Raw genomic sequence first — 115,343 nt, forward strand, 5'->3', positions numbered from 1 at the left:
AATCAGCAACGTCCAGGCCTTGCCCTTCTCTTCGCTGCGCCAGTAAGGCGTGGTCATCGCCCAGACTTTGCGAAAAAACTGCCCGCGCACAGCATCGTTGACCGCGGAATATTCAGCGTTCTGATTCATGGATAAGGCTCGATAGTAAAAAGAACGGACACGCGCCGATCATAGATGATCGGCGCGTTTTATCGCGAGGGCTGGCGATAGTCGTTCAGCGCAGGTTCAGCGACGCACCGGGCGCTTCTGCAGTTTGCGCTGCAAGGTGCGGCGGTGCATGCCCAGCGCGCGGGCCGTGGCGGAAATATTGCCTTCGTGCTCGGTGAGCACGCGCTGGATGTGCTCCCATTGCAGACGATCGACCGACATCGGGTTTTCCGGCACCAGACTGTCGAGATCGGCGTGCTCAGACAGCAGCGCGGCCAGCACGTCGTCGGCATCGGCGGGTTTGCACAGGTAGTTGCAGGCGCCACGCTTGATCGCCTCGACTGCCGTGGCAATGCTCGAATAACCGGTGAGGATCACCACGCGCATTTCCGGATCGAGTTCCAGCAGCTTGGGCAGCAGGACCAGACCGGAGTCGCCGTCCATTTTCAGGTCCAGCGCGGCGTAATCAGGCAGATCGGCCTGGGCGATGGTCAGGCCTTCTTCAGCGGAACCGGCGGTGCTGACGCGAAAGCCGCGACGGGCCATGGCGCGGGCCATGACGCGGGTGAAGGTCGCGTCGTCGTCGACCAGCAGCAGATGCGGCAGTTCTTCGCCTTCGACTTGGATTTCGTCACTCATGTTGGTCTCCTCGGGCGCCGTGGGGCAGGCGCAGCTCGGTGAGCGTGCCGCCTTCCTCATGACTATAGAGTTTCACTGAGCCGCCGGCGCGTGTCACGCTGGCCTTGCTCAAAAACAGGCCCAGGCCGAAACCTTTGCCCTTGGTGGTAAAAAACGGCTTGCCGATCTGCTCGGCGATGGCCAGCGGCACACCGGCGCCGTGGTCGCGAATGCTGATGGTCAAAGTCTCTGCGTCCCAGTCGAGGGTCACCTGGAGATTTTCCGGGCAGGCGTCGGCTGCATTGTTGAGCAGATTCAGCAAGGCCTGGGTCAGATCCGGCGGCGGCGCCATGCGCGGCACCGCCCCCTGACCGAGACGCTGGAAGCGATAACTGGCTTCCGGGCGCATCAGGTGCCAGCGGTTCAGCGCTTCGTCGAGCCAGCCGGTAACGTCCTGCATCTCGACCGCCAGACGCCGATTGGCCTCGGCGGCGCGAACCAGTTGCTGCAAGGTTTCCTTGCACAGCTTGACCTGATCCTGCAGCACTTTCAGATCGTCCTGCAGCAACGCATCGGGGTGATCCTGCTGCATTTCCTTGAGCAACACGCTCATGGTCGCCAGCGGCGTACCCAACTCATGCGCGGCACCGGCGGCCTGGGTCGCAACGGCGAGCAGCTGCTGATCACGCAGCCCTTCCTCCCGACGAATCGCGCGCAGCTCTTCCTGCCGACGCAGTTCTTCAGCCATGCGCGCGGCGAAGAAGGTGATCACCGCAGCGGCCAGGGCAAAGCTCAGCCACATGCCGTAGATCTGCAGATTCTCACGGGCGACCGGCAAGGTTTCCAGCGGATAGAAACGCGTCAGCATCAGCGTGTACAGCGCCAGCGCGATGCCCGACAGAATCACCGAATAACGCCACGGCAAGGTCACCGCCGCGATGGTCAACGGCACCAGATAATAGGAAACAAAGGGGTTGGTCGAACCGCCGGAGAAATACAGCAGCGCACTGTGAATCACCAGATCGCAAGCCAGTTGCAGCGCGTATTCGAGCTCGGTCACCGGCCACGATGTGCGCAGGCGCACGGCAGTGAACACGCAGAGCAGAATCGAACAGCCCAGGGTCATCGCCAATTGCACCCACGGCAACGGCAGCAATTGCAGCCAGTAGGCCAGACCCACGGACCCGGCCTGCGCGGCGAGCACAAGTGTGCGGATGAAAGTCAGCCGCCAGAGGTTCTGGCGAGTGGCGGAAGTCAGTTGTACGGGGGCGAGCATGAGCTCTCCTGATGAGCGCTCCAGGCGGATCGCACGGAGTATAACCAAGGCGCGGGGTTCAGAGGCGAAAGTGCGGCAAACGACCACATGGCGACGATGGAGAATTCATCTGAGTTGAAGAAGATTCCGAGGGCTATTGGAGATCAATTGTGGCGAGGGGATTTATCCCCGCTGGGTGGCGGAGCCGCCCCCAAATCATGCGACCTCATTTAACCAGACATACCGCATCAGCCGGATTTGCGACTGCTGCGCAGCCGAACGGGGATAAATCCCCTCGCCACAGAAGCACTCCCCACTGCGCGCAGGCATCTGTATAGAAGTTGTAACTGGGCGAACCGGATCATAGAAGTTAGAGTCTGATGGTTCACGCAGGCCGCGACCCATCACCTGCGCCTCATTCAAGGAGCCTTCATGCACACATTTCGCCGCAGCGCCGCCCTCCTCGCCCTGACCGTCGGCAGCGTCGCCAGCCTCCCGGCGCTGGCCGCCGATGAGCTGCACTACAACCAGATTTCCTTGCGCGCCGAAGTCAGCCAGGAAGTGGCCCGCGACCAGATGATCGTGACGCTCTATACCGAAGAGCAGAACACCGACCCGGCCAAACTCGCCGCCGCCATCAGCACCACCATGAACAAGGCCACCGCCCAGGCCAAACAAGTCAAAGACATCACCCTGCGCACGGGCAGCCGCAACAGCTATCCGATCTACGACACCAAAGGCCAGAAGATCACCGGCTGGCGCGAACGCGCCGAACTGCGCCTGGAAAGCACCGACTTCGCCGCCCTGTCCAAACTCACCGGCGAGCTGCTGACCGACCTGAAAATGGGCGGCATGGACTTCGCCATCGCCGACCCGACCCGCAAGGCCAGCGAAGACCAGTTGCTCAAAGAAGCCGTCACCGCCTTCAAGACCCGCGCCCAACTGGCCACCGACGCCCTGGGCGGCAAAGGCTACAAAATCGTCAACCTGAACCTCAACAGCAACGGTTACCCACAACCGTACCTGCGCGCGCCGATGATGATGAAAGCCGCGGCCATGGATTCCGCCCCGGTGACCCCGGAAGTAGAAGCCGGCACCAGCCAGGTCAGCATGACCGCTGATGGCTCGATTGAAGTGTTGATGCAGTGATTTGAGCTTGGCTGAATGAAGGACCGGCAATCAGTCAATGGTTGCCGGTTTTTTTTGTGCCCGGGTTTTGTAGTGAATGATCCACCGCTATCGCTGGCAAGCCAGCTCCCACAGGTTGAACGCATTTCCATGTGGGAGCGAGCCTGCTCGCGAAGAACGATGACGCGATCTCAAGCGTGCGGATCAACCCGATCCAGCGCCCGATTCACCGCCAGCTCCGCCAGCATGATGATCTGCTGAATCGCCAGCGCCGTATTGCGCTGCGGCCTACCAAGCTGATCGGCAAAATCGCTGGCCAGCGTATTGGCTGAAGCAAGGGACTCACAGGCGTGAGCCAGCAGGCTTTCGGTGTCGATGTCGGGCCGGACCAGAAACATCGTGCTGGCCTGATGGGGTTTGCCGGGTGGCGGGCAGAGATAGAAATCGAGGGCACGCTTGATGGCTTCGCGGTTCTTCGCGAGATCGTCGGCACGCAGCGCGGCTTCAAGGGGGGTTGAGGTTTCTTCGGGTGGGTCGGGGACTGGTTTGCTCATGCGCTTCACCTATGAGGTTGAGCCATCTCGATGCCGTTTCTCACACGACGAAGAGGTGGCAGCTTTGTGCGGGGTGAGAAAACCGGTCATAGGCACCCGGCCGGACATAAGCCCGCCCGCACAGAGCCGCCATAACGCACTTGCAGGCAGCAAACTTGCTGGCGGCAATTATGCGGATCTGGGCACTGAATGACTATGAATGTCGGGTTCTCACACCCGATCGCTGAACAACCAGCGACGACCCAAGCCTAGAGAGCGCACGTCCGACGGACAACCTGAAAACCTTGTGGGAAGGTTCTGGCTGTTTCGCAGCGGATTTAAACAGCCAAAAAGCAAACCCTCACCCTAACCCTCTCCCAGAGGGAGAGGGGACTGACCGAGGTGTTTGGGGGAGATACGCCAACGTGAAACTCCGAGTTGAACTCAGGATTTGAAAAGCACACAAATCAGCCCCCTCTCCTCGGGGAGAGGGCTGGGGTGAGGGGCAAATCCACAACAAAAATAACGCCGAACACCCGCTTTTCACCACTCAATAGGCCGAGTGTCAGCTCGCCTGCTCTTGATCTTGATCCACCGGCGACGTCGGAAGGCTGAGTGGAGGGATTGATCCGGGTGTGGGAGCGCAGCGACCGTTCGACGAAGTCGAACACAGCGGAAGGAGGTGCAGCGAAGCAAACCGGAGCCGCTGCGCCCGGATCAGTCCCGGAGCGAAGGGACCCCGAGCCCCAGCGAGTGGGCCGAACGTAGGAGCTAGCGTTTTTTGCTTACTTTTTTAGGCGCTTGTAAAAAAGTAAGTCGCCGTAAGGGCGAAACCGCCAGCCGCCACACCGCAAAAAACGGATATTCACCCAAACCAACCAACACCCTGGTCGGCCCAAAGGCCGCCAAGGTGCCACCAATCGAAACACCCAGTTGCACCAAGTAAAACTCCCCAATCCCTGCCCCAATCCACCCCACCAAAGCCCACCGCGAAAACCCCTCAACCCCGCCCATCCCCAAGGGTATAAATAAGTAACACCAAGCCCCACCCAAGCGCACCCGACACCTCCAGCGCACCATTTCAGTGCCCCGAATGCACCGCAAAAACCACCCGCAAACGGTCAAATGCGTCAAAAGTTATACGGATGCGACATTAAGGTACGTTCGTGCCACCGTTTAACGCCGCCGACCGCTCTGGATCTTGCATTGGGTATGGGGCCTGCATAAGTATCCGCAGGCACGACTCACGAGGTCGTACCTCACAACTAAAAAATGACAACAAATCATGAGGCCAACATGCTTAAACACGCGGTCATTCCGTTTCTAGTCGGCGCAGGCTTGTTAGCCTCCGCACCTTTCGCCACCGCTGCGACTAACCTGGTGTTCTGCTCCGAAGGGAGCCCGGCCGGTTTTGATCCAGGCCAGTACACCACCGGAACCGACTTCGACGCCTCAGCCGAAACCATGTTCAACCGCCTGACCCAGTTCGAGCGCGGCGGCACCGCCGTGATTCCTGGCCTGGCGACCAAGTGGGACATTTCCGACGATGGCCTGACCTACACCTTCCACCTGCGTGAAGGCGTCAAGTTCCACACCACCCCGTATTTCAAGCCGACTCGTGAGTTCAACGCCGACGACGTGCTGTTCACCTTCAATCGCATGATTAACAAGGATGACCCGTTCCGTAAGGCGTACCCGACCGAATTCCCGTACTTCACCGACATGGGGATGGATACCAACATCACCAAGATCGATAAAGTCGACGACCACACCGTCAAGTTCACCCTGAAAGAAGTCGACGCCGCGTTCATCCAGAACATGGCCATGAGCTTCGCGTCCGTGCAGTCCGCCGAATACGCGGCCCAACTGCTCAAGGATGGCAAAGCCGCCGACATCAACCAGAAGCCGATCGGCACCGGCCCGTTCGTGTTCAAGAGCTACCAGAAAGACTCGAACATCCGTTACACCGGCAACAAGGATTACTGGAAACCTGAAGACGTGAAGATCGACAACCTGATCTTCGCCATCACCACCGACCCGTCGGTGCGTATCCAGAAGCTGAAAAAGAACGAGTGCCAGGTCACCCTGTTCCCGCGTCCGGCCGATCTGAAAGCGCTGAAAGAAGACAAGTCCCTGAAGATGCCGGATCAGGCTGGCTTCAACCTGGGCTACATCGCTTACAACGTGATGGACAAGGTCAAGGGCAGCAACGAGGCCAACCCACTGGCTGACCTGCGTGTGCGCCAGGCGCTGGACATGGCCGTGAACAAGCCGCAGATCATCGATTCGGTTTACCAGGGCGCCGGCCAACTGGCGGTCAACGCCATGCCACCGACCCAGTGGTCCTACGACACCACGATCAAGGATGCCAAGTACGACCCTGAGAAAGCCAAACAGCTGCTCAAGGAAGCCGGCGTCAAGGAAGGTACCGAGATCGTCCTGTGGGCGATGCCGGTGCAGCGTCCGTACAACCCGAACGCCAAACTGATGGCTGAAATGCTCCAGTCCGACTGGGCCAAGATCGGCTTGAAAGTGAAGATCACCAGCTACGAGTGGGGCGAGTACATCAAGCGTTCCAAAGGTGGCGAGAACCAGGCCATGATCATTGGCTGGAGCGGTGACAATGGTGATCCGGACAACTGGCTCAACGTTCTGTTCGGCTGCGACTCGCTGAGCGGCAACAACTTCTCCAAGTGGTGCGACAAGAAGTTCGACGGCCTGGTGAAAGAAGCCAAACGCACTACCGACCAGGGCAAGCGCACCGAGCTGTACAAACAGGCGCAACACGTCCTCAAAGATGCAGTTCCAATGACACCTATCGCTCACTCGACGGTGTATCAACCCATGCGCGCCAACGTGCAGGATTTCAAGATCAGCCCATTTGGCCTGAATTCCTTCTACGGCGTCAGCGTCAGCAAGTAAGACATTGCAACGGCGGCGTTTCTGACGTCGCCGTTGCTTTATCTACCGGGAAAAAAGGAAAAGGCCTACACCCAAATCCGCCGCAGATGATTGCTTCGGTATAGGCGCGTCGACTTTTCCTACGAGCATTAAGGCAATTACGTATTTACTGCCAGAGGCACGGTGCCTACCGTCGCGTACTGACCAGTGTCTGCGTGGGCCACCGGTTTTGCCGTACGTATTTGGATTGAGCTCAATGCGACCAGAAAGTCCCGGGATCGGGATCCAGGTGCATTGCATAACACTAAAAAAAGAGGGAGCGTCATGCGCCATACCTTGGTTTTTTCCGCACTGTTGGGCGCCGGCCTGTTGGCCGCCACGTCTGCAAGCTACGCCGCCAGCGACAGCCTGGTGTTCTGCTCGGAAGGCAGCCCGGCGGGTTTCGATACCGCGCAATACACGACGGCCACCGACAACGACGCCGCCGAGCCGCTGTACAACCGCCTGGTGGAGTTCGAAAAAGGCGCGACCAATGTCGTACCCGGTCTGGCAACCAAGTGGGACATTTCCGAAGATGGCCTGAAATACACCTTTCACCTGCGTGAAGGCGTGAAATTTCATACAACCCCTTACTTCAAGCCGAGCCGCGATTTCAACGCCGACGACGTGCTGTTCACGTTCAATCGCATGCTCGATGCGCAACAGCCGTTCCGCAAGGCCTATCCCACCGAGTTTCCGTACTTCAACGGGATGAGCCTGAACAAGAACATCGCCAAGGTCGAGAAGACCGGGCCGCTGACCGTGGAGTTCACGCTCAACAGTGTTGACGCCGCGTTCATCCAGAACATCGCCATGAGCTTCGCCGCCATTCTGTCTGCCGAATACGCCGACAAGCTGCTGGCCGACGGCAAGCCGAGCGACATCAACCAGAAGCCGATCGGCACCGGGCCGTTCGTATTCAAGAGCTACCAGAAAGACTCGAACATCCGCTACACCGGCAACCCGCAGTATTGGGATCCGAGCCGGGTCAAGCTGAAGAACCTGATTTTCGCGATCAACACCGACGCTTCGGTACGCGTGCAGAAGCTCAAGGCCAACGAGTGCCAGATCACCCTGCACCCGCGTCCTGCCGATGTTGAAGCGCTGAAGGCCGACCCGAAACTGCAACTGATTTCCAAGCCGGGCTTCAACCTCGGCTACATCGCCTACAACGTGCGCCACAAGCCGTTCGATCAACTGGAAGTGCGTCAGGCGCTGGACATGGCGGTGAATAAACAGGGAATTCTCAACGCTGTTTATCAAGGCGCCGGCCAACTGGCCGTCAACGCCATGCCACCGACCCAGTGGTCCTACGACGACACCATCAAGGACGCCGCCTACAACCCGGAAAAAGCCAAGGAACTGCTCAAGGCTGCCGGCGTGAAAGAAGGCACCGAGATCACCCTGTGGGCAATGCCGGTGCAGCGTCCGTACAACCCGAACGCCAAACTGATGGCCGAAATGCTCCAGTCCGACTGGGCCAAGATCGGTCTGAAAGTGAAGATCGTCAGCTACGAATGGGGCGAGTACATCAAGCGCACCAAGAACGGCGAGCACGACGTCAGCCTGATTGGCTGGACCGGTGACAACGGGGATCCGGACAACTGGCTGGGCACGCTGTACAGCTGTGACGCCATCGGCGGCAACAACTACTCCATGTGGTGCGATCCGGCTTACGACAAGCTGATCAAACAGGCCAAGGTCGTCACCGACCGCGACCAGCGCACCGTGCTTTATAAACAGGCCCAGCAATTGCTTAAACAGCAAGTGCCGATCACGCCTGTCGCCCACTCGACGGTCAACCAGCCGTTAAGCACCCGGGTTGAAGGATTCAAAGTCAGCCCGTTCGGCCGCAACGTGTTCTCGGGTGTCAGTATCGATTAAACCAACCGATTAGCCGCAATGCTGAGGGGAGCCGTCTACTCCCCTCACGCAAGCGCTTTGCCTAAATTCGCCAATCCGGCTTTTTGCAAACGTTTGCGATGTGTGAACGAGTTCTAAACCAATAACCGGCATACCAAAAAAAGCCGGGATAAAAAGAAAGTAAAGGAGCTTCACCCATGAAACTGAGCAGCACCGCGATACTGGCCCTGGCCATCAGCAGCATCACCGCCACGGCTTATGCGGAAACCCAGAGCCAGGCGTTCACTCCGGTGACCGTCAACACCAAGAGCGCCCAGGCTGAGGCCACTGGGTTCGTCGAAGGACAGTCGATCACCGGTACGACACGTAACTGGTACGCCAACGAGCAACTGAAGCGCGGCGGCAAATTCTCCTATAAAAAAAATGGTTCTCCGGCCGAAACTGACCGTCGGATCAACTGGGTGCAAGGGACCATCGTCAAGTACAACTCGGGTTTCACCGAGGGCACTGTAGGTATCAGCACCGAAGTTGCGGCATATAACGCAATTGCGCTTGAACGTGATCGTGAAAATCTGGCTTCCGGAAATGGCGGCGCCCCAAAGACGGGCGTGGGATCGGGTAACAACCGCACCCTGACGCACAAGAATAACGGTGAAGCCGTAGATCAGTGGAGCAAGGTAGGCCTTGCCAACATCAAGGCGCGCGTTTCCAACACCACTCTGACTGCCGGTCGTATGAGCTTCAGCAGCCCGCAGGTCGACGTGATCGGCAACCGTGCACTGCCTTCGAGCTTCGAGGGTGTCTCCCTGCACAGTGAAGAGTTGAACAATCTGTCCTTCGACTTGGCCACTTTTGATCGCGTCTCGCCACGATCGGAACAAAGCCTGCAGAAATTCCGCGCCGAGTATGCCAACGGCCGTGTCGAATCCGACAAGGTCAACACCGCCGGTATCAGCTATCAGCCGCTCGAAAGTCTGAAAACCAGTCTATGGGGCACGCAAGTTGAAGATCTGTGGAACCAGTACTACTTCGGCGCCACCCATGAACTGGGTGACAGCAGCGTCCTCGCCCTGACTACCGGTTTCAACTACTACAAAACCGTCGACGAAGGTAAGAAGCTGCTGGGCGACATCGACAACGACACCTACTCGCTGTCGTTCGGACTGACCCACCAAGCGCATAACCTGACCTTCTCCTACCAGCAAGTAAACGGTAACGAGTACTTCGATTACCTGCACGAGACTAACGGTATCTACCTAGCCAACTCCCTGCTGTCGGACTTCAACGGCCCGAACGAGAAATCCTTCCAGGTTTCATACGCCATCAATATGGCCGAGTACGGTGTGCCGGGCCTGAAATTCAACATCTATCAAGCTCGCGGCTGGGGAATCGATGGCACGCACTACAACGGCAACAAAGGCGTTGAAGGCAAAGGCTACGACGGCATCCAGGAACAGGATGGCGAGCACCACTATGAATACGGCATCGGTGCGACCTATGCGGTACAAAGCGGTCCTCTGAAAGCCACCACGATTCGCGGCACCTACACAGCCCACCGTGCGAGCGAGTTCCAATCGGACGGCAGCATCAACGAGTTCCGTCTCGTAACCACCATCCCGTTCAACATTCTGTAAAAACGCCAACCGACGGCTGACTCATGATGAGTCGGCCGTTCGGTTTTCTGTCTTCAACCGATTGCAGAGGGTTATCGATGAAAATGCTTCCCCTACGTGCGGCCATCGCGGCTGCGTTGCTGAGTGTCGCTGTCGGCGCCTCGGCCAAACCCTTGGTGGTCTGCACCGAAGCCAGCCCGGAAGGCTTCGATATGGTCCAGTACACAACTGCAGTCACGGCGGACGCTGTGGCCGAAACCATCTTCAATCGCCTGGCCGATTTCAAGCCCGGCACCACCGAAGTGATCCCGGCGCTCGCCGAGTCCTGGGACATCAGCGAAGATGGCCTGACCTACACCTTCCACCTGCGCAAAGGCGTCAAGTTTCACACCACCGAATATTTCAAGCCGACCCGCGACATGAATGCCGACGACGTGGTCTGGAGCTTCCAGCGTCAGCTGGACCCGAATCACCCGTGGCACAAACTGTCGAGCGTAGGCTTCCCGTACTTTGAAAGCATGGGCTTCAAGGAACTGCTCAAAAGCGTAGAAAAAGTCGACGACAACACGGTCAAGTTCACCCTGACCCGTCGCGAAGCGCCGTTCCTGGCCGACATCGCCATGGCCTTCTCGTCGATCTACCCGGCCGAGTACGCCGACCAGTTGCTCAAGGCCAACAAGACCGGCGATCTTAACAACAAGCCGATCGGCACCGGCCCGTTTATCTTCCAGCGCTACGCCAAGGATGCGCAGGTGCGCTTCAAGGCCAACCCGGATTATTTCCGTGGCAAGCCACCGGCCGACGCGTTGATCCTGGCGATCGCCACCGACAACAACGTGCGCCTGCAAAAGCTCAAGGCCAACGAGTGCCAGGTCGCGCTGTATCCGAAACCGGATGACATCCCGAGCATCAAGAAAGACAGCAAGCTGAAAGTCGACGAGCTGGACGCGATGACCGTTTCGTACATCGCCATGAACACCCAGCACAAGTACATGAGCGACGTACGCGTGCGCAAAGCCATCGACATCGCGTTCGACAAGGAAGCCTACGTCAACGCGCTGTTCGGCAAGGGCAACGCGTCGGTGGCGGTCAACCCGTACCCGCCGACCCTGCTCGGCTACAACCATGATCTGAAAAACCCGCCACGCGACCTCGACAAGGCGCGCGCGCTGCTCAAGGAAGCCGGGGTTCCGGAAGGCACTACCTTCACCCTGTTCACCCGTAACGGCGGCGGTCCGACCAACCCCAACCCGATGCTTGGCGCGCAAATGATGCAGGCTGACCTGGCGAAAGTCGGGATCAAGATCGACATCCGCGTGATGGAATGGGGCGAGATGCTCAAGCGCGCCAAGGCCGGCGAGCACGACATGGTCTCGGCCGGATGGGCGGGCGACAACGGCGACCCGGATAACTTCCTGACGCCTATGCTCAGTTGCGAGGCCGCCAAGAACGGCGAAAACTACGCACGCTGGTGCAACGAGAAATTCCAGGCACTGCTGGATGAAGCGCGGGCTAAAGTAGATCCGGCCGAACGCGCCGCGCTCTACGAACAGGCCCAAGTGCTGTTTAATCAGGACCAGCCATGGATCAGCATGGCCCATACTCGGATGTTCACTGCAATGCGCAACAATGTAGAGGGCTACCACATCAGCCCTCTCACCACTAATAACTTCGCCACCACCCAGGTGAAGTAGATAAGAAACGCCCGGTGCTCCTGACCTATGGAACACCGGGCACGCCTAACCGGCTGATGAGGTACCACACAAGATGTTTAGTTTTATTGCCCGCCGACTGGGGTTGTTGATCCCCACGTTTTTCGGCATCACCTTGCTGACTTTCGCGTTGATTCGCATGATTCCGGGCGACCCCGTGGAAGTGATGATGGGCGAACGTCGGGTCGACCCCGAAATGCACGCTCAGGCAATGGAACGCCTGGGGCTGAACAAGCCGCTGTATGCCCAGTATCTGGACTACATCGGCAAACTGGCCCAGGGCGATCTCGGTGAGTCGTTGCGTACCCGTGAAAGCGTGTGGACCGAGTTCACCTCTCTTTTCCCGGCGACCCTGGAACTGTCCATGGCCGCCCTGCTGTTCGCTGGCATCCTCGGGCTTCTGGCCGGGGTGATCGCGGCACTCAAACGAGGATCGCTGTTCGACCACGGGGTGATGGGCATCTCCCTCGCGGGCTATTCGATGCCGATCTTCTGGTGGGGCCTGATCCTGATCATGTTCTTCTCGGTGAGCCTGGGCTGGACCCCGGTGTCCGGGCGCATCGACCTGCTGTATGACATCGAGCCGAAAACCGGCTTCATGCTGATCGACACGCTGCTGGCCGATGACGTCGGCGCGTTCTTCGACGCCCTGCATCACCTGATCCTGCCGGCCATCGTGCTCGGCACCATTCCGCTGGCGGTAATCGCGCGGATGACCCGTTCGTCGATGCTCGAAGTGCTGCGCGAAGACTACATCCGCACCGCCAAGGCCAAAGGCCTGTCGCCGTCGCGCGTGGTGTTCGTGCACGGTCTGCGCAATGCGCTGATTCCGGTGCTGACCGTGGTCGGCCTGCAGGTCGGCACGCTGCTGGCCGGTGCGGTCCTGACCGAAACCATCTTCTCCTGGCCCGGCATCGGTAAATGGCTGATCGAAGCCATCGGCGCCCGGGACTATCCGGTGGTGCAAAACGGCATCCTGTTAATCGCCTGCCTGGTGATTCTGGTCAACTTCGTGGTGGACATCCTCTACGGCTTTGCCAACCCACGCATCCGTCATCAGCGCTGAGGTCAATACCCATGAGCACTCCAACATCCTCAGTAGCCAACGCCACGTCCGCCGTGGATCAAAGCCTGCTGTACCCGTCGCCGTACAAAGAATTCTGGCAAGCGTTCTCGAAGAACAAGGGCGCCGTTGCCGGCCTGCTGTTCATGCTGCTGATCATCTTCTGCGCGATTTTCGCGCCGTGGGTCGCGCCGCATAATCCGAGCGAGCAATACCGTGACTTCCTGCTGACGCCACCGGCGTGGCTCGAAGGCGGGCAGATGCAGTTCCTGCTCGGCACCGACGAACTCGGCCGTGACCTGCTGTCGCGTCTGATCCAGGGTTCGCGCCTGTCGCTGCTGATCGGCTTGTCGTCGGTGGTGATGTCGCTGATTCCGGGGATCCTGCTGGGTCTGTTTGCCGGTTTCTTCCCGAAAGTGGTCGGCCCGACCATCATGCGTCTGATGGACATCATGCTGGCCCTGCCGTCGCTGCTGCTGGCCGTGGCGATTGTCGCCATCCTCGGCCCTGGCCTGATCAACACCGTGATCGCGATTGCTGTGGTTTCCCTGCCGTCCTACGTGCGTCTGACCCGTGCTGCCGTGATGGGCGAACTGAACCGCGACTACGTCACCGCCGCGCGTCTGGCCGGTGCCGGTCTGCCACGCCTGATGTTCATCACCGTGCTGCCCAACTGCATGGCGCCGCTGATCGTGCAGGCAACCCTGAGCTTCTCTTCGGCGATTCTCGATGCCGCCGCACTGGGCTTCCTCGGCCTCGGCGTACAACCGCCAACCCCTGAGTGGGGCACCATGCTGGCCTCGGCCCGCGACTACATCGAACGCGCCTGGTGGGTGGTGAGCCTGCCTGGTCTGACCATTTTGCTCAGCGTGCTGGCAATCAACTTGATGGGCGACGGCCTGCGCGATGCGCTGGACCCGAAACTCAAGAACGCCGCCTGAGGAGATTCAAATGTCACTGTTAGAAATCAAGAATCTCAACGTCCGCTTCGGCGACAAGACCGCGACACCGGTGGTCGACGGCCTCGACCTGAAAGTCGACAAAGGCGAAGTGCTGGCCATCGTTGGCGAGTCGGGTTCGGGTAAATCCGTGACCATGATGGCGCTGATGGGCCTGATCGAGCACCCCGGCATCGTCACCGCTGACTCGCTCAGCTTCGACGGCAAGGACATGCTCAAACTGAGCAACCGTCAGCGTCGGCAGATCGTCGGCAAAGACCTGTCGATGGTCTTCCAGGATCCGATGACCGCGCTGAACCCGAGCTACACCGTCGGTTTCCAGATCGAGGAAGTGCTGCGCCTGCACCTGAAAATGTCCGGCAAGCAAGCGCGCAAGCGTGCCATCGAACTGCTGGAAAAGGTCGAGATCCCGGGCGCCGCCAGCCGTATGGACGCCTACCCGCATCAACTGTCTGGCGGTATGAGCCAGCGTGTTGCGATCGCCATGGCGATTGCCGGCGAGCCGAAACTGTTGATCGCCGACGAACCGACCACCGCGCTGGACGTGACGATTCAGGCGCAGATCATGGATCTGCTGCTGGCGTTGCAGAAAGAACAGAACATGGGCCTGGTGCTGATCACTCACGACCTCGCGGTCGTGGCGGAAACTGCCCAGCGCGTCTGCGTGATGTACGCCGGTCAAGCCGTGGAAGTCGGCCAGGTGCCGCAGCTGTTCGACATCCCGGCGCACCCGTACAGCGAAGCACTGCTCAAGGCGATTCCCGAGCACAGCCTCGGCGCCTCACGCCTGTCGACCTTGCCGGGCATCGTCCCGGGCCGTTATGACCGTCCGCAGGGGTGCCTGCTGTCGCCGCGCTGCCCGTACGTGCAGGACAACTGCCGCACCCAGCGTCCGGGCCTTGATCCGAAAGCCAACAGCCTCGCCCGCTGCTTCTACCCGCTGAATCAGGAGGTGGCGTAATGGCCGTCGTACTTACCGCCCGCGACCTGACCCGTCACTACGAAGTCTCCCGTGGCCTGTTCAAGGGCCACGCCACCGTGCGCGCGCTCAACGGCGTGTCGTTCGAACTGGAAGCCGGCAAGACCCTCGCCGTAGTGGGTGAGTCGGGCTGCGGCAAATCCACTCTCGCCCGCGCCCTGACGCTGATTGAGGAGCCGTCATCGGGTTCGCTGCAGATCGCCGGCCAGGAAGTCGCCGGCGCCGACAAGGCCGAGCGCAAGCAACTGCGCAAAGACGTGCAGATGGTGTTTCAGAGCCCGTATGCGTCGTTGAACCCACGGCAGAAAATCGGTGATCAATTGGCCGAGCCGTTGCTGATCAACACCAAGCTGTCGGCCAGCGAACGTCGCGAGAAAGTCCAGGCGATGATGAAGCAGGTCGGCTTGCGGCCCGAGCATTACCAGCGCTATCCGCACATGTTCTCCGGCGGTCAGCGCCAGCGTATCGCTCTGGCGCGGGCAATGATGCTGCAACCGAAAGTGCTGGTCGCGGACGAACCGACTTCGGCACTGGACGTATCGATTCAGGCCCAAGTGCTGAACCTGTTCATGGATTTGCAGCAGGAGTTCAACACCGCCTACGTGTTCATCTCGCACAACCTCGCGGTGGTGCAGCACGTGGCCGATGACGTGATGGTGATGTACCTCGGCCGCCCGGTGGAATTGGGTCCGAAGAACGACATCTACGAACGCCCGCTGCACCCGTACACCCAGGCGCTGTTGTCGGCGACCCCGACCATTCACCCGGACCCGAACAAGCCGAAAATCAAAATCGTCGGCGAACTGCCCAACCCGCTGAACCCGCCACCGGGCTGCGCTTTCCACAAGCGCTGCCCGTACGCGACCGAACGCTGCAGCACGGAAGAACCGCTGTTGCGTGAGCTGGATAATCGGCAGGTGGCCTGCCACTACGCCGAGCAGTTTCTCGACGGCGCGGCGTAGGCCCACGAAATATCTCATGTGGGAGCGAGCCTGCTCGCGAAGGCGTCATTTCGGTCAACATCATCGGTGACTGATTAACCGCTTTCGCGAGCAGGCTCGCTCCCACAGGGAATTCGTGTTGATTCAAGAGTTCACGCGATAACAAAACCCCTTCCACCTCCATTGCGCATCAGTCGAGGCAGAAGGGGTTTTTCTTTGGCCGGCGATCTATGTCTGGCTATCGCCTTCGTCACCCGGATCATCGGTGTCCGGCTCGTCGGTCGTCGAGTCATCATCTTCGGCGCTGCCACCCTGATTCATATCCCCCGGCTCCGACTCGGATTTGGCCAGCATCAGCCCGCTATGCCCGACCTGCCCATTGAACGCCTGAGATTCGTGATCCTCGCACTCGGCCCAGGCCGTTGCCGTGCCGAGGGACAGCATCACCATCACTTTCAACAACATCAAAACCCGTAGCAATCTGCTTTTCATGGCCGACTCCATCCTGTTGCGCTAAGACATGCTTGCCGGACTGGCTCCGTGTGAAATCTAGTCGCGATCCGACCGGCTCACCACTTAGGACGCGGCGGTGCGGGGAGAAATGCCCTCGATGCACAGATTGCTTTCGAATAACCCCGATAACCGATACTGCTAAGCGCCGCGTGTGGCCTGCCAGGTCAGTGGAATGGACATCAGCACCAGCAGCGCACTCATCAGCCAGACGCTGTGCCCGCCAAACTGGCCATACAGCTGACCGCTGAGCACCGGCGACAACAACGCGCTGGCACTCCAGCTCATGAAGAACAGCCCGAAGTACTGACCGCTCTTGCCGCTCTGCGCAAAGTGCATCGCCAGCACATTCAGTGGCGGCATGAACAGCGCCTCGCCCAGCGTCCAGATCAGCGTCGACAGACAGACAAAAGCCAAGCCGGAACCGAACGGCAACATGCCCAGCCCACAGGCCAACAGGACACTGCCAACGAGCATCTGCCAACGCGAGCCCCAACGCTCGACCGCGTGCGATAGCGGGATTTGTAAAGCGATCACCAACAGCGCATTGAGCCCGAACTGCCAGCCGATCGCCTCTGTGCTCAGGTGGTAGTAGTCACGCAGATAATTACCCAGCGTGCTGTAGACCGTGTCGAACGCGATGCCGAGCACGGCCGTCGCCGCCAGCAACCAGAGGAACGGCTTGTCGCGAAGCGGCACGCTCGAGCCATCGGCGGATTCGTCTCCAACCACCAGCACCGGCCGCCGCCACGTCGTGCGCGCGAACCACAGCAACGCCAGCATCGTCATCGCTGCACTGGCAAAAAACACCCAACGAAAATCCGCCTGCGCCAACACCCCACCCGCCACCCCGGCAGCGGCCATGCCCAGATTACGCGCGACCCGACTAAGGGCCTGCGCACGCGAGCGTTGCGCGACTTCGCAATACTCCATGATCAGCCGCTGATGCAACGTCCGAATCGCCCCATCGATGACACCGCTAAGCAATAGCAAACCGGCGAGCCAAGGCACCTGCGTCTCCAGCCCCAACAGCATCAACACCCACACCGAAACGAAAAACAGCGCCGCCGTCAGCCGCGCCGTGCGCACGTGATCACTGAGCCAGCCACCGAGCATCGAACCGACCAACAACCCCGCGCCATAGGCCGACAGCAACCAGCCGACGGTTTCAATCGCCAGCCCCAGTTCCTGACGCAAGTACAACGCCATGAAGAGTTTGACCATGGCGCTGAGGCGGTTGATGAACAATAGAGCCGCGAGGACCCAGGCCATGGGGGTGAAATAGCCGTTGGGGCGCAGGAGTTGGGTCAGTCCTTTGAGCATGTAACGTCCGATGGGCGCGAGGGTTTGATGAACAGTAGACGGCTTGGATTGGAATGTCGTGGGGGTGAGGTCAGCGGAAGTAAAAGCAGAGCATGGCTACGACGTAGAGGGAAAACGCCTTACGGAAAAATCGCCGCGCCCGGATTCAACTTGATTTTTCACGCGGCGTTAAAGATCAAAAGCCCCTCACCCTAACCCTCTCCCGGAGGGAGAGGGGACTGACCGGGTCGCTTGGGCAAGGTACGCCGACCTGAAATACCGAGCCGAACTCGGGATTTGGACAGATCATCAATCGGCCCCCTCTCCCTCGGGAGAGGGCTGGGCGGGCGGCGTTCCGATGAGGGGCGAATCCAACACAGATCCAAAGCAGACCACACGCTTCTCACCACTCAAAACAATGAGCGCAAGCTCGAGTGCCTTTGATCTTGCTTTTGATCCACGGGCGACGTCGGAAGGCTGAGTGGAGGGATTGATCCGGGCGTGGGAGCGCAGCGACCGTTCGACGAAGTCGAACACAGCGGAAGGAGGTGCAGCGAAGCAAACCGTAGCCGCTGCGCCCGGATCGATCCCGGAGCGAAGGAACCCGAGCCTGCGAGGGCCGAACGCAGGAGCAAGCGTTTTTTGCTTACTTTTTTAGGCGCTTGTAAAAAAGTAAGTCGCCGTAAGGGCGAAACCGCCAGCCGCAGCCCCCGCAGCAACGGATATTCACCCAAAACCCCAACAGCCTGGTCGGCCCAACGGCCGCCAAGACCAAAAGCGGCAGCCCATAAAAAAGCCCCCAAGGCCTACACCTCAGGGGCTTTCAGAAAAACACCTCAAACCTTAATGATGCTCCCGCGTCGCGCGGAATTTCACATCCGGCCAGCGCTCTTCCATCAACGCCAGATTCACCCGCGTCGGCGCCAGGTAAGTCAGGTGACCACCGCCATCGAGCGCGAGGTTCTCCACCGCCTTGTTGGAAAACTCCTCAAGCTTCTTCTTGTCGTCGCACTCGATCCAGCGCGCCGAATACACAGTGATCGGCTCATACGAGCACTCGACCTTGTATTCCTCTTTCAAACGGCTGGCGACCACATCGAACTGCAGCACACCGACGGCACCAAGAATGATGTCGTTGCTGCGCTCGGGGAAGAACACCTGCGTCGCGCCCTCTTCCGCCAACTGCTGCAGGCCCTGACGCAACTGCTTGGACTTCAGCGGATCACGCAGACGCACGCGACGGAACAGTTCCGGGGCGAAGTGCGGAATACCGGTGAAACCAAGGACTTCGCCTTCGCTGAAGGTGTCGCCGATCTGGATCGTACCGTGGTTGTGCAGACCGATGATGTCGCCAGCGTAGGCTTCTTCGAGCTGTTCACGCTCGGAGGAGAAGAACGTCAGGGCGTCGCCGATGCGCACGTCCTTGCCGGTGCGCACGTGGCGCATCTTCATGCCTTTCTCGTACTTGCCGGAGCAGATACGCATGAAGGCGATGCGGTCGCGGTGTTTCGGGTCCATGTTCGCCTGGATCTTGAAGATGAAGCCCGAGAACTTCTCTTCCACCGGCTCGACGGTACGCTCATTGGCCACACGGGCCAGCGGACGCGGCGCCCAATCGACGACAGCATCGAGCACGTGGTCGACACCGAAGTTGCCCAATGCGGTACCGAAGAACACCGGGGTCAGTTGGCCGTCGAGGAATTCCTGCTGGTTGAATTCGTGGCAGGCGCCCTGCACCAGTTCCAGCTGTTCGATGAAGCGCTCGTACTCATCGCCCAGGTGCGCGCGCGCCTCGTCCGAGTCGAGTTTCTCGATGATCTTGGTTTCGGTGCGCTCGTGACCATGACCGGCGGTGTAAACGATGATGTAGTCGTCGGCCAGGTGATACACGCCCTTGAAATCGCGGTAGCAACCGATCGGCCAGGTGATCGGCGCAGCCTTGATCTTCAGGACTGCTTCGATTTCGTCGAGCAGTTCGATCGGGTCGCGGATGTCACGGTCGAGTTTGTTGATGAAGCTGACGATCGGCGTGTCACGCAGACGGCAGACGTCCATCAGCGCAATGGTCCGTGGCTCTACGCCCTTACCGCCGTCGAGCACCATCAAGGCCGAGTCCACCGCTGTCAGGGTGCGGTAGGTGTCTTCGGAGAAGTCTTCGTGGCCCGGGGTGTCGAGCAGGTTGATCATGTGTTCGCGATAGGGGAACTGCATGACCGACGTGGTAATGGAAATACCCCGCTGCTTCTCCATCTCCATCCAGTCGGATGTCGCATGGCGATCGGATTTACGGGATTTCACCGTACCGGCCACTGCAATCGCCTTGCCCATCAACAGGAGCTTTTCGGTGATCGTGGTTTTACCGGCATCGGGGTGGGAAATAATGGCGAAAGTGCGGCGTTTCGCGACTTCGGCGGCCTGTTGGGTCATGGGAAATCGCCTGGCGGTGATTCAAAAAAGGGCGGCGAGTATAGCTTAAAAAGTGATCGCCGAACCACCGTCCCTCGGCCGCGCAAAACCCCGTAGGAGCTGCCGAAGGCTGCGATCTTTTGATCTTGTTTTCAGCAGCAAAGTCAAAAGATCGCAGCCTTCGGCAGCTCCAACAGGGTGGCCAAATAGTGTCTAACGTGGGAACCTTTTAAGGCACGGAGACGTCCATCCCCTGTTACGAACTTTCGTCAGGGGCTGAAAAATCAGCAAGTTAGCCTGACGAGGCTGCGCTCATGGCTCGCTTTCAGACCGCTTTGCCGGCTCTGAAAAACGGCTACTTTTCGCGAACGACGCTCCCGGCAGCCAAGGCTTGGCATGCCACACGGGACTGCGCTCGCCGACTACAAAAAAAGGAGTCCGCCTGTGGCTATCCGCTATGGCAAAGGGCTGATGGGAGGTGCGGTGGTGATCGCGCTCCTGGCCCTGCTGGTCCACTGGATCGGCATCAACACGATCGAACACTACCGCGACGATTTGTTGTTTTACCTGCAAGCTCATCTGATTCTCGTCCTCGCTTCCATGCTGGCCGCCCTTGTCGTGGGCATTCCCGCCGGTATCTTCCTCAGCCGCCCGAGCATGGTCGGCCGCGCCGAACGCTTCATGCAAATCTTCAATATCGGCAATACCGTGCCACCGCTTGCCGTGCTCGCGATTGCGCTGGGCATCCTCGGCATCGGCAGTGGCCCGGCGATCTTCGCGCTGTTCCTCGCCTCGCTGTTGCCGATCGTGCGCAACACCTATGAAGGCCTGAAAAATGTTCAGGGCTCGCTGAAAGAAGCCGCTGTCGGCATCGGCATGACGCCGCGCCAAGTGCTGTGGAAAGTCGAATTGCCCAACGCCGTGCCGATCATCGTCGGTGGCGTGCGTGTCGCACTGGCGATCAACGTCGGCACTGCGCCGCTGGCGTTCCTGATCGGCGCCAACAGCCTCGGCAGCCTGATCTTCCCTGGCATCGCCCTGAACAATCAGCCACAACTGCTGCTCGGCGCCGCGTGCACCGCGCTGTTGGCGCTGTTGCTCGATGGCGTGGTCACCCTCGCCAGCCGCCTATGGCTGGAACGCGGTCTGCGCCCGTCTTAAGGCTTTGCGAAGGAATATTTATGAAACGACTTAGCTTGATCTTAGGCTGCGTCCTGCTGTTCGCAGGAATCGCGCAAGCCGCTGAAAAACCGGTCATCCGCCTCGGCGCCCGGGTCTTCACCGAGCAGACCCTGCTCGCCGAAATCACCGCGCAATACCTGCGCAGCAAAGGCTACGACGCGCAAATCACCGGCGGTCTGGGCAGCAACCTCGCGCGCAGCGCCCACGAAAGTGGCCAATTGGACCTGCTCTGGGAATACACCGGCGTGTCGCTGGTGGCCTATAACCACGTCACTGAAAAACTCGACAGCGCGCAGTCCTACGCCCGGGTCAGAGAGCTCGACGCGAAGAAAGGCCTGATCTGGCTGACGCCGTCGAAATTCAGCAACACCTACGCCCTCGCTCTGCCGAAAAAAATCGCCGAGCAATATCCGCAGATCGGCAACATCAGCCAGCTCAACGAAGTGCTGCGCGCCGAGGCCAAGACCAACCACTTGGTGGCGCTGGACACCGAGTTCGCCAACCGCTCCGACGGTCTCGACGGCATGGTCAAGCTCTACGACATGAACCTGACCCGCAAGAACATCCGGCAGATGGACGCCGGCCTGGTCTACACCGCGCTGCGTAACGGTCAGGTGTTTGCCGGTCTGGTCTACACCACCGATGGCCGCCTCAACGCCTTCGGCCTGAAATTGCTGGAGGACGACAAGCATTACTTCCCCGACTACACCGCCGCTCCCGTGGTGCGTCAGGCCACGCTGGATGCCAACCCGAAACTGGCCGAACAACTCAAGCCGCTGGCCGAACTGTTCGACGACGAAACCATGCGCCAACTCAACGCGCGGGTCGACGTCGATCATGAAAGCCCTTCGTCCGTTGCCGCCGATTTCCTGCGCCAGCATCCACTGAATTAAGAGAGGAGAAGTCATGGAATTTCTGAACGCCTTTTCCCATCTCGACTGGCAGCAGGTAATGCACCTGACCTGGCAGCACATCACTCTGGTCGGCATCGCCGTGACCCTGGCGATCGTCATCGGCGTGCCGCTGGGCATCCTGATGACACGCTTTCCCACCCTCGCCGGCCCGCTGCAAGCCAGTGCCACGGTGCTGCTGACCGTGCCGTCGATCGCCCTGTTCGGTCTGCTGCTGCCGTTCTATTCCAAGTTCGGCCAGGGCCTGGGGCCGCTGCCGGCGATCACCGCCGTGTTCCTTTATTCGCTGCTGCCGATCATGCGCAACACCTACCTCGCCCTGACCGGCGTTGAACCGGGCATCCGCGAAGCCGCGCGCGGCATCGGCATGACCTTCGGCCAGCGCCTGCGCATGGTCGAACTGCCGATTGCGGTGCCAGTGATCCTCGCTGGCGTGCGCACCGCCGTGGTGATGAACATCGGCGTGATGACCATCGCCGCCACCATCGGCGCCGGCGGCCTCGGTGTGTTGATCCTCGCCTCCATCAGCCGCAGTGACATGTCGATGCTTATCGTCGGCGCGCTGCTGGTCAGTCTTCTGGCGATCTTCGCCGACCTGTTTCTCCAATGGCTGCAACGCTCGTTGACTCCAAAAGGACTCCTGAAATGATCGAACTTCAAAACCTCAGCAAAACTTTCCAAAGCAACGGCAAAGATGTCAAAGCCGTGGATTCGGTAAGCCTGACCGTCAATGAAGGCGAGATCTGCGTGTTCCTCGGGCCATCGGGTTGCGGCAAAAGCACCACGCTGAAAATGATCAACCGCCTGATCAAACCGACTTCGGGCAAGATCCTCATCAACGGTGAAGACACCACCGATCTCGACGAGGTGACCCTGCGCCGCAACATCGGCTACGTGATTCAGCAGATCGGCCTGTTCCCGAACATGACCATCGAAGAGAACATCGTCGTGGTGCCGAAACTGCTCGGCTGGGACAAACAGAAATGCCACGACCGCGCTCGCGAACTGATGAGCATGATCAAGCTCGAGCCCAAGCAGTATCTGCATCGCTACCCGCGTGAATTGTCCGGTGGTCAGCAACAGCGTATCGGTGTGATTCGTGCGCTTGCGGCTGACGCCCCGCTGCTGTTGATGGACGAACCGTTTGGCGCGGTCGACCCGATCAACCGCGAGATGATCCAGAACGAATTCTTCGAGATGCAGCGCGCGCTGAACAAGACCGTGATCATGGTCAGCCACGACATCGACGAAGCGATCAAGCTGGGCGACAAGATCGCCATTTTCCGCGCCGGCAAGCTGCTGCAGATCGACCATCCGGACACCCTGCTGGCGCATCCGGCGGATGATTTCGTCAGCAACTTCGTCGGCCAGGACAGCACGCTCAAACGCCTGCTGTTGGTGAAAGCCGAAGACGCGGCTGACAACGCGCCGTCGGTCAGCCCGGAAACACCAGTGGCCGATGCGCTGGAGTTGATGGACGAACATGACCGTCGCTACGTGGTGGTCACCTGCGCCGAGAACAAGGCACTGGGTTACGTGCGCCGTCGCGACCTGCACCGCCAGACCGGCACCTGCGCGCAATTCCTTCGTGAGTTCAACGCCACCGCAGCGTACGACGAGCACCTGCGCATCCTGCTGTCGCGCATGTACGAGTTCAACCGCGCCTGGCTGCCGGTGATGGATGCCGAACGGGTATTCCTCGGGGAAGTGACGCAGGAGTCGATTGCGGCATACCTCAGCTCGGGACGTTCGCGGGGGATGAAGACCAGTATCGTCTCGCCGGCTGAGACCGTGGTCGCGTAAACCATCTACGCGGTTGAAACCCGATCCCTGTGGGAGCGAGCCTGCTCGCGAAAGCGCAATATCAGTCGACGCTGATGGCGGCTGTGAAAATGCCTTCGCGAGCAGGCTCGCTCCCACAGGATCTACGTAATTTTGTTGATCTTCACTGGGTGACAAAGAATCTCAACAGCCTCTCCTGCAAGAGCGTCGTCAATTCAGCTTCTTCAAGGTTCAAATCCCCCTTCAAAAGACTCTCTCGCTGCCAACGTCGCCGATGTTGCCGCCATCACACTTACCAACGATCTAGCCGACAAAAGCCACGAACGTGCAGGTATTTTTAACACTCGAAAATTCGCCGGGAACATCTGCCCGTCATCTCGGTCGGGTAGAAGGAGTGATGAACGCGACGCACGTCAGAAGCGTGCAAAAACGCGACATTTTTAGTTGATCTCGCGCCCCTCACGCCCTAAAGTTCGCGCCGAACGTCCATGCTGGAAACGATCCATCCGGCTCAAGTACTGACGACGAGACAGCAAGGCCAAGGGATAGCTGCACATCTCTGGGCCTTTTTGCTTTCGGCGGCAATGCCTTGGGAAGTAGGCGAACCAAAGTGGGGATACGGAGGGCGTTCATGCACCCATTGTTTTTACGAGTTTGCCCATAGGAGCACCCAGCATGTCGATCCAGGTCGAAGACTATTTCGCGCGCGCTACATTCGACAAAATGAAGGCGTTCGCCGACAAACAGGAAACCCCGTTCGTGGTGATCGACACCGCGATGATCGCCCAGGCCTACGATGACCTGCGCGCCGGTTTCGAATTCGCCAAGGTCTACTACGCGGTCAAGGCCAACCCGGCCGTCGAGATCATCGACCTGCTCAAAGACAAGGGTTCGAGCTTCGATATCGCCTCGATCTACGAGCTGGACAAAGTCATGGATCGCGGCGTCAGCCCGGACCGTATCAGCTACGGCAACACCATCAAGAAATCCAAGGACATCCGCTACTTCTACGAGAAAGGCGTGCGTCTGTTCTCCACCGACTCGGAAGCCGACCTGCGCAACATCGCCAAGGCTGCACCGGGTTCGAAAGTCTATGTGCGCATCCTCACTGAAGGCTCGACCACTGCTGACTGGCCGCTGTCGCGCAAGTTCGGCTGCCAGACCGACATGGCCATGGACTTGCTGATCCTCGCTCGCGACCTCGGTCTGGTGCCGTACGGCATCTCGTTCCACGTCGGCTCGCAACAGCGCGACATCAGCGTCTGGGACGCGGCGATCGCCAAGGTCAAAGTAATTTTCGAGCGTCTGAAAGAAGAAGACGGCATTCACCTGAAGCTGATCAACATGGGCGGCGGCTTCCCGGCCAACTACATCACCCGCACCAACAGCCTGGAAACCTACGCCGAAGAGATTATTCGCTTCCTCAAGGAAGATTTCGGTGACGACCTGCCGGAAATCATCCTCGAGCCGGGCCGTTCGCTGATTGCCAACGCCGGTATTCTGGTCAGCGAAGTGGTGTTGGTTGCGCGCAAGTCGCGCACTGCTGTCGAGCGTTGGGTTTACACGGATGTGGGCAAGTTCTCCGGCCTGATCGAAACCATGGACGAAGCGATCAAGTTCCCGATCTGGACCGAGAAGAAAGGCGAGATGGAAGAAGTCGTCATCGCCGGCCCGACCTGCGACAGCGCCGACATCATGTACGAGAACTACAAGTATGGCCTGCCGCTGAACCTGGCGATTGGTGATCGTCTGTACTGGTTGTCGACCGGTGCGTATACCACCAGTTACAGCGCGGTCGAGTTCAATGGCTTCCCGCCGCTGAAGTCGTTTTACGTTTAAGAGGCAGCGGCAAGTTTCTAGCTGCTAGCTGCAAGTGAAAAGCCCATGACGTGTCATGGGCTTTTTTGTGTCTGTGCGTTCGACTTGAAGTTTTGCGGGGTACTTGAAACCGAGGCCCCTCACCCCAGCCCTCTCCCAAGGGAGAGGGAGCCGACCGAGGTGTAGCGCATCATGCACCGACCAGAAGGATCGAGTCGATTATGGATTCGGCAAAGCACTTTCAGGTCGGCGTACCTCTTAAACATCCCCCAATCAGTCCCCTCTCCCTCCGGGAGAGGGTGAGGGCTTGCGAATTCAGACGCGCTGCAATTCTGCATAGCGAAGCGAGAACCGAGCAGCCATCCCCTGGATTTTTGGATCTGTAGCACTTAACAGCGTTTCACTCGCCACCCGCAGGAAATTCAGATTGCCGCCGGCCAAGGCTTTCTCAAGCCAAACAACCGCTTCATCAACCCGCCCCTCAGCCGCCAACACCGCCGCATAACTGAACTGCCCACGAAAATCCCCTCCCTCAGCCGAACGCCGATACCAGTCACGCGCCGCCAGCGGATCCGCCTGACACACCTGCCCTTCCTCCAGATAGCGCCCCAGCAGATTCATCGATTTCGCGTGACCCAACTCAGCCGCGCGCCGGTACAACGCCAGCGCATGCTGATGATCAACCGTCACCCCGCGCCCGGTGGCCAGTAGATTGGCAAAGTTGTACATCGCCCAGTCCAGCCCCGCCTCGGCAGCGATTCGATAATGCTGCGCCGCGACCGAGGCATCCGCCGCACAACCCCAACCATGCTCATGACAACGCCCGAGCATGTTGCGCGCCATCAGATGCCCGCGACCGGCGGCGATGCCGAACCAGCGCAATGCAAGCGGTTGATCCTGCGCGATGCCCTGACCGTCCAGCAGGATCTGCCCAAGCAGCGCCTGCGCTTCAACCTCGCCCTCGCCCGCCGCCAGCAAAATCGCCTGCGCAGCGCGGGCCGGGCTTTCTTCAAGCATTGCCGTCAACCCGGCGGCGTCGAGAACTTCCTCGCGGCGCAACTGGAAACTCATACCTCGACCCAGCGCCGCAGCAGGTTGTGATAAGTGCCAGTGAGGCGGATCAGCGAAGGGTGATCAGGCATGTCCTGCGTAAGCTGCTGAATCGCCCCGTCCATTTCGAACAGCAGCGCGCGCTGGCTGTCTTCGCGCACCAGGCTCTGCGTCCAGAAAAACGAGGCATAACGCGCACCACGTGTGACCGCATTGACCTTGTGCAAACTGGTGCCCGGATACAACACCATGTCGCCGGCCGGCAGCTTCACGCGCTGGGTGCCGTAGGTGTCCTGAATCTCCAGTTCGCCGCCGTCGTAATCTTCCGGCTCGCTGAAAAACAGCGTAGCCGACAAATCGGTGCGCACCCGCTCGATGCTGCCCTTGGGCTGGCGCACGGCATTGTCGATGTGGAAATCAAAACTGCCGCCGGCCGTGTAGCAGTTCACTAGCGGCGGGAAGACTTTGTGCGGCAGTGCGGCAGACATGAACAGCGGATTTTTCCACAACCGCTCCAGCATCGCCGCGCCGATTTCCTTCGCCAGCGGGTGGCCTTCGGGCAGTTGCAGATTGTGCTTGGCCTTGGCCGACTGGAAGCCGGCGGTGATCTTGCCGTCGGCCCAATCCGCTTGCTCAAGGGCCTGGCGGATGCGCTGCACTTCATCTTTTGCGAACAGCCCGGGAATGTGCAGCAGCATGGCGATGTCACCTGATGGCAAGAAGGCGGCAATGGTATTGATTCTTATTGACCGTGTAAAACCCCCAAGACGGATGAACAAGCAGAAACCGTAAGGGCAAATTGTAAAGAATGTAAATTCAATGCGAATAACAATGTTTCGCAATTGATACGAATACCTGTTTACCCTATATTCCGCCGCCTCAAATCCTTGGGGAGGGGAATAAAAATGGCACGTCAACACGCACAATTACCGGTCAGTTCACCACGTCTGCTCGCCTCGGCAATCGGTGTCGCAATCACCGCCGGCTCCGCTGGGCAGATGGTCTTCGCGGCGGAAAAAACCGAGAGCAAAACTTCCGGCAACGCCATTGCCCTGGATGCCACCGCCATCACTGGTGAAGCCCAGGACTCGACCTCCTATCAGGTCGAAAAAGCCTCCTCGCCCAAGTACACCGCGCCGCTGGTCGACACGCCGCGCTCGGTCACCGTCATCCCGCAGCAAGTGCTCAAGGACACCGGCGCGCTGAACATGCAGGACGCGCTGCGCACTGTGCCGGGCATCACCTTCGGCGCCGGTGAAGGCGGCAACCCGCAGGGCGATCGCCCGTTCATTCGCGGCTTCGATGCTCAGGGTGACACTTACCTGGACGGCGTGCGCGACACCGGTTCGCAGAGCCGCGAAATCTTCGCCGTGGAAAACATCGAAGTCAGCAAAGGCCCGAACTCGGCGATTGGCGGTCGCGGCGCGGCCGGCGGCAGCATCAACCTGGTGAGCAAGAAAGCGCACCTGGGCAACTCGTTCGACGGCGGCTTCACCTACGGCTCCGACCAGACCCAGCGCTACACACTCGACGGCAACTATCAGTTCAGCGACAGCGCTGCCGGCCGTCTCAACCTGATGAGCCACGAGAGCAACGTCGCCGGTCGCGACAAGGTCGATTACGACCGTTGGGGCATCGCGCCGTCGCTGGCCTTCGGCCTGGGCACCGATACCCGCGTCAACCTCGACTACTACCATCTGGAAAGCAACGACACCCCGGACTCGGGCATCCCGTACACCATTCCCACCGGTGGTTCGGCCGCACGCACCAAGTCCAACCCGGACAAGCCGTACGCCGGTGGCGATCACGACAACTTCTATGGTCTGGATCGTGACTTCCGCAAGGGCCGCACCGACACCGCGACCTTCGCCATCGAGCACGACCTCAACGACGCGCTGACTATCAAGAACACCCTGCGCCACGGCAGCAGCATGCAGGATTACATTCTCACCCAGCCGGACGACAGCAAGGGCAACGTCAACAACGGCAGCGTCTGGCGTCGGGCCAACACGCGGGTGAGCAACACCGAAACCACCACCAACCAGACCGACCTGTTCGGCACCTTCTACGTGGCCGGTTTCAAGAACAGCTTCTCCACCGGTGTCGAATACACCCGTGAGCAGAGCGAGAAATCCTCGTACAACGTCAACACCGACACCACGCCGCGCACCAGCGCCGTCACCACCAACTGCAACCCGGGCCTGATCGGCGCCGCCAGCGGTTACAACTGCACCTCGCTGTCGAACCCGAATCCGAACGATCCGTGGAACGGCGCAATCTCGCGCAACTACGCCGGCACCGACACCCAGGCCGACACCTACGCGCTGTACGTGTTCGACACGCTGGAATTGTCCGAGCAATGGCTGGTGAACATGGGCCTGCGCTACGACCACTTCGACACCGATTACAAAACTTACAACGCCGCTGGCCGCACCACCTCCAAGGGCGATGACACCAGCGAATTCGTCACCGGTCAGTTCGGCGTGGTCTACAAGCCGGCGGAAAACGGCAGCATCTACGCCTCTTATGCGACCTCGGCGACACCGCCGGGCAACACCTTGGGCGAAGGTCAGGAAGGCAACCCGCTGGGCGGCACACCGGATCGCAGCGGCAACCTGCTGAGCAGCGACATGGAGCCGGAAACCACCAAGAACTACGAGATCGGCACCAAGTGGGATCTGCTCAATGACCGCCTGTCGCTGACCGCCGACATCTTCCGCACCGAGAAGGAAAACGCTCGCGTGCAAGTCGACACCAGCTCCTACGAGAACGCCGGCAAGACCCGCGTGCAAGGCTTCGAACTGTCGGCCAGCGGCATGATCACCGACAAATGGCAAGTCTTCGCCGGTTACGCCTTCATGGACAGCGAACAGGTTGACGGTGGTCCGTTGGGTCGCGCCAACGACGGCAACGATCTGCCGAACACGCCGAAAAACAGCGCCAGCCTGTGGACCACGTACCAGGTCACGCCAAAGCTGACGATCGGTGGTGGCGCGTTCTACGTCGACGACGTCTACGGCAGTGTCGCCAACACGACGATGGTCGATTCGTACGTGCGTTACGACGCGATGGCGGCCTACAAGCTGACCAAGAACGTCGACCTGCAACTCAACGTGCAGAACCTGACCGACGAAACCTATTACGACAAAGCCTTCTCGACCCACTTCGCCAACCAGGCGGCGGGACGTACGGCGCTGTTGAGCACCAATTTCCACTTCTGACCGATGTGAAAACCTGTGGGAGCGAGCCTGCTCGCGAAGGCAATCTTTCAGCAACATCGATGCTGACTGACACACCGCTTTCGCGAGCAGGCTCGCTCCCACAGGGAATGCGCCGCGAGGCTCGGCCCTGTTCATTCAGTTGAACGGGGCTTTCGTGTGTTACGCAAAACGCTTCTTGATAACCCACGGCATAATGCGCGCCGTGATGACAATTTCCGAACGGACGGCGAGTGACGTGTTGAAGAAAACCCTGTTCCAGTTGCACTGGTTTTTTGGCATCACCGCAGGGCTGGTGCTGGCCCTGATGGGCATCACCGGCGCGGCCTATTCGTTTCAGGACGAGATCCTGCGCGCGCTCAATCCGTCCGTTCTGCAGGTGGAAAAACAGGTCGCCGGCGTGCTGCCGCCAGTGGAACTGGTGGAGCGCATCGAAGCTGCGTCCGGCAAGAAAGTCGCGATGCTCTGGGTCGAGACCGACAGCGGTCACGCCGCACGGGTGTTCTTCACCCCGCCCAAGGGCGAACGACGTGGCGAAATGCGCTACTTCGACCCGTACACCGCCGAGTTCAAGGGCGATGCCACCGGCCAGGACTTCTTCGGCCTGATGTTGCAACTGCACCGTTTTCTCGCCATGGGCGACACCGGGCGCAACATCACCGGCGCCTGCACCTTGATGCTGTTGTTCTTCTGCCTCTCCGGCCTGTATCTGCGCTGGCCACGCCAGTGGAACAGCTGGCGCGTGTGGTTGACCCTGGACTGGAAAAAGAAGGGCCGCGCGTTCAATTGGGATCTGCACTCGGTGGCCGGCACTTGGTGTTTGCTGGTGTATCTGCTGCTGGCGTTGACCGGCTTGTCATGGTCGTACGAGTGGTACAACAAGGGTCTGACCCGACTGCTTTCCGACGCGCCGCAAAACGAACGCGTACGCGGCGGTCGCGGCCCGGCGCCGGAAGGTCCGGCACCGACCGCCGACTACTCAGCGATGTGGAGCAGCATCTACAGCGCTGCCGGCCCGGGTCTGGCCGCGTACAACATTCGCATGCCGGCAGTGGCCGGCCAGCCGGCGACGGTGTTCTACCTGCTCGACAGCTCGCCCCATGACCGCGCGCTGAACCAGATCACCCTCGATCCGGCCACCGGCGTAGTCAAACGCGTCGACCGCTATGCCGACAAAAGCTTCAAGGCTCAACTGCTGACCAGCATTTATGCGCTGCACGTCGGCAGCTATTTCGGCCTTGTCGGGCGCATCATCGTGACGATCGCGGCGGTGTGCATGCCGCTGTTTTTCATCACTGGCTGGCTGCTGTATCTGGACCGTCGGCGCAAGAAAAAGCAGATCAAGGATGCCCGCCAAGGCCTCGCGCAACCGTCCACCGAGGCTTCGGCCTGGCTGATCGGTTTCGCCAGTCAAAGTGGTTTCGCCGAACAATTGGCGTGGCAGACCGCCGGACAATTGCAGGCCGCCGGATTGCCGGTCAACGTGCAGCCGCTGGCCAATCTGAGCGAACAGGATCTGCGGGATTCGAACAACGCATTGTTCGTGGTCAGCACCTTCGGCGACGGCGAAGCACCGGACAGCGCGCGTGGTTTCGAGCGCAAAGTGCTGGCCAAGGCCTCGACACTCGACAGCCTCAACTACGCCGTGCTCGGCCTCGGCGATCGGCAGTACGCGCACTTCTGTGGCTTCGCCAAACGCTTGCATCAATGGCTCGGCGAGCACGGCGGCAAGACGCTGTTCGCCCCGGTGGAGGTCGACAGCGCCGACCCCTACGCGCTGCGTCACTGGCAAACGCAACTCGGCCAGCTCACCGGACAGGCGCCGAGCGAAACCTGGCAAGCACCCAGCTACGACAACTGGACGCTGGTGCGGCGCGAACTGATGAACCCCGACAGCAGCGGCGCGCCGGTCTATCTGCTCGGCCTCAAAGCCCCGGACACCCGCAGCTGGCTGGCCGGTGACCTGGTCGAAGTGCTGCCACGCAATTGCCCGTGGGCCATCGAGCATTTCCTCGACGGCCTCGGCATCCGTGGCGAAACACCGGTGAAGGTCAACGGCATCGACGAACCACTGGAAGTGGCCCTCGCCTCACGGCAACTGCCCGAACACCGCGCGCATCTGGTCGGCCTGCATGCGCAGTCGCTGGTCGACGCGATGGTGCCGCTGGCCATGCGCGAATACTCCATCGCCTCGATTGCCGCTGACGGCGTGCTGGAGCTGATCGTGCGTCAGGAACAGCACAGCGACGGCAGCCTCGGCATCGGCTCCGGCTGGCTCACCGAGCATGCGCCTGTGGGCGGCAGTATCAGCTTGCGCGTGCGGCGCAACAGCGGTTTCCATCTGCCGAACGAACCCGTGCCGATGATCCTGCTGGGCAACGGCACAGGCCTCGCCGGCCTGCGCAGCCTGCTCAAGGCACGCATTGCCGATGGTCAGCAACGGCAGTGGCTGCTGTTCGGCGAGCGCAACCGCGAGCGCGACTTCCTCTGCCGCGCCGAGCTCGAGGAGTGGTTGGTCAATGGCGATCTGGCGCGGCTGGATCTGGCGTTTTCGCGGGATCAGGCTGAGAAGGTTTATGTGCAGGATCGCTTGCGTGAGTCGGCGGATGAACTGAAGAAGTGGTTGGCTGATGGTGCCGTCATTTATATCTGCGGCAGCCTTCAAGGGATGGCCTCAGGCGTAGACCAGGCGCTCAACGATATCCTCGGCAGCGCCGAAGTCGAACGCCTGATCGAACAGGGCCGCTACCGCCGGGATGTTTACTAACGCCTGCGAAAACCCCCTCACCCTAGCCCTCTCCCAATGGGAGAGGGGACCGATTGGGGGATGCTCGAGATCGACGCCGACCTGAGCGTTCTTCACTGAATCCATAGCCATAATCACCTCGGTCGGCTCCCTCTCCCTCTGGGAGAGGGCTGGGCGGGCGGCGTTCCGATGAGGGAAATGGGCTACTGTTAAATCTCCACTCAACTTCACAAGGACCGTGAAGCCATGCCAAGCCGCCCGACCCTCGCCCAATTCGCCCGCCACTTGCGCACCAACCAGACAGATTGCGAACACCTGCTCTGGCAGCGCCTGCGTTCCCGGCAGATCGCCAACCTGAAATTTCGCCGACAGTTTCCATGTCCGCCGTTTGTGCTGGATTTTTATTGTGTAGAGTTGAGATTGGCGATTGAGCTGGATGGTGGCCAGCACTATGAGACGGCCGGGGTGCTTCACGATCGGCGCCGGTCGAACTTCCTGTCTCAACAAGGCATCGACGTCGTGCGATTCAGCAATCTTGAGGTGCTTCAGCAGATGGATGATGTGTTGGAGCAGATCATCAGAATTGCGGCAGAGCGGAAAATGCCCTCACCCTAGCCCTCTCCCAGAGGGAGAGGGGACCGATTGGGGGATGCTCGAGATCGACGCCGACCTGAGCGTTCTTCACTGAATCCATAGCCATAATCACCTCGGTCGGCTCCCTCTCCTCCTGGGAGAGAGCTGGGCGGGCCGCGTTCCGATGAGGGAAATGGGCTACTGTTAAATCTCCACTCAACTTCACAAGGACCGTGAAGCCATGCCAAGCCGCCCTACCCTCGCCCAATTCGCCCGCCACTTGCGCACCGACCAGACAGATTGCGAACACCTGCTCTGGCAGCGCCTGCGTTCCCGGCAGATAGCCAACCTGAAATTTCGCCGACAGTTTCCATGTCCGCCGTTTGTGCTGGATTTTTATTGTGTAGAGTTGAGATTGTCGATTGAGCTGGATGGTGGCCAGCATTATGAGACGGCCGGGGTGGTTCACGATCGGCGCCGGTCGAACTTCCTGTCTCAACAAGGCATCGACGTCGTGCGATTCAGCAATCTTGAGGTGCTTCAGCAGATGGATGATGTGTTGGAGCAGATCATCAGAATTGCGGCAGAGCGGAAAATGCCCTCACCCTAGCCCTCTCCCAGAGGGAGAGGGGACTGATTGGGGGATGCTCGAGATCGACGCCGACCTGAGCGTTCTTCACTGAATCCAAAGCCATAATCACCTCGGTCTTCCAGGTCGATGCATAGCGCAAGACACCTCAGTCGGCCCTCTCCCTCCCAGAGGGCGAGGTGACTGATTGGGTGATGCTTGAAATCGACGCCGACCTGAGCGTTCTTCACTGAATCCAAAGCCACAATCACCTCGGTCTTCCAGGTCGATGCATGACGCAAGACACTTCGGTCGGCCCTCTCCCTCCCAGAGGGCGAGGTGACTGATTGGGTGATGCTTGAAATCGACGCCGACCTGAGCGTTCTTCACTGAATCCAAAGCCACAATCACCTCGGTCTTCGAGGTCGATGCTTAACGCGAGACACCTCGGTCGGCTCCCTCTCCCTCCGGGAGAGGGCTGGGGTGAGGGGCTTTTGATCCAGCGTGATTAAACAGGCTGCAACTTCTGCTCAAACACTGCTACACCATCCAGATCCCGCAACACCACGCTCATCTCGCCGCTCTGCCCTTCGATATTCACCTCACCAAAAAACTGAAACCCGGCAAACGGCGAAGTGTTCTGTGCGGGCGGTGCTTTCTCGAACACCACCTCTGGGCCAAACGTCTTGTCCAACGGATTCGGCCCGAAACTGCCGGCGTTCAACGGTCCGGCAACAAATTCCCAGAACGGTTCGAAATCCTGAAACGCCGCGCGGTCCGGATGATAGTGATGCGCCGCGCAGTAGTGCACGTCCGCCGTCAGAAACACGAAATTGCGCACCTGCTGCGCGCGCAGGAATCCGAGCAGCTCGGCGATTTCCAGCTCTCGCCCCTGCGCCGGGCCGGGGTCGCCGTTGGCCACGGCTTCCCAACGCGCAACGCCCGCACTGACCTCGCCGTCCGGCACGCCAAGGCCGATGGGCATGTCGGCGGCGATGACTTTCCACTGCGCCTTCGACGCATGCAATTCACGCTTGAGCCAGTCCAGTTGCTCACGGCCGAGAAACGGTTTTGCCGCGCCCAGGTTGGCATCGTTGGCTTCGCGATAGCTGCGCATATCCAGCACGAATACGTCGAGCATCGGCCCGTAACTGAGCTTGCGATAAATCCGCCCGCCGCCGTCCGCCGCTTGCAAACGCATCGGCGCATATTCCAGCCACGCCTGCCGCGCGCGGCCGACCAGCTTGTGGATATCTTTCTCCTGATAGCGCTCATCCAGCTGCTTGCCCGGTGACCAGTTGTTGACCACTTCGTGATCGTCCCACTGCCAGATCTGCGGCACTTCGGCGTTGAAGCGGCGGATGTTTTCGTCCATCAGGTTGTAGCGATAGTTGCCGCGATAATCGTCGAGGGTCTGCGCGACTTTGCTTTTGGCTTCAGTGGTGACATTGCGCCAGATGCGCCCGCTTTCCGTGGTCAGTTGCGCGGGCACCGGGCCGTCGGCGTAGATGGTGTCGCCGCTGTGAATAAAGAAGTCCGGCAGGCGCAGGCGCATGGCTTCGTAGATGCGCATGCCGCCGATGTCCGGGTTGATCCCGAAGCCTTGGCCTACGGTGTCACCGCTCCAGACAAAACGGATGTCGCGTTTTGTCGTTGGCACGCTGCGCAGATGGCCGAACCACGGTTCGCTGGCGACGCCGCTCTGGGCGTCTTCGAAGTGCACGCGATAGAAAATTGCCTGGTTGGCCGGCAGGCCGGTGAGTTCGACGCGGGCGGTGAAATCGCTGCGCGCATCGGCCAGTGGCGAGACGAATTTGCGCGGGTTGCCGAACAGGCTGCCGGTGTCCCACTCCACCACCATGCGCGCCGGGCGATCGCTGCGGCTCCAGATCATCGCGCGGTCGCCGAGCAGGTCGCCGGACTGCACGCCGTCGGTGAGCTGCGGACGATCCTTGACCGAGGCAATCACCGCCGGCGCCAGCCCCGGCAGCAACAGCCCGGCGCCGACCGCTTGCATGACGCGACGCCGACCGAGATTGAAATCGCTCATGGTGTTCTCCCTGCAAAAGGGAAAACTTAAGCACGGGTGTATGAACCCGCTATGACAATGCAGACTCCTGTGGGAGCGAGCCTGCTCGCGAAAGCGTCCTGCCAGCTACCACATCTTCAGCTGACACTCCGCTTTCGCGAGCAGGCTCGCTCCCACAGGGTTTGGCGGGTGTCAGGCGTTGACGGGTTCGACTGCCAGTTCGACAGCCTCAGGCCGTTTGAGCAGCGCATACACCACCGCCGTGACCAGGCTCCCCGCAACGATCGCCAGCAGATACAGCAGCGCATGGTTGATCGCATTCGGGATCGCCAGCACGAACAAGCCACCGTGCGGCGCCATCAGTTTGCAGCCGAAGTACATCGACAAGGCACCGGTCAGCGCGCCGCCAGCGATGCTCGCTGGAATCACCCGCAGCGGATCTTTCGCGGCAAACGGAATCGCCCCTTCGGAGATAAAGCACAGGCCCAGCACGAAAGCCGCTTTGCCGGCCTCGCGTTCAGTCTGGGCAAACTTGCGCCGGGCAATGAAGGTGGCGATGCCCAGACCGATCGGCGGCACCATGCCGGCGGCCATGGTCGCGGCCATCGGTGCGTAACTCTGCGAGGCCAGCAGCCCCACCGAAAACGCATAGGCGGCCTTGTTGATCGGCCCGCCGAGGTCGACGCACATCATGCCGCCGAGCAGCACGCCGAGCAGAATTGCGTTGGTGGTGCCCATGCTGTCGAGGAACTGGGTGAGCGCGGCGAGCATGCCGGCGACCGGTTTGCCGACCACGTAAATCATCACCAGGCCGGTCACCAGACTGGCCAGCAACGGGATGATCAGAATCGGCTTCAGCGCTTCCAGGCTCTGCGGCAATTTCACATAGCGGGCGATGGCTTTGGCGGCGTAACCGGCAATGAAACCGGCAATGATCCCGCCGATGAATCCGGCGCCCAGAGTGCCTGCGAGCAAACCGCCGATCATCCCCGGCGCAAGGCCCGGGCGATCGGCGATCGAGTAGGCGATGTAACCGGCGAGTAGCGGCACCATCAGCTTGAACGCGGTGTCGCCGCCGATCTGCATCAACGCCGCCGCCAGCGTGCCTTCTTCCTTGTAAGCGGTGATGCCGAACACGAACGACAATGCGATCAGCAAACCACCCGCCACCACCATTGGCAGCATGTACGACACACCCGTGAGCAGGTGCTTGTAGACGCCGGTTTTCTCGGACTTGGCCGGGGCCTTGCCGTCGCTTGCCGCACTTTCGACAGCGCCTTCGGCCAAGGCTTTTTTCAAAGTCGCTTCAGACTGCTTCAGCGCAACGCCCGTGCCGCAGCGATAGATTTTCTTGCCGGCGAAACGCTCGGTGGCGACGTCGATATCCGCCGCCAGCAACACCACGTCAGCCTCGGCGATGGCCGTTGCGCTGAGTGGTGTTTTCGCGCCGACCGAGCCTTGGGTTTCGACCTGCAATTCATAGCCCAGACGCTTGGCGGTCTGCTGCAACGCTTCGGCGGCCATGAAGGTGTGGGCGACGCCGGTCGGGCAGGCCGTGATGGCGACGATGCGCGGCGCACGTGGCGCATCAATGGCCGGTTCGACTGCGCTGGCCACGTAGACTTCGGCTTCTTCAGCACCGCGACGCAGTACCGCTTCGACATCCTGCAGCGCCTGCGCCGGAGCGATCTGGAACACGCGCTTGCCGACGAAGCGACTCATGTCCACCGCGCCAGTGGTGACCAGCAAGACCCACTCGGCGGCTTCGATGGTCGCCGCCGACAATTCGCGTTCCGGGTGTGCCGGATCGACCACTTCAACGCTGGTGCTCCAGCCCTGGCGCTGCGCCGCTGCATCGAGCAGGCGCGCGCACAGCACACTGGTGACCATGCCGTTCGGGCAAGCCGTAACAATGGCTAACTTCATCACAAACCCTCTTATTGTTCTGTCAGGGGGCGCACGCGCACGCCCTGTTCGAGCTGCGCCAGTTGCGCAGCGTCGTTGATGCCAAAACCGATCTGGGTCACCGCCATTGCCGCAATCGCGGTGGCGGTGCGCAGGGTTTGCTCCGGCGTATCAGCACTGAGCAGACCGTGGAGCATGCCAGCCAGCAATGAATCGCCGGCACCGACCGTGCTGGCCACGCTGACTTTCGGCGGCGAGGCATGCAGGGCCGAGCCGACACTGAACCAGTTGACCCCGTCAGCGCCGTGAGAGATCACCACGTGCTCGATGCCTTGCGCATGCAAACGTGCGGCGGCTTGTGCTTCGGCGATCGGCGACACCACTTCGCAGCCGAGGGCGTGGGCCAATTCTTCGGTGTTCGGTTTGATCAGCCAGGGGCTGGCCTGCAACGCGGCGCGCAAAGCCTCACCGCTGGAATCAAGGGCGACTTTCAAGCCGAGCGCGTTCAGCCGTTCAATCAGCTCGCGCAACCATTGCGCAGTGACGCCACGCGGCAGACTGCCGGCGACCACCACCGCATCGTGCCCCGGTGCGATCTGCAGCAAGCGATCAAGCAAAGCTTGCTGCGCCATTGCATCGACCATTGGCCCCGGACCGTTGATGTCGGTAATGCGCCCGTCCTGTTCGGCGACCTTGATGTTGCTGCGCGTCTCGCCCGGCACGCGGATGAACGCGTCGATAAAACCACGCTTGGCGAACAGGGTTTCGAACGCTTGCAGATTGTCTTCGCCGAGAAAGCCGCTGACGGTGACCTGATGGCCGAGGTCCGCCAGCACCTGGGCGACGTTGACGCCTTTGCCCGCAGCGTGGGTGTGCATCTCCTCGCTGCGATTGACCTGACCGGCATCCAGCCGTGACAGCTCGACGGTGAGGTCGAGTGCCGGGTTGAGGGTCAGGGTGAGAATCTTGGCCATTACAGGGCCTCCACTAATGCGCGCACTTCATTCGCGCTGCCCACGGCCAGGGCCTGTTGAGCGAGGGTTTGCGCCTGGGGCAGGCTGAGTTCACGGATGCGCGCCTTGACTTCGGCAATGCTGCGCCCGGACACGCTGAGCTCGTCGACACCGAGGCCAACCAGCACCGGCACCGCCAGCGGATCCGCCGCCAGCTCGCCGCAGACACCCACCCATTTGCCATGGGCATGGGCGGCACGCACGGTGATGTCGATCAGTTGCAGGACCGCCGGGTGCAAGCCGTCCGCTTGTGCAGACAGCGTCGGATGACCACGGTCGATGGCCAGGGTGTATTGGGTCAGGTCGTTGGTGCCGACGCTGAAGAAATCCACTTCCTTGGCCAGCACTGGCGCAAGCAACGCGGCGGACGGCACCTCGATCATGATCCCCAGTTGCAGGTCGGCGACTGGAATTTCCAAACGCAAGCGTTCGGTCATGTCGCGGGCCTGGCGCCACTCTTCGACGCTGCCGACCATCGGGAACATGATCCGCAGCGGACGGTTGTCGGCCGAACGCAGCAAGGCGCGCAGTTGCGCTTCCATGATCTGCGGCCGCTGCAGGGTCAGGCGAATGCCGCGCACGCCGAGGAACGGGTTTTCTTCCTTGGCGATCGGCCAATACGGCAGCGGTTTGTCGCCGCCGACGTCGAGCGTGCGCACCACCAACGGCCGCCCGGCCAGACCATCGAGGACGCGACGGTATTCGGCTTCCTGGGTCGCCTCATCCGGCGCCTGTGGGTGGGCCATGAAAATCAGTTCGGTGCGCAGCAGGCCAATGCCTTCGGCGCCCTGCTCCACCGCGCTGGTCACGCCTGCGCTTTCGCCGATGTTGGCGAACACTTCGACGGCGTGGCCGTCAGTGGTGTGCGCTGGTTGATGGCGCTGTTCGGCGGCGATCTTCAGGCGTTGCTCGCGGGTGTCTCGTTCTTCGGCGGCACGCTTGAGGGTTGCGGCATCGGCGTCGACATGCAGACGGCCACGCTGACCGTCGAGCAATAGCGGCGTGCCCGGCTCGAGCAACAGCACCGCTGCACCCGCGCCGACCAGCGCTGGAATACCGAGCGCGCGGGCGACGATGGCGCTGTGCGCGGTAGCGCCGCCGCGCGCGGTGAGAATCCCCGCAACCCGCGCAGGATCCAGACGCGCGACATCGGACGGGCCGACTTCGTCCATCACCAGAATGTACGGTTGCTCAGGTTCGTTCGCGGTTTGCACGCCACATAGCTGCGCCAGCACGCGACGGCCGATGTCGCGCAGATCGGCGGCACGCTCGGCGAGCAAAGCGTCCTGCAGCGATTCCTGCTGTTTGGCGGCGGCTTCGATCACCGCCATCCAGGCCGCTTCGGCGCTTTCGCCTTGCTTGAGGCGGGTGTCGACTTCGTCGGTCAGATCCGGGTCGTCGAGCATTTCCTGGTGAGTGATGAAAATCTCGCGGATGGCTTTGGCTTTGCTGCGCTCGATCAAGCCCTGAATGTCGCGGCGCACGTCGCTCAGGGCTTGCTTGAGGCGCTCGCGCTCGATGGCGGCAGATTCGCCGCGCAACGGGTAATCGATGGCTTGCAGCACCTGAATGTGCGCAGGGCCGATGGCGATGCCCGGTGCGGCAGGAATCGCCTGCAACAGGCTGCCGGAGGCCGGGGCGATCAGCACTTCGGCGATGTCGGCGATCACTTCGCGCTGCTGACTCACGGCCGGCAGCGGCTCGACTTCTTCACCGAGGCCTTCTTCAATCGCCGCGAGCAAGGCCGGCAAGGCATCGCTGGCGATGCTCGGTTCGGCAATCAGCTCCAGCACCTGACCGCGGCGGGCGCCGAGGCTCAGCAGTTTGCTCAGGCTTTTCACCGACACGGCACTGTCTTGGCTGTCGACGATGCGCACGCGAATTTCGCCATCAAAACTCTTCGCCAGTTGCGCAAGGATCTTCGCCGGGCGCGCATGCAGACCGTGGGCGTTGGCCAGGGCAATACGCGCGCTCGGCCAGTCGGCGGGCAATTCACCGCCCAGCACTTCGAGGACTTTGCGGCTGCTGGTGGCGCGGCCCAGTTCGTGGCCGCGACCTTCGATCAGCAACGCGCACAAACGCTCGAGCAGCGCCTGATGCGCTTCGCCCAGACTCGCCAGGCAGAAGAGACCGCTAAGCGGCTGGCCGAGGTAGCGCATCGGTTTGTCCGGGGTGACGAACGCCAGCCCCGGACGCTTCACGGTCTGCTCGCTGTGCAACCACCACAGGCCATCACCCAATGGCAGCGCTTCGACTTGCTGCAACACGCCGGCAAAGCCATTGCTCACACATTCGGCCTGACGCAGCAGACGTGCGCCGCGCCAGACCAGTTCTTCGAAATCGTCGGCCGACACGCCGAGGCCGATCATCTGCGCGTCCAGCGCCAGTTCCTGCGGCGCGCCTTGCAGCAGCTTCAGCAGCGCTTCGGGCGAGCTGGCGCGACGCAGGGCCTGGCCCAGATCGGTCTCGCCGAGGGCGCGGGTCAGCAGTTGCAGCAGGCGCAGGTGTTCATCGGATTTCGCCGCGATGCCGATCGCCAGATAAACGATCTGGCCATCGCCCCAATCAACGCCGTCGGGGAACTGCATCAGGCGCACGCCGGTGGCGAATACCTGATCGCGGGTTTCCGGCGTACCGTGGGGAATGGCGATGCCTTGACCGAGAAAGGTCGAGCCCTGGGCTTCCCGGGCCTGCAGGCCGGCGAGGTAGCCGTCGGCAACCAGACCATCGGCGACCAGATGACTGGCCAGCAATTGCAGGGCAGCGGGTTTATCCACGGCCGACTGGCCCATGGATATCTGCTCTATAGTGAGCTCGAGCATGCGATCTCCTTTTTGGCGCAGTTCAACGCCAGGTATTGTTTTGAATGGTTCACAGCTTAGGCGCTCTGCCGCGCTTTTCAGCGGCAGTTTTGGCGGTTTCACGGCAGGACCGGCCAAAGGCGTCTAAAACGTAGAAAATACGCTTGCTGAAACGTTTAATCTAGATTGATCGGCACGTTACTCGATAATGTCTCATCCTTGAAGTCCAACTGGTCGGATCTGCCCAGGCAATAAGTCGACTGCCCTTATCGGGTAGGATTGGCGAAAATGTCGCGGCATGCTCGAAAAAACAAGGAAATACCGGGTTGAAACTCAGTGATATCGCGCGGTTGGCCGGCGTCTCCGTCACCACCGCCAGCTACGTCATCAACGGCAAGGCCGAACAGCAACGCATCAGCAACGCGACCGTCGAGCGCGTGCGCGCGGTGGTCGATCTGCACGGCTTCACGCCCAATCCGCAAGCGGCCGGCCTGCGCAGTCGGCACACGCGCACCTTGGGCTTTATCCTGCCGGATCTGGAAAACCCCAGTTACGCGCGGATCGCCAAGTTGCTCGAACAAGGCGCGCGGGCTCGCGGCTATCAATTGCTGATCGCCAGTTCCGACGATGCGCCGGACAGCGAGCGGCAGTTGCTGCAACTGTTCCGCGCGCGCCGATGCGATGCGCTGATCGTTGCCAGTTGCCTGCCGGCCGGTGATGACAGCTATCGCCAGTTGCAGGCCAAGGGTCTGCCGATCATCGCCATCGACCGGGTCATGGAACCGGAGCATTTCTGCTCGGTGATCAGCGACGACCGCGAGGCCAGCCTGCATCTGACCCAGAGCCTGCTCGATCCGCAGCCAAAGCAGATCGTGCTGCTCGGCGCACGGCCGGAGCTGAGCATCAGCCAGGAGCGTGCTGCCGGTTTCCGCGCAGCGCTCAAAGACTTCAAAGGTGAGGTGCTGGTCGAGCACGCCGAGTCGTTCAGCCGTGAGTGCGGCAAGCAATTGATGGAAGAACTCCTGCAGCGTCTGGGGCATTTGCCTGACGCACTGGTGACCACTTCCTACGTGCTGCTGCAGGGCGTGTTCGATGCGCTGCATGATTTCCCGCTGAAATCGCGGCCGCTGCGCTTGGGCACGTTCGGCGACACGCAGTTGCTGGATTTCCTGCCGTTGCCGGTCAACGCCATGTCCCAGCAACACCAGTTGATCGCCGACAAGGCCCTGGAACTGGCCCTGGCCGCCGTCGAGCAGGACGACTACCAACCGGGCGTGCAAGCCATTGCGCGGACCTTCAAGCAGCGTATTCATCGGGACTGAAGCGTGGAGCTGATCGACAGCCACACCCACCTCGACTTCCCAGACTTCGACGCCGATCGCGCCGAGTTGCTGGCCGAAAGCCGCGCTCTCGGCGTGCGGCGCATCGTCGTGCTGGGCGTGCATCAGGGCAACTGGCAACGGGTGTGGGACCTGGTGCAGAGCGATGCCGACCTGTATGCGGCGTTCGGTCTGCATCCGGTGTTCCTCGATCAGCATCGCTCCGAGGATCTGCTCGCACTGGGTGACTGGCTGACACGCCTGCGCGGGCATCGGCAGTTGTGTGCGGTGGGCGAGATCGGTCTGGATTATTTCATCGAAGACCTCGATCGCGAGCGGCAACAGTCGTTGTTCGAAGCGCAGCTGCAACTGGCGGCGGACTTCGAGCTGCCGGCGCTGATCCACGTACGCCGCAGCCACGCGGCGGTGATCGCCACGCTCAAGCGCTTCAAACTCAAACGCGCCGGCATCATCCACGCCTTCGCCGGCAGCCGCGAGGAAGCGCGGGAATACCTCAAGCTCGGTTTCAAACTGGGCCTCGGCGGCGCACCGACCTGGCCGCAGGCATTGCGCATGCATCGGGTCCTGCCGGAACTGCCGCTGCAATCGGTGGTGCTGGAAACCGACTCACCGGACATGGCCCCCGCCATGTTCCCCGGCCAGCGCAACAGCCCGGCGCATCTGCCGGCGATTTGCGCGGCGCTGGCCGAGCTGATGAATATCACGCCTGAACAACTCGCCGCTGCCAGCACCGCCAACTGCTGCGAAGTCTTCGGCTGGTAACACGTACCCGGGTAGGAGCTGACGAGTGCAACGAGGCTGCGATCTTTTGATCTTCAGAGGCAAAGTCAAAAGATCGCAGCCTCGTTGCACTCGTCAGCTCCTACAGAGGGATGATGTGGGATTCAGACGCGAAACGCGCTGATCAGTTGTTTGAGTTCAACCACCTGCGCCGACAGCGCGCGGCTGGCATCTTCGGTCTGGTGCGCGCCTTGCGCCGTGCGTTCGCCGGCACGGTTGATCTCGACGATATTCTGGTCGATGTCGTGGGCCACGGCGGTCTGCTGTTCGACGGCGGCGGCGATCTGCTGGTTCTGATCGACGATCATGCCCACCGCGCCAAGGATGTTTTCCAGCGCCTGCTGGACCTTCTCCGACTGGCCCACCGTGCCGTTGGCCATCTGATGGCTGACGCCCATGGCCTTCACCGCCGCGCCGACGCCGCCATGCAGTTTGGCGATCATCTGCTCGATTTCTTCGGTCGATTGTTGGGTGCGTTTGGCCAAGGTGCGTACTTCGTCGGCGACCACGGCAAAACCGCGCCCCTGCTCGCCGGCTCGCGCGGCTTCGATCGCCGCATTGAGCGCCAGCAGGTTGGTCTGTTCGGCGATGCTCTTGATCACCTCAAGCACACGGCTGATCGACTGGCTGTCGCTGGCCAGTTGATTGATCACCAGCACCGACTGATCGATTTCGCTGGCCAGCGCGGCAATGCTGCCCTGCTGCGATTCCACCAGCCCGCGTCCGCTGAGGGTTTCGTCGTTGACGCTGTGGGCGCTGCTCACCGCGGCCGCAGCACTGCGGGCGACTTCCATTGAGGTCGCCGACATCTGGTTCATCGCCGTCGCCACTTGTTCGATCTGCGAGCGCTGCCCAGCAACAGCCTGATTGCTCTGCGCCGACACGCTCTCCACCTGCCCGGCCTGCCGCTCGACCTCACCCACGGTATGCCCGACACGTTCGATCAAGTCGTGAATCTTCTTCACCGTACCGTTGAACACCTCGCCCAACTCGCCCAGTTCATCACGGCTGCTGGCCTTGAAGTTGACGGTCATGTCACCGGCCGCGACCTTGTCCATCATCGCGCCCAGGCTTTTCAGGGTGGTCCGGGTCGAGGCGTAGAAACCGCCATAAAGATAGAAAATCAGCACAAACACCACCGACAGCGCAGAGGCTTGCAGAATCATGTGCGTGCGGTTCTGCGCCAGACGCTGCTGCAACTGGCTGTCGAGAAATTTCAGCGTGGCCTGATTGAGCTGGTAGGTGTGTTCCATCAGCCCGGTGACCTGATCGTAGAATGCCTGCCACGGCGCATCGAGGGTATCGGCCATCACCACTTGTTCTTCGAACAGCTCGCTGGCCTGCTTGAGCGAAGCCTTGCTGGTGTCGGCCTGGGCACTGAGGGATTCGCGCGCAGCACTGCTGGAACCGAGGGCGTCTTGCAGTTTCAGGGCGTACTCGGCCTGGAGTTTTTCGATCTGCACCAGCAACTCGTCAAAACGCGTGCTGGAGGAACTGTTGAGAAAGCCCTGGCCCAACGAATACGAACCCATCGCCCGGCCTTCGCCGAGGGTTTGCGTGACGCTAGGGGTAATCAGCGTGACCAGTTCGCTGAGCTGGCGAATGTCGCTCTGGTTGTCGCGGCTCAACCCGGCCTGACTGGTGATGATCTGGCTGAAAATCTGCGCACTGGCCAACAACTTGCCGATCAACGCGCTTTTGCTTTGCAGCGAGCTTTCCGCTTGCTGGGCCTTGAACGCGGCGATCATTTCATCGCGCTTGGCCTCGAATTGCTTGATCTGCTCGGGGTCTTCGGTCATCGCCGTCAGCCCTTCGAGGCGCGCGAGCAAAGCCTGCTCCAGCGTCTGGATCTGCGCTTCGACATTGCCGGCCTTGCCGGACTGGCCGAGGGTGACGTCGATCTGCACCAGATTGTTCAAGGTCTCCAGATCCCGGCGCAGGGTCAGGCTGCTGCCCAGCAGGTCGAGGCTTTGCAGTTCGACGCGGGTGCCCTGAAATTCGCGATAGGAATCGCGTACCAGATAGAAATTGGTCACCAGCATCGGCACCAGGAACAGCACGCTGATCAGGCTGAACTTCATGCCGAAGCTCAGACGGTTCATCAGCGAGACGGCGGGATAGAGCAAGCTCTTCACTGGAAGTCTCCCTTGGTTTTTCTTGTTTTTATTGGCAGGCGCGGGACGAGAGCAGATAGCCACTATCGGGCGCTATCTCTGTATAGCGTAAATCGGCGGGAGGTTTTGTAACTTAAGGTTAATGGCAATGCAGTGATCGCCAAATCAAAAGCAAAAAGATCGTCCGATCGCGGCCCGAGCCTTCGGCAGCTCCTACAGGGAAATGCGTTCCAAGGTAGGAGCTGCCGAAGGCTGCGATCTTTTGATCTTTCTGTAAATCAGCGAATCAGTGAACCAGAACCGTCCACAAGGCAAACCCGGCATACCACAGCACTGCCGCACGCAGCAGCAGTTCCCACAGACAATCGAGGGTGTTGATGCCGTCCGGGCCGACCACTGGCGGTGGAACTTCCCCGGCTGCCAGGCCGACCTTGTTGATCAACTGCGCAGCGCTGATGTTCCAGTTGAGCAGCTCATGCAGCATCACTCGGCTGACCGCGACGAAGTTGCCGACCAACGCAAGACTTGCCGCCAGCAAACGCACCGGCACCCAATCGAAAGCGTGACGCAATTGCGCAGCACGCTCGACCAGCGCCGGATTGCAGCCGTGCTCTTCGGCCAGCGCCAGCAAACGATAGGCCAATGCCGCCACGGGGCCGAGAAGGAAGTACCAGAAGATCACCGCGAAGAAACTCTGATAGGCCTGCCACAGCAGATGCCCTTGCACCCGCTCGAGCAACTGCTCGCCGTTGTCGGCGCAGATATCCAGGTCGCGCTTGGCGACGTGCGCCGCCGCTTGCAGATCCTCACGGCGCCAGGCATCGCGGAACGGGCCGAGGCCGCCGAGCAGATCGCCGCGTCCGAGGCTGTAGATCACCACCAGCAGATGCACCGGCAGCGCCAGCAAACCGTAAGCCACAGGTTCCAGCACCAGCAGCAACAGCGCCAGCAACGCCACCGGGAACAGCACCAGAATCGTCAGCACCAGCCACGGTTGCCTGGCCAGCCGTTTGCTGTTTTCGAGTTTGTGCAGTTCGCGGATCCATCCGCCGTCGCGTTGAAGCCGATGGCGCAGGGCCGAAAACTTCTCGATCCACAGCGCCAGCAGTAACACCAGAAAACTCATTGTCCTTCCTCTTTTGCCAGGGCGGCGCGGTAGCGTGCCCAGTCGAATGCCGGTCCCGGATCGGTCTTGCGCCCCGGCGCGATATCGCTGTGGCCGCAGATGCGCTGATCGGTGATCGCTGGAAAGCGTTTCTGCAACTGCCGGGTCAGCGCAGTCAACGCGCGATATTGCTCGTCGGTGAACGGCAGATCATCGGTGCCTTCCAGCTCGATGCCGACGGAAAAATCGTTGCAGGTTTCACGGCCTTCGAACATCGAAACGCCGGCATGCCACGCGCGCTCCAGACAGGAGACAAACTGGGTGACCTTGCCGTCACGTTCGATCAGAAAATGCGCCGAGACGCGCAGGTCAGCGATGCCTGCAAAGTACGGGTGTTCGGTGACATCCAGACGATTCTGGAAAAATTCCTGCACCTTGCCCGTGGCGAATTGCGCCGGCGGCAGGCTGATGTTGTGGATGACCAACAGGGACACTTCGCCCGCCGGGCGCTCATTGAAGTTGGGCGACGGGCAGATCTGCACGCCATGACACCACCCGCTCGCGGGATCCAACTGCATACCGATTCCTTCAACGCCGACCATGTGGGCGCCCAGTATGCCGCGATCCACCCTCACCGCGCGATCACTTGCCGCGATTGAGTCGCCGCAGGTCGCCCAGCACCGATTCCAGTGCGCGGTCGAACAGCAAGGTGTCATCCAGTGCGCGCGCGACGCCACGGCTGAAAGCCAAGGCGAGGTCGGTGCGGCTGTGTTCCAGCACCTTCGTCCCGGTGCGGTCGACGAAGACATATTTGCCGGTCTCTTCGATGATCGCGGCGAGTTTGCAACGCAAGGTCTGTTCGTCGTCTGCGTCGAACACCACCCAGTTGCCCACACGCAACTGCTCGACCTGAGACAGACCGGCATCGTCTTGCGCCAGGCGCGGCGCCGGGGTCGCTGGCGTCTGGCCGGCACTGTGCTGCAAGAGCTCGGGGGTAATTTCGATCAACGGCATGGCGCTGTGATCGGCATCGTCGGAACGCTCCAGCACGCGCACGTGCAGAGCCTCCAGCTCACCGAAAAATTCACTGGTGGCAAAGGGGTCGAACGCGGTGCTGCTCAGGCCATCGCGCAGCGACTTGAGCAAACCCGGCACCAGTGCCAGCAGGCGCAGGCTGGATTCGCCGTCGTCATGGCGCTGCACGCTCCAGACCAACTGTTCCATGGTCTGCACATCGGCATGCCATTCGGCGGACTGATCGCCGTGCTTGAGGCAGGTCAGCAACAACACTTTGCTCCAGGCCTGCTGGACGAAACTCACCACCGTCGCCGGCAGCACTTTGCCCAGTAGCGCCTGTTGCAACGCCTGCGCGACACGCCGCTGAGCCAGCTCGGCCTTCGCCCGGCCTTCCTCGGCGTCCCGCAAGCGTTGTTCCAGCAGTTCGGTGCGGCGGCGCTCTTCCTGAGTGAAGGCGAGGAAGTCGGCGAGCAGTTCGGAGAAGATCGCCGGGTCATCCACAAAATCACTCAGCAAGCGCTGCACCACTTGTTCGATGCGCACGTATAGGTTGTCGCGCTCAGCGCCGTCGCAATCGCTCCAGCCCATTGCGGCCTCGGCGATTTCGTTGAGCAGGCGCCGCGCCGGGTGCGTGCTGCGGCTGAAGAAACTCTTGTCCAACACCGCAACCTTGAGCATCGGAATCTGCAATCGGCCGATCAGCGCCTTGAGCGCATCGGGCACATTGCGATCGTCGAGGATGCAGTCGAAAACCATGGCGATCAGGTTGATCACATCTTCGTCGGCAGTCGCGACAACGCGGGACCTGCCGCTTCTGACGCTGACCCGGGTCAGCAACTGTTCGAGCTGATGACGCAGATCGAAATCTTCCTGAGCCTCGAGCGCCGGTACGTATTGCTGCAAGTGCGACAACAACCGCAGCAGGTCGCGGGTGTTGATCGGATGCGCCGGTGCGCCGGGCTCCAGTGTCGGTGTGACGCGGCCGCGGACCTGGGCGAGCAATTGCTGCATCGCGGCGAACACTTCCTCGATGCCTTCGTCCGCTGGCGGCTCGTCGAGATCTTCAATCAATGTGTCGCTGTCCGCAGGCTCGACCATGCGACGAGCCACGGCGGGTTTCAGATGTGGCAACACGCCGGTGGCGAGCAACAGCTGATTGGCCTCGCCATACAACTGTTCGGTGTCAGCCAGCACATAGCGTTCGAACAGCTTGAGCAGGATCAGCTTGACCTTGATCTCGACGCCGAGGTTACGCCCGGCCTGCAGGAAATATTCGCACAGCATGGCCGGACTCAGCGGGTTGTGCTGATCGTCCAGACGCTTGCCGAGCATCGAGCTGAAGCGTGCGGTGAGTTGATCGAGAGCGAAGCCGTCGCGCTTGAGCACACGGCTGACCATGGTCTGCACGGCGACGGTACGCTCCATGGCATCGGTGCGCGGCGCCGACTCTTCGACCACCGGCGTGCGTGGCAGTGTGTTGGCGGCGGGGTCGTATTGGGTAAGGCCGGCGAAGGCTTCAAAGAACAGTTCCAGAAAGCCGCGCTCGATGTTTTTGCGTTTGAGGCGCAGGTCGCGCATGGCTTCGAAAAAGATGTTCTGATCGACGTCGTTGCGCGCCCGGTCGGCCATTTCGAACAGCGTGTCGTCGGCGTTATCGAACAGCTCCTGCAAATCGTGGCGCAGCTGCTGCGCAGCCTTGTCGCGAACCTGCAGCAGAATCACCGGCAAGCGGGCAAGCGGCGAGTGGTCCGCCAGATCGGCAGTCGCCCGGTGCAAAGGCACCACTTTCCCGTCGTTGCGCATCCAAGCCTCCTGGAACGGTGATTCGGTTCGTCGCTTTGACACTGCCCAACTGGACTCGTTCGTCAAAGCCATGACGTCAAATACAAGGCGGATTATCTGGCAAAACAGGCCAGCGATGCTATAGGCCTCAGGGTTTCCCCTATACGCCATACACCTCGCACTCAGCGCAGGAAAATCGACCAGATGCGTCAGGCACGAACGTTCTCGCCTTGGGTTGGCTCGCGCCCTGCCCCTATAATCGAACCACTTTGTTTGTGGAGTCCGTTATGCCGAATCTACGTCTCGCCGATCTGACCGCCGAAATCGAAAACAACGTGCGCCGTGCGTTGCTCGAAGACGTCGGCAGCGGCGACATCACCGCGCAACTGATCCCGGCCGAACGCCTGGCCAAAGCCACCATCATCACCCGTGACGACGCCGTCATCTGCGGCACCGCGTGGGTCGATGCGGTGTTTCGCCAGCTCGATCCGCGCGTGGCGGTGCATTGGCAAGTGGTCGACGGCCAGCGGGTCAAAGCCAATCAGCCGCTGTTTCACCTGGAAGGCCCGGCGCGCTCACTGCTGACCGGTGAACGCAGCGCGTTGAACTTCCTGCAGTTGCTGTCCGGCGTAGCGACGCGCGCGCAGTACCTGGCGGACTTCGTCGGCGAGACGCAGGTCAAGTTGCTCGACACGCGCAAAACCTTGCCGGGCCTGCGGATGGCGCAGAAATACGCAGTGACCTGCGGCGGCTGTCACAACCACCGGATCGGTCTCTACGATGCCTTCCTGATCAAGGAAAACCACATCGCCGCCAGTGGTGGCATCGCCGAAGCCGTGGCCGCCGCACACAAGATCGCCCCGGGCAAACCGGTGGAAATCGAAGTGGAAAGTCTTGAGGAATTGAAGCAAGCGCTGGAAGCCGGCGCCGACATCATCATGCTCGACGAACTGAGCCTGGATGACATGCGCGAAGCCGTACGCCTGACGGCCGGCAAAGCAAAACTGGAAGCCAGCGGCGGCATCAACGAAAGCACGCTGCTGCCGATCGCCGAAACGGGCGTGGATTACATCTCGATTGGCGCGATGACCAAGGATGTCAAAGCGGTGGATCTGTCGATGCGCTTGAGCCTCTGAGCATTCGCGCAAGAAGAAACGCCAGCCTGTTGAGGCTGGCGTTTTAGTTCAGACCACCAGATTATTCATCTCGCAGTACTCTTCCCACTCGACACCCAATACTTCTGCCGCTTCCTTGTGCAGCACGAGGCGCTGCGCCTCGAACTCCTCTGGCGTGCTCGTGTACTTGAGCGTCAGCTCCCACGGCTGCAAGCCCTGCGCTTCGGCTTCGTCTTCGAAGGCCCACTGGATCTGGTCTTTTTGATCATCGGGACTCAGGTCCTTGATCTCATCCTTCAGGTCCGGCACATCCAGAAGGTATTTTTCCAGCGCTTGTTCGTGGCGTTGCTCTTGGGTCAATTCAGTCATGGGGTTCTCGCTGATCTTAGGAATGGAGGATGGATCTGGATCATCAAGGATCTCTCTGACGCGGACTGGCCGGCCTTCGGAACCATTCGGGATCATCTGAAAACTGCTAAGCGATGCTCATGCAGGCACCGAATATAGGACGTTTGCATGACGAATTACACGGCTCTTTACATCTCTTGCACAAAAAGCTGACCTGCGGAACATGAATCGACGTGGCACGCTGAGGAGTTGGTGCCCGAGACAGGAATCGAACCTGCGACCTTCGCGTTACGAGTGCGCTGCTCTACCGGCTGAGCTACACGGGCGGTGGGCTAAACCTAGCACCGGTCTCGAGCTGCGGCAAATTTGTGGGTTGTCTGATGGTTTTCTTTTGAGAACCACATTTGTGGCGAGGGGATAAATCCCCTCGCCACAATTTCTTTATTTCAGATAAAAAAATGCCCCCGCCGTTTGCACGGCGGGGGCATCTTCATTGCGCTAAAGCGTTGGGGTGATTAAACGCCCGAAGCCTTGGCAGCTGCCACGTCTTTGATGGACAGCTTGATACGGCCGCGGTTGTCCACGTCCAGTACCAGCACTTCCACTTCCTGGCCTTCCTTCAGGATGTCGGTGACTTTCTCAACGCGAGCGTCGCTCAGCATCGAGATGTGCACCAGACCGTCCTTGCCCGGCAGGATGTTGACGAATGCGCCGAAGTCGACGATGCGCTCAACCTTGCCGACGTAGATCTTGCCGATCTCGGCTTCTGCCGTGATGCTCAGAACGCGCTGACGAGCAGCTTCTGCGGCATCCTTGGTTTCGCCGAAGATCTTGATCGAACCGTCGTCTTCGATGTCGATCGAAGCCTTGGTTTCTTCGCAGATCGCACGGATGGTCGCGCCACCTTTACCGATAACGTCACGGATCTTGTCGGTGTCGATCTTCATCGCGATCATGGTCGGAGCGTTGGCCGACAGCTCGGTACGCGATTGGCCAATGATCTGGTTCATCTGGCCGAGGATGTTCAGGCGCGCTTCAAGGGCCTGGCCCAGAGCGATTTCCATGATCTCTTCGGTGATGCCCTTGATCTTGATGTCCATCTGCAGCGCAGTAACGCCTTTGGCGGTACCGGCTACCTTGAAGTCCATGTCGCCCAGGTGATCTTCGTCGCCGAGGATGTCGGTCAGGACGGCGAACTTCTCGCCTTCTTTAACCAGACCCATGGCGATACCGGCTACCGGTGCCTTCATCGGTACACCAGCGTCCATCAGTGCCAGGGAAGCACCGCACACGGAAGCCATCGAGCTCGAACCGTTGGATTCGGTGATTTCCGACACCACGCGGATGGTGTACGGGAACACGTCAGCGGCTGGCAGCATGGCCGAAACCGAACGACGGGCCAGACGGCCGTGACCGATTTCGCGACGACCGGCGCCACCCATGCGACCACACTCGCCTACCGAGAACGGCGGGAAATTGTAGTGAAGCATGAACGGGTCTTTCTTTTCACCTTCCAGGGTGTCCAGCAGTTGCGCGTCACGGGCGGTGCCCAGTGTTGCAACAACCAGTGCCTGGGTCTCGCCACGGGTGAACAGAGCCGAACCGTGAGTCTTCGGCAGAACGCCGACTTCGATGTTCAGCGGACGTACAGTCTTGGTGTCGCGACCGTCGATACGTGGCTTGCCGTTAACGATGTTTTCGCGAACGGTGCGGTATTCGATTTCGCCGAAGGCTGCTTTGACTTCAGCAGCGCTTGGCTGGCCTTCCTCACCGGACAGCTTGGCGACCACTTGGTCCTTCAGCTCACCCAGGCGAGCGTAACGGTCGGCCTTGATGGTGATGGTGTAAGCCTGGGAGATCGCTTCGCCGAACTCGGCACGGATAGCGCCCAGCAGTTCGGTGGCTTCTGGCGCAGGAGCCCAGTTCCAGGTTGGCTTGGCAGCTTCGGCAGCCAGTTCTTTAACAGCGTTGATCACAACCTGGAATTCGTCGTGAGCGAACAGTACCGCGCCCAGCATCTGGTCTTCGGTCAGCTCTTTGGCTTCCGATTCAACCATCAGCACGGCGTCGGAAGTACCGGCAACGACCATGTCCAGGCTCGAAGCGGCCTGCTGCTCGTAAGTCGGGTTCAGCAGGTAGCCGGTGCTTTCGTGGAAAGCCACGCGAGCGGCGCCGATCGGGCCGTCGAATGGAATGCCGGAAATGGCCAGGGCAGCCGAGGTACCGATCATCGCAGCGATGTCCGGATCGGTCTTCTTGCTGGTGGAAACGACGGTGCAGACAACCTGCACTTCGTTCATGAAGCCTTCTGGGAACAGCGGACGGATCGGACGGTCGATCAGTCGGGAAGTCAGGGTTTCTTTCTCGGAAGGACGGCCTTCACGCTTGAAGAAACCGCCAGGGATCTTACCGGCGGCGTAAGTCTTTTCCTGGTAGTGCACGGACAGAGGGAAGAAACCCTTGCCCGGATCGGCTTGCTTTGCACCGACAACAGTCACCAACACGCTGACGTCGTCGTCAACGGTGACCAATACTGCGCCGGAGGCCTGACGGGCGATACGGCCTGTCTCGAGGGTAACGGTCGATTGACCGAACTGGAATTTTTTGATTACCGGGTTCACGGTGTCCTACCTTCTTTGTGGCTCTTGGGGGAAACGGTTTCTTGCGAATTCTTGGGCAATCTCGGGAATCGGCCCGATGGCAATTGTCCGGGTGCTACAGGTAAAGCCATGCTGCAGATAAAACTTGAGGCTGGGAGCCTGCAAGACGCCAGCGGAAAACCGCTGACGCCCGACAGACCACCAACCTCATAGCGCAATCGCTGATTAGCGACGCAGACCCAGGCGAGCGATCAGCGCGGCGTACCGGCTTACGTCCTTGCCTTTCAGGTAGTCCAGCAGCTTGCGACGCTGGTTAACCATGCGGATCAGACCACGACGGGAGTGGTGATCTTTACCGTTGGCCTTGAAGTGACCTTGCAGTTTGTTGATGTTGGCGGTCAGCAGTGCAACCTGCACTTCTGGCGAACCAGTGTCACCAACAGCTTGCTGGTAGTCAGCAACGATTTGAGCTTTTTCTTGAACGTCGAGAGCCATGAGGCAATCCTTCCTTATCAGGAAACTGTTTCAGGGAAACAGCTTCAACAGGCCAGGGACAAATCCCTGTATCTATAAATGAGTAGTGACCATGCCTGTTAACAGCCACACTCGCCGGCCCGCTTAACGCAGACCGGTTCCGGTCATTCTGACCGAATCAAGCGACGCGGCGCGATGCGCCCGTCTTCGCTCACTTCACCGATACCGATGAAGCGACCATTGTGATCCTGTACTCGTACCATGCCGAACTTCGGTGCATCCGGGGCACGTACCGGCTGGCCGTTGAGCCAGTAGAACGCGCTCGCTTCCGAGAAGTGCAGCAACGGCCAATCCTGCAGGCCGCTGTCCGATGGCATCAGGAAGCGATCGATCGCTTCGTTGCCGCCTTCGGCATGTACCGCTTCCAGCTCTTCGAGAGTAACAGTCTGCGCCAGGGTGAAAGGCCCGGCCTGGGTCCGACGCAATTCTGCGACGTACGCACCACAACCGAGTTGCTCACCGATATCCTCCACCAGGGTCCGAATATAGGTGCCCTTGCTGCAGTCCACCGCAAGCCGCGCAGTATCGCCTTCGAAGGCCAGCAATTCCAAGCGCGCAATAGTAACAGAACGCGGTTCGCGCTCCACTACTTCGCCTGCACGTGCCAGTTTGTACAGCGGCTGGCCATCACGCTTGAGTGCCGAGTACATCGGCGGTATCTGACTGATTTGCCCACGAAATTTCGGCAGAACCGCTTCGACATCGGCGCGACCAACGGTCACCGGACGCTCCTGCAAAACCTCACCTTCGGCATCGGCCGTGGTGGTGGTCTTGCCCAGTTGCGCCAGGGTCTCATAGCCCTTGTCGGAATCGAGCAGGTATTGCGAGAACTTGGTCGCCTCGCCGAAGCACAGCGGCAACACGCCGGTGGCCAACGGGTCAAGGCTGCCGGTGTGTCCGGCCTTCTCGGCATTGAGCAGCCAGCGCACTTTCTGCAAGGCAGCGTTGGAGGTGAACCCCAACGGCTTGTCGAGCAGAATGATGCCGCTGACGTTACGACGGATACGTTTGACCTGAGCCACCGAATTACTCCTTGGAGTCTTCAGGTGCTGGAGCGGCAACGTGCTGATTGTCTTCAGCGACGGCGCGCTCGATCAGCGCCGACAGGTGCGCGCCACGCACGACGGATTCGTCGTAGTGGAAGTGCAGTTGCGGCACGCTGCGCAGCTTCATTTCGCGGGCCAATTGCATGCGCAGGAAGCCTGCGGCGGCATTGAGCACCTTGATGCTTTGCGCGATGTCTTCAGCGTTGTCCTGACCCATCACGGTAATGAAAATCTTCGCGTGACCGACGTCACGGGACACTTCCACAGCAGTGATGGTGACCAGACCGACGCGCGGGTCTTTGACTTCGCGACGGATCAGTTGCGCCAGCTCGCGCTGCATCTGATCGCCGATACGTTGGGTACGGCTGTATTCTTTTGCCATGATTTGTTACCTGTTACTGCCCAGCGGTGAAACCCGCAAGGTCTGAAAGCGGCAAACGCCCGGCCTGACAAAAGCCAGACCGGGCGTTGCGTTTAGAGTCCGGACGCTGTGCCGTGCATTTGCATGCGACGGCCCATCGTGGCCCTTGAAGTGCGCGAGTCAGAGGCTGCGAGCAACCTGAACCTTCTCGAAGACTTCGATCTTGTCGCCGACTTTGACGTCGTTGTAGCTCTTCACGCCGATACCGCATTCCATGCCGGCACGTACTTCGGAAGCGTCATCCTTGAAGCGGCGCAGGGATTCCAGCTCGCCTTCGAAGATAACGATGTCTTCACGCAGTACACGGATCGGACGGTTACGGTGCACGACACCTTCGATCACCATGCAACCGGCGATCGCGCCAAACTTCGGCGAACGGAACACGTCACGCACTTCGGCGACACCCAGGATGTTCTCGCGAACATCGCTGCCGAGCATGCCGGTCAGGGCTTTCTTGACGTCTTCGATGATGTCGTAGATCACGTTGTAGTAACGCATATCCAGACCTTCCTGCTCGACGATCTTGCGAGCGCCGGCATCGGCACGCACGTTGAAGCCGAACAGTACAGCGTTGGAAGCCAGTGCCAGGTTGGCGTCGGATTCGGTGATACCACCGACACCGCCACCCACGACGCGCACTTGTACTTCGTCGTTGCCCAGGCCATTCAAGGCACCGTTCAACGCTTCCAGCGAACCACGGACGTCGGATTTGAGGACGATGTTGAGCGTCTTCTTCTCGGCCTGACCCATGTTTTCGAAGATGTTTTCCAGCTTGCCGGCGTGAGCGCGAGCCAGTTTGACTTCGCGGAACTTGCCTTGACGGAACAGAGCCACTTCACGGGCTTTCTTCTCGTCGGCAACCACGCTCATCTCGTCGCCAGCGTCCGGCGTACCGTCCAGGCCGAGGATCTCGACAGGGATGGATGGACCGGCTTCCTTGATCGGCTTGCCGTTCTCGTCGAGCATGGCACGTACACGGCCGTAGTTCGAACCGACCAGGACCATGTCGCCTTGACGCAGCGTACCGTCCTGAACGAGCACGGTTGCCACCGGGCCACGACCCTTGTCGAGACGCGATTCAACCACCACACCACGGCCAGGAGCCGACGGTGTAGCTTTCAGTTCGAGAACTTCGGCCTGCAGCAGAACGGCTTCAAGCAGCTCGTCCACGCCAGTACCCATCTTCGCCGAAACCGGTACGAATGGCGTGTCGCCACCCCAGTCTTCGGAAGTCACGCCGTGAACCGACAGTTCGCTGCGGATGCGATCGAGATCAGCGCCCGGCTTGTCGATCTTGTTCACTGCAACCACCAGCGGCACGCCAGCTGCCTGCGCATGCTGAACCGCTTCGATAGTTTGCGGCATCACGCCGTCGTCCGCTGCAACCACGAGGATCACGATGTCGGTCGCCTTGGCACCACGGGCACGCATTGCGGTAAACGCAGCGTGACCCGGGGTGTCGAGGAAAGTGACCATGCCGCGATCAGTCTCAACGTGGTACGCACCGATATGCTGGGTGATACCGCCGGCTTCGCCAGCAGCTACCTTGGCACGACGGATGTAGTCGAGCAGGGAAGTCTTACCGTGGTCAACGTGGCCCATTACGGTCACGACTGGTGCACGGGAGAACGACTCACCTTCAAACTTCAGGGACTCGGCCAGGGAATCTTCCAGAGCGGTGTCGCTGACCAGGGTCACTTTGTGGCCCAGTTCTTCGGCTACCAGTTGAGCAGTTTCCTGATCAAGCACCTGGTTGATGGTCGCTGGGGTACCCAGTTTGAACATGAACTTGATGATTTCAGCAGCCTTGACCGACATCTGATTGGCCAGATCGCCAACCGTGATGGTCTCGCCGATCTGCACATCACGCACGACAGGGCCGGTCGGGCTCTGGAAACCGTGGGCGTTGCGTTTCTTCAGCTTGGCCTTGCCGCGACCACCACGACGGAAGCCATCGCTTTCTTCGTCGGTAGTGCGTGGCGCCACACGTGGTGCCGGGGCTTTTTCTTTGACCGATGCGCGATGCGGAGCGTTTTTGCGCTCGCCATCACCGCCACCGCTGCGACGATTGTTATCGTCGGCACGTGGCTTGTCCGGACGGCGCTGTTCGTTCTGCTTGTTGCGAACGTCAGCCGATGGAGCAGGAGCAGCAGCCACCGGTGCGCTTTCGCGAACAGGTTCGGCAGCAGCCGGTGCCGCAACGGCGTCGCTGGCAGCGGTTTGCGCAGCAGCAGGCTGGCGACGCGCTTCTTCTTCGGCGCGCTGCTTGGCTTCTTCTTCAGCCTTCTGACGGGCAGCATTTTCTACTGCGCGACGCTCATCCAGTTCACGCTTGCGCTCGGCTTCGATTTCTTCCGGGCTGCGCTGTACGAAAACTTTCTTCTTGCGAACTTCAACGCTGATGCTCTTGCTACCAGCCACACGCAGGGTGCTGGTGGTTTTACGCTGCAGCGTGATCTTGCGTGGTTCTTCCACTTTCGCCTTGTGACTGCTCTTCAAGTGAGTCAGCAGGGATTGCTTCTCACTGTCAGTCACATTTTCGTCGGCGGCGGTGTGCGGCAGACCTGCCTCACGCATCTGCTGCAACAGGCGCTCTACCGGTGTTTTGACCTCATCGGCCAGTTGTTTCACCGTGACTTGCGTCATGCACTTCTCTCCTCAGGCCGCGCCTAATTACTCGAACCAGTGGGCTCGGGCGGCCATGATCAACTTGCCGGCACGATCATCGTCAATGCCGTCGATGTCGAGCAGGTCGTCAATAGACTGCTCGGCCAGGTCTTCGCGGGTAATTACGCCGCGCACCGCCAGTTCCATCGCCAAATCCTTGTCCATACCCTCAAGCGAGAGCAGGTCTTCGGCCGGATGGGCGTCTGCCAGCTTTTCCTCAGTAGCGATGGCTTTGGTCAACAAGCGATCCTTGGCGCGAGCACGAAGCTCGTTGACGATGTCCTCGTCAAAGCCGTCGATGTTGAGCATCTCCTCCACCGGTACGTAGGCAATCTCTTCCAGGCTGGTGAAACCTTCATCTACCAGCACCTGAGCCAGTTCTTCGTCGACTTCCAGCTCGTCGATGAAGTTGCGCAGGATGTCGCCGGTTTCTGCTTGCTGCTTAGCCTGGATGTCCGATTCGGTCATCACGTTCAGGGTCCAGCCAGTCAACTGGCTCGCCAGACGCACGTTCTGACCACCGCGACCGATGGCCTGAGCCAGATTGTCTGCGCCAACGGCGATGTCCATGGCATGGGCATCTTCGTCAACGATAATTGCCGCAACCTCGGCCGGGGACATGGCGTTGATCACGAACTGGGCCGGGTTGTCGTCCCACAGCACGATATCAACACGCTCACCGCCCAACTCACCCGATACCGCCTGAACGCGCGAACCGCGCATACCGATGCAGGCACCTTGTGGGTCGATGCGTTTGTCCTTGGAACGGACGGCGATCTTGGCACGCGAACCCGGATCACGGGAGGCTGCCATGACCTCGATGAGGCCTTCGGCGATTTCCGGCACTTCAATACGGAACAGCTCGATCAGCATTTCCGGCGCGGTACGCGACAGGATCAGCTGCGGGCCGCGGTTCTCGGTGCGGATTTCCTTGAGCAGCGCACGCAAACGCACGCCGACACGGAAGGTTTCGCGAGAAATGATGTCTTCACGGGCCAGCAATGCTTCAGCATTGTTGCCCAGATCGACGATCACGTTGTCGCGGGTAACTTTTTTCACGGTGCCAGAGATGATTTCTCCCAGGCGCTCGCGATAGGCGTCGACCACTTGAGCGCGCTCGGCTTCGCGAACTTTCTGCACGATAACCTGCTTGGCAGTCTGTGCAGCGATGCGGCCGAACTCGATGGATTCGATTTTCTCTTCGACGACGTCACCGACCTTGGCACCAGGATGCGTTTCGGCAACCTTGCTTGGCCAGGTCTCGATGGCCGGATCGTCGAGATCATTCTCTTCGACGACCGTCCAGCGACGGAAGGTTTCGTAAGAACCGGTGTGGCGGTTGATTTCCACACGCAGGTCCACTTCGTCTTCAAAACGCTTTTTGGTAGCAGTGGCCAGAGCCAGCTCCAGCGCTTCAAAAATTACGCTTGCCGGTACACCCTTTTCATTGGATACCGACTCAACAACCAGCAGTACTTCTTTGCTCATCGTACGCCTCGCCTTTCGCAAGCCATTGGATCCGCGGGATCCGCGTCTCAGTCAAAACTGGGAATAATGTTGGCCTTGTCGATCATATCGATCGGCAACAGGAACTCGTGGTCTTCTACCTGCACCACGACGTCCTGCTCTTCTACACCGCGCAGAAGGCCCTGAAAGTTGCGTCGACCTTCGAAAGGCGAACGCAGCTTGATCTTCACTTGTTCACCGGCAAATTTGGCAAACTGCTCAAGAGTGAACAGCGGGCGCTCCATGCCAGGCGAGGAAACTTCAAGGGTGTATTCAACGGAGATCGGATCTTCAACATCCAGAACGCCGCTGATCTGACGGCTGACAATGGCGCAATCGTCCACCAGCACGCCACCCTCTTTATCGATATAAACGCGCAACATCGAGTGACGACCCTGAGCCGAAAACTCGATACCCCAGCATTCATAGCCCAGGGCCACGACCACCGGGGCCAGCAAGGCCTGCAACTCTTCTAGCTTGCTCGACACCTGAACCCCCTAGTGCATGATATGTGCATGCTTTGCAAAATAAAAAAATGGGCATAACGCCCATCCTTGAAACGCCGTCGAACAGCGGCGCTGAAAGTATCCAGCTAACAAAAAGCCCCTTAAAAGGGGCTCCTGAAACTGGTTGCGGGGGCCGGATTTGAACCGACGACCTTCGGGTTATGAGCCCGACGAGCTACCAGACTGCTCCACCCCGCGACAAAGCTGGGGCGGAAGTATACGACCGATCCCTTTTAGGGTCAATGTAACCTTCCACCTGCAAGAAAGCCCGCAACAGCGGGCTCTCCTGACTAATTGGTACCGAGAAGGGGACTCGAACCCCTACACCCTATGGGCACAACCACCTCAAGGTTGCGTGTCTACCAATTCCACCACCTCGGCAATACTACGTTTGAAACCCTTCTTACTTCTGCTCTTGAGCTGGAGGCACGTCAGTCGCTGGAGTAGTCGACTTTTGCTCTTGAAGCACCGGGACATCATCAGAAGCCGGTTGTTGCTTAGGTACTTCCAACACTGCTGGATCTGGAAGACCTGCTTGAGTCAGCTGATGAGCTTTCTCTTTAGCAAAGTAACCTAACCCCAAGCTGGTTATGAAGAAACCGGCGGCAAGTATAGCAGTAAACTTACTAAGAAAGGTAGAGGAACCTTGGCTTCCGAACACAGTATTTGAAGCACCTGCTCCGAAAGACGCGCCAGCGTCCGCACCCTTACCCTGCTGCAGCAAAACCAGAGCAACTACGCCCAATGCACCCAGCAGATGAAAAACGACTACGACTGTTTCCAGCATTTTTTCAGTTTCCCGCGGCGCGACAAATCGCACCGAACTCATCTGCATTCAGGGAAGCTCCACCAATGAGCCCCCCATCGATATCCGGCATGCCGAACAGTTCGACCGCATTGGCCGCCTTCACGCTGCCGCCGTATAGAAGCCGCACACCTCGTGCGACTTCAGAATTCTCTGCCGCCAACTGCTCGCGAATGGCCTTATGCACATCCTGAGCCTGTTGCGGCGTTGCAGTCAGCCCGGTACCAATGGCCCAGACCGGCTCGTATGCAATCACTGCCTTGGCAAAGGCACCGACACCCAGCTCCTCGATGATGCTGCCCAGCTGACGCCCGACAACTTCAAGAGTTTTTCCGGCTTCGCGCTGCTCGAGGGTTTCCCCTACACACAACACCGGAGTCAAGCCACATGCCTGTGCCGCTGCGAACTTGCGATTCAGCATCCCGTCTCGCTCGCCCATAATCTGGCGGCGTTCGGAGTGCCCGACAAGCACCAGGGAACAACCTGCATCCACCAGCTGGCTGGGAGCAATCTCACCAGTCAACGCACCTTGCATGGCTTCCACCGCAGAATTCTGCGCGCCGACCGAAATCGACTTGCCTTTCAAGCCATCAATCACTTGATTGATATACAAGCAAGGCGGGAACACCGCGACATCAACACCGCTAGGCAAGGCCAGATGACGAAGGCCGTTGATCAGCTCAGCGACGCTGGCGCGGGTACCGTGCATCTTCCAGTTACCAGCTACCATAGGGCGACGCATGCTGTACCTCGTCGGTCAAAGTGGGCGCAGATGTTACCCAACACAATCATGGCTTGCAAGCCGTATCAGGCAGAAACTTCGGTTACCAGTTTTGCCAGCTCTTCGGCATAGCCGCGAACCTGGTTTTCGTCCTCGCCTTCGACCATTACGCGCACCAGAGGCTCTGTGCCGGACTTGCGCAGAAGCACGCGACCGCGCCCCGCCATCGCCTGAGTTACACGGGCACTGGCTTCCTTGACAGCCGGATGCTCCAGCGGGCTTTCACCGCCGCCAAAGCGAACGTTGATCAGCACCTGAGGGCACTTGCGCAACGCCTGACGCGTTTGCGCCAGACCTTCGTTGCGGGATTTCAGAGCCATCAACACCTGCAGAGCCGCGATGATCGCATCGCCCGTGGTGGTATGGTTGAAGCAGACCACATGCCCGGAGTTTTCCCCACCAACGAGCCAGTTGCGCTCTTGCAGTTCGGCAATCACGTAGCGGTCACCGACATTGGCGCGAACGAACGGGATCGACAGATCCGCAAGGGCCAGTTCGAGACCAAGATTGCTCATCAACGTACCGACGACGCCACCCTGCAACTTGCCACGCTCATGCAGATCGCGGGCAATGATAAACAGCAGGTCGTCACCATCAACAATGGCGCCGGTGTGATCGACCATCAGTACCCGATCGCCATCACCGTCGAAGGCGATACCCAGGTCCGCATGCTCAGCCAGAACGGCGGCCTGCAACGGCCCCATATGCGTGGAACCGCAGTTATCGTTGATGTTCAACCCATTCGGCTGGGCAGATAGCACGACAACTTCGGCACCCAGCTCACGGAAGACGCTAGGTGCAACCTTATAAGTCGCACCATGCGCGCAGTCGATGACGATCTTCAGGCCGGCGAAATTGGAGCCAGTAGGAACGCTGCTTTTGCAGAACTCGATGTAGCGACCCGATGCGTCATTGATTCGCGACACCTTGCCGATCTTGCTCGACTCGACAACGGTCATCGGCGTGTCGAGCAATTCTTCGATCATCAACTCCAACTCATCCGGCAGCTTGGTGCCTTTACCGGAGAAGAACTTGATGCCGTTGTCATCATGCGGGTTGTGCGAGGCACTTATCACGATACCGGCTTCAGCCTGGAACGTACGCGACAGATAAGCGATGGCAGGCGTCGGCATCGGGCCGAGCAGCATCACATCGGCGCCCGCCGAGGTCAGCCCGGCCTCGAGTGCCGATTCGAACATATAACCGGAGATCCGCGTGTCCTTGCCGACCAGCACCTTGCAGGCCCCCATCTTGCGGAAAGCCATACCAGCCGCCCAGCCGAGCTTGAGCATGAAGTCAGGCGTGATCGGGTATTCACCAACACGACCGCGAATGCCGTCGGTACCAAAATATTTCTTGCTCATAAGTGCTCCATCATTCTTATTCGGCTGATTCAACGGCCGCGATCATTCGCACAACATCGACGGTTTCCGCCACATCGTGGACGCGCAATATACGTGCGCCTTTAACTGACGCCAGCGCCGCCAGCGCCAGTCCGCCGTGCAGGCGCTCGCCCACGGGACGGTTCAACGCGTGGCCAATCATACTCTTGCGCGAAACACCTACCAGCAATGGCCGTCCCAGCGCATGCAAAGCCTCCATGTGTTTGAACAAGCTTAGATTGTGCTGCAAGGTCTTGGCGAAGCCGAAGCCGGGATCAAGAATGATCCGCTCGGCGGGAATACCCGCCTGGGCGCACTGATCCATGCGCTCGGCGAGAAACTCGCCGACCTCGCGAGTAACATCCTGATACTGCGGATTATCCTGCATATCGCCCGGTTCGCCGAGCATGTGCATGAGGCAGACCGGCAATCCGGTAGCCGCCGCCGCATCCAGCGCGCCATCGCGACGCAACGAACGCACATCGTTGATCAGGCCGGCACCGAGCCGTGCGGTTTCGCGCATGACTGCCGGGGTGGAAGTATCGACCGAGATGATGACATCCAACTCGCGATTGATCAGCTCGACAATCGGCGCGACGCGCTCAAGTTCCTCCAGAGGAGAGACCGCTCGCGCACCCGGCCGGGTCGACTCGCCGCCGACATCAATCAGCGTCGCGCCAGCCAGCACCATGGCTTCGGCATGGCGCAGCGCCGCATCGAGCTGGCTGTAGCGGCCGCCGTCGGAAAAGGAATCAGGAGTGACATTGAGAATGCCCATGACATGCGTCTGGGCCAAATCAAGAACCCGGTTGCCACAAGGCAACCGGGTCAGGGACTGTACAGAAGTCATTTCAAGCCTTAAACGTCAGCAGCCGGACCGCCAATCGGTTTTTCCGGACGCTCATCCTGCACGACAGGCGGCGGAGGCGTACCGGTGCCACCCGACCAGTCGCGAGGTTCGCGAGGTGTGCGGCCGGCCATGATGTCGTCAATCTGCTCGGCATCGATGGTTTCGTACTTCATCAGCGCATCAGCCATGGCATCCAGCTTGTCACGGTTATCCGTGAGGATCTGCTTGGCGGTGCCGTAGCACTGATCAATGATGCTGCGCACTTCGGAGTCGATCAGTTTGGCTGTCTCACCGGAGAAGCTGGCAGCCTGACCACCACCGCCACGACCGAGGAACACTTCACCCTCTTCTTCGGCATACATCAGCGGACCGAGTTTTTCCGACAACCCCCATTTCGTCACCATGTTCCGGGCAATCTGACTTGCACGCATGATGTCGTTGGAGGCCCCGGTAGTCACACCATCGAAGCCCAGGGTCATTTCTTCAGCGATACGGCCACCGTACAACGAGCAGATCTGGCTGATCAGCGCACGTTTGGACAGGCTGTAGCGATCTTCTTCCGGCAGAAACATGGTCACACCCAGCGCACGACCGCGCGGAATGATAGACACCTTGTAGACCGGATCATGCTCGGGAACAACGCGACCGACAATGGCATGGCCAGCTTCGTGGTAGGCCGTGTTCTGCTTTTCTTTCTCGGACATGACCATGGATTTGCGCTCGGCGCCCATCATGATCTTGTCTTTCGCCAGTTCGAACTCTTTCATCTCGACGATGCGTTTGCCGCTACGTGCAGCGAACAACGACGCTTCGTTGACCAGGTTTGCCAGGTCAGCACCCGAGAAGCCCGGAGTACCACGTGCGATCACTGCCGGAGCAACGTCGTCGCCCATTGGCACTTTGCGCATGTGGACTTTGAGAATCTGCTCGCGACCACGAATGTCTGGCAAGCCAACCACCACCTGACGGTCGAAACGGCCCGGACGCAGCAGCGCAGGGTCGAGCACGTCCGGACGGTTGGTCGCAGCAATCACGATGATGCCGTCATTCATTTCGAAGCCGTCCATCTCTACCAGCAACTGGTTGAGAGTCTGCTCACGTTCGTCGTGACCGCCACCCATGCCGGCGCCACGATGGCGACCTACGGCATCGATTTCGTCGATGAAGATGATGCAAGGGGCATGTTTCTTGGCCTGCTCGAACATGTCGCGGACGCGGCTCGCGCCGACACCGACGAACATTTCGACGAAGTCAGAACCGGAAATGGTGAAGAACGGCACTTTCGCTTCGCCGGCAATTGCCTTGGCCAGCAAGGTTTTACCGGTACCCGGTGGGCCGACCATCAATACGCCGCGCGGAATACGACCGCCCAGACGCTGGAATTTGCCCGGATCACGCAGGAACTCAACCAGCTCGCCGACTTCTTCCTTGGCTTCGTCGCAACCGGCAACGTCAGCCAAAGTGGTTTTCACCTGATCTTCAGAGAGCAGGCGTGCCTTGCTCTTGCCGAAGCTCATCGGCCCGCCCTTGCCACCGGCACCACCCTGCATCTGGCGCATGAAGAACATGAACACCGCGATGATCACCAGGATCGGGAAGCTGGCTACCAGAAGCTGAGTCCAGATGCTTTGCTGTTCAGGCTGCTTGCCTTCAACCACAACGTGATTGTCGACCAGATCGCCGATCAGGCCATTGTCCTGAATTGCCGGACGAATGGTCTTGAAGCTGTCGCCATCGGTACGCTTGCCGGTAATCACATAGCCGTCAACGGCTACGCGCTCGACCTTGCCATCCTTGACCTGCTGGATGAAGTCGGAATAGTTGAGGGTCTGCGGCTCGTTAGGGCTGGAGAAGTTGTTCATCACCGTCACCAGGACTGCCGCGATGATCAACCACAGGATCAGATTCTTTGCCATATCGTTCAATTAACTACCCTCTGAAGCAAGCTCCGCTATTGGCGCGCGCTTCGCATGATATTCACCGGCCTAACTTACTACATTACCTACAACTCTGGCAGGCGCCGTCTGTAACCCTTTGTGAAACACTTTCTACACAATATTCGCTTATGCCCGCAGAGCGAAATATGAAAAACCTATCGCCCTGCCGAAAAACCTCGTTTTACGCATCACCACCGCGATAACCCCAGGCCAGCATGTACTGCTCACGGGAGCTGCCACGGGAAGAGTCTGGCTTGATCATCTGGATCTTGTCGAATTTCTTCCGAGCATCCTTCAGATAAACGTCGAAGCCCTCGCCCTGGAAAATCTTGATGACGAAGTTGCCACCGGGCTTGAGGATCCGTTCCGCCAGGTCCAGCGCCAGCTCACACAGGAACATGGCCTTGGGCATATCCACTTCGGGCGTACCACTCATATTGGGGGCCATATCGGAAATCACAAGGTCCACCTGCGAATTACCCACAGCCTCAAGGATTTGAGACAGCACCGAGTCCTCAGTGAAGTCACCTTGAATGAAGGTCACGTCCGGAATGCCGTCCATTTCAAGAATGTCCGAAGCGATCAGACGCCCCTGGCCACCGATCAGCCGACTGGTGACTTGCGACCAGCCACCCGGCGCCGCGCCGAGGTCGACCACGCTCATGCCCGGGCGGATGAGTTTGTATTTTTCCTGGATCTCCAGAAGCTTGTAACTTGCACGCGAGCGGTAGCCATCCTTCTGCGCCTGCTTCACATAAGGATCGTTGACATGTCTTTTCAGCCAACCAAGGCTTGTCTTGGAACGCGCCATTGGGCACCTCGATGATTAGGGTCGTGATTAGTTGGGCGGATCCACGAACCCTCGGGTAAAATGGCCGCCATTTTACAGAATCCAGACGAAAGGGTCAGATTATGCCGCTCACTCCAGAGCAGAAGAAACAGTACAAATCCATCGGCCACCACCTCAAACCAGTGTTGACGGTGGCGGACAACGGTTTGACTGAAGGTGTTTTAGCCGAACTTGAACGCGCCTTGGCCGATCACGAGCTGATCAAGATCAAGCTCAATATCCTTGATCGCGAGTCGCGCCTGGCGCACATCGCCGAGCTGTGCAAGGTCGGCAAAGCGGACCTGGTTCAGGTCATCGGCAAGATGGCTCTGGTCTACCGCAAGAACTTCAGCGTCAACAAGCAGCTGTCGAACGTTCATCGCTTCAAGTGATGCGCAGGGTCAAGGGTGTGCTTCGCGCACCCTGCCACCCCATCCCGGCACCGGCTGCATGACCAGCACCAGCCCGGAAAAACCCAGCACCAGATAACTGAATACCTGCCAGCGCTGCGCATCCGGCCAGCCGACACGCACGGCGACATACATCGCGCACGCGTACAACGCCATCAACAACACCTGCCCGCGAAAATCCCGCCATAGACTGGCAAGGCCCTCGGCCTGTACCAGCACCAAAGCCTGAAAGATCACGCACAGAGCGGCGAATCCCACCACCAGCACTTCGAAAGCACTGGCCACTTCGTCGATCAACAGCGGCGCCAGACCGATCCGGCCCAGCGCCGGCTGCAAACCGATATGAATCAACCATAGGCCACCGACCCAAAGCATCTGGGTCAGTTGCCAAAGCATGGCGCCCGCATGCAGCGGGCGCCTTCTTTCAGATGTGACGAACTTCGACAATCTCGTACTCGATCACGCCGCTTGGCGTTTTGACGGCGACGACGTCACCCTCTTCCTTGCCAATCAAGGCGCGGGCCAGCGGTGAACCGACGGAGATCTTGCCGAGCTTGAAGTCAGCCTCATCCTCACCCACGATGTGGTAAGTGACGCTTTCATCAGTCTCGACGTTGGCGATCTCGACGGTGGTACCGAAAATCACTTTGCCGGTGTGAGGAATGGTCGTGACATCGATGATGACCTGATTCTGAATCCGGCCTTCGATATCACGAATACGCGCCTCGACCATGCCTTGCTGTTCGCGGGCAGCATGGTATTCAGCGTTTTCCTTCAAGTCACCCAACTCGCGGGCCGTACCGATGTCCTGGCTGAGCTTCGGACGGACGACCTTGGTCAGGTGAGCATGCTCCTCTTCCAGGGCGCGAGCGCCCTGAACAGTCATTGGGTACTTGGTTATGCTCATGCCTTCAATCCTGCGTGTAGATCCTGCAAGCGGCGCACGGTCTTTTCCGGACCGAACTTCAGCGCTTCGCAGATCGCTTCGCCCGCAGCAATAGTGGTGGTGCAGTAGATCTTGTGCTGCAGGGCGTTGCGACGAATGGAGTACGAATCGGCGATCGACTGACGACCTTCGGTGGTGTTGATGATCAGCGTGACTTCGTCATTCTTGATCATGTCGACCACGTGCGGACGACCCTCGGTCACCTTGTTCACGCGGCGCACTTTCAGGCCTGCAGCTTCGATCAGCTTGGCAGTGCCGGCAGTGGCGACCACTTCGAAGCCCAAGTTGATCAGATCACGGGCCACGCCTGCAACCAGTGGTTTGTCGTCATCGCGCACGCTGATGAACGCGGTACCGCCGGTCGGCAGCACTTCACTGGCGCCCATCTGCGCTTTGGCGAATGCTTCGCCGAAGGTGTCGCCGACGCCCATCACTTCACCGGTCGACTTCATCTCTGGGCCGAGGATCGGGTCAACGCCAGGGAACTTGGCGAACGGGAACACCGCCTCTTTCACGCTGTAGAAGTTCGGGATGATTTCTTTGGTGAAGCCGATTTCCTGCAGGGTCTTACCGGCCATCACGCGCGCAGCGATCATCGCCAGGGAGACACCGATGCACTTGGAAACGAACGGCACGGTACGCGAGGCGCGCGGGTTGACTTCGATGACGTAGATGTCTTCGCCCTGCAAAGCCAATTGCACGTTCATCAGGCCGACAACGCCCAGTTCCAGAGCCATTTTCTTGACCTGTTCGCGCATCTCGTCCTGGATGTGCGCTGGCAGCGAGTACGGCGGCAGCGAGCAAGCGGAGTCACCGGAGTGAACGCCCGCCTGTTCGATGTGCTGCATGATCGCGCCGATCACTACATCTTTGCCGTCGCAGACCGCATCCACGTCCATTTCGATGGCGCAGTTGAGGAAGTGGTCGAGCAGCACCGGGCTGTCGTTGGACACTTGCACCGCGTCACGCAGATAGCGCTTGAGTTCGTCTTCCTTGTAAACGATTTCCATCGCACGGCCGCCCAGCACGTAGGACGGGCGCACCACCAGCGGATAACCGATCTTCGCCGCAGCACGAACGGCTTCGTCTTCGCTGCGCACAGTGGCGTTTGGCGGCTGACGCAGGTTCAGACGCTCGACCATTTGCTGGAAGCGCTCGCGGTCTTCGGCGCGGTCGATCGCGTCAGGGCTGGTGCCGATGATCGGCACGCCAGCAGCTTCCAGAGCACGAGCCAGTTTCAGCGGAGTCTGGCCGCCGTACTGGACGATCACGCCTTTCGGCTTCTCGACGCGGCAGATTTCCAGTACGTCTTCCAGGGTTACCGGCTCGAAGTACAGACGGTCGGAAGTGTCGTAGTCGGTGGAAACGGTTTCCGGGTTGCAGTTGACCATGATGGTTTCGTAGCCGTCTTCGCGCAGGGCGAGCGCAGCGTGAACGCAGCAATAGTCGAACTCGATGCCCTGGCCGATACGGTTCGGACCGCCACCCAGAATCATGATCTTGTCGCGACCCGACGGTGCTGCCTCGCACTCTTCCTCGTAGGTCGAGTACAGGTAAGCGGTGTCGGTAGCGAACTCGGCGGCGCAGGTGTCAACGCGCTTGTAGACCGGGAAGACTTCCAGCTTCTGACGATGCGTACGCAGGTTTTTCTCGGTCACGCCCAGCAGCTTGGCCAGACGCTGATCGGAGAAGCCTTTGCGCTTGAGCTTGAACATCAGGTCGCGGTCGATCGAGGACAGACCGAGGGTCTTGACCTTCTCTTCGTCCTTGATCAAGTCTTCGATCTGCACCAGGAACCAAGGGTCGATCATGTTCATGCCGAAGATATCTTCGACCGAGAGACCGGCGCGGAAGGCGTCCGCCACGTACCAGATACGCTCGGCGCCCGGCACGGTCAGTTCGCGCTTGAGCACGCTCATGCTGTCCGGGTTGCTCAGATCGAGCTTCTCGTCCAGACCGCAAACGCCGACTTCCAGACCGCGCAGGGCTTTCTGCAAGGATTCCTGGAAGGTCCGGCCGATGGCCATAACTTCGCCGACCGACTTCATTTGCGTGGTCAGGCGCGCGTCAGCCTTGGCGAATTTCTCGAAGGCGAAGCGTGGCAGCTTGGTAACGACGTAGTCGATCGACGGCTCGAAGGACGCCGGGGTCTTGCCGCCGGTGATGTCGTTCGACAGCTCGTCGAGGGTGTAACCCACAGCCAGTTTGGCCGCGACCTTGGCAATCGGGAAACCGGTGGCTTTCGAAGCCAGTGCCGAGGAGCGCGAAACACGCGGGTTCATTTCGATCACGACCATACGGCCAGTGTTCGGGCAGATACCGAACTGCACGTTGGAACCGCCGGTCTCGACGCCGATCTCGCGCAGTACCGCCAGCGAGGCGTTACGCAGGATCTGGTATTCCTTGTCGGTCAGCGTCTGGGCTGGAGCTACGGTGATCGAGTCGCCAGTGTGCACGCCCATCGGATCGAAGTTTTCGATCGAGCAGACGATGATGCAGTTGTCCTTTTTGTCGCGGACAACTTCCATCTCATATTCTTTCCAGCCGATCAGCGATTCGTCGATCAGCAGCTCTTTGGTCGGCGACAGGTCCAGACCACGGGCGCAGATTTCTTCGAACTCTTCACGGTTGTAAGCGATACCGCCACCAGTGCCGCCCATGGTGAAGGACGGACGGATGATGCACGGGAAGCCGAGGGTTTCGAGGACCGCGTTGGCCTCTTCCATGCTGTGGGCAATGCCGGAACGCGGGCAGGCCAAGCCGATGGACTTCATCGCCTTGTCGAAACGCGAACGGTCTTCAGCCTTGTCGATGGTGTCGGCGTTGGCACCGATCATCTCTACGCCGAACTTCTCGAGAACGCCTTCGCGCTCCAGGTCCAGGGCGCAGTTCAGGGCGGTCTGGCCGCCCATGGTTGGCAGCACGGCGTCCGGACGCTCTTTTTCGATGATCTTGGCCACGGTCTGCCACTTGATCGGTTCGATGTAGGTGGCGTCGGCCATGTCCGGGTCGGTCATGATGGTGGCCGGGTTGGAGTTCACCAGGATGACGCGGTAACCCTCTTCGCGCAGGGCTTTGCAGGCCTGGGCGCCGGAGTAGTCGAATTCGCAGGCCTGGCCGATCACGATCGGGCCAGCGCCGAGAATCAGGATGCTTTTAATGTCTGTACGTTTTGGCATGGTTTGTCACTCAAATCCGCAGGTCAGTCGGCAAGCCGTCTTGATCGATTTCTGAAGACCCGAGGGGGCCGCCGGAACCGGGGCCGCCCTCGAGGGCTTCTCTCTACAGTCTCAAGGCGAACGCTTAGCGTCGCTTGGCCATCTCGTTGATGAAGCGGTCGAACAGTGGCGCAACATCGTTCGGGCCCGGGCTCGCTTCAGGGTGACCCTGGAAGCTGAACGCGCTCTTGTCGGTGCGCTCGATGCCTTGCAGGGTGCCGTCGAACAGCGATTTGTGGATCGCGCGCACGTTGGCTGGCAGGGTGGCTTCGTCTACCGCAAAACCGTGGTTCTGGCTGGTGATCATCACCACGCCTGCGTCCAGATCCTGCACCGGGTGGTTGGCACCGTGGTGGCCGTGGCCCATTTTCAGGGTCTTGGCGCCGGAGGCCAGAGCCAGCAGTTGGTGGCCGAGGCAGATGCCGAATACCGGCGTCTCGGTTTCCAGCACTTCCTTGATCGCCTGGATCGCGTAGTCGCATGGCTCCGGATCACCAGGGCCGTTGGACAGGAACACGCCGTCCGGCTTCAGCGCCAGCACATCGGCGGCTGGAGTTTGCGCAGGCACCACGGTGACGCGGCAGCCGCGCTCGACCAGCATGCGCAGGATGTTGACCTTGACGCCGTAGTCGTAGGCGACCACGTGATATGGCAGCTCGGAAGCTTCGATGGTCGCGTGGCTGTCGGTTTTCAGATCCCAGACAGTCGAGCGCCATTCGTATTGGGTCTTGGTGCTGACGACTTTCGCCAGGTCCATGCCCTTCAGGCCCGGGAAGCCCTGCGCAGCGGCGATGGCTGCTTCTTCGGAGATGTTGTCGCCGGCCATGATGCAGCCGTTCTGAGCGCCTTTTTCACGCAGGATGCGGGTCAGGCGACGGGTGTCGATACCGGCGATTGCCACTACATTGTTGGCTTTCAGGTAATCAGACAGGGACATCGTGTTGCGCCAGTTGCTCGCTACCAGCGGCAGGTCACGGATGACCAGGCCAGCGGACCAGACGCGGTCGGACTCGGCGTCTTCCGGCGTGGTGCCGGTGTTGCCGATGTGCGGGTAAGTCAGGGTAACGATCTGCTGGGCGTAGGAAGGATCGGTAAGGATTTCCTGATAGCCGGTCATTGCGGTGTTGAACACCACCTCACCAACGGTCTGACCGTCGGCTCCAATGGCTTCGCCGCGAAAAATGCTGCCATCAGCAAGGGCGAGTATGGCTGGCTTAGTCAAGAAGACCTCCCGTAAATAACGCATGAAAGGGCAATCGCAGGTTGTAAAAAAGCGGAGTGACGTATGGACACGTCACCCCGCTTCTTCACTGAAATTATTCTGCGCGCTTTTAGTGGACACACTAAAGCTGTAGCTTACAGAAAAGGGCGTTTTTGGTCCACCGCTAAAGAGCCTTAAAGGCCGGAGAATGCGACAGGTCGTCGCCAAGCGGTAAAAACCGGCGCAAAACGGGACGTTTGCGCCGGGTTCAGCAACGACTCAACGCAGGTCGAGTACGTCTTGCATGTCGTACAGGCCCGGCTCGCGACCATCCAGCCACAGCGCCGCACGCACCGCGCCCTTGGCGAAGGTCATGCGGCTCGATGCCTTGTGGGTAATCTCGACGCGCTCGCCATCGGCAGCGAACAGCACGGTGTGATCACCGACGATATCGCCAGCACGCACGGTGGCGAAACCAATGGTTTCACGCTCACGCGCACCGGTCTGGCCTTCGCGACCGTAGACCGCGACCTTCTTCAGATCACGCCCCAGGGCATCGGCAATCACTTCACCCATGCGCACCGCGGTACCGGAGGGAGCATCGACCTTGTGGCGGTGATGGGCTTCCATGATCTCGATATCGACATCGTCTCCCAGCACGCGCGCAGCGGTGTCGAGCAACTTCAGGCACAGGTTGACGCCGACGCTGAAGTTGGCGGCGAAGACGATCGGAATGTCCTTGCCCGCATCGGCCAGCAATTGCTTCTCTTCAACACTGAAACCGGTGGTGCCGATGATCATCGCTTTGCCGTGCTTGCGGCAGAACGCGAGATTCTTCAGGGTCACGGTCGGGTGAGTGAAGTCGATCAACACATCGAACTCTTCAACCACACGATCCAGATCACCGGATAGCGGCACGCCGATACGGCCCAGCGCTGCCAGCTCACCGGCATCCGCGCCAACCAGCGTGCTGTCGGGACGATCGACAGCCGCCGTCAGACCGGCGCCCGGCGTCTGCTGCACCGCTTCAATCAGGGTCTTGCCCATGCGCCCGGCGGCGCCCATCACTGCAATACGTCGCATGCCGACTCCTTACAAATCGCCGAAGAAACGCTTCACACCGTCGAACCAACCGGTGGTTTTCGGCGAGTGGCTGTTGTCGTCGGCCAGAGAGCTGCGGAATTCTTCCAGCAGCTCACGCTGACGACGGTTGAGGTTGACCGGCGTTTCCACAGCGACACGGCACATCAGGTCGCCGGCACCGCCGCCACGCACTGGCGCAACGCCCTTGCCGCGTACGCGGAATTGCTTGCCGGTCTGCGTGCCTTCAGGGATTTTCAGTTTGACGCGACCGTCGAGGGTCGGAATCTCCAACTCGCCGCCCAGTGCAGCGTCGACGAAGCTGATCGGCACTTCGCAGAACAGATGCTTGCCGTCACGCTGGAAGATGTCGTGTTCGCGCACATTGATCACAACGTACAGGTCGCCAGTCGGCCCGCCCTGGGTACCCGCCTCGCCTTCGCCGGACAGACGAATGCGGTCGCCAGTATCAACACCGGCAGGCACTTTGACCGACAGGGTTTTGTACTCTTCGACACGACCGTCGCCGTGGCAGGAGTCGCACGGATCGGAAATGATCTTGCCCTGGCCATGGCAGCGCGGGCAGGTCTGCTGCACCGAGAAAAAGCCCTGCTGCATGCGCACCTGACCGATGCCGCCGCAGGTCGGGCACGTCGTCGGCGACGAGCCTTTCTTGGCGCCGGAACCATCGCACGGTTTGCAGTTGACCAGTGTCGGAACGCGGATATTCACCGACGTACCGCGCACCGCTTCTTCCAGATTCAGCTCCAGGGTGTAGCGCAGATCGCTGCCACGCTGAGCGCCGCCACGGGCACCGCCGCGACCGCCACCGAAGAAATCACTGAAGACATCGCCGAAGATGTCCGAGAAGTTCTGGCCACCGAAACCGGCACCGCCGCCACCCATGCTCGGATCGACGCCGGCATGACCATACTGGTCGTATGCCGCGCGCTTGCTGGCGTCGGACAACACTTCATAGGCCTCGTTGGCCTCTTTGAATGCTTCTTCGGAAGCTTTGTCGCCGGGATTACGGTCGGGGTGGTGCTTCATGGCCAGGCGGCGATAGGCCTTCTTCAGGTCCGCTTCGCTCGTGCCCCGCTCGACACCCAATACTTCGTAATAGTCACGCTTTGCCATAAGTTCTTTGCACTCTTAAGGACGTTCGGCAAACCCCTCCTGAGCCTCGCCAAACTCGTTGAGCCCCCATTAAGGCCCGGACCCAACTCACGTCAATTCAACGATCCTGGTCTTGATTGATGCGGTATCTGCGGCGCGAAAAGCAGGAGCATTTTCAGCCATACCACCAACACGCGAGCGTTGTCGCATGCTGTAAAAATTCGCGTATTCCAGATACGCCAACGCGGGAGGCAAGCTCCCGCGCGGCGACATCCTACCAGTCACCGCCGCAAGGCAGTCAACCGGGCGACCAACAACTTACTTGTGGTCTTTGACTTCTTCGAACTCGGCATCGACAACGTCGTCAGCCTTCTCAGCCGATTCGCCTTGCGGGGCTGCGCCATCAGCTGGCTGAGCCTGTTCGGCGTACATCTTCTGAGCAACCGGAGCGGAGACTTTCGACAGCTCTTCAACCTTGGCTTCGATGGCAGCCTTGTCGTCGCCTTTGACGGCGGCTTCCAGCGCAACCACTGCAGCTTCGATTGCAGTCTTCTCTTCGGCGGTGACCTTGTCGCCCGCGTCAGCGATCATCTTGCGAGTCGAGTGCACCAGTGCGTCACCCTGGTTACGGGCAGCGGCCAGTTCTTCGAACTTGCGGTCTTCCTCGGCATTCGCCTCGGCGTCACGCACCATGCGCTCGATTTCTTCGTCGGACAGACCGGAGTTGGCCTTGATCACGATCGACTGGGTCTTGCCGGTAGCCTTGTCTTTCGCGCCGACATGCAGGATGCCGTTGGCGTCGATGTCGAAGGTCACTTCGATCTGCGGCACGCCACGTGGAGCTGGTGGAATGTCGGCCAGGTCGAACTTGCCCAGCGATTTGTTCTGTGCGGCTTGCTTGCGCTCACCCTGCAGAACGTGAATGGTCACAGCACCCTGGTTGTCGTCGGCAGTCGAGAACACTTGCGATTTCTTGGTAGGAATCGTGGTGTTTTTCTCGATCAGCGCAGTCATCACGCCACCCATGGTTTCAATACCCAGGGTCAGCGGGCTGACGTCGAGCAGCAGCACGTCTTTCACGTCACCGGCCAGAACAGCGCCCTGAATCGCAGCACCCATGGCAACAGCTTCGTCCGGGTTGACGTCTTTACGCGCTTCTTTACCGAAGAAATCGGTCACCAGCTTCTGCACCAGCGGCATGCGAGTCTGACCACCGACCAGAATCACGTCGTTGATCGCGCTGACGTCGATACCGGCGTCTTTCATGGCAATGCGGCAAGGTTCGATGGTGCGCTGAACCAGGTCTTCAACCAGTGCTTCGAGCTTGGCACGCGAGATTTTCACGTTCAGGTGCTTAGGACCGGTCGCATCTGCAGTGATGTACGGCAGGTTGACGTCGGTCGACTGAGCGGACGACAGCTCGATCTTGGCTTTCTCAGCGGCTTCTTTCAGGCGCTGCATGGCCAGCGGGTCACCTTTGAGGTTCATGCCGCTTTCTTTCTTGAATTCGTCAACGAGGTAGTCGATCAGACGAATGTCGAAGTCTTCACCGCCGAGGAAAGTGTCACCGTTGGTGGCCAACACTTCGAACTGGTGCTCACCGTCAACTTCAGCGATTTCGATCACGGAAACGTCGAAGGTACCGCCACCCAGGTCATAAACGATCACGGTGTGATCGCCCTTGGCCTTGTCCATACCGTAAGCCAGAGCAGCTGCGGTTGGTTCGTTGATGATACGTTTTACGTCCAGACCAGCGATGCGGCCGGCGTCTTTGGTGGCCTGACGCTGGCTGTCGTTGAAGTAGGCCGGAACGGTGATCACCGCTTCGGTCACTGCCTCGCCGAGGTAGTCTTCGGCGGTCTTCTTCATCTTCTTCAGAATTTCAGCCGAGATCTGTGGCGGTGCCATTTTCTGGCCGTTCACTTCTACCCAGGCGTCGTTGTTGTCAGCCTTGACGATCTTGTAAGGGACCATCTGGATGTCTTTCTGCACTACTTCTTCGTCGAAACGACGACCGATCAGACGCTTTACTGCGTACAGGGTGTTGTGCGGGTTGGTTACAGCCTGACGCTTGGCCGACTGACCTACCAGGATTTCGCCATCGTTGGCGTAAGCGATGATCGACGGCGTGGTACGCGCGCCTTCAGCGTTTTCAATAACTTTGGCTTTGCCGTTTTCCAGAACGGAGACGCAGGAGTTGGTAGTCCCCAGGTCGATACCGATAATTTTGCCCATGTTCACTCTCCCGAAACTTTGGATTTTGTTGCCGCAGCAGTGGTGGCTGACTGCGGTAGCACTTAAACGCTTGACTTCTAAATGGGGGCCTTGCGGCTAATTTCAAGCCTGCTCGTCAATCGAAGGCGAAACCGGTGCCGGCGCCTTGCTGACCACGACCATCGCCGGGCGCAGCAGGCGACCATTGAGCTGGTAGCCCTTCTGGAAAACCTTCAACACGCTATTCGGCTCGACGTCGGCACTTTCCTGCATGGCCATCGCCTGATGGTGAACGGCGTTGAACGGTTCGCCATGCGGATCGATCGCTTCAAGCTGGTAGCGCTTGAGGGTGTCGTGGAACATTTTCAGGGTCAGCTCGATGCCTTCGCGCATCGGACGGATGCTTTCATCGTCCGGGCTCGACAGCTCGAGGCCGCGCTCCAGGCTGTCGACGATCGGCAGCAGGTCGCTGGCAAATTTCTCAAGGGCAAACTTGTGCGCCTTCTCGACGTCCTGCTCGGCACGGCGGCGAACGTTCTGCAGATCGGCAGCAACACGCAGAGACTGATCCTGCGCGGCGGCCAATTGCTCTTCGAGCACTTGCACACGGGTCGCCAGGTCGTCACCCGAACCTTCGGGCGCCTGATTGGCATCTGGGTTTTGCGTATCTACCGTCTGTTCGTCAGCCATAGAATTCTCCTTTCAATTTCGTCCGCGAGCCTGACTCGCGCTTCTGCCCCGATATATGGGGCCGCAAAATCAGGCTTCAAGGGCTGAAAACAATTGTCCCTACAAAAAAGTGCTGAATATTCATTCTTGAATGCGCTAAGAAAACTCTCTGATCAAGCAAATCGAGCTAAGTGCGGGCATTGTCAGGCCTGAACAAAACACTGTATAAATAACCAGACCTCAAGCCTGGGAGCTGCCTTTATGCTGGTGCACCTGTCCGTACACAACTACGCCATCGTTGAACATCTCGATCTCGAACTTGATCGCGGGATGAGCGTGATCACAGGGGAAACCGGCGCCGGCAAGTCGATCATGCTCGATGCCCTGGGCCTCACCCTGGGTGATCGCGCCGACAGCGGCGTGGTTCGCCCGGGCGCTGATAAAGCCGACATTCTCGCCACCTTCGATCTCGCTGATATCCCTGAAGCCAGCGCCTGGCTGGCCGAGCGCGATCTGGAAAACGACGGGCCTTGCATCCTGCGCCGGGTCATCACCTCGGAAGGTCGTTCGCGCGGCTATATCAACGGCACGCCCTGCCCACTTGGCGACCTCAAAGCCCTCGGCGAGCTGCTGATCGATATCCACAGCCAGCACGAACACCAATCGCTACTGAAAACCGACACCCATCGCCGCCTGCTGGACGAGTACGCCGGTGCCACCGATCTGGCGCGTCAGGTGCAGCTTGCCGCGCAACGCTGGCGTCAGACCCGCCAGGAACTGGAGCGGCTGTCCAACTCCGGCGACGAACAACGCGCACGTCATCAGTTGCTCAGCTATCAGCTTGAGGAATTGGAGAACCTCGGCCTCGGCGAAAATGAACTGGAGCAACTGGAGCAGGAACACAAGAACCTGACCAACGCCGAAACCTTGCTGGGCATATGCCGGCAAGTGGTCGAGCAGTGCAGTGAAAGTGATTCAGGGAATGTCCTGAATGCACTGACCGCCAGCCTCAATCGTCTGTCCAGTGTGAACAGCTCGGTGGGGGCGCTGGGTGAAGCCAGCAGCCTGCTGACCAGCGCACAGATTCAGGTAGAAGAAGCGGTCGGCGAGCTCAACCGCTTCCTCGACAACTTTGATGCCGACCCGGCTCGCCTGCAATACCTGGAAGAGCGCCTCGACGCGATCTACACCCTGGCGCGCAAACACCGGATTCAACCGACCGAAGTCGGCGAGATGCAGCAAAAGCTGCTCGATGAAATCGAAACCCTCAACGCCAACGATGAATCCATCGAACGCCTGGGTGAAGAACTGGCGTCCTACGCCCGCCACTACCAAGAGAAAGCCCGCGAGCTGAGCGACCTTCGTCATCAAGCTGCCGGTAGCCTCGCCAGTGCAGTGGAGCAGGAAATCCAGCGCCTGGGCATGCCCGGCGGCCGCTTTACCATCGAACTGAAAGCCAACAGCAGCGATGAGTTGCTGCCGAACGGGCTGGAACAGGTCGAACTGCTGGTCAGCGCCAACCCCGGCCAACCGCTCAAGGCACTGGCAAAAGTCGCCTCCGGTGGTGAGCTGTCGCGGATCAGTCTGGCGATTCAGGTCATTACCGCCCAGACCTCCCGCGTGCCGACGCTGGTGTTCGACGAAGTGGACGTAGGTATTGGCGGTCCGACTGCCGAGATTGTCGGCCAGTTACTGCGCCGTCTCGGTGATCGCGGCCAGGTCCTGACCGTGACGCACTTGCCGCAAGTGGCGGCGCAAGGGCATCAACATCTGTTCGTGCACAAGGTTCGCGACGAGAAGGCGACTCACACCGCTGTCGCGAAGCTGACAAAGAACGAGCGCATCGAAGAAGTCGCGCGCATGCTCGGCGGCATCGATCTGACCAAGGAATCCCTGGCTCACGCGAAAAAAATGGTGGTGACCGCCAAGGCGTAATAAATAGTAGAAAGCACGAAGGCGACCCTTGGGTCGCCTTCGTTCGTTTAGCGAATGTGAAATTCGCGCGACATGCTTACTTTTTCTTGCGTACGTACAGCACCAGGTTGTGATCAACCATCTCGAAGCCATGCTTCTCGACGATCGATTTCTGAAGTTTTTCGATTTCTTCGTCGAAGAATTCGATCACTTCACCCGATTCCACGTTGACCATATGGTCGTGGTGGCCACCGTCAGCCAGTTCGAAGACCGCGTGGCCGCCGTCGAAGTTGTGGCGGACCACGAGGCCGGCCGCTTCGAACTGGGTCAGTACACGGTAAACCGTGGCCAGACCAACGTCCTCACCAGCTTCCATCAACGCCTTGTAGACGTCCTCGGCACTCATGTGGCGCTGCTCGGTAGAGTCGAGCATTTGCAGGATCTTGACCCGTGGCAGGGTCACTTTGAGGCCGGCTTTGCGTAGTTCGCTATTTTCAACCATGGTCAGCTTTCTCGCGATGCTGCTTCGCAGCTTCTCTTAATGCGGGTATGATCGGCGTTTACGTTGTCCCAGCCAAGATAGTGGAAGTCGCCCACCGATGCAAAACACCAAGCTCTTGCTAACCAGTTTCACCTTTGTGGGACTGCTCGCACTCGCCGGTTGTTCATTCCCCGGGGTTTACAAAATCGACATCCAGCAGGGCAATGTCGTCACGCAGGACATGATAGACCAGTTACGCCCGGGAATGACCCGGCCGCAAGTACGGTTTATCATGGGCAACCCTCTGCTTGCCGACACGTTCCATGCCGATCGCTGGGATTATCTGTACAGCCTGCAACCGGGTGGCGGTGAACGCCAGCAGGAACGAATCAGCGTTATCTTCAACTCCAATGACCAGCTTGTCAGCCTGTCCGGTGACTTCATGCCCGGCGTGAGCCGTGACGAAGCCATTCTCGGCAAGGACAGCGGTACTACCGTGACCGCGCCTGCTGAAAACGCCGACAAGCCAGAAGCTGAAAAACCAGCCAAACCAGGCTCCTTGCTGGATCAGATTCAGAAGGACGTCGATGGTGTGGAAACCGTACCGGTTCCGACACCAGAGCCGCTGGACACCTCGCCGCAGTAATAGGCGAGGCAATAAAAAACCCGGACATTCCGGGTTTTTTATTGCCTGCCGTTTGGCCTGATCAAGAACTGCGTGCTTTGGCCTCGGCAGCCTTGGCCGCGCGCAAACGTCGAACTTCTTTGGGATCAGCCAGCAGCGGTCGATAAATTTCAATCCGGTCGCCCGCCTGAACAGGGCGAGAATCCGCGTCAGTCACGACCTTGCCAAAAATCCCCAGCGGGCACTGCGCTAGATTCAATTCAGGAAACTCTGCCGCGATGCCCGATTCTTGCACCGCAGCACGAACACTAACGCCCTCAGCAACGCTGATCGTACGCAGAACCTGCCGATCAACCGCGGCGTACACGACTTCTATCTCGATCACCGGCTCAACCATGCATCTGCTTGGCGCGCTGGCAGAAAGCATCCACCAGCTGGTTAGCCGCCTGATTGAACAGCGGGCCCAACGTAGCGCGCACCAGCGGCCCGGCATAATCGAACGACAGATCCAGACTGATCTTGCAGGCCTTTTCGTTCAGCGCCTTGAATACCCAGATGCCGTGCAACTGAGTGAACGGGCCTTCCTCAAGATTCATCTCGATCGACTGCCCCGGCACCAGCGTATTGCGCGTGACGAAATGCTGACTGAGGCCGCCCTTCGCTACGCCGACACTGGCGCGCATGTGTTCTGGGGAGCTTTCCAGCACTTCAGCCTCCGAGCACCACGGCAGAAACTCCGGGTAACGCGCGACGTCGTTGACCAGGTCGTAGAGAAACTGCGCCGGATACGGCAGGAGCGCGGATCGTTGGATATGTGTCGTCATGTAAGCGTTACTTCCAGAGCTGAGCGGCAAAGACTACAAGAATGCCGATAGGCGCCACGTAGCGCATCAAGAACAGGGACAGGGCAAATAGAACCGGGTTACGGATGGACAATTCATCCCGCACCGCTTCACGCCCCATCACCCATCCCGCGAACAGCACGAAACACAAGCCACCGAGGGGCAACATGATCCGCGAGGTGAAGAAATCGATCACGCCAAAGAAGTCGAGCCCGCTCTGCGCACCCCATTGATAGAGGCTGAACCCCCCGCCTTCGTTCACGAAAAACTTGGCTTCCTTCCAGATATTGAAAGAAAACACCGTGCCCAGACCAACGAACCAGCAGGTGAACGCAAGCCAGAACGTCACCCAGATGCGGCTGATTTTAGTGCGTTCAACCAGGTAAGCCACCATTGGCTCAAGCAGCGAAATCGCCGAACTCCACGCTGCCACCGCGACCAGCACGAAGAACACCACGCCCATCAACTGGCCGAAAAATACATTACCAAAAGCAAATGGCAGGCTGACGAACATCAGTCCCGGACCTTCGCTTGGGTTCAGGCCAGCAGCGAACACAATCGGAAACAGCGCCAGACCAGCGACCAGCGATACGAAAGTATCCAGCAGCGCAACGCCGACCACCGTGCCCGACAGCGAGGTGTTCTTCGGCATGTAGGCGCCGTAGATCATGATCGAACCGACGCCGACGCTCAGCGAGAAGAACGCGTGCCCCATCGCTGGCAGCAGACCGTCGAGGACTTTTTCCGGGTGGAAGTCGAACATGAAATGCACGCCTTCCATGAAATGCCCGGTGGTCATGCTGTAGCCCAGCAGCACCAGAATCATCACGAACAGCAGCGGCATCATGATTCGCAGGCTGCGTTCAAGCCCGGCGACTACGCCTTTTGCGATCACGAAGGCCGACAGCAGCATGAAAATCGTGTGCCAAAGTGTCAGGCGCCATGGATTGGAGATGACATTGCCGAAATAGGCGCCGACCTGATCAGCCGTCGCGCCCTGGAAATCGCCACGGCCCATGTCGACGATGTAGTCCAGCGACCAGCCGCCGACCACACTGTAGAAAGACAGGATCAGCAGGGCCGTGATCATCCCGGCGAACGCGCCCCACGACCATTTGGCCGAGTGCCCCGCCTCCAGTGCCAGCACCTTCAGGGCATTCGCCGGACTCTGCCGGGCGCGCCGGCCGATCAAGGTTTCCGCGAGCATGACCGGGACACCGATGAGCGCAATACACGCCAGGAACATCAGCACAAAGGCACCGCCGCCGTAGACCCCGACCATGTAGGGGAACTTCCAGATACTACCCAGTCCCACGGCCGAACCGGTCGCGGCGAGTATGAATACCCAGCGGCTAGCCCAACTGCCGTGGACAGAAACCTTGTCTGTCGACATCGTTTATCACGCCCAAGCGTTAGAAAAAGAGGCCGCATTGTCCGGGATTCACTCAACCTGCTCAAGCACGCAGCAACACCGTAGCCGACAGCCGAACAACTCCATATAATGCCGCCCCTATGGCTAAACAGAAGAAACACCCAACAGGGACCATCGCGCAGAACAAAAAGGCGCGACACGATTACTTCATCGAGCACAAGTTCGAGGCTGGTCTGGTCCTGGCCGGCTGGGAAGTAAAAAGTCTGCGGGCGAGCAAGTTGCAGCTGGTCGACAGCTATGTGCTGCTCAAGGACGGCGAAGCATGGTTGCTCGGCAGCCACATCACGCCGCTGATGACCGCAAGCACCCACGTCATCGCCGACCCGGTGCGCACGCGCAAACTGCTGCTCAACCGCCGCGAGCTGGACAAGCTCGCCGCCGCCGTGCAGCAGAAGGGTTACGCCTGCGTCTGCCTGTCCTGGTACTGGAGCAAGCACATGGTCAAGTGCGAGATCGCTCTGGGCAAGGGCAAGAAGGAATACGACAAGCGTGACACCGAGCGCGAGCGCGATGCCGGTCGTGAATTGCAGCGTGCGGTGCGCAACAAGGGCAAGGAAGACTGATCTTCCTCCTTTAGCGCCAATTCGCGAGCAGGCTCGCTCCCACCTTGGAATGCATTTCAAAGGTGGGAGCGAGCCTGCTCGCGAAAGCTATTTCAGCATCAACACAAACACACCTGATCACATCCCCTTGCGCCGCTCCGCCCGAGCCATGCGCTGCACCTCCTGACGCACCTCTTCCAGCACTTCCTGCACATACAGAATATGTCGGCTGGACACTTCTCGCGCCTGCTCCGCACGTCCTTCGATAATCGCCAGATACAATTCCCGATGCTGCGAGATCAGCATGTCGCGGGTTTCCGTACGCTGCTTGTACATGCCGCCGATGTTGGTCACGACGTTGCGCTTGAGCAGATCGAACAAGCCGCGAATCGTGTGCAGCAACACCGCGTTATGGCTGGCCTCGGCAATCGCCAGATGAAACTTCGCATCCGCCGCGCCCTCTTCCGCCCGGCTGACTTCTTCGTGACGCGAGTAGCAATCCTGCAGCTCTTCGAACGCAGCGGTCAGTCGCTCACGATCGACATCGGTGGCGCGCAATGCGGCGTAGTAGGCGCACGATGCCTCCAGGGTGTGCCGGAATTCGAGCAAATCACGTTGCGCTTCGGGATTGCTTTCAAGTAATTGCAGCAGCGGATCGCTGAACGTCGAACCCAGGCCTTCCACCACATAATTGCCGCCGCCCTGGCGACTGACCAGCAAGCCTTTGGCCGCCAGTTTCTGAATCGCCTCGCGCAACGACGGGCGTGATACGCCAAATTGTTCGGCCAGCGTGCGCTCGGCCGGCAGCCGCTCGCCCGACTTCAGCGTGCCCTCAAGGATCATCCCTTCGAGGCGCTCGACAATATCGTCAGACAAACGGCGCTGACGTATCTGATCAAAGCCCATAACTCATTTCTCCACGATCCCGACCGCTCGCCGGGGTGTCTATTCTGGCCTATCGGCGCGCCGCCGACACCTGCCAGACGCCACTTCGCCACAGCGGATCAGTTGCCCTCTGCACCGCATCTTCGACGAAAGTTTCAGAGCGGCAAATTGACACACCGCTACCAAGGCTTTTACCCTAGCCGACAGCGCTTGTAAATTGGTCTTACCAATTATCCAAGATTGCTCACAGTGCCTGACCAACAACAATTAGGGGCCACCCCACCATGCAAACCTGGCAACAGCTCTACAGTCCGCTCGGCAGTCTTGGCGTCTCCGCTCTCGCGGCCGTCATTCCCATCGTGTTCTTCTTTCTCGCCCTGGCGGTGTTCCGCCTCAAAGGCCATGTGGCCGGCAGCATCACCCTCGCACTTTCGATTGCCGTAGCGATATTCGCCTTCCAGATGCCAGTGGACATGGCCTTCGCCGCCGCTGGTTATGGTTTCGCTTATGGTCTGTGGCCGATTGCCTGGATCATTGTCGCGGCGGTGTTCCTCTACAAGCTGACGGTGAAGAGCGGTCAGTTCGAGGTCATCCGCAGCTCAGTCCTGTCGATCACCGATGACCAACGCTTGCAGGTGTTGCTGATCGGTTTCTGCTTCGGCGCATTTCTGGAAGGTGCCGCCGGTTTCGGCGCGCCGGTAGCGATTACTGCCGCACTCCTTGTAGGACTGGGCTTCAACCCGCTGTACGCCGCCGGCTTGTGCCTGATTGCCAACACTGCGCCGGTAGCGTTCGGCGCACTGGGGATTCCGATCATCGTGGCGGGCCAGGTCACTGGCATCGACGCCTTCAAGATCGGCGCCATGACCGGTCGCCAGCTGCCACTGCTGTCGCTGTTCGTGCCGTTCTGGCTGGTGTTCATGATGGACGGCCTGCGCGGTGTGCGCGAAACCTGGCCGGCCGCGCTGGTGGCAGGCTTGAGTTTCGCCATTACCCAATACTTCACCTCCAACTTCATCGGCCCGGAACTGCCGGACATCACCTCGGCACTGGCCAGCCTGATTTCCCTGACCCTGTTCCTCAAGGTCTGGCAACCACGTCGCGCCGCCGGCCAGCACATCGTTGGCGCCGTATCCGCTTCGGTGGTCAGCGCCAGCGTCGGCGGTTTCGGCCAGAAGCGCACCACCGTGGCTTCGCCCTACAGCCTCGGGGAAATTTTCAAGGCGTGGTCGCCGTTCCTGATCCTCACTGTGCTGGTGACGATCTGGACGCTGAAGCCTTTCAAAGCCATGTTCGCTGCCGGCGGCTCGATGTACGGCTGGGTGTTCAACTTCGCGATTCCGCACCTTGATCAACTGGTGATCAAGACTGCGCCAATCGTGGCCAACCCGACCGCGATTCCAGCGGTGTTCAAGCTCGATCCGATTTCCGCGACCGGGACGGCGATTTTCTTCTCCGCGCTGATTTCGATGCTGGTGCTGAAGATCAATTTCAAAACTGGTCTGACCACTTTGAAAGAGACCTTCTATGAGCTGCGCTGGCCGATCCTGTCGATCGGCATGGTGCTGGCGTTCGCCTTTGTCACCAACTACTCCGGCATGTCCTCGACCATGGCCCTGGTGCTGGCGGGTACTGGCGCCGCGTTCCCGTTCTTCTCGCCGTTCCTCGGCTGGCTAGGCGTATTCCTCACCGGTTCGGATACGTCGTCGAACGCGCTGTTCAGTTCGTTGCAAGCGACCACCGCCCACCAGATCGGCGTCAACGACACCTTGCTGGTGGCGGCCAATACCAGCGGCGGCGTGACCGGCAAGATGATCTCGCCGCAATCGATCGCCGTGGCCTGCGCCGCGACCGGTCTGGTCGGCAAGGAATCGGATCTGTTCCGCTTCACCCTCAAGCACAGCCTATTCTTTGCAACGATTGTCGGTTTGATCACCTTGGCTCAGGCCTACTGGTTCACCGGCATGCTGGTGCACTAAACCTACAAGAAAGACGGAAATAACCGACGCCGGCCCGTGATCCGGCGTCAGCAATTCACCACCGGGTCTGTAAGGCTGCTGAAAGCAATGCGCTTTATATTCGGCAGCCGCAGCAGACGGATAACCGGGCCTACCCGGAGACACGCCTGATGAGCGAGCTTTTTTACAACGCTGTGCCGAACGCGACCCGCGTGGCACCGCCACTGCCCGAACCTCGGCAATACCCCAGCGAGAAACCGTCGCGGGTCTACCTGTTCGGCACGTGTGTGGTCGACCTGTTCTACCCCGAAGCCGGGATGGACGCGATCCATCTGCTGGAGCGTGAAGGGATCCGGGTCGAGTATCCGCAAGGCCAGAGTTGCTGCGGCCAACCGGCCTACACCTCGGGTTACACCGAGCAGGCGCGGACGGTAGCGCGCTCGCAACTGGCGCTGTTTGCCGGGGATTATCCGGTGGTAGTGCCCTCGGGTTCCTGCGCCGGCATGCTTCGCGAGCATTACGCCGACTTGTTCAAGGACGAGCCGGAAACGTTGAAACAGGTGCAGGCCCTTGCGGCTCGCACTTATGAACTGGCCGAGTTTCTGCTGTTCGTCTGCAAGGTGCAGCTCAAGGACAGCGGCGAAACGGTGAAAGTCGCGCTGCACACCTCGTGTTCGGCACGCCGCGAAATGAACACCCACCTGCACGGCCGCGAGTTGTTGGCGCAGTTGAGCAATGTGGAGCGGGTCAATCACGACCACGAAAGCGAATGCTGTGGCTTCGGCGGGACATTCAGCGTCCGTATGCCAGACATTTCCGGCGCGATGGTGGCTGACAAGACCCGCGCACTGAAGGAGTCCGGCGCGCACAAGGTACTGAGTGCCGACTGCGGCTGTTTGATGAACATCAACGGCGCTCTGGAGAAACAGCAGCAAGCGTTGCGCGGGCAACATCTGGCGAGCTTCCTCTGGCAGCGAACCGGAGGTGCGCAATGAGCACCTCGACGATTATTCCTACGGTCGCCGTAGAAGAAGATTTCCGCACCCGGGCACACAATGCCTTGGGTGATCAGCAGCTGCGGAACAACTTCCGCACTGCCATGGATTCACTGATGACCAAGCGGGCAGCGGCTTTCAGCGATGCCCACGAAAGAGAACACTTGCGCGCACTGGGCAATTCGATCAAGGCCCGCGCGCTGTCCAAGTTGCCCGACCTGCTCGAGCAACTGGAACAGAACCTGACCCGCAACGGTGTGACAGTGCACTGGGCGGAAACGGTGGACGAAGCCAATGGCATCGTCTTATCGATCATCCGCGCTCACGAGGCGCGGCAAGTGATCAAGGGCAAATCGATGGTCAGCGAAGAGATGGAGATGAACCATTTCCTCGAGGCTCGGGACATTGAATGTCTGGAGTCCGACATGGGGGAGTACATCGTCCAGCTCGACCACGAGAAGCCTTCACACATCATTATGCCGGCGATCCACAAGAATGCCGGTCAGGTCGCGTCCTTGTTCCACGACAAACTTGGCGTGGAATACACCAAGGACGTTGACCAACTCATTCAGATCGGTCGCAGGGTCCTGCGGCAGAAATTCTTCGAAGCCGACATCGGCGTCTCCGGCGTCAACTTCGCCGTGGCCGAAACCGGCACCCTGCTGCTGGTGGAAAACGAAGGCAACGGGCGCATGACCACCACCGTTCCCCCGGTGCATATCGCCGTTACCGGCATCGAAAAAGTCGTGGAAAACCTGCGCGACGTGGTGCCGCTGCTGTCACTGCTGACGCGCTCGGCGCTGGGCATTCCGATCACCACTTACGTCAACATGATCTCCGGCCCGCGCAAGGAGCATGAACTCGATGGCCCGCAGGAAGTGCATCTGGTGCTGCTCGACAACGGTCGCAGCCAGGCTTTCGCCGACAGTGAATTGCGCCAGACCCTGAACTGCATCCGCTGCGGCGCCTGCATGAATCATTGCCCGGTTTACACCCGCGTCGGCGGCCACACTTATGGCGAGGTGTACCCGGGGCCGATTGGCAAAATCATCACCCCGCACATGGTCGGCCTGGCCAAGGTCCCGGACCACCCGAGCGCGTCCTCACTGTGCGGCGCCTGCGGTGAAGTCTGCCCGGTGAAAATTCCGATCCCGGCGATCCTGCGCCGTCTGCGCGAGGAAAACGTCAAAGCCCCGGACGCACCGAATCAGGTGATGCGCGGCCAGGGCAGCAAATATTCGCGCAAGGAGCGTTTTATCTGGAACGCCTGGGCCAGACTCAACAGCTCGCCGACGCTGTACCGCATGTTCGCTTTTTTCGCCACGCGCCTGCGCGCCCTCACACCGAGCAACGTCGGCCCATGGACGCAAAATCACAGCGCGCCAAAACCGGCCGCGCGTTCGTTGCATGACATGGCCCGCGAGCATCTGGCCAAACAGGGAGAGCGTCGATGAGCGCCAAGCAAAATATCCTCGGCAAGCTGCGGAAAAGTCTGACCGGCAGCACGCCAATCGCCGACAACTTCGACGTCGATCTGGTCACCCAGCCCTACACCTACAGCGCCGAGCAACGCATCCCGCAACTGCGCAAACTGATGGAGGCGGTGCACACCGAAATCCACCTGACCTCGGGCGCGGAGTGGCCGGCATTACTGGCACAACTGCTGCGCGACCGCGAATTGCCGAGCCTGCTGATCGCTCCGACAACAACCCACGGGCAACGCATCACACAGCACTGGGCGAATAATCCCGAGCTGCCTGCACTGAAATCCTACGACCGGCCAATGGAAGAATGGAAAGCCGAACTGTTCAACGACACCCCGGCCAGCCTCACCGGCACCCTCGGTGCCATCGCCGCAACCGGCAGCCTGATCATCTGGCCTACCCGTGAGGAACCGCGCTTGATGAGCCTGGTGCCGCCGGTGCATTTCGCCCTGCTCAAGGCCAGCGAAATCCGCGACAACTTCTATCAGGTGCAACAGGAGTTCGAATGGGCGCAAGGCATGCCGACCAACGCGCTGCTGGTCTCCGGCCCGTCGAAAACCGCCGATATTGAACAGGTGCTGGCGTATGGCGCGCATGGCCCGAAAGATCTGGTCGTGCTGATTCTGGAGGATCAATGAGTCTTCCTGCTGCTTTCCTGCGTGATGCCGAGCGATTGATTCCGCCAGAGCGGCGCTTCGACGATCCGCTGTCGACCCTGGCCTTTGGCACCGACGCCAGTTTCTATCGACTGATCCCGAAACTGGTGATCCGCGTCGAGTCCGAAGACGAAGTCGTGGCGCTGCTGCAACTGGCCCAGCGCGACAAGGTGCCGGTGACCTTCCGCGCCGCCGGCACCAGCCTGTCCGGGCAGGCGATCAGCGACTCGGTGCTGATCGTACTCGGGGATAACTGGAATGCCCGCGAGATTCGCGGCCAGGGCACGCAGATCCGCCTGCAACCGGGAGTGATCGGCGCGCAGGCCAACGCCTGGCTGGCGCCGTTCGGACGCAAGATCGGGCCGGATCCGGCGTCGATCAATGCCTGCAAGATCGGCGGCATCGTCGCCAACAACGCCAGCGGCATGTGCTGCGGCACCGCGCAGAATACCTATCACACATTGGCCGGAATTCGGCTGGTGCTGGCCGACGGCACGCGCCTCGATACCGAAGATCCAGCCAGCGTCGCGGCATTTCGCTCCAGCCACGGCGACCTGCTCGAACGCTTGGCGACATTAGGCCGCGAGACCCGCGCCAACGCCGCACTGGCCGCAAGAATCCGCCACAAATACCGTCTGAAAAATACCACCGGCCTGTCGCTCAACGCCCTGGTGGATTTCGACGAGCCTGTGGATATCCTGAGCCACCTGCTGGTCGGCTCCGAAGGCACGCTCGGCTTTATCAGTGCGGTGACTTACGACACCGTCATCGATCACCCGAACAAGGCCTCGGCGCTGATCGTGTTCCCCGATGTCGAAACCTGCTGCAACGCGGTCACGGTGCTGAAAAGCCAACCGGTGTCAGCGGTGGAGTTACTTGATCGGCGCAGTTTGCGCTCGGTGCAGGACAAAAAAGGCATGCCCGCTTTCGTACAGCTGCTGTCGGAAAATGCCTGCGCGCTGCTCATCGAATCCCGCGCCGCTTCGTCGACATTGCTGCAGGAACAACTGGGGCAAATCATGGCGTCCCTGCGCGATTTTCCCGTAGAGAAGCAGGTCGACTTCACCGAAGACCCGGTGGAAAACGCCCGACTCTGGGCCATCCGCAAAGACACCTTCCCCGCCGTCGGCGCCGTGCGCAAAACCGGCACCACGGTAATCATCGAAGATGTGACCTTCCCGGTCGAACAACTGGCCGTCGGCGTCAATCGCCTGATCGAGCTGTTCGACAAACATGCTTACGACGAAGCGATCCTTTTCGGACACGCACTGGAAGGCAATCTGCACTTCGTCTTCACCCAAGGCTTCAACAGCCCGGAAGAAATCGCACGCTACCAAGCGTTCATGGACGACGTCGCGCAACTGGTTGCAGTGGAATTCGGCGGCTCGCTGAAAGCCGAACACGGCACCGGCCGCAACATGGCGCCGTTCGTGGAACTGGAATGGGGCAGCGATGCCTATCAACTGATGTGGCAGCTCAAACGCTTGCTCGACCCCAACGGCATTCTCAATCCGGACGTGGTGCTCAGCGAAGATCCGCAGATCCACCTCAAGCACCTGAAACCGCTGCCAGCGGCGGACGAGATTGTGGACAAGTGCATCGAGTGCGGTTTCTGCGAACCGGTCTGCCCCTCGAAAGGCCTGACCCTTAGCCCGCGCCAGCGCATCGTCATCTGGCGCGATATCCAGGCGAAAAAGCGCGCCGGCGTCGACACCACCGACCTGGAAAAAGCCTTCGACTATCAAGGCATCGACACCTGCGCCGCCACCGGCCTGTGCGCGCAACGCTGCCCTGTAGGCATCAACACCGGCGAGCTGGTGAAAAAGCTCCGTGGCCGACACGCCACGCATCAGAAAACCGCTGACTGGATCGAAGGAAATTTCGCCAAGACCCTGCAAGGCGCGCGCTTCACCCTGCACGTCGCCAACGGCGCGCGAATGATGCTCGGTGCACCGCGTCTAGCAAAGTTGTCGGCAACGCTGACGCGCCTGTCCAAAGGCCAGGTGCCGTTGTGGACCAACGCCATGCCACAACCGGAAAAAGCCATTCGCTTCAGCCCGAGCGTGGCGGACGAGCGCCCGCGCGTGGTTTATCTGGCAGCTTGCGTGTCGCGGGTCATGGGCCCGGCGGCGGGTGACAAAGAGCAGATGTCGCTGTACGACAAAACCCGTGGCTTGCTGGAAAAGGCCGGTTACCAGGTAGTCTTTCCCGACAATCAGGACAACCTCTGCTGCGGCCAGCCGTTCGCCTCCAAAGGCTACGCCGAACAGGCCGAGCACAAACGTCAGGAGCTGATCAGCGCCCTGCTCCACGCCAGTCGCGGCGGCCTCGATCCGATCTATTGCGACACCAGCCCATGTACGTTGCGAATGGTTCAGGACATCGGCGAAACACGACTGGATCTGTACGATCCGGTGCGCTTCATCCGTACGCATTTGCTGGATCGCTTGGACTTCACACCCCAGGAAGCGCCGATTGCCGTCCACGTGACCTGCAGCACTCAGCATTTGGGCGAAAGCCAGGCGCTGATCGATCTGGCGCGCAAATGCAGCACCACTGTGGTGATTCCTGAAGGCATACATTGCTGCGGATTTGCCGGCGACAAAGGCTTCACCACACCGGAGCTGAACAGCCATTCGCTGCGTACGCTCAAGGACGCCGTGCAGCACTGCAGCGAGGGGATTTCCACCAGCCGCACCTGCGAAATCGGCCTGACCCAGCATGGTGGAATCGACTATCACGGGCTGGTTTACCTGGTGGATCGGGTGACACGGGCGAAAGCCTGCTGAGGAAAAAATCAGAACCCTTGAGCGAGGCGGTAGTCCACTGCACATGCCCCGGACGATTCGGGGCCTGTTCAACGGTCAGCGAAGTCTGAACCCTCAGTTCAAGGAGATACACATGAACCGCTCTGTAATGTTAGGTCTGTTTGTCACTGCCTCGATGATGGCGTCCACTTCGTTCGCCGCTGAAAAACCTGGCGATTTATGCGATGCCAATCTGCAGAGAATCGATAGCGCAAAATCCCAATACCTGACGTCGACAGACCTGAATGCGCGCGTATCGGCCAGTGTCAGCAAAGCCCGCGCCCTGAAAGCACAAGGCAAGATTGACGACTGCCTCGCTGAAACACAGCAAACCCTGCTGGACATTCAAAACGCTACCGGTGACACCAAAAAATGATTCATGCGCCGACCTTTTACAGGTCGGCTGCATCGGCACCTGGCCGACCGATCTGGCCTTTTGACATTCGTTGCAAATAAAACCGAATTCCTGCGCAGCGAAGCGGTCAACCAGACAGGTCCTATACTGACCTCGCTTGTCTTGACCTCGGCATCGCGGCCAAACCGTCCGGCAGCACCGAGCCCCCATCGTTCAAGGAGATACCCATGAAGCATTCTGCAATTGCTGGATTGTTTATCACTGGTGCACTTCTGGCCTCGCCGGTGTTCGCGGCGGACAAAGACCTCTGCGCCGGGAATCTTCAAAGCATCAAAGATTTCGTCACCAGCCAGCCGTCCCTTCCTGAAAGCTCCATGAATAACATCAAGGAAGCACAGGAAAAAGCCACTGCGGCCCAGGCGTCCGGCAACGACAAGGAATGCATCGAGGTTACCAACGGCATCATCAGCAAGATGCAGATCCGTAACCCGACGCGTAACTGATGTCCCGCAGGCCAACCTTCGGGTTGGCCTGCCAAGCGTTTTGACGTACACTGTGCACGCTTGTTGCCCGAACAGATTCACCGGGCAATGAGTTCGGGGCCGTTTAGGATTCGACGCCGGTTGCGAAACTCTAGGTGCATGCCGACTTGGTAACAGAAGTCGTAAATCCACTGTTGCAACTACTTATAGTTGCCAATGACGACCAATACGGTGTTGCTCTCGCTGCTTAATTGCAGCTGACAATGCTCCTGGTACCTTCGGGTCCAGCAATCATCAGGGGATGTCTGTAAACCCGAAATGATTGTCATATAGAACAGAATCGCCGTGCAGTACGTTGTGGACGAAGCGGCTAAAACTTACACAACTCGCCCAAAGCACCCTGCCCGTCGGGTCGCTGAGGGTTAACTTAATAGACACGGCTACGCATGTAGTACCGACAGCGGAGTACTGGCGGACGGGGGTTCAAATCCCCCCGGCTCCACCAAATAATCATCTAAAGACGTCCACGGACGTCTTTTTTTGTGCCTGAAATCTAGTAAATACGGGGGTTTCAGGGCCATTGAGCTCCACAGCGCTTCAGGCAGATCCATTTTGAACTGTATTCCAAGGCGTATTCCAAGCCCGTGACTGGTAAATTTTGGAATACACAAACAGCGTTGGAGTACCCATGGGAGCCCGAGCCACACGCCTTTCAGACCTAAAAATCAAAGCCGCCAAGCCCAAGGACAAAGACCCACCAACTCTCAACGACAAAGCCCGCCCAGTGCGGGCTTTGTCGCATCTGGGGTTAGTCGAATGGCCGCCCATTTCCTTCACATTCTCAAGCCTGCCGGTGGCTGTGAATGTTCGACGTTGTACAAAAGGACGCTGGGGCGGCACCGATTCGGCTCACTCTCCAATTAAACGAAACCAATTTGGCTGTAAGACGATTGCGCTTGTGTGATAGCAAAACCACAGCCATCCCCTTACCATTCCGCGGCTGGCTGGACGCCTCGCAGAGAAAACCGGTTCGCATGTGGAAACTCAACCTGCACAAGGAAGGCAATAAACCATGAGCTTCATCGAAACAATCCAATCCAAGGAAGTCGATATCTACATATCGGCGTTCTTCACCATCCTCGGCCTGATTCTGGGAGCCATTCTGGATCGGGTACTGAAAGGCGATTCTCCACAATCCACCAATCAGCCGGGCCATTCGGTAAACCTGACCTTCAACACGGTGGTCAATCCACCGCTGGGCGTGAACGCCGCCAGCACAAGCCAGGATATGACTCCAGTCATCTTCATGATGATGGTGATTGCCGGGCTGATTTATGTGTTTTTCCGGGCCGAGATACTCAACCTGCTTTCCTGGATCACGCTATTCACCATTTCACTATGGGCTGGCGGCACCTTGCATAGCCTTTACCGAGGCTTCTTCGCGGGCATTAAGTGGATCGTTGCGCTGTTGTTTTGCTTGGCATTTTGCGTGGCCGCGACGTATGTCACCGACGAAGCTTTTATGCCCACCCTAGCGCCGCAAAACTTTCAGTACAGCCAGCAGATCATCAATGAGCAGGGCCTGACGGGAATAAAAAAATATTTCGTCTTGCTGGACATGCACTGGTTCTTGCTACACCTGATAGGCGTACTGCTGTTTATCTATACCAGCCTTCGGATGATGCTTTTTTCAACCTACTTCATCGTTGCGGGTGCACATGCCAATAACAACGGTACTCACGAACCTTGGCTTTCCAGAAAAACCCGCAAGTACGCCAATCTGCGCAAAAACATCATCTTCATGCCTATCCTGCTGGTTCTCGCGTACCTGCTTACCTCGGGTCTTGCTTTCGACTGGTTCATCCACACGATGCCAAATCAGGTCAATGCGTTGATGAACACGGTGCTGTATGGGCGCTGATATTTTCATCGTGCGCTGGAGATCGACTGTCGGGACATCAACCCGGTCGGCAGAAGCGAGATGAACTTTTCTTCACTACGCCCACCCGACCAATCCCATAAAATCCCCCCGCTCATTCAAGAAACTACGGTTCGCCCGCGCTCCTAGCGGGCTTTTTTTCGCCTCGGCTTCTCCATATCTTGCCGCTCCCCACCATATGCGCGACTCTGCCAGCAGATCCCTCGTCAAGGAGCGCTCGATGCCGCTGTTATCCCTGCCCTGCCCGCGCCTGACCCTTGCCATCCTCTCCCCCGATCAAGCCGAGCTCGAAAGCGCGTTCTACCAGCGCAACCTCCGCCACCTGGCGCCGTGGTCGCCCATCCGCACCACCGACTACTTCTCCACCGCCAACATCCGCCGTCGCCTCGAGATCCAGGCCAGTGCTTTCGAAGCCGGGTTAGCCATGCATTTCGCGCTGCTGTCGGCGGACGGTCAGCAGATGATCGGTGCGTGCAATTTCAGCGGGGTTATTCGTGGGGCGTTTCAGGCGTGTTATTTGGGTTATCACATCGATGAGGCGCATCAGGGGCTGGGTTTGATGCAGGAGGGGCTGGAGGCGGGGATTGGTTATATGTTCGATGTGCAGAATCTGCATCGGATCATGGCCAATTACATTCCGGGCAATGAGCGCAGTGCGCGGTTGCTTGAGCGCTTGGGTTTTGAGCGCGAGGGCTATGCGAAGGCGTATCTGAACATCGCCGGACGTTGGCAGGATCATGTGCTGACGGCGCTGGTCAATCCGGGGTTCGAGGCGCCGGATCAGCGCTGGTCGCGGCGCTTGGGTTGAGTTGCGCGAAACCTGTCAGACAAAAATCCTTTCAGCTCTCGGGTTTGCGGCCGATACAGACCTGCTAACACCCCTGCTGGCTCAAAAGAACAACAATCTTCCAGCTTAACTGACGACCAAGAAACCCAACGTTTCTGGAGGATTTGCATGAATAGCTGGTTCGGTAACATCAGCGTGAACATGAAACTCGGCCTGGGCTTCGGCCTGGTGCTGGCCCTGACCTGCGTTCTGGCGCTGACCGGCTGGACCAGCCTCGGCGGCCTGATCGACCGCAGCAACTGGATGAGCGACATCACCCAGCTCAACGCTGGCCTGACCAAATTGCGCGTGGTGCGCCTGCAATACATGCTGACCAATGGCGACGAAACCGCCGCGCAGAATGTGCAGACCACCCTGGAAAGCTTCGCCGCACAGCAACAGGCGTTGATCAGCAAATTCAAGAGTCCGGAGAACGTCAAACTGCTCAAGCAGCAGGCCGCGACCATCGCTGAATACCAGACCTCGCTGAACAAAATGCGCAACGCCTATCGCACCGGCAACAGCGCCCGCGACACCATGAGCGCCAATGCCCAGAACGCCTACAACCTGATCGAATCGATCAGCCAGCGCGTGCAGCAGATGGAGTTGAGCGATCAGCGTTTCGAGCAGTTCCAGGCGGTTACTGCAGCGAAGGAAGCCTTCATCCTCGCGCGCTATGAAGTGCGTGGTTACACCGCGACCAGCAACGCCGAGACCGAGCAGAAAGCCGTCGGCCAGATCGACGCGGCCATCGCCAGCCTCAAACCGCTGAACGCGCAATTTGCCGCGTCTCAGCAGGATGCCCTGCGCCAACTGGAAACCGCGCTGACCAGCTATCGCAGTGCGTTGATGGCGTACAAGAACGCCAACACCGAGGCGGTGCAGGCGCGTAAGGAAATGACCGATCAGGGCACCACCATCGTCGCCCTGAGCGAACAGCTGTACCAGATCCAGCTTGATCGCCGTGACGCCGAAAGTGCCCAGGCGCGCACCTTCCAGTTGATCAGTACGTTGCTGGCGCTGCTGGTTGGCGTGATTGCGGCGGTAATCATCACCCGTCAGATCACCCGTCCGTTGCAGGAAACCCTCGCCGTGGTCGAGCGCATCGCCAGCGGCGACCTGACCCAGAATGTCACCGTTACCCGCCGCGACGAACTCGGCGTGTTGCAGCAAGGCATCGCGCGCATGGGCGTGACCCTGCGTGACTTGATCAGCGGCATCCGCGACGGCGTTACCCAGATTGCCAGCGCCGCTGAAGAGTTGTCGGCTGTAACCGAACAGACCAGCGCCGGTGTGAACAGCCAAAAAGTCGAGACCGATCAGGTCGCCACTGCCATGCACGAAATGACTGCCACTGTGCAGGAAGTTGCGCGTAATGCTGAGGAAGCGTCGCAAGCTGCCGCTGCTGCGGACGGCGAGGCCCGTGAAGGCGACAAGGTGGTGAATGAGGCCATCGCGCAGATCGAGCGTCTGGCCAGCGAAGTGGTGCGTTCGACCGAAGCGATGAGCGTGCTGCAACAGGAAAGCGACAAGATCGGCAGCGTCATGGACGTGATCAAGGCTGTTGCCGAACAGACCAACCTGCTCGCCCTCAACGCCGCGATCGAGGCAGCGCGTGCCGGTGAAGCCGGGCGTGGGTTTGCCGTGGTTGCCGATGAGGTGCGTGGCTTGGCTCAGCGCACACAGAAGTCGACCGAGGAAATCGAAGGCCTGGTCGCCGGTCTGCAGAACGGCACCCAGCAGGTTTCGGCAGTGATGAACAACAGCCGCGCGCTGACCGACAGCAGCGTCGCCCTGACGCGCAAGGCCGGCGCCTCGCTGGAAAACATCACCCGCACGGTGTCGAACATCCAGTCGATGAACCAGCAGATCGCCGCCGCTGCCGAACAGCAAAGCGCCGTGGCCGAAGAGATCAGCCGCAGCATCATCAACGTACGCGACGTGTCCGAGCAGACCGCAGCGGCGAGTGATGAGACGGCAGCGTCGAGTGTTGAGCTTGCGCGGTTGGGTGGTCAGTTGCAGCAGATGGTCAGCCACTTCCGCGTTTGATTTTGGTTTTGCGCTGAAGCTGAAATCGAATCGCGGGCAAGCCCGCTCCCACAGGTTTTCGTGGTCGAGCACTGTTGATGTGTTCATCTCGATAACTGTGGGAGCGGGCTTGAACGCGAAATCGGTGGATCAGCCAAATTAACAGTGCCTGACACTCCGTCTTCGCGAGCAGGCTCGCTCCCACATTTGGATGTGTGTAGCTCGCTGGATTTTGATCCCGCCGCACAATCCCTGTGGGAGCGAGCTTGCTCGCGAACGCGTTGGGTCAATCAAATCAACGTTGCCTGACACTCCACCTTCGCGAGCAGGCTCGCTCCCACATTGGATTTGTGGGGCTCGCTGGATTTTGATCACACCGCAAAACCTTGTGGGAGCGAGCCTGCTCGCGAAAGCGGTTTAAATGACAGAGCAGATTTTCAGACCTGCCACGGATTGATCACTTTAACCCCGGAAAACTCGAAGTACCGGACATTACGTGTAGCAATCGCGGCTCCACGACCTCGGCAGATCGCTGCGATTTGCGCATCGGCCATTGCAGTCCCCCGCCCCTTCGCCTCTGCATCGGCTACCAGCGTCGCGTACTCGACGGCTGCGTGGGCATCGAATGGCAAAATCCGCCCGGCAAAATCCTCTTCAAACATTGCCAAAGCGTGGGCCTGGAGTTTTTGTTTGCGCTTGCCGGAAGGTAATCGAGCGATACCGTGCAGTATCTCCGCCACGGTGATTGCGCTGATGGCCAGGTCCATGGCCGGTTGCGAATCCACCCAAGCCAACACTTGAGCCTCGGGTTCGATGCGCATGAATTCGGATAGAACGTTGGTATCGAGCACTATCATTCAGAAAAATCCACCCCGAGCGGTTTTTCTGCACGCGCAGGCAGATCGAGCTCGGCTCCGCCCTCGGCGCTGAAACGCTGGTGGATCCGACTGCCCAGCCCTCCGGCACGATCAACCGTGGTGAGCGCTCGGCCCAGAATCAGCCGAGCCTCTTCTTCCATGGAATGTCCGTTGTGTGCAGCGGTAATGCGCAACTGCTCCTTGAGCTTCTCGTCAAGGTTTCGAATGGTGATGCTGGCCACGTCGCCCTCCTGCAATCAATGAAATCATCGATTGCAGGCTAGCATATTCAGGTTCGATTGGAGTCAGGCCCGCCGAGCGGCATCGTCGGTAACTGCACACCGCAATACCCCTGTGGGAGCGAGCCTGCTCGCGAAAGCGGTGGATCATTCAGATCATCATTGACTGACACTCCGCCTTCGCGAGCAGGCTCGCTCCCACAGGGGTCTATGGTGTCAGGACTATTCGGGATACCCGGTGATTTTGCGGATGCTTTGGTACAGCGGTTTGAGCTGCCGGTACATCCGCAAATACACCTCTCTGTACAACTGCTCATAGATCCTCTGCGCCTCGGGTTGTGGGTTAAAGACCGCTCCAACCCGAGTCATCGCCGCAATGGCCGATGGGAAATCCTTGTGCAGTCCCAACCCCACCGCGCAGCATATTGCCGCCCCCAACCCGGACGCTTCATACACATGCGGGCGCTCTGCCGGCAGGCCGAAGATGTTGGCGGTCAGTTGCATGGCGGCGTCGCTTTGTGAGCCGCCGCCGGCGACGCGCAGGCGTTTGATCGAGACCTTTGAGCGTCGCTCGATGTTCTCCATGCCCTGGCGCAACGCGTAGGCCAGGCCTTCGAGAATCGCCCGGTAGATGTGCGCGCGGGTGTGTACGTCGCCGAAGCCGATCATCGCGCCTTTGGCTTCCACGCCCGGTTCGCGGATGCCCGGTGACCAGTAGGGTTGCAGCATCAGGCCCATCGAGCCCGGTGGCACTTCGTTGACCAGTGCGTCGAACAGTTGCTCCGGTTCGATGCCCTGCTCTTTTGCCTGCTGCATTTCGCGCAGGCCGAATTCGTTCTTGAACCAGCTGACCATCCAGTAGCCGCGATAGATCATCACTTCGCAGTTGTACTGATCGGGCACGGCCGAGGGGTACGGCGGGATCAGCGGGACGATTTCCAGGTAGCGCGAGCGGGTGCTGGTGATGGTCGCGGTGGTGCCGTAGGACAGGCACACGGTGCGCGCATCGACCACGCCGGAGCCGATCACTTCGCAGGCCTTGTCCGCGCCCGCCGCGATCAGCGGCAGCCCTTCGGGAATGCCGGTGTGCCGGGCGGCTTCGCCGCTGATATAGCCGAGGGTTTCGCCGGGTTTGTGCAGGGTCGGCAACTGCTCCGGGCGCACCGCCAGTGCCTGCCATTTCCAGTCGCGCGGCGCCGCCCATTTCAGCCGTTTGAAGTCGAAGGGCAGATAGCCGACGCAGCAGCCGACCGAATCGACGAAGCGCCCGCACAAGCGATGGGTGAGAAAACCCGAGAGCAGCAAAAACTTGTCAGTCGCCGCCCACACCTCGGGCTGATGCCGGGCGATCCAGTTGGCCTCGGCCTGGGCGCGGAAATAATCCACCGTCGCTTGGGCGCCGACCAGCTTGAACAGCCAGCCCCACGGCCCTTTGATGCTGCCCTCGACCTCAGCCTGACGTTGATCGAGCCAGACAATTGCCGGGCGCAGCGGTTTGCCATTGGCGTCCACGTTGATCACTGTGCCGCGCTGGGTGGTCAGGGACACGCCGGCAATCTGCGCACGGTCGATGCCGGTCTGCTGCCAGAGTTGCTGGCAGGCCTCGCCGAGTTTCGCCCAGTAATATTCCGGATCCTGCTCGGCCCAACCGGGTTGCGTCGAGTAGTACGCCTGCAAGTCGACTTTGCCTTTGCCGAGCAGATTGCCCTGCAGATCGAAGAGCAACGCGCGCACGCTCTGGGTGCCGTTGTCGATCGCTAACAGGTATTTCATGGGGTGATCTCCGGCAAGCCGTGATCGCGCAGCCACAACAATCGATAACGCTGGATTTCCGCTAGCCAGCGCTCATCGTCCCAGGCCAATCGTGGCTGGCACAGCGTGCGAATCGCAGGCAGATAATCCTCGCCACCGCGCGGCAGCAACAGGCCCAAACGGGTGCGGCGCAGCAACAAATCATCCAGGTGCAGAATCATTTCCGCCTCGCAGGCGAACGCCAGCTCTGCCCACAAAGTATCGGTGGCGCCAACCGTTTCCGGACCGAGTTCGCCGAGCAATTGCGCCAGCCTCGACAGGTCTCGACCGTGACGTCCGGCCAGGCGTCGCCATTGATTGCCGCTCAGTCCCGCGATTGTCAGCGGCGGCACAGCGGCGAACACCGGCGCGCCGTCATCGACAAAAGAGCGCCCGAGCATCCCCGCACAAGCCTTGAGCACTTCGATCGCTTGCGGGCGAAATGTGGTCAGTTTGCCGCCGGCCAAAGTCACGCAACCCGGCTCCTGCCACAACACATGTTCGCGGGTTTCGTTGGACGGTTTGCCCTGCTGCGCACCCGTCGCGCTGCCGACCACCGGACGCACGCCTGACCAGGTCGAGAGCACGTCGTCGACACCAATTTCGGCGCCGGGAAATTGCTGCTGGCACGCGGCGAGCAGATAGTCGAGTTCGTCGCTGGAAATGCGCGCGCTGTGGTCGAGGTCTTCGCGGTGATCGAGGTCCGTGGTGCCGACCACCGTCGCGCCTTCCCACGGAAACACGAACACCGGGCGCCGATCGCGCGCATGCAGAAAGGTGAACGCCTGCGCCACTGGCAAACGCCAGCCCGGCAGCAACAGATGACTACCGCGCAACGGTCGCAATTGCTTCGCTGACTCAACGGGACGCAAGCGCTCAGCCCAAGCGCCCGTAGCCACGGCCAGCACGCCAGAGCGCAATTGCAGCGTGGCGCCGCCCTCGCCATCTTCGATCTGAACCCCGCACACCCGCCCGCCTTCACGCAGCAGTTGCGTGACGCGCACACCATTGAGCACCACCGCGCCGTCGGCCCGGGCCTCGCGCAGTACGCGCATCACCAGCCGCGCATCATCGGTCAGTGCATCGACAAAACAGCTGCCGCCGAGCAGGCCGTTTTCCTTAACCCCCGGGGCGAGAAAACGCAGTTGCTGGGCGTCATGAAAAGCATGGTTGCGCCGCCCCGCCAGCGCGTCGTACACCGAGAGCAAGCCGCCCATGACGCGCGGCCCGGGAAAGCCGCCGCGATAGTGCGGCATCATGAAACTCATCGGCTCGACCAGTCCCGGCGCTTCATCAAGCAAACGCTGGCGCTCGCGCACCGAATCGCGGGTCAGGCGCCACTGGCCCTTGGCGATGTAACGCAAACCGCCGTGGACCATTTTCGACGATCGGCTGGAGGTGCCCCAGGCAAAATCGCGCTGCTCCAGCAGCAGACAACGCCAGCCCCGGCGCGCCGCTTCGCGGACGATCCCGGCGCCGCTGATGCCGCCGCCGATGACGATCAGGTCCCAGGTTTCATCCGCCAGCGTCGGTAGCATCTGCTCGCGCCATTGCGCGTTCCATTCCGCCGTCATGGCCGCGACTCTGGCAATAACGTGCCGGGATTGAGGCGCCTTTCCGGGTCGAAATGTTCGCTCAACGCCTGCAACGTCTGCAGCGCCAGCGGGCCTTTTTCGCGCAGCAGATACGGCGCGTGATCCTTGCCGACACCATGCTGATGGCTGATGGTGCCGTGGTTGTCGACGATGGTCTGGCTGGCCGCGTGTTTGAGCATCCGCCAGCGCGCCAGCGTCGCGGCATAGTCCGCTGCCGGGCGAAACACGTAAGTGGTGTAAATGCTCGAGCCTTCGCCGTAAACGTGCGAGAGATGAGTAAACACATGCACGCGCTCGCCCTCGGCGGCCAAGGCGTCGCGCAGGCTGTTTTCGATGAGGCTGAGCAAGTGGTCGACGTTGCTCCAGTCGGTGGCGGTTTCGAGGGTGTCGACCACGTAACCAGCGTTCCACAGGTTCTCGCGCAGGTAGGGAAAACGGAAGCGGTTCTGCGCCCACTTCTTGCCCAGCAGGGTGCCGGTGAACACGCCGCCGAAGGCTTTCAGATGCTGGCGCGCGTGTTTCAGTGACAGTGCGTTTTGCTGGCGATTGCCGGTCACACCGAAGGTCAGCAGGCATTTGCCGTCGCCGGCGCCGGCGCCGCGCAGCTTGAGGTACTTTTCCAGCCAGGCGATCTGCTGCGGATGGCCGGCCAGCGCCAGTTGCGTTTCGGTTTCCACCGCGTTCGACAGACGCAGCATCGACAGCGGTACGCGCGCCTGCGCCAATTGGCGGATCGCTTGCAGCGCGTGCGGCCAGTCGGGCAGGAACACACCGTAGAAACGTTCGTCCGCCGGCAACGCGCTGACTCGCACTTTGACCTCGGAAATGATCCCGAAACGGCCCTCGCAACCGAGCACCATTTCACGCAGATCGGGACCTGCCGCCGACGCGGGAAAGGTTGGAATCTGCAGAGGCCCGGCGAAGGTTTCCAGGGTGCCGCCAGCGAACAACTGCTCGATCCGCCCGTAGCGCAACGACTGCTGGCCACTGGAACGACTGGCCACCCAACCGCCCAGGGTCGACAGCTCCCACGACTGCGGGAAATGCCCCAGCGTGTAGCCGCGCGCGCGCAATTGGCTTTCGACTTGCGGCCCGCTGGCGCCGGGGCCGAATGTCGCCAGCAGGCTCTGTTCGTCGAGGTCGGTCAGGCGATTCATTCGCGCCAGCGACACCGTCAGCACCGGCCGCGCGGAGTTCGGCGGATTGATGTGCCCGGCCACCGATGTGCCGCCGCCATAGGGAATCAGGCACAGGTCCTGATCATGGGCGAGGGCCAGCAATTGGCGGATCTGCTCAGCGGTTTCGGGAAACGCCACGGCATCGGGATAAGTACCCAGCGCACCTTCGCGCAACGCCAGCCAGTCCGGCAGGCTCTGGCCGCGCGCGTGCAACAGGCGATCGTGAGTATCGACGCTGTACAAGCGATGCGGCACCAGACGCGAGGTCGGCACTTGCGCCAACGCCGCTGCCAGGGTCGCATCGGGCAACGCGTGGCCAGCGCCCAAGCGTTCATGGAGAAACGTCGCGCCTTGGGCCGGCAGTTCGACCACCGTGCCTACCTCTCCCCAGCCGTTCCAGCGTCGCATGCGTGAGTCCTTTTTCTGCCGTTGGATCAAGCTTGCATACTAGTCAGCGCTGGAGATCTGTCACGGTCGCATCCGGCCAGAACCTGTAGCCAATGGCGCCAAACGTCCGGGCATTTACTTTCGCCGGGCAATCCACTTACCTTGCGCCATTCATTCGCTCACGCGCCGTCGATCAAAGGACCGCGACCATGCCATCGCTCGGCTTCACTTCCGTTCCGCCGCTGCTCAAATACCTGCGTCATGCCGAACAGTTGGGCATGGCCATCGAGCCTGCATTGGCGGCGGCCGGGTTGCAGGCGCAGCAGTTGAGCGACAACACCTTGCGCCTGCCGGGTGAGGTTCACGAGCGCTTGCTGGATTATTTCTGCGAGCACTCCGGCGATGGGTTGTTCGGGCTGCATGCGGCGAATTTCGTCCTGCCCAATTCGTGGAGCGTGCTCGGTTACATCACCATGAATTGCGCGACGCTGGGCGATGCGATGAGCCGGATCATGCCGTTCGAAAAACTCGTCGGCGACATGGGCGTCAGCCGCGCCGAGGTGCAGGGCGAGCACGTGCATCTGATCTGGGCCTGCCGTTACCAGCGGCCACGGATTCGTCGGCATCTGGTGGAAAATGTGCTCGGTTCGTGGCTGCACTATGCGCGCTGGATCGCCGACACGCAGCTGTCGCCGGCCTGCGTATGGCTGGAGCATGCGCGGCCGGATGCGGTGACGCTGGCCGAGTACGAGGCGTTTTTTGGTTGCCCGGTGCTATTCGATCAGGCGTATTCGGCGCTGGTGGTGCCGCTGGCGTATTTGCAATTGCCGCTGCGTCAGGCCGATGCGCAATTGCTGCGAACCCTGGAAGAACACGCGATGGGTTTGCTGGCGACGCTGGAAGATGCGTCGCTGGCGCAGCAGGTGAAAAACATCCTGCGCGGTTTGCTCAAGGAGGGCTTGCCGCGCAAGGAGCAAGTGGCGGAGCAGCTCAGCGTCTCGGTGCGCACGTTGCAGCGGCAATTGCAGCAGGCCGGGACGTCGTATCAGCAGATTCTCGATGAGCTGCGTCAGGAACTGGCCGAGCATTATTTGCTCAACAGCACGTTGCCGATTCAGGACATTGCGCAGTATCTGGGCTTCACCGAGCCGCGCTCGTTTCATCGCACGTTCAAGAGCTGGCGCGGGATGCCGCCGGGGGAGTTTCGGCTGCGGAATCGGCGGTGATGCTGATGGCCTCTTCGCGAGCAGGCTCGCTCCCACAGTAGTTCTCGGTTGTCTGCATTTCCGAGTTCACCGCAGATCCCCTGTGGGAGCGAGCCTGCTCGCGAAGGCGTCATTTGCCACACCGATTAAACGCGTCTTGGCACAACTGTTTAAAGCCGCCAGACATTCAGCGAAACCACCCACAATTCCTTGCGCCGCTGCCTACGCCTGCGCCAGAATCCGCCGGCTTGTGCGCCTTGGGGCCTGCCGGTAACTTGATTCGGTCACTGATTTCTCAGTGATCGAGCTTAGCGGCTCGGACAGCATTCCGGTTGTACAAGTCCAATCCGGTCAGGCTCACGCCTGCACTCGATGGTGGCTGTGCGCATGGCATCTTCGGATGCACCGGGTTGAATGCTTACCGGTCCGCTAACTTGCGCACAGCTGCCTCCCTTTGCTTAGCGGCGAAACGGATGCAGCTTCATAAGAGGCAAGCATTCATGTTCAAAGTAACCCCAAACCCGCCAACCACCGACCCGGCATCCCCCTACGAATCCGCCGACTCGAAGAAATTCCACGAAGCCGCCGACCGCGCCCTCGACCATTACCTCGGCCCATCCAGCGCTGAATTCATGGCCCCGCCCTACAAATCCAACACGCTGTACATGGCCAATCCCGAGGCCGACAACGAATCGCTGCTGGCCGATGCCTGCGAAACCCTGGGGTCGGCGACGGTGATGCTCAACGATCAGGCGGGGCTGGTGAACGGCTCGCAGCGCAAGACGTTGCAGGGCATTGCGCAGATTGTGATGGTCGCGGAGATGGCGGTGAATCGGGTGCTGGATCGGCTGGTGCCGACTGATTGAGGGTTTTTGGGGGATTTGGTGTGGGCTGATTTTGGTGGGGTGTCAGGGATTGCCCTCACCCCAGCCCTCTCCCAGAGGGAGAGGGGGCCGACCGTGCGATGCTCACGAAATACGCCGACCTGAAATGATCGCTGTGAATCCATATTCGACACGGTCGTTCAGGTAGACGTTTGAAGCACGGTCAACTCGGTCGGTCCCCTCTCCCTCCGGGAGAGGGCTAGGGTGAGGGGCTTTTGATCTCAGGCATGCAGATCAAAGACTGATCGCATTGGTAAACACCAACCGATTGCCAAACGGATCGGCAATGGTCATGTCCTGACTCCCCCAAGGCATCGCCTGAATCTGCGGATGCGAGAACTTGTAATCCTTGGCCATCAGTTGCTGCTGAAACGCCTCCAGCTCATCGGTCTCGATACGCAGCGCCGAACCCGGGCAGGCATCGCCGTGATGCTCGGACAGATGCAGCACACACTCGCCCCGCGACACCTGCAGATACAGCGGAAAATTCGCTTCGAAGCGATGCTGCCAGTCGATCTTGAAACCGAGAAAATCGACGTAAAACTCGACAGCCTTGGCCTCATCGAAGATCCGCAGGATCGGGGTGGTTTTGCCGAAGCTCATGGGGTGCTCCCTGACTGATTGGCCCCACAGTGTAGACGGGGAGGATGTCAGCAAATCGGCTTGTGGATGGCTTTCTTTAATTGCACAGTGCCACTATGAGACATAGATCAAAAGATCGCAGCCTTCGGCAGCTCCTGCATTGGAATGCGATCTCCTGTAGGAGCTGCCGAAGGCTGCGATCTTTTGGCGCCATCATCATCAATAAAATCCTTCGCGCAAATTACCTTCGCGAGCCAGAAACCGCCCTGCCCTGCTGCCATTCGCCTGTCCGTCGCGATAACTCAAAACGCCGTTGACCCACACCCCTTCAATCCCCTGAGCGGCCCGCTGCGGATCGTTGAAATCGGCCACGTCACGCACGGTCGCCGGGTCGAACAACACCAGATCCGCCCAATGTCCTGCACGAATCTCGCCTCTTTCCTGCAAGCCAAAACGCGCCGCCGACAGGCCGGTCATTTTGTGCACGGCGGTGTGCAGCGGAAACAGGCCGACGTCGCGACTGAAGTGGCCCAGCACCCGTGGGAAAGCGCCCCACAGGCGCGGATGCGGGAACGGGTCTTCGGGCAGTCCGTCAGAGCCGACCATCGAAAGCGGATGGGCGAGGATTCTTCTGACGTCGGCCTCGTCCATGCCGTAGTACACCGCGCCCGCCGGTTGCAGACGTTTCGCGGTTTCTTCCAGCGACAGTTTCCATTCGCCAGCGATGTCGATCAGGTCGCGCCCGCTGACTTCCGGATGCGGTGTTGACCAGGTAATGGTGATGCGGTGCGCGTCGGTGACTTGCTTCAAATCCAGGGTCGAAGAACTCGCCGCATAGGGATAGCAATCGCAGCCGACCGGATGGGTTTTCGCTGCCTCTTCCAGCGCTGCGAGCAATTGCGGACTGCGCCCCCAGTTACCGACGCCGGCGCATTTGAGGTGGGAAATGATCACCGGTGATTGCGCGTGGCGGCCGATCTGAAACGCCTCGTCCATCGCCTCCAATACCGGGGCGAATTCGCTGCGCAAATGGGTGGTATACACCGCGCCGAACGCCTTCAGTTCTTCGGTCAGTTGCATGACTTCATCAGTGGACGCGTTGAAGGCGCTGGCGTAGGCCAGGCCTGTGGATAAACCCAACGCGCCGGCCTCGAGGCTGTCGCGCAACTGCTCGCGCATGGCGGCGATTTCGCCGGGTGTCGCGGTGCGGAACAAGTCGTCGAGGTGATTGCTGCGCAGCGCCGTGTGGCCGACTAGTGCGGCGACGTTCAACGTGGTGTTGGCCGCTTCGACGGCAGCGCGGTAGTCGCTGAAACGCGGGTAGACGAACGCCGCTGCGCTGCCGAGCAGGTTCATCGGATCGGGTGGATTGCCCTTCAAGGTGACCGGCGAAGCGCTGATGCCGCAATTGCCGACAATCACCGTGGTCACGCCTTGGCTGAGCTTGGGCAGCATCTCGGGTTGGCGAATGACCACGGTGTCGTCGTGGGTGTGCACGTCGATGAAACCCGGCGCCAGCACCCGGCCGGCGGCGTCGATTTCTTCGCTGGCGCGGGCGTCAGGCAGGTCACCAATGCGCTCGATGCGGCCATTGAGAATTGCCACGTCGGCCTTATAGCCGGGCGTGTTGCTGCCGTCGATGACCAGCGCGTTGCGGATCAGGGTGTCGTACTGCATGTCAGTCTCCCAGCGGCAGGTGATCGTCGCCGCCACGGTATTCGTCGAGGGCGAGTTTGATTCGCCGCAGACGTTCTTGATTGTCTTCAGGGCTGGCCAGCGCCAGCTCGGTGGCGAGCACGTCGATGGCCAGCAGCATGCCGTAGCGCGCCGCCGTCGGTTTGTAGATGAACGAGGTTTCCGCGCCTTGCAGCGGCAGGACGACGTCGGCCAGTTCGGCCAGCGCTGAATCGCCGCGAGTGATGGCCAGGATGCGCGCGCCGTAGTTGCGCGCCAGCACCACGGTTTCCAAAAGCTCCGGGGTGATGCCGGTCAGCGAGCAGGCGATCAGCACTTGGTCGGCGTTCAGACTGGCGGCGGTCACGCGCATCATCACCGCGTCATGACACACCGCAATCGGGTAACCGAGGCGCACCAGACGCACCTGCAATTCATCGCTGCACAGGGTCGAGCAACCGCCCATGCCGAACGCGTGAATCATCCGCGCCTGACCGAGTAATTTCACTGCGTCGGCAAAGCGCGATTCGTCGAAACCGGCCAGATGCTGGCGCAGCGTGGTTTCGATGTCGCCGACGATCTGCCCGTAGAACGCCGACTGCTCAGGCGTGCCCGCCGGGTCGAGAAAACGGCTGCCAACGCCGCTGGCCTGAGCCAGTTGCAGGCGCAGATCACGCAGGTCGCGGCAGCCGACCGTGCGGGCAAAGCGCGACAGCGTAGCGGTGCTGACCTCGGCGCGTTGTGCGAGGTCTTCGAGGCTGGCGCTGGCGGCAAAGCCGACATCGTCGAGCATCAACCGCGCAATGCGCCCCTCGCCGGCACTGAAGGAGTCCTGGCGGGCGCGGATCTGGTAGAGGATGTCCATGGGCGGCGGGCTCCGGTTACAGCAGGTAGGAAAGGCCGACGGTCAGCGCGAAAGCGACCAGCGAAATCAGCGTCTCGAGCACGGTCCAGGTCTTGAACGTCTGCGCGACCGTCATGTTGAAGTATTCCTTGATCAACCAGAAGCCGCCGTCGTTGACGTGGGAAAAGATAACCGAGCCCGCGCCGGTCGCCAGCACCAAAAGCTCAGGGTGTGGATAACCCAGACCGATGGCCACCGGCGCGACAACGCCTGATGCGGTGGTCATCGCCACGGTGGCCGAGCCAGTGGCAACGCGCATCAGCGCAGCGAACAACCAGCCCATGATCAGCGGCGACAGGTGAAATTCGTGAGCGAGGCCGACGATCTGATCGGTAACGCCGGCATCCACCAGAATCCGGTTCAAGCCGCCACCAGCGCCGACCAGCAAGGTGATGCTGGCGGTGGGCGCGAGGCATTCGTTGGTGAACTTGAGGATCGATTCGCGGTTGAAACCCTGAGCAATGCCCAGCGTCCAGAAGCTCAGCAAGGTCGCCAGCAGCAGCGCGATCACCGAGTTGCCGATGAACAACAGGAACTGGTTGAACGCGCTGCCGGGAGTGGAAATCAGGTTGGCCCAGCCGCCGATCAGCATCAGCACCACCGGCAGCAGAATGGTTGCCATGGTGATGCCGAAACCCGGCAGTTTGTCGCGCGGTTCACGGTCGAGAAATTGCTTTTCCAGCGGGTTGTCCGCCGGCAATTGAATGCGCGGCACGATGAATTTCGCGTACAGCGGGCCGGCGATGATCGCGGTCGGAATGCCAATCGCGATGGCGTACAGCAAGGTCTGCCCGACCGAGGCCTGATAGGCCTGCACCGCGAGCATCGCCGCCGGGTGCGGCGGCACCAGCGCATGCACCACCGAGAGGCCGGCGACCATCGGCAGACCGACCATCAGAATCGACACGCCAACCCGGCGCGCCACGGTGAAAGCGATCGGCACCAGCAAGACGAAACCGACTTCAAAGAACAGCGGCAGACCGACCAGAAACGCGATGCAGACCATCGCCCAGTGCGCGTTCCTCTCACCGAATCTGTCGATCAGCGTGCGCGCCATCTGCTCGGCGCCGCCGGACTCGGCCATCATCTTGCCGAGCATCGTCCCCAACGCCACCACCAGCGCAATATGCCCCAACGTCTTGCCGACACCCGCCTCATACGCACCCACCACCGCCGACGGCGGCATCCCGGCCACCAGCGCCAGGCCCAGGGAAATCAGGGTGATGACAATGAACGGATTGAGCCGGTAACGGGCGATCAACACGATCAGCGCGATGATGGCCACAGCGGCGTAGACCAGCAGCCAATAGCCGAAGGAAGGCGTCATGCGGTACTCCTCGAAAGGGTCACGTTCGAATGGGTTGTGAAACTCATAAATCATTTCGAGATAGAGATTTCAAACCGCATGAAAGTAATTTTCGTGGAGAGACAAGAGGTGTCGTTGGTGGATATGTGTTGTCGTGTTTAATGAAAATCGGAGTGTGGGATTTTCATGGCTTCCTGGCCACCACAAAGTCCCTGTGGGAGCTGGCTTGCCAGCGATGACGGCGCCACGTTCAACATGGGTGGCGACTGATCCACTGCTATCGCTGGCAAGCCAGCTCCCACAGGAATTACATTTTTCCAGGCAGAACGCGGTCACCTGTGGGAGCGAGCTTGCTCGCGAATGGCTTCACTCGGTGCGCGCTGAACTCACACCATTTCGTTACGAATCCATTCAACCACCGACGTGCGCTTCGGCGTCCAGCCCAGCAGTTCCCGGGCGTGTTTGCCGCGTACGCGGCTGTTGGAACCGAGGCCGTAGTTGGCCATTTCATAGCCCCATTCGGCTTCGGCGTCTTGCAGTGGCCAGTCTTGCGGTTTGCCCAGGTTCAGGGCGTCGGCCATGGCGGTGGTCATGTCGATGAACGAGGCTTCACCGCTTTCAACGAAGTAGAAAGTGCCCGGCACATTCCTGGTCAGCGCCAGCAGATACAAGGCGACGACGTCTTCGATGTGCACGTTGGACCAGATGTTCTGGCCGCTGCCAACGTGGCGCACCACGCCGCTTTTGCGCGCCTGCTTGAGCAGTCGCGGCAATTGCACGCTGTCGCGTTTGACGCCAAGGCTGTGGCCGTAGATCAGCGTGTTGCAGATCACCGCCGAGTTCACGCCATCCTTCGCCGCCGCGAGTACGAGGTTGTCGATGGCTACGCGATCGGCCTTATCGACAGTCGGTTGCGGCAGGTGGTCTTCGTAATAAATGACATCGCTGGATTTGCCGCCGGAGGCATCGCCGACGATGCTCGAACCGCTGGTGTGCAGAAAGACTTTATTCGAGCCGCGCAAAGCGTCGAGTAACGCTTCCACCGCACCGCGATGATCGCTGCTGGCAGCGTTGATGACGGCATCGGCAGCACGCGCCTGTTGCGCCAGCAATTGGCTGTCATCGAGGGTGCCGATTACCGCGTTCATGCCCAATGCTTTCAGCTCATCAGCCTGCTCCGCGCTGCGCACCAGGCCGGTGACGTTGTGCCCGGCCTGCACCAGGCCGGTGGCGATGGACCCACCGATAAATCCGGCCGCGCCGGTAACGAATACGTTCATGGAGAAACTCCCTGCGTGAATAAGTGATGCAGCGAGTATCGGCCGATGAAACCCGGCGAAAAACCCGCCCTCGGCCAATTCACTCTTGCGCAGGGATCACGAATCAGCCCTTGAATTCGGCGCTGGCGTAGGCGGCGAGTTTGCCCTGGATAAAGTCGAGGAAACACTGAATGCGCAACGCCAGTTGCGAGTTGCGGTAGTACACGGCGTTGATCGGCTGGCGATAGCCACTGTTGAATTCACCGAGCAGGACTTTCAGGCGTCCGGCGCGGATGTCGTCGATGGTCATGAAATGCGACAGACAGGCAATGCCCTGCCCTTCCAGTGCCAAATGGCGCACGGTCTCGCCGCTGGAAGCGCTGATTGCCGGGGTGATCGGCCAGCGGTCGCCATGCACATAGCGCAGCGGCCATTGGTTGAGGCCTTCGTTCTGGGTAAAGCCGAGCAACGTGTGTTCGCTCAAATCCGCCACTTGTCGTGGCGCACCGTGCTTTTTCAAATAGGCGGGGCTGGCAACAATCATCAACGGACTGCAACCGAGCGAACGCGCGTGCAGCGTCGAATCGGCGAGGTTGCCGATGCGGATGGCGACGTCGGTGCTTTGTTCAAGCAGGTCAATGATCAGGTCATTGCTGTTGAGTTCGAGTTGAATGTCCGGGTACAGCTGCCGGAATTCGTCGATGTAGGGAACGATGGCGTGGAGCATGAACGGCGAGGCAGCGTTGATGCGCAGGCGCCCGGATGGGGTCTGCTGGCGCGAGGACAGGCGTTCTTCGAGTTGATCCATCTGGTCGAGAATCAACTTGGCCTGTTCGAAGAAATACTTGCCCTCCTCGGTCAGGTCCATGCGTCGCGTGGTGCGGTTGATCAGCGTGGTGTCGAGCTTGGCTTCGAGCTTCGACAGCGTGCGACTGACGGCCGACGGCGTCTGGCCGACCTGCTCGGCGGCGGCGGAAATCGAACCGCACTCGATCACGCAGACGAAAATCTGCAACTCATCGGATCTGGCTTTCACGGGTGTCCTCTTTGGAATCGCCAAGATCGCAGCCAATCGCCATGCCCCCTGCGGGACCTACCGAAGGTCGCGATCTTTTGCTGTACCCGGATAGTAGCCCGAAACCCATCAAGCCTTGAGGCCAAACACCTCAGTCAGATGCTGCTCATAGCGCACCACATCATTGTCGATATTCGGACGCTTCATTACGTCGACGCAGAGAAAGGTCGGCAGTGCGGTCATGCCGAGAAATTCGTTGGCCTTGTGGAACGGGAAGTACACCGCGTCCACGCCTTTGGCTTCGAAGAAATCCGTCGGGTCATCGAAGGCTTGCTGCGGCGCGTTCCAGGTCAGCGACAGCATGTATTGCTTGCCCTGAATCAGACCGCCACTGCCGTACTTCTGCGAGGCATCGGAACGGGTGCGGCCGTCGCTGGCGTAGAGGCTGCCGTGCCCTTCGGTGAAGACTTCGTCGATGTACTTTTTCACCGTCCACGGCGCACCCATCCACCAGCCCGGCATCTGATAAATGATCACGTCGGCCCAGAGGAATTTCGCCACTTCTTCGGCAACGTCATAGCCCTCGTCGATAAACGTGGTCTTGACGTCGACACCGCCGCGATCCAGCACGCTCAGCGCGGTTTCGTGCAGGGTGGTGTTATAGCGGCCATCGGAATGGGCGAATTTTTTACCGCCATTAAGCAACAGCACTTTCTTCATCGGAAAACCTCGGCGCAGCCTTTGAGGCTGGATTGAATCAAGAATTGGAATGGCCGCAGATTAACCATCGATCTCGCGCGAAAACAGCCACATCGACGCAAAATACATTTGATCAAAACGCACGAATCGATCGCCAATTGTTGCCGTAGCATCGCCGCTTTCTGCTTTTGAGGAAGTTGTGATGAGTGAACGCCAGGGTTTCATCCTGCACGCCAAGACCCGCCCGGAAAAAGCCGCCGAATTCGAAGCGCTGTTCCGCGCTTACGTCGAGCCAAGCCGCGCCGAACCGGGCTGTATCGAGTACCACATGCTGCGCGACAAGGAAGATCCGACGCTGTTTATCTTCTACGAGATCTGGGCAAGCCAGGCGCATCTGGATGAGCATTCGGCATTGCCGCACATGAAAGCGTTTTTCGCCAGGCGCATGGAGTATCTGCAGCGTGATTTCGATATCCGCGCGATCGACATGCTCAGCGAATCGTCGGCTAGCCGCTGATCAGCAAATGGGCGCCGAGCGCGCCCAGTCCGATAAAGAACACCCGCTTGAACAGCACCGCACTGATGCGCTGACGCAGCCACTGACCGAGCCACATGCCAAGCATGGCCGGGATCAGCGCCAGCAGCGAGGCGCTCAATTCGCCACCGCCGAGTGCGCCGTGCCAGAGCAGCCCAGCGGCCAGCGCCAGGGTCGAGACGGTGAAGGACAGGCCGAGCGCCTGCACCAGCTCATCGCGGCTCAGCCCCAGCGCTTGCAGGTACGGCACCGCCGGAATCACGAAGACGCCGGTGGCGGAGGTGATGACGCCGGTGATCAGGCCACACAGCGGGCCGAGCCACGATTCATGCGCGGATTTGACGTGTAGCGTGGGCAAGAACAATCCGCTCAATGCATACAGCAACAGCGCCGCGCCAAGTCCGCGCACCACCCAATGTCCGCTGGACATGCCGAGCCAGAGGGTGCCGATGCCGGTGCCGAAGAAGATCATCAGCAGCATGGGCCAGAGGCGTTTGATCAAGCTTTTCAGGTGACCACCGAAGGCCAGTTGCCAGAAATTGGTGAGGGTCGCCGGAATGATCAACAGCGCGGCTGCCTGCGCCGGCGCCATAGCCAGACCGAGCAGGCCCATCGCGACAGTGGGCAGGCCGAGGCCGATCACGCCTTTGACCGTGCCGGCGAGGAGGAAGGTGGCGATGACCAGTAGAGAAAGGGTCAGGCCGAGGGTTTGGTAGAAGTCGGTCAGTGTGTGCATTGGGGTAATGTGCACTGATCCGGGCTGGGGGAAAATCTGCCATATACTTAGGCAGCCTCTTCCTTTGCAAGAGGCTGACATCGGCTTTGAGGCATCTGACCTCTTCGCGAGCAGGCTCGCTCCCACACGGGATCTGCGCTGTACATAAGTCCCTGTGGGAGCGAGCCTGCTCGCGAAAGGGCCAGCCCAGCCACCGCGAAACCACAGGCAAACCCCATGCACTTCGACCTCACCGACCTGCGCCTCTACCTGCATATCCTCGACACCGGCAACATCACCGCCGGCGCCGCCCGCAGCCACTTGTCCCTCGCCGCCGCCAGCGCCCGAATCCGCGCGATGGAAGCCTCGCTGGGCGCCGAATT

97 protein-coding genes, 3 tRNA genes, 1 other RNA gene and 2 pseudogenes (2 of these 103 running past the window's edge) are annotated in these 115,343 nt (G+C 60.0%); 42 read left to right on the top strand and 61 right to left on the bottom strand.

The window, feature by feature from the left end:
- The 3 genes from ACV8MC_RS02610 to ACV8MC_RS02620 form a co-directional block, all read right to left on the bottom strand.
- A protein-coding gene (locus tag ACV8MC_RS02610; protein ID WP_236169670.1) for an ABC transporter ATP-binding protein/permease crosses the window boundary here: on the bottom strand, nt 1-129 show its start. Its footprint begins 1,599 nt before the window's first position; 129 of the gene's 1,728 nt are visible here — the first part of the coding sequence; the start codon lies at nt 127-129; the stop codon falls past the left edge of the window.
- Between the two features lie 96 nt (nt 130-225).
- On the bottom strand, nt 226-786 hold the full coding sequence (locus ACV8MC_RS02615) for a response regulator transcription factor (protein ID WP_003221630.1): 561 nt from the start codon (nt 784-786) through the stop codon (nt 226-228).
- Nucleotides 779-2,041: an ATP-binding protein gene (locus ACV8MC_RS02620; protein ID WP_457264372.1), complete on the bottom strand. Its 1,263-nt coding sequence runs from the start codon at nt 2,039-2,041 to the stop codon at nt 779-781. The genes ACV8MC_RS02615 and ACV8MC_RS02620 overlap by 8 nt, the downstream gene beginning before the upstream one ends.
- A 411-nt stretch (nt 2,042-2,452) precedes the next feature.
- On the opposite strand from ACV8MC_RS02620, the gene ACV8MC_RS02625 reads away from it, so the two are divergent.
- The gene (locus ACV8MC_RS02625; RefSeq protein WP_016771714.1) at nt 2,453-3,169 is read left to right on the top strand and encodes an SIMPL domain-containing protein; all 717 of its coding nucleotides are present in this window, start codon (nt 2,453-2,455) and stop codon (nt 3,167-3,169) included.
- Nucleotides 3,170-3,339: 170 nt separating this feature from the next.
- On the opposite strand, the gene ACV8MC_RS02630 is transcribed toward ACV8MC_RS02625, so the two are convergent.
- Nucleotides 3,340-3,702, bottom strand: coding sequence for a DUF6124 family protein (locus ACV8MC_RS02630; protein ID WP_252877445.1), 363 nt, complete (start codon nt 3,700-3,702; stop codon nt 3,340-3,342).
- A 1,275-nt stretch (nt 3,703-4,977) separates the two neighbouring features.
- On the opposite strand from ACV8MC_RS02630, the gene ACV8MC_RS02635 reads away from it, so the two are divergent.
- From ACV8MC_RS02635 to ACV8MC_RS02670, 8 genes are all read left to right on the top strand, one after another.
- On the top strand, nt 4,978-6,603 hold the full coding sequence (locus tag ACV8MC_RS02635) for an ABC transporter substrate-binding protein (RefSeq protein ID WP_016771716.1): 1,626 nt from the start codon (nt 4,978-4,980) through the stop codon (nt 6,601-6,603).
- A 303-nt stretch (nt 6,604-6,906) separates the two neighbouring features.
- Nucleotides 6,907-8,505, top strand: coding sequence for an ABC transporter substrate-binding protein (locus ACV8MC_RS02640; protein ID WP_041477956.1), 1,599 nt, complete (start codon nt 6,907-6,909; stop codon nt 8,503-8,505).
- A 176-nt stretch (nt 8,506-8,681) separates the two neighbouring features.
- Nucleotides 8,682-10,118: an OprD family porin gene (locus tag ACV8MC_RS02645; RefSeq protein WP_056782911.1), complete on the top strand. Its 1,437-nt coding sequence runs from the start codon at nt 8,682-8,684 to the stop codon at nt 10,116-10,118.
- Nucleotides 10,119-10,195: 77 nt separating this feature from the next.
- The gene (locus tag ACV8MC_RS02650; RefSeq protein WP_024011590.1) at nt 10,196-11,791 is read left to right on the top strand and encodes an ABC transporter substrate-binding protein; all 1,596 of its coding nucleotides are present in this window, start codon (nt 10,196-10,198) and stop codon (nt 11,789-11,791) included.
- 73 nt (nt 11,792-11,864) lie between these two features.
- Nucleotides 11,865-12,875: an ABC transporter permease subunit gene (locus tag ACV8MC_RS02655; RefSeq protein ID WP_016771720.1), complete on the top strand. Its 1,011-nt coding sequence runs from the start codon at nt 11,865-11,867 to the stop codon at nt 12,873-12,875.
- An 11-nt stretch (nt 12,876-12,886) separates the two neighbouring features.
- Nucleotides 12,887-13,813: an ABC transporter permease subunit gene (locus ACV8MC_RS02660; protein ID WP_256809559.1), complete on the top strand. Its 927-nt coding sequence runs from the start codon at nt 12,887-12,889 to the stop codon at nt 13,811-13,813.
- Between the two features lie 10 nt (nt 13,814-13,823).
- Nucleotides 13,824-14,792 (top strand): ABC transporter ATP-binding protein, encoded by a 969-nt coding sequence (locus ACV8MC_RS02665; RefSeq protein ID WP_016771722.1) that lies wholly within the window; start codon nt 13,824-13,826, stop codon nt 14,790-14,792.
- Complete coding sequence (locus ACV8MC_RS02670) at nt 14,792-15,772, top strand: peptide ABC transporter ATP-binding protein (protein WP_041477953.1); 981 nt, start codon at nt 14,792-14,794, stop codon at nt 15,770-15,772. Before ACV8MC_RS02665 ends, ACV8MC_RS02670 begins: the two co-directional genes overlap by 1 nt.
- Before the next feature lie 207 nt (nt 15,773-15,979).
- On the opposite strand, the gene ACV8MC_RS02675 is transcribed toward ACV8MC_RS02670, so the two are convergent.
- The 3 genes from ACV8MC_RS02675 to ACV8MC_RS02685 form a co-directional block, all read right to left on the bottom strand.
- On the bottom strand, nt 15,980-16,243 hold the full coding sequence (locus ACV8MC_RS02675; protein ID WP_056782908.1) for a hypothetical protein: 264 nt from the start codon (nt 16,241-16,243) through the stop codon (nt 15,980-15,982).
- Nucleotides 16,244-16,402: 159 nt separating this feature from the next.
- Complete coding sequence (locus ACV8MC_RS02680; RefSeq protein ID WP_457264376.1) at nt 16,403-17,584, bottom strand: MFS transporter; 1,182 nt, start codon at nt 17,582-17,584, stop codon at nt 16,403-16,405.
- Nucleotides 17,585-18,406: 822 nt separating this feature from the next.
- Nucleotides 18,407-19,990 (bottom strand): peptide chain release factor 3, encoded by a 1,584-nt coding sequence (locus ACV8MC_RS02685; RefSeq protein WP_016771727.1) that lies wholly within the window; start codon nt 19,988-19,990, stop codon nt 18,407-18,409.
- Nucleotides 19,991-20,440: 450 nt separating this feature from the next.
- On the opposite strand from ACV8MC_RS02685, the gene ACV8MC_RS02690 reads away from it, so the two are divergent.
- The 5 genes from ACV8MC_RS02690 to ACV8MC_RS02710 all read left to right on the top strand — a co-directional run bounded on the left by ACV8MC_RS02690 (nt 20,441) and on the right by ACV8MC_RS02710 (nt 25,683).
- A complete protein-coding gene (locus ACV8MC_RS02690; protein ID WP_166554532.1) occupies nt 20,441-21,130 on the top strand; it encodes an ABC transporter permease in 690 nt (229 codons plus the stop codon).
- A gap of 20 nt (nt 21,131-21,150) precedes the next feature.
- Nucleotides 21,151-22,044 carry a glycine betaine ABC transporter substrate-binding protein gene (locus ACV8MC_RS02695; protein WP_095180363.1) on the top strand — a complete coding sequence of 298 codons (894 nt, stop codon included), beginning with the start codon at nt 21,151-21,153 and terminating at the stop codon, nt 22,042-22,044.
- 13 nt (nt 22,045-22,057) lie between these two features.
- The gene (locus ACV8MC_RS02700) at nt 22,058-22,711 is read left to right on the top strand and encodes an ABC transporter permease (protein ID WP_039759484.1); all 654 of its coding nucleotides are present in this window, start codon (nt 22,058-22,060) and stop codon (nt 22,709-22,711) included.
- The gene (locus ACV8MC_RS02705; RefSeq protein ID WP_016771732.1) at nt 22,708-23,865 is read left to right on the top strand and encodes an osmoprotectant ABC transporter ATP-binding protein OsmV; all 1,158 of its coding nucleotides are present in this window, start codon (nt 22,708-22,710) and stop codon (nt 23,863-23,865) included. The genes ACV8MC_RS02700 and ACV8MC_RS02705 overlap by 4 nt, the downstream gene beginning before the upstream one ends.
- A gap of 654 nt (nt 23,866-24,519) precedes the next feature.
- Nucleotides 24,520-25,683: a type III PLP-dependent enzyme gene (locus tag ACV8MC_RS02710; protein WP_016771733.1), complete on the top strand. Its 1,164-nt coding sequence runs from the start codon at nt 24,520-24,522 to the stop codon at nt 25,681-25,683.
- Nucleotides 25,684-25,977: 294 nt separating this feature from the next.
- Here the strand turns inward: ACV8MC_RS02710 and ACV8MC_RS02715 are convergent, their stop codons facing one another.
- Nucleotides 25,978-26,733, bottom strand: a complete 756-nt coding sequence (locus tag ACV8MC_RS02715; protein ID WP_457264379.1) for a tetratricopeptide repeat protein — start codon at nt 26,731-26,733, stop codon at nt 25,978-25,980.
- Nucleotides 26,730-27,410 carry a Fe2+-dependent dioxygenase gene (locus ACV8MC_RS02720; protein WP_130928102.1) on the bottom strand — a complete coding sequence of 227 codons (681 nt, stop codon included), beginning with the start codon at nt 27,408-27,410 and terminating at the stop codon, nt 26,730-26,732. Before ACV8MC_RS02720 ends, ACV8MC_RS02715 begins: the two co-directional genes overlap by 4 nt.
- 207 nt (nt 27,411-27,617) lie before the next feature.
- Between ACV8MC_RS02720 and ACV8MC_RS02725 the strand changes: the two genes are divergently transcribed.
- The 4 genes from ACV8MC_RS02725 (at nt 27,618) to ACV8MC_RS02740 (ending at nt 33,859) form a co-directional block, all read left to right on the top strand.
- Complete coding sequence (locus ACV8MC_RS02725) at nt 27,618-29,933, top strand: TonB-dependent receptor (RefSeq protein ID WP_457264382.1); 2,316 nt, start codon at nt 27,618-27,620, stop codon at nt 29,931-29,933.
- 235 nt (nt 29,934-30,168) lie between these two features.
- Nucleotides 30,169-32,697 carry a PepSY domain-containing protein gene (locus ACV8MC_RS02730; protein ID WP_457265519.1) on the top strand — a complete coding sequence of 843 codons (2,529 nt, stop codon included), beginning with the start codon at nt 30,169-30,171 and terminating at the stop codon, nt 32,695-32,697.
- 225 nt (nt 32,698-32,922) lie between these two features.
- Nucleotides 32,923-33,291 carry an endonuclease domain-containing protein gene (locus ACV8MC_RS02735; protein WP_150636078.1) on the top strand — a complete coding sequence of 123 codons (369 nt, stop codon included), beginning with the start codon at nt 32,923-32,925 and terminating at the stop codon, nt 33,289-33,291.
- A 199-nt stretch (nt 33,292-33,490) separates the two neighbouring features.
- Nucleotides 33,491-33,859, top strand: a complete 369-nt coding sequence (locus tag ACV8MC_RS02740) for an endonuclease domain-containing protein (protein ID WP_252885359.1) — start codon at nt 33,491-33,493, stop codon at nt 33,857-33,859.
- A 466-nt stretch (nt 33,860-34,325) separates the two neighbouring features.
- On the opposite strand, the gene ACV8MC_RS02745 is transcribed toward ACV8MC_RS02740, so the two are convergent.
- From ACV8MC_RS02745 to ptsP, 4 genes are all read right to left on the bottom strand, one after another.
- Entirely contained in the window at nt 34,326-35,867 is a 1,542-nt protein-coding gene (locus ACV8MC_RS02745) for an alkaline phosphatase D family protein (protein ID WP_457264384.1), read from the bottom strand.
- Nucleotides 35,868-36,038: 171 nt separating this feature from the next.
- Nucleotides 36,039-37,772: a PTS fructose-like transporter subunit IIB gene (locus ACV8MC_RS02750; RefSeq protein WP_457264386.1), complete on the bottom strand. Its 1,734-nt coding sequence runs from the start codon at nt 37,770-37,772 to the stop codon at nt 36,039-36,041.
- An 11-nt stretch (nt 37,773-37,783) separates the two neighbouring features.
- Nucleotides 37,784-38,725 carry a 1-phosphofructokinase gene (gene pfkB / locus ACV8MC_RS02755; protein WP_150743380.1) on the bottom strand — a complete coding sequence of 314 codons (942 nt, stop codon included), beginning with the start codon at nt 38,723-38,725 and terminating at the stop codon, nt 37,784-37,786.
- Entirely contained in the window at nt 38,725-41,586 is a 2,862-nt protein-coding gene (gene ptsP, locus ACV8MC_RS02760; RefSeq protein WP_252885355.1) for a phosphoenolpyruvate--protein phosphotransferase, read from the bottom strand. Before ptsP ends, pfkB begins: the two co-directional genes overlap by 1 nt.
- A 305-nt stretch (nt 41,587-41,891) precedes the next feature.
- Here ptsP and cra point away from each other — a divergent pair, with 305 nt between their 5' ends.
- Both cra and ACV8MC_RS02770 read left to right on the top strand, forming a co-directional pair.
- On the top strand, nt 41,892-42,887 hold the full coding sequence (gene cra / locus ACV8MC_RS02765) for a catabolite repressor/activator (protein ID WP_016771742.1): 996 nt from the start codon (nt 41,892-41,894) through the stop codon (nt 42,885-42,887).
- Nucleotides 42,888-42,890: 3 nt separating this feature from the next.
- A complete protein-coding gene (locus ACV8MC_RS02770) occupies nt 42,891-43,667 on the top strand; it encodes a TatD family hydrolase (protein ID WP_256809567.1) in 777 nt (258 codons plus the stop codon).
- A 122-nt stretch (nt 43,668-43,789) separates the two neighbouring features.
- Here ACV8MC_RS02770 and ACV8MC_RS02775 read toward each other — a convergent pair whose 3' ends face one another.
- From ACV8MC_RS02775 to ACV8MC_RS02795, 5 genes and pseudogenes are all read right to left on the bottom strand, one after another.
- Nucleotides 43,790-44,719: a methyl-accepting chemotaxis protein gene (locus ACV8MC_RS02775; RefSeq protein ID WP_371915159.1), complete on the bottom strand. Its 930-nt coding sequence runs from the start codon at nt 44,717-44,719 to the stop codon at nt 43,790-43,792.
- Nucleotides 44,696-45,787: pseudogene (locus tag ACV8MC_RS02780) on the bottom strand (methyl-accepting chemotaxis protein); the annotation flags it as partial. The pseudogene ACV8MC_RS02780 and the gene ACV8MC_RS02775, both read right to left, overlap by 24 nt.
- A gap of 298 nt (nt 45,788-46,085) precedes the next feature.
- Nucleotides 46,086-46,925, bottom strand: coding sequence for a regulatory signaling modulator protein AmpE (gene ampE, locus ACV8MC_RS02785; RefSeq protein WP_041477938.1), 840 nt, complete (start codon nt 46,923-46,925; stop codon nt 46,086-46,088).
- Nucleotides 46,922-47,482: a 1,6-anhydro-N-acetylmuramyl-L-alanine amidase AmpD gene (gene ampD / locus ACV8MC_RS02790; protein ID WP_122747368.1), complete on the bottom strand. Its 561-nt coding sequence runs from the start codon at nt 47,480-47,482 to the stop codon at nt 46,922-46,924. The genes ampE and ampD overlap by 4 nt, the downstream gene beginning before the upstream one ends.
- A gap of 64 nt (nt 47,483-47,546) precedes the next feature.
- Entirely contained in the window at nt 47,547-49,724 is a 2,178-nt protein-coding gene (locus tag ACV8MC_RS02795; protein ID WP_457264390.1) for a DUF1631 domain-containing protein, read from the bottom strand.
- A 266-nt stretch (nt 49,725-49,990) separates the two neighbouring features.
- Here ACV8MC_RS02795 and nadC point away from each other — a divergent pair, with 266 nt between their 5' ends.
- Nucleotides 49,991-50,839, top strand: coding sequence for a carboxylating nicotinate-nucleotide diphosphorylase (gene nadC / locus ACV8MC_RS02800; RefSeq protein ID WP_076565789.1), 849 nt, complete (start codon nt 49,991-49,993; stop codon nt 50,837-50,839).
- Between the two features lie 48 nt (nt 50,840-50,887).
- Here the strand turns inward: nadC and ACV8MC_RS02805 are convergent, their stop codons facing one another.
- The 17 genes from ACV8MC_RS02805 to rlmE form a co-directional block, all read right to left on the bottom strand.
- The gene (locus ACV8MC_RS02805; RefSeq protein WP_076565788.1) at nt 50,888-51,187 is read right to left on the bottom strand and encodes a DUF6388 family protein; all 300 of its coding nucleotides are present in this window, start codon (nt 51,185-51,187) and stop codon (nt 50,888-50,890) included.
- Nucleotides 51,188-51,416: 229 nt separating this feature from the next.
- Nucleotides 51,417-51,492: transfer RNA gene (locus ACV8MC_RS02810), tRNA-Thr, on the bottom strand.
- Nucleotides 51,493-51,681: 189 nt separating this feature from the next.
- The gene (gene pnp / locus ACV8MC_RS02815; RefSeq protein ID WP_024011572.1) at nt 51,682-53,787 is read right to left on the bottom strand and encodes a polyribonucleotide nucleotidyltransferase; all 2,106 of its coding nucleotides are present in this window, start codon (nt 53,785-53,787) and stop codon (nt 51,682-51,684) included.
- A gap of 204 nt (nt 53,788-53,991) precedes the next feature.
- Nucleotides 53,992-54,261, bottom strand: coding sequence for a 30S ribosomal protein S15 (gene rpsO, locus ACV8MC_RS02820; RefSeq protein ID WP_016771751.1), 270 nt, complete (start codon nt 54,259-54,261; stop codon nt 53,992-53,994).
- Nucleotides 54,262-54,404: 143 nt separating this feature from the next.
- On the bottom strand, nt 54,405-55,322 hold the full coding sequence (truB, locus tag ACV8MC_RS02825; protein WP_150636060.1) for a tRNA pseudouridine(55) synthase TruB: 918 nt from the start codon (nt 55,320-55,322) through the stop codon (nt 54,405-54,407).
- 4 nt (nt 55,323-55,326) lie between these two features.
- A complete protein-coding gene (gene rbfA, locus ACV8MC_RS02830; protein WP_252887304.1) occupies nt 55,327-55,728 on the bottom strand; it encodes a 30S ribosome-binding factor RbfA in 402 nt (133 codons plus the stop codon).
- A 159-nt stretch (nt 55,729-55,887) separates the two neighbouring features.
- On the bottom strand, nt 55,888-58,413 hold the full coding sequence (infB, locus tag ACV8MC_RS02835; protein WP_041477933.1) for a translation initiation factor IF-2: 2,526 nt from the start codon (nt 58,411-58,413) through the stop codon (nt 55,888-55,890).
- 27 nt (nt 58,414-58,440) lie between these two features.
- The gene (gene nusA / locus ACV8MC_RS02840; protein WP_024011569.1) at nt 58,441-59,922 is read right to left on the bottom strand and encodes a transcription termination factor NusA; all 1,482 of its coding nucleotides are present in this window, start codon (nt 59,920-59,922) and stop codon (nt 58,441-58,443) included.
- Nucleotides 59,923-59,969: 47 nt separating this feature from the next.
- Nucleotides 59,970-60,428: a ribosome maturation factor RimP gene (gene rimP, locus ACV8MC_RS02845; RefSeq protein WP_007973115.1), complete on the bottom strand. Its 459-nt coding sequence runs from the start codon at nt 60,426-60,428 to the stop codon at nt 59,970-59,972.
- A gap of 139 nt (nt 60,429-60,567) precedes the next feature.
- A tRNA-Met gene (locus tag ACV8MC_RS02850) sits at nt 60,568-60,644 on the bottom strand.
- A 97-nt stretch (nt 60,645-60,741) separates the two neighbouring features.
- Nucleotides 60,742-60,827, bottom strand: a tRNA-Leu gene (locus ACV8MC_RS02855).
- Between the two features lie 22 nt (nt 60,828-60,849).
- A complete protein-coding gene (gene secG / locus ACV8MC_RS02860; protein ID WP_457265520.1) occupies nt 60,850-61,233 on the bottom strand; it encodes a preprotein translocase subunit SecG in 384 nt (127 codons plus the stop codon).
- A 4-nt stretch (nt 61,234-61,237) separates the two neighbouring features.
- Nucleotides 61,238-61,993: a triose-phosphate isomerase gene (tpiA, locus tag ACV8MC_RS02865; RefSeq protein WP_056782873.1), complete on the bottom strand. Its 756-nt coding sequence runs from the start codon at nt 61,991-61,993 to the stop codon at nt 61,238-61,240.
- Nucleotides 61,994-62,058: 65 nt separating this feature from the next.
- Nucleotides 62,059-63,396 (bottom strand): phosphoglucosamine mutase, encoded by a 1,338-nt coding sequence (gene glmM / locus ACV8MC_RS02870; RefSeq protein WP_041477931.1) that lies wholly within the window; start codon nt 63,394-63,396, stop codon nt 62,059-62,061.
- A gap of 16 nt (nt 63,397-63,412) precedes the next feature.
- Complete coding sequence (folP, locus tag ACV8MC_RS02875) at nt 63,413-64,264, bottom strand: dihydropteroate synthase (RefSeq protein ID WP_056782869.1); 852 nt, start codon at nt 64,262-64,264, stop codon at nt 63,413-63,415.
- A gap of 8 nt (nt 64,265-64,272) precedes the next feature.
- Complete coding sequence (ftsH, locus tag ACV8MC_RS02880) at nt 64,273-66,180, bottom strand: ATP-dependent zinc metalloprotease FtsH (RefSeq protein WP_016771759.1); 1,908 nt, start codon at nt 66,178-66,180, stop codon at nt 64,273-64,275.
- A 202-nt stretch (nt 66,181-66,382) separates the two neighbouring features.
- The gene (gene rlmE, locus ACV8MC_RS02885; protein WP_457264395.1) at nt 66,383-67,012 is read right to left on the bottom strand and encodes a 23S rRNA (uridine(2552)-2'-O)-methyltransferase RlmE; all 630 of its coding nucleotides are present in this window, start codon (nt 67,010-67,012) and stop codon (nt 66,383-66,385) included.
- 101 nt (nt 67,013-67,113) lie between these two features.
- On the opposite strand from rlmE, the gene ACV8MC_RS02890 reads away from it, so the two are divergent.
- Nucleotides 67,114-67,422, top strand: coding sequence for a YhbY family RNA-binding protein (locus tag ACV8MC_RS02890; RefSeq protein WP_003221534.1), 309 nt, complete (start codon nt 67,114-67,116; stop codon nt 67,420-67,422).
- A gap of 9 nt (nt 67,423-67,431) precedes the next feature.
- On the opposite strand, the gene ACV8MC_RS02895 is transcribed toward ACV8MC_RS02890, so the two are convergent.
- From ACV8MC_RS02895 to grpE, 8 genes are all read right to left on the bottom strand, one after another.
- Nucleotides 67,432-67,836: a hypothetical protein gene (locus ACV8MC_RS02895; protein ID WP_041477929.1), complete on the bottom strand. Its 405-nt coding sequence runs from the start codon at nt 67,834-67,836 to the stop codon at nt 67,432-67,434.
- Between the two features lie 28 nt (nt 67,837-67,864).
- Entirely contained in the window at nt 67,865-68,341 is a 477-nt protein-coding gene (greA, locus tag ACV8MC_RS02900) for a transcription elongation factor GreA (RefSeq protein ID WP_038861135.1), read from the bottom strand.
- Nucleotides 68,342-68,343: 2 nt separating this feature from the next.
- Entirely contained in the window at nt 68,344-71,565 is a 3,222-nt protein-coding gene (carB, locus tag ACV8MC_RS02905; protein WP_256809569.1) for a carbamoyl-phosphate synthase large subunit, read from the bottom strand.
- A 124-nt stretch (nt 71,566-71,689) separates the two neighbouring features.
- Nucleotides 71,690-72,826: a glutamine-hydrolyzing carbamoyl-phosphate synthase small subunit gene (gene carA, locus ACV8MC_RS02910; protein ID WP_457264398.1), complete on the bottom strand. Its 1,137-nt coding sequence runs from the start codon at nt 72,824-72,826 to the stop codon at nt 71,690-71,692.
- A gap of 258 nt (nt 72,827-73,084) precedes the next feature.
- Nucleotides 73,085-73,888 (bottom strand): 4-hydroxy-tetrahydrodipicolinate reductase, encoded by an 804-nt coding sequence (gene dapB / locus ACV8MC_RS02915; protein WP_041477928.1) that lies wholly within the window; start codon nt 73,886-73,888, stop codon nt 73,085-73,087.
- A 9-nt stretch (nt 73,889-73,897) separates the two neighbouring features.
- On the bottom strand, nt 73,898-75,022 hold the full coding sequence (gene dnaJ / locus ACV8MC_RS02920) for a molecular chaperone DnaJ (protein WP_016771767.1): 1,125 nt from the start codon (nt 75,020-75,022) through the stop codon (nt 73,898-73,900).
- A gap of 297 nt (nt 75,023-75,319) precedes the next feature.
- Nucleotides 75,320-77,236, bottom strand: a complete 1,917-nt coding sequence (dnaK, locus tag ACV8MC_RS02925) for a molecular chaperone DnaK (protein WP_042608859.1) — start codon at nt 77,234-77,236, stop codon at nt 75,320-75,322.
- 102 nt (nt 77,237-77,338) lie between these two features.
- Nucleotides 77,339-77,905: a nucleotide exchange factor GrpE gene (gene grpE, locus ACV8MC_RS02930; protein WP_039759570.1), complete on the bottom strand. Its 567-nt coding sequence runs from the start codon at nt 77,903-77,905 to the stop codon at nt 77,339-77,341.
- A 240-nt stretch (nt 77,906-78,145) separates the two neighbouring features.
- Here grpE and recN point away from each other — a divergent pair, with 240 nt between their 5' ends.
- On the top strand, nt 78,146-79,819 hold the full coding sequence (gene recN, locus ACV8MC_RS02935) for a DNA repair protein RecN (protein ID WP_016771769.1): 1,674 nt from the start codon (nt 78,146-78,148) through the stop codon (nt 79,817-79,819).
- A 76-nt stretch (nt 79,820-79,895) separates the two neighbouring features.
- On the opposite strand, the gene fur is transcribed toward recN, so the two are convergent.
- A complete protein-coding gene (gene fur, locus ACV8MC_RS02940) occupies nt 79,896-80,300 on the bottom strand; it encodes a ferric iron uptake transcriptional regulator (protein ID WP_016771770.1) in 405 nt (134 codons plus the stop codon).
- Nucleotides 80,301-80,397: 97 nt separating this feature from the next.
- Between fur and ACV8MC_RS02945 the strand changes: the two genes are divergently transcribed.
- Nucleotides 80,398-80,925 carry an outer membrane protein assembly factor BamE gene (locus tag ACV8MC_RS02945; protein ID WP_016771771.1) on the top strand — a complete coding sequence of 176 codons (528 nt, stop codon included), beginning with the start codon at nt 80,398-80,400 and terminating at the stop codon, nt 80,923-80,925.
- A 61-nt stretch (nt 80,926-80,986) separates the two neighbouring features.
- Here ACV8MC_RS02945 and ACV8MC_RS02950 read toward each other — a convergent pair whose 3' ends face one another.
- From ACV8MC_RS02950 to ACV8MC_RS02960, 3 genes are read right to left on the bottom strand one after another with little or no spacing between them, the layout of a single operon-like run.
- The gene (locus ACV8MC_RS02950; protein WP_457264402.1) at nt 80,987-81,301 is read right to left on the bottom strand and encodes an RnfH family protein; all 315 of its coding nucleotides are present in this window, start codon (nt 81,299-81,301) and stop codon (nt 80,987-80,989) included.
- Complete coding sequence (locus ACV8MC_RS02955; protein WP_016771773.1) at nt 81,294-81,728, bottom strand: type II toxin-antitoxin system RatA family toxin; 435 nt, start codon at nt 81,726-81,728, stop codon at nt 81,294-81,296. The genes ACV8MC_RS02950 and ACV8MC_RS02955 overlap by 8 nt, the downstream gene beginning before the upstream one ends.
- Before the next feature lie 7 nt (nt 81,729-81,735).
- A complete protein-coding gene (locus ACV8MC_RS02960) occupies nt 81,736-83,139 on the bottom strand; it encodes a sodium-dependent transporter (protein ID WP_457264404.1) in 1,404 nt (467 codons plus the stop codon).
- A 119-nt stretch (nt 83,140-83,258) separates the two neighbouring features.
- On the opposite strand from ACV8MC_RS02960, the gene smpB reads away from it, so the two are divergent.
- Entirely contained in the window at nt 83,259-83,741 is a 483-nt protein-coding gene (gene smpB, locus ACV8MC_RS02965; RefSeq protein ID WP_007953781.1) for an SsrA-binding protein SmpB, read from the top strand.
- 117 nt (nt 83,742-83,858) lie between these two features.
- Here the strand turns inward: smpB and ACV8MC_RS02970 are convergent, their stop codons facing one another.
- Nucleotides 83,859-84,626 carry an FCD domain-containing protein gene (locus tag ACV8MC_RS02970; protein ID WP_016771775.1) on the bottom strand — a complete coding sequence of 256 codons (768 nt, stop codon included), beginning with the start codon at nt 84,624-84,626 and terminating at the stop codon, nt 83,859-83,861.
- A 263-nt stretch (nt 84,627-84,889) separates the two neighbouring features.
- Here ACV8MC_RS02970 and ACV8MC_RS02975 point away from each other — a divergent pair, with 263 nt between their 5' ends.
- From ACV8MC_RS02975 to ACV8MC_RS03035, 13 genes and pseudogenes are all read left to right on the top strand, one after another.
- Nucleotides 84,890-86,584: a lactate permease LctP family transporter gene (locus ACV8MC_RS02975; protein WP_122601818.1), complete on the top strand. Its 1,695-nt coding sequence runs from the start codon at nt 84,890-84,892 to the stop codon at nt 86,582-86,584.
- Nucleotides 86,585-86,733: 149 nt separating this feature from the next.
- Complete coding sequence (locus ACV8MC_RS02980; RefSeq protein ID WP_457264406.1) at nt 86,734-87,558, top strand: (Fe-S)-binding protein; 825 nt, start codon at nt 86,734-86,736, stop codon at nt 87,556-87,558.
- The gene (locus ACV8MC_RS02985) at nt 87,555-89,012 is read left to right on the top strand and encodes a LutB/LldF family L-lactate oxidation iron-sulfur protein (protein ID WP_110646640.1); all 1,458 of its coding nucleotides are present in this window, start codon (nt 87,555-87,557) and stop codon (nt 89,010-89,012) included. The genes ACV8MC_RS02980 and ACV8MC_RS02985 overlap by 4 nt, the downstream gene beginning before the upstream one ends.
- The gene (locus ACV8MC_RS02990; protein WP_457264407.1) at nt 89,009-89,680 is read left to right on the top strand and encodes a LutC/YkgG family protein; all 672 of its coding nucleotides are present in this window, start codon (nt 89,009-89,011) and stop codon (nt 89,678-89,680) included. The genes ACV8MC_RS02985 and ACV8MC_RS02990 overlap by 4 nt, the downstream gene beginning before the upstream one ends.
- On the top strand, nt 89,677-92,487 hold the full coding sequence (locus ACV8MC_RS02995; protein ID WP_457264409.1) for an FAD-binding and (Fe-S)-binding domain-containing protein: 2,811 nt from the start codon (nt 89,677-89,679) through the stop codon (nt 92,485-92,487). Before ACV8MC_RS02990 ends, ACV8MC_RS02995 begins: the two co-directional genes overlap by 4 nt.
- Before the next feature lie 112 nt (nt 92,488-92,599).
- A complete protein-coding gene (locus ACV8MC_RS03000) occupies nt 92,600-92,881 on the top strand; it encodes a hypothetical protein (RefSeq protein WP_041477921.1) in 282 nt (93 codons plus the stop codon).
- A gap of 206 nt (nt 92,882-93,087) precedes the next feature.
- Entirely contained in the window at nt 93,088-93,363 is a 276-nt protein-coding gene (locus tag ACV8MC_RS03005) for a hypothetical protein (protein WP_016771781.1), read from the top strand.
- A 95-nt stretch (nt 93,364-93,458) separates the two neighbouring features.
- Nucleotides 93,459-93,847, top strand: a transfer-messenger RNA (tmRNA) gene (ssrA, locus tag ACV8MC_RS03010).
- 358 nt (nt 93,848-94,205) lie between these two features.
- Entirely contained in the window at nt 94,206-94,418 is a 213-nt protein-coding gene (locus ACV8MC_RS03015) for a hypothetical protein (RefSeq protein WP_156388155.1), read from the top strand.
- Nucleotides 94,415-95,263, top strand: coding sequence for a hypothetical protein (locus ACV8MC_RS03020; RefSeq protein WP_056782848.1), 849 nt, complete (start codon nt 94,415-94,417; stop codon nt 95,261-95,263). Before ACV8MC_RS03015 ends, ACV8MC_RS03020 begins: the two co-directional genes overlap by 4 nt.
- Before the next feature lie 238 nt (nt 95,264-95,501).
- Nucleotides 95,502-96,089: a GNAT family N-acetyltransferase gene (locus tag ACV8MC_RS03025; protein WP_457264412.1), complete on the top strand. Its 588-nt coding sequence runs from the start codon at nt 95,502-95,504 to the stop codon at nt 96,087-96,089.
- A 282-nt stretch (nt 96,090-96,371) separates the two neighbouring features.
- A pseudogene (locus tag ACV8MC_RS03030) lies at nt 96,372-97,250 on the top strand (methyl-accepting chemotaxis protein); the annotation flags it as partial.
- Nucleotides 97,251-97,451: 201 nt separating this feature from the next.
- Nucleotides 97,452-98,156 carry a methyl-accepting chemotaxis protein gene (locus ACV8MC_RS03035; RefSeq protein WP_370593651.1) on the top strand — a complete coding sequence of 235 codons (705 nt, stop codon included), beginning with the start codon at nt 97,452-97,454 and terminating at the stop codon, nt 98,154-98,156.
- A 416-nt stretch (nt 98,157-98,572) separates the two neighbouring features.
- Here the strand turns inward: ACV8MC_RS03035 and ACV8MC_RS03040 are convergent, their stop codons facing one another.
- From ACV8MC_RS03040 to ACV8MC_RS03060, 5 genes are all read right to left on the bottom strand, one after another.
- The gene (locus ACV8MC_RS03040) at nt 98,573-98,992 is read right to left on the bottom strand and encodes a type II toxin-antitoxin system VapC family toxin (protein ID WP_256809589.1); all 420 of its coding nucleotides are present in this window, start codon (nt 98,990-98,992) and stop codon (nt 98,573-98,575) included.
- Nucleotides 98,989-99,234, bottom strand: coding sequence for a FitA-like ribbon-helix-helix domain-containing protein (locus ACV8MC_RS03045; protein WP_076565651.1), 246 nt, complete (start codon nt 99,232-99,234; stop codon nt 98,989-98,991). The genes ACV8MC_RS03040 and ACV8MC_RS03045 overlap by 4 nt, the downstream gene beginning before the upstream one ends.
- 219 nt (nt 99,235-99,453) lie before the next feature.
- A complete protein-coding gene (locus ACV8MC_RS03050) occupies nt 99,454-101,004 on the bottom strand; it encodes an FGGY-family carbohydrate kinase (RefSeq protein WP_457264415.1) in 1,551 nt (516 codons plus the stop codon).
- Nucleotides 101,001-102,596: a glycerol-3-phosphate dehydrogenase/oxidase gene (locus tag ACV8MC_RS03055; protein WP_457264416.1), complete on the bottom strand. Its 1,596-nt coding sequence runs from the start codon at nt 102,594-102,596 to the stop codon at nt 101,001-101,003. The genes ACV8MC_RS03050 and ACV8MC_RS03055 overlap by 4 nt, the downstream gene beginning before the upstream one ends.
- Nucleotides 102,593-104,203, bottom strand: a complete 1,611-nt coding sequence (locus ACV8MC_RS03060; RefSeq protein ID WP_457264418.1) for an FAD-binding oxidoreductase — start codon at nt 104,201-104,203, stop codon at nt 102,593-102,595. Before ACV8MC_RS03060 ends, ACV8MC_RS03055 begins: the two co-directional genes overlap by 4 nt.
- Before the next feature lie 188 nt (nt 104,204-104,391).
- Here ACV8MC_RS03060 and gliR point away from each other — a divergent pair, with 188 nt between their 5' ends.
- Nucleotides 104,392-105,408: an AraC family transcriptional regulator GliR gene (gene gliR / locus ACV8MC_RS03065; RefSeq protein WP_457264420.1), complete on the top strand. Its 1,017-nt coding sequence runs from the start codon at nt 104,392-104,394 to the stop codon at nt 105,406-105,408.
- A 479-nt stretch (nt 105,409-105,887) separates the two neighbouring features.
- Nucleotides 105,888-106,253, top strand: a complete 366-nt coding sequence (locus ACV8MC_RS03070) for a DUF6124 family protein (protein WP_252883149.1) — start codon at nt 105,888-105,890, stop codon at nt 106,251-106,253.
- Between the two features lie 252 nt (nt 106,254-106,505).
- Here the strand turns inward: ACV8MC_RS03070 and ACV8MC_RS03075 are convergent, their stop codons facing one another.
- The 7 genes from ACV8MC_RS03075 to ACV8MC_RS03105 all read right to left on the bottom strand — a co-directional run bounded on the left by ACV8MC_RS03075 (nt 106,506) and on the right by ACV8MC_RS03105 (nt 113,731).
- Nucleotides 106,506-106,874, bottom strand: a complete 369-nt coding sequence (locus tag ACV8MC_RS03075) for a glyoxalase superfamily protein (RefSeq protein WP_016771789.1) — start codon at nt 106,872-106,874, stop codon at nt 106,506-106,508.
- Between the two features lie 198 nt (nt 106,875-107,072).
- Nucleotides 107,073-108,530 carry an N-acyl-D-amino-acid deacylase family protein gene (locus ACV8MC_RS03080; RefSeq protein ID WP_457264421.1) on the bottom strand — a complete coding sequence of 486 codons (1,458 nt, stop codon included), beginning with the start codon at nt 108,528-108,530 and terminating at the stop codon, nt 107,073-107,075.
- A gap of 1 nt (nt 108,531) precedes the next feature.
- Nucleotides 108,532-109,392: a MurR/RpiR family transcriptional regulator gene (locus ACV8MC_RS03085; RefSeq protein ID WP_457264423.1), complete on the bottom strand. Its 861-nt coding sequence runs from the start codon at nt 109,390-109,392 to the stop codon at nt 108,532-108,534.
- 16 nt (nt 109,393-109,408) lie between these two features.
- The gene (locus tag ACV8MC_RS03090; RefSeq protein ID WP_457264425.1) at nt 109,409-110,758 is read right to left on the bottom strand and encodes a GntP family permease; all 1,350 of its coding nucleotides are present in this window, start codon (nt 110,756-110,758) and stop codon (nt 109,409-109,411) included.
- A gap of 365 nt (nt 110,759-111,123) precedes the next feature.
- Nucleotides 111,124-112,017 (bottom strand): NAD-dependent epimerase/dehydratase family protein, encoded by an 894-nt coding sequence (locus ACV8MC_RS03095; protein WP_457264427.1) that lies wholly within the window; start codon nt 112,015-112,017, stop codon nt 111,124-111,126.
- Nucleotides 112,018-112,120: 103 nt separating this feature from the next.
- A complete protein-coding gene (locus tag ACV8MC_RS03100; RefSeq protein ID WP_457264429.1) occupies nt 112,121-113,032 on the bottom strand; it encodes a LysR substrate-binding domain-containing protein in 912 nt (303 codons plus the stop codon).
- Nucleotides 113,033-113,140: 108 nt separating this feature from the next.
- Entirely contained in the window at nt 113,141-113,731 is a 591-nt protein-coding gene (locus ACV8MC_RS03105) for an NAD(P)H-dependent oxidoreductase (protein ID WP_016771795.1), read from the bottom strand.
- 181 nt (nt 113,732-113,912) lie between these two features.
- Between ACV8MC_RS03105 and ACV8MC_RS03110 the strand changes: the two genes are divergently transcribed.
- Entirely contained in the window at nt 113,913-114,227 is a 315-nt protein-coding gene (locus tag ACV8MC_RS03110; RefSeq protein WP_457264432.1) for a putative quinol monooxygenase, read from the top strand.
- Here the strand turns inward: ACV8MC_RS03110 and ACV8MC_RS03115 are convergent.
- Nucleotides 114,217-114,981: a sulfite exporter TauE/SafE family protein gene (locus tag ACV8MC_RS03115; protein ID WP_457264434.1), complete on the bottom strand. Its 765-nt coding sequence runs from the start codon at nt 114,979-114,981 to the stop codon at nt 114,217-114,219. The two genes, ACV8MC_RS03110 and ACV8MC_RS03115, sit on opposite strands and share 11 nt — an antisense overlap.
- A 216-nt stretch (nt 114,982-115,197) precedes the next feature.
- Between ACV8MC_RS03115 and ACV8MC_RS03120 the strand changes: the two genes are divergently transcribed.
- Nucleotides 115,198-115,343, top strand: the beginning of a protein-coding gene (locus ACV8MC_RS03120) for a LysR substrate-binding domain-containing protein (protein ID WP_457264435.1). The gene runs 793 nt beyond the window's last position; only the first 146 of its 939 coding nucleotides appear in the window; the start codon lies at nt 115,198-115,200; its stop codon lies beyond the right edge, outside the window.

The sequence above is a fragment of the Pseudomonas sp. PK-RTE-24 genome, assembly GCF_054052265.1.

What these genes read in the sequence shown, in the direction of transcription:
- ACV8MC_RS02970 (WP_016771775.1), bottom strand. Translation starts at nt 84,626, where the DNA reads ATGGGCTTTGATCAGATACGTCAGCGCCGTTTGTCTGACGATATTGTC.
- ACV8MC_RS02720 (WP_130928102.1), bottom strand. Translation starts at nt 27,410, where the DNA reads ATGCTGCTGCACATTCCCGGGCTGTTCGCAAAAGATGAAGTGCAGCGC.
- ACV8MC_RS02895 (WP_041477929.1), bottom strand. Translation starts at nt 67,836, where the DNA reads ATGCTTTGGCAACTGACCCAGATGCTTTGGGTCGGTGGCCTATGGTTG.
- ACV8MC_RS02890 (WP_003221534.1), top strand. Translation starts at nt 67,114, where the DNA reads ATGCCGCTCACTCCAGAGCAGAAGAAACAGTACAAATCCATCGGCCAC.
- ACV8MC_RS02625 (WP_016771714.1), top strand. Translation starts at nt 2,453, where the DNA reads ATGCACACATTTCGCCGCAGCGCCGCCCTCCTCGCCCTGACCGTCGGC.
- ACV8MC_RS02655 (WP_016771720.1), top strand. Translation starts at nt 11,865, where the DNA reads ATGTTTAGTTTTATTGCCCGCCGACTGGGGTTGTTGATCCCCACGTTT.
- ACV8MC_RS03055 (WP_457264416.1), bottom strand. Translation starts at nt 102,596, where the DNA reads ATGACGGCGGAATGGAACGCGCAATGGCGCGAGCAGATGCTACCGACG.
- dnaJ (WP_016771767.1), bottom strand. Translation starts at nt 75,022, where the DNA reads ATGGCAAAGCGTGACTATTACGAAGTATTGGGTGTCGAGCGGGGCACG.
- ACV8MC_RS02660 (WP_256809559.1), top strand. Translation starts at nt 12,887, where the DNA reads ATGAGCACTCCAACATCCTCAGTAGCCAACGCCACGTCCGCCGTGGAT.
- ACV8MC_RS02690 (WP_166554532.1), top strand. Translation starts at nt 20,441, where the DNA reads ATGGGAGGTGCGGTGGTGATCGCGCTCCTGGCCCTGCTGGTCCACTGG.
- ACV8MC_RS02715 (WP_457264379.1), bottom strand. Translation starts at nt 26,733, where the DNA reads ATGAGTTTCCAGTTGCGCCGCGAGGAAGTTCTCGACGCCGCCGGGTTG.
- ACV8MC_RS03070 (WP_252883149.1), top strand. Translation starts at nt 105,888, where the DNA reads ATGTTCAAAGTAACCCCAAACCCGCCAACCACCGACCCGGCATCCCCC.
- ACV8MC_RS03000 (WP_041477921.1), top strand. Translation starts at nt 92,600, where the DNA reads ATGAACCGCTCTGTAATGTTAGGTCTGTTTGTCACTGCCTCGATGATG.
- ACV8MC_RS03020 (WP_056782848.1), top strand. Translation starts at nt 94,415, where the DNA reads ATGAGCTTCATCGAAACAATCCAATCCAAGGAAGTCGATATCTACATA.
- ACV8MC_RS02675 (WP_056782908.1), bottom strand. Translation starts at nt 16,243, where the DNA reads ATGAAAAGCAGATTGCTACGGGTTTTGATGTTGTTGAAAGTGATGGTG.
- ACV8MC_RS02805 (WP_076565788.1), bottom strand. Translation starts at nt 51,187, where the DNA reads ATGACTGAATTGACCCAAGAGCAACGCCACGAACAAGCGCTGGAAAAA.
- ACV8MC_RS02615 (WP_003221630.1), bottom strand. Translation starts at nt 786, where the DNA reads ATGAGTGACGAAATCCAAGTCGAAGGCGAAGAACTGCCGCATCTGCTG.
- ACV8MC_RS02775 (WP_371915159.1), bottom strand. Translation starts at nt 44,719, where the DNA reads ATGACCGTCAACTTCAAGGCCAGCAGCCGTGATGAACTGGGCGAGTTG.
- ACV8MC_RS02665 (WP_016771722.1), top strand. Translation starts at nt 13,824, where the DNA reads ATGTCACTGTTAGAAATCAAGAATCTCAACGTCCGCTTCGGCGACAAG.
- ampD (WP_122747368.1), bottom strand. Translation starts at nt 47,482, where the DNA reads ATGCAGTTGGATCCCGCGAGCGGGTGGTGTCATGGCGTGCAGATCTGC.
- ACV8MC_RS02725 (WP_457264382.1), top strand. Translation starts at nt 27,618, where the DNA reads ATGGCACGTCAACACGCACAATTACCGGTCAGTTCACCACGTCTGCTC.
- ACV8MC_RS02795 (WP_457264390.1), bottom strand. Translation starts at nt 49,724, where the DNA reads ATGCGCAACGACGGGAAAGTGGTGCCTTTGCACCGGGCGACTGCCGAT.
- ACV8MC_RS02990 (WP_457264407.1), top strand. Translation starts at nt 89,009, where the DNA reads ATGAGCGCCAAGCAAAATATCCTCGGCAAGCTGCGGAAAAGTCTGACC.
- ACV8MC_RS02750 (WP_457264386.1), bottom strand. Translation starts at nt 37,772, where the DNA reads ATGAAGTTAGCCATTGTTACGGCTTGCCCGAACGGCATGGTCACCAGT.
- ACV8MC_RS02980 (WP_457264406.1), top strand. Translation starts at nt 86,734, where the DNA reads ATGAGCGAGCTTTTTTACAACGCTGTGCCGAACGCGACCCGCGTGGCA.
- ACV8MC_RS02640 (WP_041477956.1), top strand. Translation starts at nt 6,907, where the DNA reads ATGCGCCATACCTTGGTTTTTTCCGCACTGTTGGGCGCCGGCCTGTTG.
- nadC (WP_076565789.1), top strand. Translation starts at nt 49,991, where the DNA reads ATGCCGAATCTACGTCTCGCCGATCTGACCGCCGAAATCGAAAACAAC.
- ACV8MC_RS02950 (WP_457264402.1), bottom strand. Translation starts at nt 81,301, where the DNA reads ATGGTTGAGCCGGTGATCGAGATAGAAGTCGTGTACGCCGCGGTTGAT.
- ACV8MC_RS03115 (WP_457264434.1), bottom strand. Translation starts at nt 114,981, where the DNA reads ATGCACACACTGACCGACTTCTACCAAACCCTCGGCCTGACCCTTTCT.
- ACV8MC_RS02745 (WP_457264384.1), bottom strand. Translation starts at nt 35,867, where the DNA reads ATGAGCGATTTCAATCTCGGTCGGCGTCGCGTCATGCAAGCGGTCGGC.
- ACV8MC_RS03110 (WP_457264432.1), top strand. Translation starts at nt 113,913, where the DNA reads ATGAGTGAACGCCAGGGTTTCATCCTGCACGCCAAGACCCGCCCGGAA.
- ACV8MC_RS02645 (WP_056782911.1), top strand. Translation starts at nt 8,682, where the DNA reads ATGAAACTGAGCAGCACCGCGATACTGGCCCTGGCCATCAGCAGCATC.
- folP (WP_056782869.1), bottom strand. Translation starts at nt 64,264, where the DNA reads ATGACTTCTGTACAGTCCCTGACCCGGTTGCCTTGTGGCAACCGGGTT.
- secG (WP_457265520.1), bottom strand. Translation starts at nt 61,233, where the DNA reads ATGCTGGAAACAGTCGTAGTCGTTTTTCATCTGCTGGGTGCATTGGGC.
- ACV8MC_RS03085 (WP_457264423.1), bottom strand. Translation starts at nt 109,392, where the DNA reads ATGGACATCCTCTACCAGATCCGCGCCCGCCAGGACTCCTTCAGTGCC.
- infB (WP_041477933.1), bottom strand. Translation starts at nt 58,413, where the DNA reads ATGACGCAAGTCACGGTGAAACAACTGGCCGATGAGGTCAAAACACCG.
- ACV8MC_RS02630 (WP_252877445.1), bottom strand. Translation starts at nt 3,702, where the DNA reads ATGAGCAAACCAGTCCCCGACCCACCCGAAGAAACCTCAACCCCCCTT.
- rlmE (WP_457264395.1), bottom strand. Translation starts at nt 67,012, where the DNA reads ATGGCGCGTTCCAAGACAAGCCTTGGTTGGCTGAAAAGACATGTCAAC.
- tpiA (WP_056782873.1), bottom strand. Translation starts at nt 61,993, where the DNA reads ATGCGTCGCCCTATGGTAGCTGGTAACTGGAAGATGCACGGTACCCGC.
- ACV8MC_RS03015 (WP_156388155.1), top strand. Translation starts at nt 94,206, where the DNA reads ATGTTCGACGTTGTACAAAAGGACGCTGGGGCGGCACCGATTCGGCTC.
- carB (WP_256809569.1), bottom strand. Translation starts at nt 71,565, where the DNA reads ATGCCAAAACGTACAGACATTAAAAGCATCCTGATTCTCGGCGCTGGC.
- recN (WP_016771769.1), top strand. Translation starts at nt 78,146, where the DNA reads ATGCTGGTGCACCTGTCCGTACACAACTACGCCATCGTTGAACATCTC.
- ACV8MC_RS02985 (WP_110646640.1), top strand. Translation starts at nt 87,555, where the DNA reads ATGAGCACCTCGACGATTATTCCTACGGTCGCCGTAGAAGAAGATTTC.
- ptsP (WP_252885355.1), bottom strand. Translation starts at nt 41,586, where the DNA reads ATGCTCGAGCTCACTATAGAGCAGATATCCATGGGCCAGTCGGCCGTG.
- ACV8MC_RS02735 (WP_150636078.1), top strand. Translation starts at nt 32,923, where the DNA reads ATGCCAAGCCGCCCGACCCTCGCCCAATTCGCCCGCCACTTGCGCACC.
- ACV8MC_RS02955 (WP_016771773.1), bottom strand. Translation starts at nt 81,728, where the DNA reads ATGACGACACATATCCAACGATCCGCGCTCCTGCCGTATCCGGCGCAG.
- ACV8MC_RS03005 (WP_016771781.1), top strand. Translation starts at nt 93,088, where the DNA reads ATGAAGCATTCTGCAATTGCTGGATTGTTTATCACTGGTGCACTTCTG.
- ACV8MC_RS03040 (WP_256809589.1), bottom strand. Translation starts at nt 98,992, where the DNA reads ATGATAGTGCTCGATACCAACGTTCTATCCGAATTCATGCGCATCGAA.
- ACV8MC_RS02960 (WP_457264404.1), bottom strand. Translation starts at nt 83,139, where the DNA reads ATGTCGACAGACAAGGTTTCTGTCCACGGCAGTTGGGCTAGCCGCTGG.
- ACV8MC_RS03025 (WP_457264412.1), top strand. Translation starts at nt 95,502, where the DNA reads ATGCCGCTGTTATCCCTGCCCTGCCCGCGCCTGACCCTTGCCATCCTC.
- ACV8MC_RS02945 (WP_016771771.1), top strand. Translation starts at nt 80,398, where the DNA reads ATGCAAAACACCAAGCTCTTGCTAACCAGTTTCACCTTTGTGGGACTG.
- glmM (WP_041477931.1), bottom strand. Translation starts at nt 63,396, where the DNA reads ATGAGCAAGAAATATTTTGGTACCGACGGCATTCGCGGTCGTGTTGGT.
- ACV8MC_RS02705 (WP_016771732.1), top strand. Translation starts at nt 22,708, where the DNA reads ATGATCGAACTTCAAAACCTCAGCAAAACTTTCCAAAGCAACGGCAAA.
- rpsO (WP_016771751.1), bottom strand. Translation starts at nt 54,261, where the DNA reads ATGGCTCTCGACGTTCAAGAAAAAGCTCAAATCGTTGCTGACTACCAG.
- ACV8MC_RS02635 (WP_016771716.1), top strand. Translation starts at nt 4,978, where the DNA reads ATGCTTAAACACGCGGTCATTCCGTTTCTAGTCGGCGCAGGCTTGTTA.
- grpE (WP_039759570.1), bottom strand. Translation starts at nt 77,905, where the DNA reads ATGGCTGACGAACAGACGGTAGATACGCAAAACCCAGATGCCAATCAG.
- ftsH (WP_016771759.1), bottom strand. Translation starts at nt 66,180, where the DNA reads ATGGCAAAGAATCTGATCCTGTGGTTGATCATCGCGGCAGTCCTGGTG.
- ACV8MC_RS03080 (WP_457264421.1), bottom strand. Translation starts at nt 108,530, where the DNA reads ATGCAGTACGACACCCTGATCCGCAACGCGCTGGTCATCGACGGCAGC.
- ACV8MC_RS03035 (WP_370593651.1), top strand. Translation starts at nt 97,452, where the DNA reads ATGACTGCCACTGTGCAGGAAGTTGCGCGTAATGCTGAGGAAGCGTCG.
- ACV8MC_RS03095 (WP_457264427.1), bottom strand. Translation starts at nt 112,017, where the DNA reads ATGAACGTATTCGTTACCGGCGCGGCCGGATTTATCGGTGGGTCCATC.
- fur (WP_016771770.1), bottom strand. Translation starts at nt 80,300, where the DNA reads ATGGTTGAAAATAGCGAACTACGCAAAGCCGGCCTCAAAGTGACCCTG.
- ACV8MC_RS02975 (WP_122601818.1), top strand. Translation starts at nt 84,890, where the DNA reads ATGCAAACCTGGCAACAGCTCTACAGTCCGCTCGGCAGTCTTGGCGTC.
- pfkB (WP_150743380.1), bottom strand. Translation starts at nt 38,725, where the DNA reads ATGGCCAAGATTCTCACCCTGACCCTCAACCCGGCACTCGACCTCACC.
- dapB (WP_041477928.1), bottom strand. Translation starts at nt 73,888, where the DNA reads ATGCGACGTATTGCAGTGATGGGCGCCGCCGGGCGCATGGGCAAGACC.
- ACV8MC_RS03090 (WP_457264425.1), bottom strand. Translation starts at nt 110,758, where the DNA reads ATGACGCCTTCCTTCGGCTATTGGCTGCTGGTCTACGCCGCTGTGGCC.
- ACV8MC_RS02710 (WP_016771733.1), top strand. Translation starts at nt 24,520, where the DNA reads ATGTCGATCCAGGTCGAAGACTATTTCGCGCGCGCTACATTCGACAAA.
- ACV8MC_RS02995 (WP_457264409.1), top strand. Translation starts at nt 89,677, where the DNA reads ATGAGTCTTCCTGCTGCTTTCCTGCGTGATGCCGAGCGATTGATTCCG.
- ACV8MC_RS03050 (WP_457264415.1), bottom strand. Translation starts at nt 101,004, where the DNA reads ATGAAATACCTGTTAGCGATCGACAACGGCACCCAGAGCGTGCGCGCG.
- ACV8MC_RS02700 (WP_039759484.1), top strand. Translation starts at nt 22,058, where the DNA reads ATGGAATTTCTGAACGCCTTTTCCCATCTCGACTGGCAGCAGGTAATG.
- ACV8MC_RS02620 (WP_457264372.1), bottom strand. Translation starts at nt 2,041, where the DNA reads ATGCTCGCCCCCGTACAACTGACTTCCGCCACTCGCCAGAACCTCTGG.
- ACV8MC_RS03075 (WP_016771789.1), bottom strand. Translation starts at nt 106,874, where the DNA reads ATGAGCTTCGGCAAAACCACCCCGATCCTGCGGATCTTCGATGAGGCC.
- ACV8MC_RS02650 (WP_024011590.1), top strand. Translation starts at nt 10,196, where the DNA reads ATGAAAATGCTTCCCCTACGTGCGGCCATCGCGGCTGCGTTGCTGAGT.
- nusA (WP_024011569.1), bottom strand. Translation starts at nt 59,922, where the DNA reads ATGAGCAAAGAAGTACTGCTGGTTGTTGAGTCGGTATCCAATGAAAAG.
- smpB (WP_007953781.1), top strand. Translation starts at nt 83,259, where the DNA reads ATGGCTAAACAGAAGAAACACCCAACAGGGACCATCGCGCAGAACAAA.
- rbfA (WP_252887304.1), bottom strand. Translation starts at nt 55,728, where the DNA reads ATGGCAAAAGAATACAGCCGTACCCAACGTATCGGCGATCAGATGCAG.
- ACV8MC_RS02740 (WP_252885359.1), top strand. Translation starts at nt 33,491, where the DNA reads ATGCCAAGCCGCCCTACCCTCGCCCAATTCGCCCGCCACTTGCGCACC.
- gliR (WP_457264420.1), top strand. Translation starts at nt 104,392, where the DNA reads ATGCCATCGCTCGGCTTCACTTCCGTTCCGCCGCTGCTCAAATACCTG.
- ACV8MC_RS02670 (WP_041477953.1), top strand. Translation starts at nt 14,792, where the DNA reads ATGGCCGTCGTACTTACCGCCCGCGACCTGACCCGTCACTACGAAGTC.
- dnaK (WP_042608859.1), bottom strand. Translation starts at nt 77,236, where the DNA reads ATGGGCAAAATTATCGGTATCGACCTGGGGACTACCAACTCCTGCGTC.
- ACV8MC_RS02680 (WP_457264376.1), bottom strand. Translation starts at nt 17,584, where the DNA reads ATGCTCAAAGGACTGACCCAACTCCTGCGCCCCAACGGCTATTTCACC.
- ACV8MC_RS03060 (WP_457264418.1), bottom strand. Translation starts at nt 104,203, where the DNA reads ATGCGACGCTGGAACGGCTGGGGAGAGGTAGGCACGGTGGTCGAACTG.
- ACV8MC_RS03105 (WP_016771795.1), bottom strand. Translation starts at nt 113,731, where the DNA reads ATGAAGAAAGTGCTGTTGCTTAATGGCGGTAAAAAATTCGCCCATTCC.
- ACV8MC_RS02695 (WP_095180363.1), top strand. Translation starts at nt 21,151, where the DNA reads ATGAAACGACTTAGCTTGATCTTAGGCTGCGTCCTGCTGTTCGCAGGA.
- ACV8MC_RS02685 (WP_016771727.1), bottom strand. Translation starts at nt 19,990, where the DNA reads ATGACCCAACAGGCCGCCGAAGTCGCGAAACGCCGCACTTTCGCCATT.
- ampE (WP_041477938.1), bottom strand. Translation starts at nt 46,925, where the DNA reads ATGAGTTTTCTGGTGTTACTGCTGGCGCTGTGGATCGAGAAGTTTTCG.